Source organism: Thiothrix lacustris DSM 21227, assembly GCF_000621325.1.
Classification (GTDB): domain Bacteria; phylum Pseudomonadota; class Gammaproteobacteria; order Thiotrichales; family Thiotrichaceae; genus Thiothrix; species Thiothrix lacustris.
The window spans coordinates 113,522-228,864 of the sequence record NZ_JHYQ01000002.1 but is presented as its reverse complement, the minus strand read 5'-3'; the positions used below and the strand labels follow the sequence as shown (position 1 = coordinate 228,864).

General features: G+C 51.3%; 117 protein-coding genes and 2 tRNA genes (2 of these 119 running past the window's edge). 54 read left to right on the top strand and 65 right to left on the bottom strand.

Going from position 1 to position 115,343, the window contains the following annotated elements; genetic code table 11:
- The 3 genes in view from Q394_RS18870 to Q394_RS0102585 are tightly spaced (at most 4 nt apart) and all read right to left on the bottom strand, a layout consistent with a single transcriptional unit that may run on beyond the window.
- Window positions 1–58 carry the start of a class I SAM-dependent methyltransferase gene (locus Q394_RS18870; RefSeq protein ID WP_038140189.1) on the bottom strand. The gene continues 623 nt to the left of window position 1, outside the view, so only the first 58 of its 681 coding nucleotides appear in the window; the start codon lies at window positions 56–58; the stop codon falls past the left edge of the window.
- Window positions 58–261, bottom strand: a complete 204-nt coding sequence (locus Q394_RS0102590) for a SlyX family protein (RefSeq protein WP_028487899.1) — start codon at window positions 259–261, stop codon at window positions 58–60. Before Q394_RS0102590 ends, Q394_RS18870 begins: the two co-directional genes overlap by 1 nt.
- A 4-nt stretch (window positions 262–265) precedes the next feature.
- Window positions 266–1,486: an argininosuccinate synthase gene (locus Q394_RS0102585; protein WP_028487898.1), complete on the bottom strand. Its 1,221-nt coding sequence runs from the start codon at window positions 1,484–1,486 to the stop codon at window positions 266–268.
- Window positions 1,487–1,572: 86 nt separating this feature from the next.
- Here Q394_RS0102585 and Q394_RS0102580 point away from each other — a divergent pair, with 86 nt between their 5' ends.
- A complete protein-coding gene (locus Q394_RS0102580) occupies window positions 1,573–2,679 on the top strand; it encodes a TRAP transporter substrate-binding protein (RefSeq protein ID WP_028487897.1) in 1,107 nt (368 codons plus the stop codon).
- A 210-nt stretch (window positions 2,680–2,889) separates the two neighbouring features.
- On the opposite strand, the gene Q394_RS0102575 is transcribed toward Q394_RS0102580, so the two are convergent.
- A complete protein-coding gene (locus Q394_RS0102575; RefSeq protein ID WP_028487896.1) occupies window positions 2,890–3,633 on the bottom strand; it encodes a sialate O-acetylesterase in 744 nt (247 codons plus the stop codon).
- Window positions 3,634–3,713: 80 nt separating this feature from the next.
- Between Q394_RS0102575 and tsaD the strand changes: the two genes are divergently transcribed.
- Together tsaD and glgC are read left to right on the top strand one after the other, a co-directional pair.
- On the top strand, window positions 3,714–4,715 hold the full coding sequence (gene tsaD / locus Q394_RS0102570; protein WP_028487895.1) for a tRNA (adenosine(37)-N6)-threonylcarbamoyltransferase complex transferase subunit TsaD: 1,002 nt from the start codon (window positions 3,714–3,716) through the stop codon (window positions 4,713–4,715).
- A 90-nt stretch (window positions 4,716–4,805) separates the two neighbouring features.
- Window positions 4,806–6,074, top strand: a complete 1,269-nt coding sequence (gene glgC / locus Q394_RS0102565; RefSeq protein WP_028487894.1) for a glucose-1-phosphate adenylyltransferase — start codon at window positions 4,806–4,808, stop codon at window positions 6,072–6,074.
- Here the strand turns inward: glgC and Q394_RS18865 are convergent.
- From Q394_RS18865 to Q394_RS0102545, 4 genes are all read right to left on the bottom strand, one after another.
- Window positions 6,071–6,922, bottom strand: a complete 852-nt coding sequence (locus tag Q394_RS18865; protein WP_051542650.1) for a cupin-like domain-containing protein — start codon at window positions 6,920–6,922, stop codon at window positions 6,071–6,073. The two genes, glgC and Q394_RS18865, sit on opposite strands and share 4 nt — an antisense overlap.
- 2 nt (window positions 6,923–6,924) lie before the next feature.
- Window positions 6,925–8,043: a GNAT family N-acetyltransferase gene (locus tag Q394_RS21235; RefSeq protein WP_051542648.1), complete on the bottom strand. Its 1,119-nt coding sequence runs from the start codon at window positions 8,041–8,043 to the stop codon at window positions 6,925–6,927.
- 171 nt (window positions 8,044–8,214) lie between these two features.
- Window positions 8,215–8,412, bottom strand: a complete 198-nt coding sequence (locus tag Q394_RS0102550) for an Alvin_2107 family globule sulfur oxidation protein (protein ID WP_028487893.1) — start codon at window positions 8,410–8,412, stop codon at window positions 8,215–8,217.
- A gap of 45 nt (window positions 8,413–8,457) precedes the next feature.
- Window positions 8,458–9,579, bottom strand: a complete 1,122-nt coding sequence (locus tag Q394_RS0102545) for an anthranilate phosphoribosyltransferase (protein ID WP_028487892.1) — start codon at window positions 9,577–9,579, stop codon at window positions 8,458–8,460.
- A 153-nt stretch (window positions 9,580–9,732) separates the two neighbouring features.
- Between Q394_RS0102545 and Q394_RS0102540 the strand changes: the two genes are divergently transcribed.
- Both Q394_RS0102540 and Q394_RS0102535 read left to right on the top strand, forming a co-directional pair.
- Window positions 9,733–10,176 carry a tetratricopeptide repeat protein gene (locus Q394_RS0102540; protein WP_028487891.1) on the top strand — a complete coding sequence of 148 codons (444 nt, stop codon included), beginning with the start codon at window positions 9,733–9,735 and terminating at the stop codon, window positions 10,174–10,176.
- Window positions 10,177–10,179: 3 nt separating this feature from the next.
- Window positions 10,180–10,590 (top strand): hypothetical protein, encoded by a 411-nt coding sequence (locus tag Q394_RS0102535; RefSeq protein ID WP_028487890.1) that lies wholly within the window; start codon window positions 10,180–10,182, stop codon window positions 10,588–10,590.
- A gap of 322 nt (window positions 10,591–10,912) precedes the next feature.
- Here the strand turns inward: Q394_RS0102535 and panD are convergent, their stop codons facing one another.
- From panD to Q394_RS0102515, 4 genes are all read right to left on the bottom strand, one after another.
- Window positions 10,913–11,293, bottom strand: coding sequence for an aspartate 1-decarboxylase (gene panD / locus Q394_RS0102530; RefSeq protein ID WP_028487889.1), 381 nt, complete (start codon window positions 11,291–11,293; stop codon window positions 10,913–10,915).
- A gap of 50 nt (window positions 11,294–11,343) precedes the next feature.
- Window positions 11,344–12,210 carry a pantoate--beta-alanine ligase gene (panC, locus tag Q394_RS0102525; RefSeq protein ID WP_028487888.1) on the bottom strand — a complete coding sequence of 289 codons (867 nt, stop codon included), beginning with the start codon at window positions 12,208–12,210 and terminating at the stop codon, window positions 11,344–11,346.
- Between the two features lie 12 nt (window positions 12,211–12,222).
- The gene (panB, locus tag Q394_RS0102520) at window positions 12,223–13,032 is read right to left on the bottom strand and encodes a 3-methyl-2-oxobutanoate hydroxymethyltransferase (protein ID WP_028487887.1); all 810 of its coding nucleotides are present in this window, start codon (window positions 13,030–13,032) and stop codon (window positions 12,223–12,225) included.
- A 108-nt stretch (window positions 13,033–13,140) separates the two neighbouring features.
- Window positions 13,141–13,395, bottom strand: a complete 255-nt coding sequence (locus Q394_RS0102515) for a hypothetical protein (protein WP_028487886.1) — start codon at window positions 13,393–13,395, stop codon at window positions 13,141–13,143.
- 176 nt (window positions 13,396–13,571) lie between these two features.
- Here Q394_RS0102515 and Q394_RS0102510 point away from each other — a divergent pair, with 176 nt between their 5' ends.
- Window positions 13,572–14,528 (top strand): helix-turn-helix domain-containing protein, encoded by a 957-nt coding sequence (locus Q394_RS0102510; RefSeq protein WP_156946719.1) that lies wholly within the window; start codon window positions 13,572–13,574, stop codon window positions 14,526–14,528.
- Between the two features lie 2 nt (window positions 14,529–14,530).
- Here the strand turns inward: Q394_RS0102510 and Q394_RS0102505 are convergent, their stop codons facing one another.
- Window positions 14,531–15,508: an MBL fold metallo-hydrolase gene (locus tag Q394_RS0102505; protein WP_038140183.1), complete on the bottom strand. Its 978-nt coding sequence runs from the start codon at window positions 15,506–15,508 to the stop codon at window positions 14,531–14,533.
- Between the two features lie 129 nt (window positions 15,509–15,637).
- Between Q394_RS0102505 and rfbA the strand changes: the two genes are divergently transcribed.
- The 17 genes from rfbA to Q394_RS0102420 all read left to right on the top strand — a co-directional run bounded on the left by rfbA (window position 15,638) and on the right by Q394_RS0102420 (window position 31,802).
- The gene (rfbA, locus tag Q394_RS0102500; protein WP_028487883.1) at window positions 15,638–16,522 is read left to right on the top strand and encodes a glucose-1-phosphate thymidylyltransferase RfbA; all 885 of its coding nucleotides are present in this window, start codon (window positions 15,638–15,640) and stop codon (window positions 16,520–16,522) included.
- A complete protein-coding gene (rfbC, locus tag Q394_RS0102495; protein ID WP_028487882.1) occupies window positions 16,519–17,067 on the top strand; it encodes a dTDP-4-dehydrorhamnose 3,5-epimerase in 549 nt (182 codons plus the stop codon). The genes rfbA and rfbC overlap by 4 nt, the downstream gene beginning before the upstream one ends.
- On the top strand, window positions 17,064–17,939 hold the full coding sequence (rfbD, locus tag Q394_RS0102490; protein ID WP_028487881.1) for a dTDP-4-dehydrorhamnose reductase: 876 nt from the start codon (window positions 17,064–17,066) through the stop codon (window positions 17,937–17,939). Before rfbC ends, rfbD begins: the two co-directional genes overlap by 4 nt.
- Window positions 17,936–19,006 (top strand): dTDP-glucose 4,6-dehydratase, encoded by a 1,071-nt coding sequence (gene rfbB / locus Q394_RS0102485; RefSeq protein ID WP_028487880.1) that lies wholly within the window; start codon window positions 17,936–17,938, stop codon window positions 19,004–19,006. Before rfbD ends, rfbB begins: the two co-directional genes overlap by 4 nt.
- Complete coding sequence (locus tag Q394_RS0102480) at window positions 19,006–19,962, top strand: class I SAM-dependent methyltransferase (RefSeq protein ID WP_028487879.1); 957 nt, start codon at window positions 19,006–19,008, stop codon at window positions 19,960–19,962. Before rfbB ends, Q394_RS0102480 begins: the two co-directional genes overlap by 1 nt.
- The gene (locus tag Q394_RS0102475; protein ID WP_028487878.1) at window positions 19,959–20,429 is read left to right on the top strand and encodes a glycosyltransferase family protein; all 471 of its coding nucleotides are present in this window, start codon (window positions 19,959–19,961) and stop codon (window positions 20,427–20,429) included. The genes Q394_RS0102480 and Q394_RS0102475 overlap by 4 nt, the downstream gene beginning before the upstream one ends.
- Complete coding sequence (locus Q394_RS0102470) at window positions 20,426–20,899, top strand: glycosyltransferase (protein WP_028487877.1); 474 nt, start codon at window positions 20,426–20,428, stop codon at window positions 20,897–20,899. Before Q394_RS0102475 ends, Q394_RS0102470 begins: the two co-directional genes overlap by 4 nt.
- A complete protein-coding gene (locus tag Q394_RS0102465) occupies window positions 20,896–22,179 on the top strand; it encodes an oligosaccharide flippase family protein (protein WP_028487876.1) in 1,284 nt (427 codons plus the stop codon). The genes Q394_RS0102470 and Q394_RS0102465 overlap by 4 nt, the downstream gene beginning before the upstream one ends.
- Window positions 22,180–22,187: 8 nt before the next feature.
- Window positions 22,188–23,498 (top strand): hypothetical protein, encoded by a 1,311-nt coding sequence (locus Q394_RS0102460; protein WP_028487875.1) that lies wholly within the window; start codon window positions 22,188–22,190, stop codon window positions 23,496–23,498.
- Complete coding sequence (locus tag Q394_RS0102455) at window positions 23,495–23,953, top strand: DapH/DapD/GlmU-related protein (RefSeq protein WP_051542646.1); 459 nt, start codon at window positions 23,495–23,497, stop codon at window positions 23,951–23,953. Before Q394_RS0102460 ends, Q394_RS0102455 begins: the two co-directional genes overlap by 4 nt.
- A gap of 2 nt (window positions 23,954–23,955) precedes the next feature.
- Complete coding sequence (locus tag Q394_RS0102450) at window positions 23,956–24,882, top strand: glycosyltransferase family 2 protein (RefSeq protein WP_038140179.1); 927 nt, start codon at window positions 23,956–23,958, stop codon at window positions 24,880–24,882.
- Window positions 24,882–25,709 (top strand): glycosyltransferase, encoded by an 828-nt coding sequence (locus Q394_RS0102445; RefSeq protein WP_028487872.1) that lies wholly within the window; start codon window positions 24,882–24,884, stop codon window positions 25,707–25,709. The genes Q394_RS0102450 and Q394_RS0102445 overlap by 1 nt, the downstream gene beginning before the upstream one ends.
- 327 nt (window positions 25,710–26,036) lie before the next feature.
- Complete coding sequence (locus Q394_RS0102440; protein WP_028487871.1) at window positions 26,037–27,437, top strand: undecaprenyl-phosphate glucose phosphotransferase; 1,401 nt, start codon at window positions 26,037–26,039, stop codon at window positions 27,435–27,437.
- Window positions 27,438–27,452: 15 nt separating this feature from the next.
- Window positions 27,453–28,544, top strand: coding sequence for an acyltransferase family protein (locus Q394_RS21230; protein ID WP_051542644.1), 1,092 nt, complete (start codon window positions 27,453–27,455; stop codon window positions 28,542–28,544).
- A 54-nt stretch (window positions 28,545–28,598) separates the two neighbouring features.
- Window positions 28,599–30,788 carry a GumC family protein gene (locus Q394_RS0102430; RefSeq protein WP_028487870.1) on the top strand — a complete coding sequence of 730 codons (2,190 nt, stop codon included), beginning with the start codon at window positions 28,599–28,601 and terminating at the stop codon, window positions 30,786–30,788.
- Window positions 30,789–30,852: 64 nt separating this feature from the next.
- The gene (locus tag Q394_RS0102425; RefSeq protein WP_028487869.1) at window positions 30,853–31,311 is read left to right on the top strand and encodes a CopD family protein; all 459 of its coding nucleotides are present in this window, start codon (window positions 30,853–30,855) and stop codon (window positions 31,309–31,311) included.
- Entirely contained in the window at window positions 31,308–31,802 is a 495-nt protein-coding gene (locus Q394_RS0102420) for a hypothetical protein (protein ID WP_038140176.1), read from the top strand. The genes Q394_RS0102425 and Q394_RS0102420 overlap by 4 nt, the downstream gene beginning before the upstream one ends.
- On the opposite strand, the gene Q394_RS18850 is transcribed toward Q394_RS0102420, so the two are convergent.
- The 7 genes from Q394_RS18850 to Q394_RS0102385 all read right to left on the bottom strand — a co-directional run bounded on the left by Q394_RS18850 (window position 31,777) and on the right by Q394_RS0102385 (window position 40,858).
- Window positions 31,777–32,511, bottom strand: coding sequence for a heparan-alpha-glucosaminide N-acetyltransferase (locus Q394_RS18850; protein WP_051542642.1), 735 nt, complete (start codon window positions 32,509–32,511; stop codon window positions 31,777–31,779). The genes Q394_RS0102420 and Q394_RS18850 overlap by 26 nt on opposite strands.
- Window positions 32,512–32,545: 34 nt before the next feature.
- Entirely contained in the window at window positions 32,546–33,556 is a 1,011-nt protein-coding gene (ilvC, locus tag Q394_RS0102410) for a ketol-acid reductoisomerase (protein ID WP_028487867.1), read from the bottom strand.
- 44 nt (window positions 33,557–33,600) lie between these two features.
- Window positions 33,601–34,095: an acetolactate synthase small subunit gene (gene ilvN, locus Q394_RS0102405; protein WP_028487866.1), complete on the bottom strand. Its 495-nt coding sequence runs from the start codon at window positions 34,093–34,095 to the stop codon at window positions 33,601–33,603.
- 8 nt (window positions 34,096–34,103) lie between these two features.
- The gene (ilvB, locus tag Q394_RS0102400; protein WP_028487865.1) at window positions 34,104–35,804 is read right to left on the bottom strand and encodes a biosynthetic-type acetolactate synthase large subunit; all 1,701 of its coding nucleotides are present in this window, start codon (window positions 35,802–35,804) and stop codon (window positions 34,104–34,106) included.
- 158 nt (window positions 35,805–35,962) lie between these two features.
- A tRNA-Met gene (locus tag Q394_RS0102395) sits at window positions 35,963–36,039 on the bottom strand.
- A gap of 68 nt (window positions 36,040–36,107) precedes the next feature.
- Window positions 36,108–38,435: a coiled-coil domain-containing protein gene (locus Q394_RS0102390; protein ID WP_245606717.1), complete on the bottom strand. Its 2,328-nt coding sequence runs from the start codon at window positions 38,433–38,435 to the stop codon at window positions 36,108–36,110.
- Between the two features lie 110 nt (window positions 38,436–38,545).
- On the bottom strand, window positions 38,546–40,858 hold the full coding sequence (locus Q394_RS0102385) for a DNA internalization-related competence protein ComEC/Rec2 (RefSeq protein ID WP_028487863.1): 2,313 nt from the start codon (window positions 40,856–40,858) through the stop codon (window positions 38,546–38,548).
- Between the two features lie 54 nt (window positions 40,859–40,912).
- Here Q394_RS0102385 and Q394_RS0102380 point away from each other — a divergent pair, with 54 nt between their 5' ends.
- Entirely contained in the window at window positions 40,913–41,437 is a 525-nt protein-coding gene (locus Q394_RS0102380; protein ID WP_028487862.1) for a DUF2062 domain-containing protein, read from the top strand.
- Here Q394_RS0102380 and lolD read toward each other — a convergent pair.
- Genes lolD through Q394_RS0102365 form a run of 3 tightly spaced genes read right to left on the bottom strand, consistent with a single transcriptional unit; the run spans window position 41,423 to window position 44,601 of the window.
- A complete protein-coding gene (gene lolD / locus Q394_RS0102375; RefSeq protein ID WP_028487861.1) occupies window positions 41,423–42,103 on the bottom strand; it encodes a lipoprotein-releasing ABC transporter ATP-binding protein LolD in 681 nt (226 codons plus the stop codon). The two genes, Q394_RS0102380 and lolD, sit on opposite strands and share 15 nt — an antisense overlap.
- Window positions 42,096–43,361 carry a lipoprotein-releasing ABC transporter permease subunit gene (locus tag Q394_RS0102370; protein ID WP_038140174.1) on the bottom strand — a complete coding sequence of 422 codons (1,266 nt, stop codon included), beginning with the start codon at window positions 43,359–43,361 and terminating at the stop codon, window positions 42,096–42,098. Before Q394_RS0102370 ends, lolD begins: the two co-directional genes overlap by 8 nt.
- On the bottom strand, window positions 43,354–44,601 hold the full coding sequence (locus tag Q394_RS0102365) for a lipoprotein-releasing ABC transporter permease subunit (RefSeq protein ID WP_028487859.1): 1,248 nt from the start codon (window positions 44,599–44,601) through the stop codon (window positions 43,354–43,356). Before Q394_RS0102365 ends, Q394_RS0102370 begins: the two co-directional genes overlap by 8 nt.
- Window positions 44,602–44,661: 60 nt before the next feature.
- On the opposite strand from Q394_RS0102365, the gene Q394_RS18845 reads away from it, so the two are divergent.
- From Q394_RS18845 to Q394_RS18840, 4 genes are all read left to right on the top strand, one after another.
- Entirely contained in the window at window positions 44,662–44,922 is a 261-nt protein-coding gene (locus Q394_RS18845) for a hypothetical protein (RefSeq protein WP_038140172.1), read from the top strand.
- Window positions 44,923–45,004: 82 nt separating this feature from the next.
- Entirely contained in the window at window positions 45,005–46,903 is a 1,899-nt protein-coding gene (gene parE, locus Q394_RS0102355) for a DNA topoisomerase IV subunit B (protein WP_028487858.1), read from the top strand.
- Complete coding sequence (locus tag Q394_RS0102350; RefSeq protein WP_051542640.1) at window positions 46,900–47,361, top strand: MEKHLA domain-containing protein; 462 nt, start codon at window positions 46,900–46,902, stop codon at window positions 47,359–47,361. Before parE ends, Q394_RS0102350 begins: the two co-directional genes overlap by 4 nt.
- A 62-nt stretch (window positions 47,362–47,423) precedes the next feature.
- Entirely contained in the window at window positions 47,424–49,013 is a 1,590-nt protein-coding gene (locus Q394_RS18840) for a hypothetical protein (protein WP_084260317.1), read from the top strand.
- Here Q394_RS18840 and tadA read toward each other — a convergent pair.
- The 11 genes from tadA to recA form a co-directional block, all read right to left on the bottom strand.
- Window positions 48,990–49,475 carry a tRNA adenosine(34) deaminase TadA gene (tadA, locus tag Q394_RS0102340; protein ID WP_028487856.1) on the bottom strand — a complete coding sequence of 162 codons (486 nt, stop codon included), beginning with the start codon at window positions 49,473–49,475 and terminating at the stop codon, window positions 48,990–48,992. The genes Q394_RS18840 and tadA overlap by 24 nt on opposite strands.
- Complete coding sequence (gene tilS / locus Q394_RS18835) at window positions 49,468–50,730, bottom strand: tRNA lysidine(34) synthetase TilS (RefSeq protein ID WP_084260316.1); 1,263 nt, start codon at window positions 50,728–50,730, stop codon at window positions 49,468–49,470. Before tilS ends, tadA begins: the two co-directional genes overlap by 8 nt.
- A 9-nt stretch (window positions 50,731–50,739) precedes the next feature.
- On the bottom strand, window positions 50,740–51,693 hold the full coding sequence (locus Q394_RS0102330) for an acetyl-CoA carboxylase carboxyltransferase subunit alpha (protein WP_028487855.1): 954 nt from the start codon (window positions 51,691–51,693) through the stop codon (window positions 50,740–50,742).
- 71 nt (window positions 51,694–51,764) lie between these two features.
- On the bottom strand, window positions 51,765–52,535 hold the full coding sequence (locus Q394_RS0102325) for a ferredoxin--NADP reductase (RefSeq protein ID WP_051542639.1): 771 nt from the start codon (window positions 52,533–52,535) through the stop codon (window positions 51,765–51,767).
- Complete coding sequence (locus Q394_RS18830) at window positions 52,498–54,138, bottom strand: NAD(P)/FAD-dependent oxidoreductase (protein ID WP_051542637.1); 1,641 nt, start codon at window positions 54,136–54,138, stop codon at window positions 52,498–52,500. Before Q394_RS18830 ends, Q394_RS0102325 begins: the two co-directional genes overlap by 38 nt.
- Before the next feature lie 79 nt (window positions 54,139–54,217).
- Window positions 54,218–54,308 (bottom strand) — tRNA-Ser (locus tag Q394_RS0102315).
- A gap of 53 nt (window positions 54,309–54,361) precedes the next feature.
- Window positions 54,362–54,562: a carbon storage regulator CsrA gene (gene csrA / locus Q394_RS18825; protein WP_038140170.1), complete on the bottom strand. Its 201-nt coding sequence runs from the start codon at window positions 54,560–54,562 to the stop codon at window positions 54,362–54,364.
- Window positions 54,563–54,836: 274 nt separating this feature from the next.
- The gene (locus Q394_RS0102305) at window positions 54,837–56,069 is read right to left on the bottom strand and encodes an aspartate kinase (protein WP_028487853.1); all 1,233 of its coding nucleotides are present in this window, start codon (window positions 56,067–56,069) and stop codon (window positions 54,837–54,839) included.
- Between the two features lie 33 nt (window positions 56,070–56,102).
- Window positions 56,103–58,715, bottom strand: coding sequence for an alanine--tRNA ligase (gene alaS, locus Q394_RS0102300; RefSeq protein WP_028487852.1), 2,613 nt, complete (start codon window positions 58,713–58,715; stop codon window positions 56,103–56,105).
- A complete protein-coding gene (locus Q394_RS0102295; RefSeq protein WP_028487851.1) occupies window positions 58,712–59,152 on the bottom strand; it encodes a regulatory protein RecX in 441 nt (146 codons plus the stop codon). The genes alaS and Q394_RS0102295 overlap by 4 nt, the downstream gene beginning before the upstream one ends.
- The gene (recA, locus tag Q394_RS0102290; RefSeq protein WP_028487850.1) at window positions 59,152–60,198 is read right to left on the bottom strand and encodes a recombinase RecA; all 1,047 of its coding nucleotides are present in this window, start codon (window positions 60,196–60,198) and stop codon (window positions 59,152–59,154) included. The genes Q394_RS0102295 and recA overlap by 1 nt, the downstream gene beginning before the upstream one ends.
- A 61-nt stretch (window positions 60,199–60,259) precedes the next feature.
- On the opposite strand from recA, the gene Q394_RS0102285 reads away from it, so the two are divergent.
- Together Q394_RS0102285 and Q394_RS0102280 are read left to right on the top strand one after the other, a co-directional pair.
- Complete coding sequence (locus Q394_RS0102285; protein ID WP_028487849.1) at window positions 60,260–60,454, top strand: hypothetical protein; 195 nt, start codon at window positions 60,260–60,262, stop codon at window positions 60,452–60,454.
- Between the two features lie 38 nt (window positions 60,455–60,492).
- A complete protein-coding gene (locus Q394_RS0102280; RefSeq protein WP_028487848.1) occupies window positions 60,493–62,280 on the top strand; it encodes a PHA/PHB synthase family protein in 1,788 nt (595 codons plus the stop codon).
- Here Q394_RS0102280 and pncC read toward each other — a convergent pair.
- From pncC to Q394_RS0102260, 4 genes are read right to left on the bottom strand one after another with little or no spacing between them, the layout of a single operon-like run.
- Complete coding sequence (gene pncC, locus Q394_RS0102275; protein WP_038140169.1) at window positions 62,277–62,750, bottom strand: nicotinamide-nucleotide amidase; 474 nt, start codon at window positions 62,748–62,750, stop codon at window positions 62,277–62,279. The genes Q394_RS0102280 and pncC overlap by 4 nt on opposite strands.
- On the bottom strand, window positions 62,750–63,694 hold the full coding sequence (locus Q394_RS0102270) for a S49 family peptidase (RefSeq protein ID WP_028487846.1): 945 nt from the start codon (window positions 63,692–63,694) through the stop codon (window positions 62,750–62,752). The genes pncC and Q394_RS0102270 overlap by 1 nt, the downstream gene beginning before the upstream one ends.
- On the bottom strand, window positions 63,691–64,368 hold the full coding sequence (locus tag Q394_RS0102265; protein ID WP_028487845.1) for an HAD family hydrolase: 678 nt from the start codon (window positions 64,366–64,368) through the stop codon (window positions 63,691–63,693). Before Q394_RS0102265 ends, Q394_RS0102270 begins: the two co-directional genes overlap by 4 nt.
- Before the next feature lies 1 nt (window position 64,369).
- Window positions 64,370–65,326 (bottom strand): RluA family pseudouridine synthase, encoded by a 957-nt coding sequence (locus tag Q394_RS0102260; RefSeq protein WP_028487844.1) that lies wholly within the window; start codon window positions 65,324–65,326, stop codon window positions 64,370–64,372.
- 541 nt (window positions 65,327–65,867) lie between these two features.
- On the opposite strand from Q394_RS0102260, the gene Q394_RS22670 reads away from it, so the two are divergent.
- Window positions 65,868–69,347, top strand: a complete 3,480-nt coding sequence (locus Q394_RS22670; protein WP_051542635.1) for an Rne/Rng family ribonuclease — start codon at window positions 65,868–65,870, stop codon at window positions 69,345–69,347.
- Between the two features lie 17 nt (window positions 69,348–69,364).
- On the opposite strand, the gene Q394_RS0102250 is transcribed toward Q394_RS22670, so the two are convergent.
- Window positions 69,365–69,844, bottom strand: a complete 480-nt coding sequence (locus Q394_RS0102250; RefSeq protein WP_028487843.1) for a low molecular weight protein-tyrosine-phosphatase — start codon at window positions 69,842–69,844, stop codon at window positions 69,365–69,367.
- Window positions 69,845–70,126: 282 nt separating this feature from the next.
- On the opposite strand from Q394_RS0102250, the gene Q394_RS0102245 reads away from it, so the two are divergent.
- From Q394_RS0102245 to Q394_RS0102230, 4 genes are all read left to right on the top strand, one after another.
- Window positions 70,127–71,080, top strand: a complete 954-nt coding sequence (locus Q394_RS0102245) for a site-specific integrase (RefSeq protein ID WP_028487842.1) — start codon at window positions 70,127–70,129, stop codon at window positions 71,078–71,080.
- Between the two features lie 267 nt (window positions 71,081–71,347).
- Window positions 71,348–71,896, top strand: coding sequence for a hypothetical protein (locus Q394_RS0102240; RefSeq protein ID WP_028487841.1), 549 nt, complete (start codon window positions 71,348–71,350; stop codon window positions 71,894–71,896).
- 30 nt (window positions 71,897–71,926) lie between these two features.
- The gene (locus Q394_RS21225; protein ID WP_051542634.1) at window positions 71,927–72,448 is read left to right on the top strand and encodes a hypothetical protein; all 522 of its coding nucleotides are present in this window, start codon (window positions 71,927–71,929) and stop codon (window positions 72,446–72,448) included.
- Entirely contained in the window at window positions 72,429–72,614 is a 186-nt protein-coding gene (locus tag Q394_RS0102230) for a hypothetical protein (RefSeq protein ID WP_028487840.1), read from the top strand. The genes Q394_RS21225 and Q394_RS0102230 overlap by 20 nt, the downstream gene beginning before the upstream one ends.
- 307 nt (window positions 72,615–72,921) lie before the next feature.
- On the opposite strand, the gene Q394_RS0102225 is transcribed toward Q394_RS0102230, so the two are convergent.
- Window positions 72,922–73,152: an Arc family DNA-binding protein gene (locus Q394_RS0102225; protein WP_028487839.1), complete on the bottom strand. Its 231-nt coding sequence runs from the start codon at window positions 73,150–73,152 to the stop codon at window positions 72,922–72,924.
- Window positions 73,153–73,279: 127 nt separating this feature from the next.
- Between Q394_RS0102225 and Q394_RS21835 the strand changes: the two genes are divergently transcribed.
- From Q394_RS21835 to Q394_RS0102165, 12 genes are all read left to right on the top strand, one after another.
- Window positions 73,280–73,441 carry an Arc family DNA-binding protein gene (locus Q394_RS21835; RefSeq protein ID WP_084260315.1) on the top strand — a complete coding sequence of 54 codons (162 nt, stop codon included), beginning with the start codon at window positions 73,280–73,282 and terminating at the stop codon, window positions 73,439–73,441.
- A gap of 104 nt (window positions 73,442–73,545) precedes the next feature.
- The gene (locus Q394_RS0102215; protein WP_028487838.1) at window positions 73,546–73,833 is read left to right on the top strand and encodes a hypothetical protein; all 288 of its coding nucleotides are present in this window, start codon (window positions 73,546–73,548) and stop codon (window positions 73,831–73,833) included.
- Complete coding sequence (locus tag Q394_RS0102210) at window positions 73,830–74,039, top strand: hypothetical protein (protein WP_028487837.1); 210 nt, start codon at window positions 73,830–73,832, stop codon at window positions 74,037–74,039. Before Q394_RS0102215 ends, Q394_RS0102210 begins: the two co-directional genes overlap by 4 nt.
- Complete coding sequence (locus Q394_RS0102205; protein ID WP_028487836.1) at window positions 74,036–74,227, top strand: hypothetical protein; 192 nt, start codon at window positions 74,036–74,038, stop codon at window positions 74,225–74,227. The genes Q394_RS0102210 and Q394_RS0102205 overlap by 4 nt, the downstream gene beginning before the upstream one ends.
- Window positions 74,224–74,520 (top strand): hypothetical protein, encoded by a 297-nt coding sequence (locus tag Q394_RS0102200; protein ID WP_028487835.1) that lies wholly within the window; start codon window positions 74,224–74,226, stop codon window positions 74,518–74,520. Before Q394_RS0102205 ends, Q394_RS0102200 begins: the two co-directional genes overlap by 4 nt.
- Before the next feature lie 2 nt (window positions 74,521–74,522).
- Window positions 74,523–76,091, top strand: a complete 1,569-nt coding sequence (locus tag Q394_RS0102195) for a hypothetical protein (protein ID WP_028487834.1) — start codon at window positions 74,523–74,525, stop codon at window positions 76,089–76,091.
- Between the two features lie 125 nt (window positions 76,092–76,216).
- On the top strand, window positions 76,217–76,426 hold the full coding sequence (locus Q394_RS0102190) for a helix-turn-helix transcriptional regulator (protein ID WP_028487833.1): 210 nt from the start codon (window positions 76,217–76,219) through the stop codon (window positions 76,424–76,426).
- Window positions 76,426–77,136 (top strand): primase-helicase zinc-binding domain-containing protein, encoded by a 711-nt coding sequence (locus Q394_RS22235; protein WP_028487832.1) that lies wholly within the window; start codon window positions 76,426–76,428, stop codon window positions 77,134–77,136. Before Q394_RS0102190 ends, Q394_RS22235 begins: the two co-directional genes overlap by 1 nt.
- Window positions 77,129–78,346 (top strand): AAA family ATPase, encoded by a 1,218-nt coding sequence (locus tag Q394_RS21215; protein ID WP_051542631.1) that lies wholly within the window; start codon window positions 77,129–77,131, stop codon window positions 78,344–78,346. The genes Q394_RS22235 and Q394_RS21215 overlap by 8 nt, the downstream gene beginning before the upstream one ends.
- A gap of 217 nt (window positions 78,347–78,563) precedes the next feature.
- A complete protein-coding gene (locus Q394_RS18800; RefSeq protein ID WP_038140165.1) occupies window positions 78,564–78,752 on the top strand; it encodes an excisionase in 189 nt (62 codons plus the stop codon).
- Window positions 78,749–79,822, top strand: a complete 1,074-nt coding sequence (locus Q394_RS0102170; RefSeq protein WP_028487831.1) for a tyrosine-type recombinase/integrase — start codon at window positions 78,749–78,751, stop codon at window positions 79,820–79,822. The genes Q394_RS18800 and Q394_RS0102170 overlap by 4 nt, the downstream gene beginning before the upstream one ends.
- 205 nt (window positions 79,823–80,027) lie before the next feature.
- Window positions 80,028–81,887: a 3'-5' exonuclease gene (locus Q394_RS0102165; RefSeq protein ID WP_038140163.1), complete on the top strand. Its 1,860-nt coding sequence runs from the start codon at window positions 80,028–80,030 to the stop codon at window positions 81,885–81,887.
- Here the strand turns inward: Q394_RS0102165 and Q394_RS0102160 are convergent.
- Both Q394_RS0102160 and Q394_RS18795 read right to left on the bottom strand, forming a co-directional pair.
- On the bottom strand, window positions 81,884–82,897 hold the full coding sequence (locus Q394_RS0102160; protein ID WP_028487829.1) for a potassium channel family protein: 1,014 nt from the start codon (window positions 82,895–82,897) through the stop codon (window positions 81,884–81,886). The genes Q394_RS0102165 and Q394_RS0102160 overlap by 4 nt on opposite strands.
- Window positions 82,894–83,226 carry a hypothetical protein gene (locus Q394_RS18795; protein WP_038140161.1) on the bottom strand — a complete coding sequence of 111 codons (333 nt, stop codon included), beginning with the start codon at window positions 83,224–83,226 and terminating at the stop codon, window positions 82,894–82,896. The genes Q394_RS0102160 and Q394_RS18795 overlap by 4 nt, the downstream gene beginning before the upstream one ends.
- Before the next feature lie 175 nt (window positions 83,227–83,401).
- Here Q394_RS18795 and Q394_RS0102150 point away from each other — a divergent pair, with 175 nt between their 5' ends.
- Window positions 83,402–84,241 carry a hypothetical protein gene (locus Q394_RS0102150; protein WP_028487828.1) on the top strand — a complete coding sequence of 280 codons (840 nt, stop codon included), beginning with the start codon at window positions 83,402–83,404 and terminating at the stop codon, window positions 84,239–84,241.
- Window positions 84,242–84,387: 146 nt separating this feature from the next.
- Window positions 84,388–86,367: a peroxidase family protein gene (locus Q394_RS18790; RefSeq protein WP_051542629.1), complete on the top strand. Its 1,980-nt coding sequence runs from the start codon at window positions 84,388–84,390 to the stop codon at window positions 86,365–86,367.
- On the opposite strand, the gene Q394_RS0102140 is transcribed toward Q394_RS18790, so the two are convergent.
- The 6 genes from Q394_RS0102140 to Q394_RS0102115 are packed head-to-tail and all read right to left on the bottom strand — an operon-like array spanning window position 86,345 to window position 91,054.
- Complete coding sequence (locus tag Q394_RS0102140) at window positions 86,345–87,118, bottom strand: HAD family hydrolase (RefSeq protein ID WP_028487827.1); 774 nt, start codon at window positions 87,116–87,118, stop codon at window positions 86,345–86,347. The genes Q394_RS18790 and Q394_RS0102140 overlap by 23 nt on opposite strands.
- 30 nt (window positions 87,119–87,148) lie before the next feature.
- A complete protein-coding gene (scpB, locus tag Q394_RS0102135; protein ID WP_028487826.1) occupies window positions 87,149–87,703 on the bottom strand; it encodes an SMC-Scp complex subunit ScpB in 555 nt (184 codons plus the stop codon).
- The gene (locus Q394_RS0102130; RefSeq protein ID WP_028487825.1) at window positions 87,704–88,507 is read right to left on the bottom strand and encodes a segregation and condensation protein A; all 804 of its coding nucleotides are present in this window, start codon (window positions 88,505–88,507) and stop codon (window positions 87,704–87,706) included.
- Window positions 88,504–89,727, bottom strand: coding sequence for a tryptophan--tRNA ligase (locus tag Q394_RS0102125; RefSeq protein WP_028487824.1), 1,224 nt, complete (start codon window positions 89,725–89,727; stop codon window positions 88,504–88,506). Before Q394_RS0102125 ends, Q394_RS0102130 begins: the two co-directional genes overlap by 4 nt.
- 38 nt (window positions 89,728–89,765) lie before the next feature.
- Complete coding sequence (locus tag Q394_RS0102120) at window positions 89,766–90,422, bottom strand: site-2 protease family protein (RefSeq protein ID WP_028487823.1); 657 nt, start codon at window positions 90,420–90,422, stop codon at window positions 89,766–89,768.
- Window positions 90,423–90,427: 5 nt separating this feature from the next.
- On the bottom strand, window positions 90,428–91,054 hold the full coding sequence (locus Q394_RS0102115) for an L-threonylcarbamoyladenylate synthase (protein WP_028487822.1): 627 nt from the start codon (window positions 91,052–91,054) through the stop codon (window positions 90,428–90,430).
- Between the two features lie 51 nt (window positions 91,055–91,105).
- On the opposite strand from Q394_RS0102115, the gene Q394_RS0102110 reads away from it, so the two are divergent.
- Genes Q394_RS0102110 through ygfZ form a run of 4 tightly spaced genes read left to right on the top strand, consistent with a single transcriptional unit; the run spans window position 91,106 to window position 94,059 of the window.
- Window positions 91,106–91,735, top strand: coding sequence for a septation protein A (locus tag Q394_RS0102110; RefSeq protein WP_028487821.1), 630 nt, complete (start codon window positions 91,106–91,108; stop codon window positions 91,733–91,735).
- A 27-nt stretch (window positions 91,736–91,762) separates the two neighbouring features.
- Window positions 91,763–92,062 (top strand): YciI family protein, encoded by a 300-nt coding sequence (locus Q394_RS0102105; RefSeq protein WP_028487820.1) that lies wholly within the window; start codon window positions 91,763–91,765, stop codon window positions 92,060–92,062.
- Between the two features lie 33 nt (window positions 92,063–92,095).
- Entirely contained in the window at window positions 92,096–92,971 is an 876-nt protein-coding gene (locus tag Q394_RS0102100) for a peptidylprolyl isomerase (RefSeq protein WP_028487819.1), read from the top strand.
- A 59-nt stretch (window positions 92,972–93,030) separates the two neighbouring features.
- Window positions 93,031–94,059, top strand: coding sequence for a CAF17-like 4Fe-4S cluster assembly/insertion protein YgfZ (gene ygfZ / locus Q394_RS0102095; RefSeq protein ID WP_028487818.1), 1,029 nt, complete (start codon window positions 93,031–93,033; stop codon window positions 94,057–94,059).
- Here ygfZ and Q394_RS18785 read toward each other — a convergent pair.
- The 12 genes from Q394_RS18785 to Q394_RS0102035 form a co-directional block, all read right to left on the bottom strand.
- Window positions 94,038–95,183: a glycosyltransferase gene (locus tag Q394_RS18785; RefSeq protein ID WP_038140157.1), complete on the bottom strand. Its 1,146-nt coding sequence runs from the start codon at window positions 95,181–95,183 to the stop codon at window positions 94,038–94,040. The genes ygfZ and Q394_RS18785 overlap by 22 nt on opposite strands.
- Window positions 95,150–96,595, bottom strand: a complete 1,446-nt coding sequence (locus Q394_RS0102085) for an oligosaccharide flippase family protein (protein ID WP_028487817.1) — start codon at window positions 96,593–96,595, stop codon at window positions 95,150–95,152. Before Q394_RS0102085 ends, Q394_RS18785 begins: the two co-directional genes overlap by 34 nt.
- A 12-nt stretch (window positions 96,596–96,607) precedes the next feature.
- Window positions 96,608–97,675: a glycosyltransferase gene (locus Q394_RS0102080; protein ID WP_028487816.1), complete on the bottom strand. Its 1,068-nt coding sequence runs from the start codon at window positions 97,673–97,675 to the stop codon at window positions 96,608–96,610.
- Window positions 97,672–98,874, bottom strand: a complete 1,203-nt coding sequence (locus Q394_RS0102075) for an O-antigen ligase family protein (protein WP_028487815.1) — start codon at window positions 98,872–98,874, stop codon at window positions 97,672–97,674. Before Q394_RS0102075 ends, Q394_RS0102080 begins: the two co-directional genes overlap by 4 nt.
- Complete coding sequence (locus Q394_RS0102070) at window positions 98,871–100,655, bottom strand: DUF4091 domain-containing protein (RefSeq protein WP_028487814.1); 1,785 nt, start codon at window positions 100,653–100,655, stop codon at window positions 98,871–98,873. The genes Q394_RS0102075 and Q394_RS0102070 overlap by 4 nt, the downstream gene beginning before the upstream one ends.
- The gene (locus Q394_RS0102065) at window positions 100,640–101,662 is read right to left on the bottom strand and encodes a glycosyltransferase (RefSeq protein ID WP_245606720.1); all 1,023 of its coding nucleotides are present in this window, start codon (window positions 101,660–101,662) and stop codon (window positions 100,640–100,642) included. Before Q394_RS0102065 ends, Q394_RS0102070 begins: the two co-directional genes overlap by 16 nt.
- 41 nt (window positions 101,663–101,703) lie before the next feature.
- Window positions 101,704–103,356: a glucosamine inositolphosphorylceramide transferase family protein gene (locus Q394_RS21210; protein WP_156946718.1), complete on the bottom strand. Its 1,653-nt coding sequence runs from the start codon at window positions 103,354–103,356 to the stop codon at window positions 101,704–101,706.
- Window positions 103,357–103,387: 31 nt separating this feature from the next.
- Window positions 103,388–104,965 (bottom strand): EAL domain-containing protein, encoded by a 1,578-nt coding sequence (locus tag Q394_RS0102055; protein WP_156946717.1) that lies wholly within the window; start codon window positions 104,963–104,965, stop codon window positions 103,388–103,390.
- Between the two features lie 77 nt (window positions 104,966–105,042).
- Window positions 105,043–106,713 carry a hypothetical protein gene (locus Q394_RS0102050; RefSeq protein ID WP_028487811.1) on the bottom strand — a complete coding sequence of 557 codons (1,671 nt, stop codon included), beginning with the start codon at window positions 106,711–106,713 and terminating at the stop codon, window positions 105,043–105,045.
- Between the two features lie 112 nt (window positions 106,714–106,825).
- Complete coding sequence (locus Q394_RS0102045) at window positions 106,826–109,279, bottom strand: ABC transporter permease (protein ID WP_028487810.1); 2,454 nt, start codon at window positions 109,277–109,279, stop codon at window positions 106,826–106,828.
- On the bottom strand, window positions 109,276–109,947 hold the full coding sequence (locus tag Q394_RS0102040) for an ABC transporter ATP-binding protein (RefSeq protein ID WP_028487809.1): 672 nt from the start codon (window positions 109,945–109,947) through the stop codon (window positions 109,276–109,278). The genes Q394_RS0102045 and Q394_RS0102040 overlap by 4 nt, the downstream gene beginning before the upstream one ends.
- Before the next feature lie 94 nt (window positions 109,948–110,041).
- Window positions 110,042–111,589 (bottom strand): ATP-binding protein, encoded by a 1,548-nt coding sequence (locus Q394_RS0102035; protein ID WP_028487808.1) that lies wholly within the window; start codon window positions 111,587–111,589, stop codon window positions 110,042–110,044.
- Between the two features lie 150 nt (window positions 111,590–111,739).
- On the opposite strand from Q394_RS0102035, the gene Q394_RS0102030 reads away from it, so the two are divergent.
- A complete protein-coding gene (locus tag Q394_RS0102030) occupies window positions 111,740–112,384 on the top strand; it encodes an arylesterase (protein WP_028487807.1) in 645 nt (214 codons plus the stop codon).
- A 23-nt stretch (window positions 112,385–112,407) separates the two neighbouring features.
- On the opposite strand, the gene Q394_RS18775 is transcribed toward Q394_RS0102030, so the two are convergent.
- The 5 genes in view from Q394_RS18775 to Q394_RS0102005 are tightly spaced (at most 4 nt apart) and all read right to left on the bottom strand, a layout consistent with a single transcriptional unit that may run on beyond the window.
- Window positions 112,408–113,193: a DUF2189 domain-containing protein gene (locus tag Q394_RS18775; protein ID WP_051542625.1), complete on the bottom strand. Its 786-nt coding sequence runs from the start codon at window positions 113,191–113,193 to the stop codon at window positions 112,408–112,410.
- Window positions 113,194–113,195: 2 nt separating this feature from the next.
- Entirely contained in the window at window positions 113,196–113,564 is a 369-nt protein-coding gene (locus tag Q394_RS18770; RefSeq protein WP_051542623.1) for a Na+/H+ antiporter subunit G, read from the bottom strand.
- A gap of 4 nt (window positions 113,565–113,568) precedes the next feature.
- Window positions 113,569–113,838: a K+/H+ antiporter subunit F gene (locus tag Q394_RS0102015; RefSeq protein ID WP_028487806.1), complete on the bottom strand. Its 270-nt coding sequence runs from the start codon at window positions 113,836–113,838 to the stop codon at window positions 113,569–113,571.
- A complete protein-coding gene (locus tag Q394_RS0102010; protein ID WP_038140154.1) occupies window positions 113,832–114,326 on the bottom strand; it encodes a Na+/H+ antiporter subunit E in 495 nt (164 codons plus the stop codon). The genes Q394_RS0102015 and Q394_RS0102010 overlap by 7 nt, the downstream gene beginning before the upstream one ends.
- A gap of 2 nt (window positions 114,327–114,328) precedes the next feature.
- On the bottom strand, window positions 114,329–115,343 hold the 3' portion of the coding sequence (locus Q394_RS0102005; RefSeq protein WP_028487804.1) for a monovalent cation/H+ antiporter subunit D. 521 nt of this gene lie beyond the right edge of the window; the window shows 1,015 of its 1,536 coding nt (coding positions 522–1,536); its start codon lies off the right edge, out of view — the gene reads right to left on this strand; the stop codon is at window positions 114,329–114,331.

Here is a 115,343-nt window from a genome sequence, read left to right as displayed (position 1 = left end):
GGGTGTCGTGTAGTTCCAGCCGTTGCGGCGTTTGGACTAACTGGTAACGCTCAAGCATCAATAATGCGGCGGTGGGGTTTCATCGGCCTGACTGCCGACCGCAGACGGGGTAATGGACTTGAGCTTTTCGTTAAGACGCTCGATTTCCAGTAACGCCCGCGTGATGTCCTGCTGTTGCAGGTAAATCTGGCGGCTCAAGGCTTCAAGGGTTTGCTCCTGTTCCATGAACAGGAGTTCCAGTTTTTCCAAACGTGCATCCACGAGATTAACGGCCTTTTACCGCAGCAATGCGCAGGCGCAGTGCATTCAGCTTAATGAAGCCTTCCGCATCTTTCTGGTTATATGCACCGCCGTCGTCGTCAAAGGTGGCAATAGCCGCGTCAAATAGGCTGTCGTCCGATTTACGCCCCGCTACCGTGACAGCACCTTTGTACAGTTTCATGCGAACCACGCCGTTGACGTATGCCTGAGATGCATCGATCATTTTCTGCATCATTTCACGCTCAGGACTCCACCAGTAGCCGTTGTAGACCAGTTCGGCATACTTGGGCATCAGACTGTCTTTCAGGTGCGCCACTTCGCGGTCAAGCGTCAGGGATTCAATCGCACGGTGCGCAGGCAACAGGATCGTGCCGCCGGGGGTTTCGTAGCAGCCGCGTGATTTCATACCGACGTAACGGTTTTCGACCAGATCAAGACGACCGATACCGTTTGCGCCGCCCACTTTATTCAGGGTTTCCAGAATCGTGGCGGGTGACATTTCTACGCCGTCCAGCGCTACTGCGTCACCGTTGCGGAAGGTGATTTCGACGTAAGTAGGTTTGTCTGGGGCAGTTTCCGGGGAAACACTCCAACGCCACATGTCTTCTTCGGCTTCAAACCACGGGTCTTCCAGTGGGCCGCCTTCGTAGGAAATGTGCAGCAGGTTGGCATCCATTGAATACGGGGATTTCTTGCCTGCCTTCTTGAAGTCGACCGGAATATTGTGCTTTTCGGCGTACTGCATCAGGGCTTCGCGGGAATTCATGTCCCATTCGCGCCACGGGGCAATCACTTTCACACCCGGTTTCAGTGCATACGCACCCAGCTCGAAACGTACTTGGTCATTGCCTTTGCCGGTCGCACCGTGGGAAATCGCATCAGCGCCGGTTGCATTGGCGATTTCAATCAAACGCTTGGCAATCAACGGGCGTGCAATGGATGTACCCAGCAGGTATTCGCCTTCGTAAATGGTGTTGGCGCGGAACATCGGGAACACGTAATCGCGCACGAATTCTTCACGCAAATCTTCAATGAAGATCTCTTCTGGCTTGATGCCCATGGCCAAAGCTTTGGCGCGAGCGGGTTCGACTTCTTCGCCCTGACCGATGTCAGCAGTGAAGGTGACGATTTCGCACCCGTAAACTTCTTGCAGCCACTTGACGATGATGGAAGTATCCAGCCCGCCTGAGTAGGCCAGCACGACTTTCTTGACTGATTGCGTCATGTCTGTGTTCCCATATGATAATCGAAACGGGGCATTATATGCGCTACACTCATGCCTTGCACTACTAACGAGAGAAAGGAGATACTATGGAACGCCGTTCATTCCTGAAACAAGCAGCTATCAGCGCCGCAACCCTTGGCGCTGCTGCTCCAGCCACCCTGCTTGCCGCCGATGACGCCAAATCGGCTGACTTACCCACAGTTACTTGGCGCTTGACCTCCAGTTTCCCTAAATCGCTCGACACCATTTACGGTGCATCCGACATACTCGCAGCGACGCTTGATAAAATCACGGGTGGTAAATTCACCGTCAAAATATTTGCAGCAGGTGAGATCGTCCCCGGCCTGCAAGTACTCGATGCCATCCAGAACGGCACCGTCGAAGCCGGACACACCGCTTCTTACTATTACTTCGGCAAAAACCCCGCATTAGCGTTTGATTGCGCCGTGCCCTTCGGCCTGACTTCGCGCCAGCAAACAGCATGGATGTTGCACGGTAACGGCATGAAGCTGATGCGCGAACTGTTCGCTGAATACAACGTTGTCAACTTCATGGGCGGCAATACCGGCACACAAATGGGCGGCTGGTTCAACAAGGAAATCAACACCGTCAAGGATCTGGAAGGCTTGAAATTCCGCGTCGGTGGTTTTGCCGGGCGCGTACTCAGCAAGTTGGGTGTCGTACCACAGCAATTGCCCGGTGGCGATATTTACCCCGCACTGGAAAAAGGCACGATTGACGCTGCCGAATGGGTAGGCCCTTACGACGACGAAAAACTGGGTTTTGCCAAAATCGTCAAAAACTACTACACCCCCGGCTGGTGGGAAGCAGGCCCGCAAATGTCCTTCTACGTCAACAAGGAACAGTGGGAAAAACTGCCCGACCCTTACAAAGCCGCGTGGGAAGCCGCTTGCCAACAAGCGCACAACGACATGCAAGCCAAGTACGACGCCAACAACCCACAAGCCCTCGCTAACCTGTTACAAGGCGATGTGAAACTGCGCCAGTTCAGCGACGAAATCATGGAAGCCTGCTTCAAAGCCACCGTGGAAACTTACGAAGAAGAATCCAAAGCCAACCCCAAGTTCAAGAAGATTTACGACGACTGGAAAGTGTTCCGCAATAACCAAGCACAATGGTTCAGCGTAGCGGAACAATCCTACGCCAAGTTCGCCTTCACCAAGAAGCTGTAGAATTTACTTGGCTCAAGCTGGCGGAGACAATACCGCCAGCAATTGCTCACATTGATCTAGCTCATCAAACCCGGAAACATCAATTTTTGAGGAATTGTGGGTGTCCGGGATTGCTGGACTAGATCAGATTAATTTTTTGCTCATCGACTTATTCAACCCATGTTGCTCGCCAAATACTTGCAACACCAAGCACCACTGCCCATCCACCCACTACTTCATGTGTTCGATGTAAGCCTTAGCAAAACGCTTACCCAACTCCATCTGCCCGGCAGCGTTGTAATGGATGCCATCAGCCTGTTTGCCCAAGCCATCGGTAGACACCATCAACGCACGCGGCAATTCACGTTGCGCGGCTTGCTGCTGTTGACGCACGGATTTGATCCCGGCGGCGTAGTCAGGGTGTTCCAGATTCACCTGCCCGTACAGAAACAAGCTGTCGGGCGCTTGCAAGTCTTCACGCAAATGCGTCACCAAGGTGTCAAAACGCTTGCCGTATTGCTGGGCAACACTGATATTGCTTTGCGCATCGCTTTCACCCTGCATCCACAAGATAGCGTCGACCTGCCCTTCCCCTTCGGCCTTTTCCGCAAAACCGACCTGACGCAACAAGCCTTTGTACAACGCCTGCCCTGGTTGCCATTGCTGGATCAGACTGCCAGAAGCCGCCTGCTTGACCAGAATAATAGTATCTTTGGGGAAAGCCCGTGCCACATCGTGGGCAAAGCTGACTTCGGGGCCAAACCACGCAAATTTTGCCAGCGGGTGTTCGCGCCCCTGATAGAAATATTTCACATTGGCGGGGGTGGTTTTGTAAGTCGCGGGTAACTCGCTGACCTTGCCGCGCCCCATCATATTGGATTGTCCGGCAAGAATAATCAGCCGATCTTTTGCCCAAACAGTGGGCGTCTGCGCGAGCAGCAAGATAGCCAGTAACGGCGTCCAGAATAATCGCATGTTTCCAGTACCTTGTTTTGTCATGGCGCGACTTTAGCATATATACTGCCGTTCATCCTCATTAACCCCTGAAGACCCTTATGCGCGTGCTTGGAATTGAAACCTCTTGTGACGAAACTGGCGTCGCCCTTTATGACACTGACAAAGGGCTGCTGGCGCATCGCCTGTTCAGCCAGATTGCGATGCACGCCGAATACGGTGGTGTCGTGCCAGAACTCGCCTCCCGCGACCATATCCGCCGAGTATTGCCCCTGTTACGCGAAGCGTTGGCCGATGCAGGTATGAACATGAGCGATATTGACGGCATTGCCTATACCGCAGGGCCAGGGCTGATCGGCGCATTGCTGACGGGCGCATCGATTGCACGCTCAATGGCCTGGGGCTTGAATATCCCCGCTGTTGGCGTACACCACATGGAAGGCCATTTGCTCGCGCCGATGCTGGAAGAAAACCCGCCCGAACTGCCCTTCGTGGCCTTACTGGTTTCTGGCGGCCACACCATGCTGGTGGATGTGCCGCGCATTGGTGAATACCACATCCTCGGTGAAAGTGTCGATGATGCAGCGGGCGAAGCTTTCGACAAAACCGCCAAGCTGATGGGGCTGGATTACCCCGGTGGTCCCTTGCTGGCAAAACTCGCAGAACAAGGGCGTGACGGCATTTACAAATTCCCGCGCCCGATGGTGGATCGCCCCGGCTGTGACTTCAGCTTCAGCGGCCTGAAAACCTTTTCACTGACCACTTGGCAAAAGTCCGATCAGACGGAACAAGACAAAGCCGATATTGCACGAGCATTTGAAGAAGCGGTGGTGGATACGCTATTCATCAAATGCCGCCGCGCTTTGGAACAGGCCGGGCGCAAACGGCTGGTGGTGGCAGGCGGCGTCGGCGCAAACCAACGCTTACGCGCACGACTGGCGGAGCTAAAAGCGCAAGTGTATTTCCCGCGTCTGGCGTTTTGCACCGACAATGGCGCAATGATTGCCTATGCCGGAGCCTTGCGCTTGCAAGCCGGGGCGAATGAGGCAGCGGTGATCAATGCACGACCACGCTGGCCATTAACCGAGCTGGCAGCGATTTAAGACCAGATTTATTGACCCGACGTAATGAAAGTGTAGGCAATGCAGCGTACAGTGGTCAGTATCACTCACTGACGCTGGAGCGCATAATATATGACAACCAATAATCCCCGCTTTGTCAGCCTGCTAACGCGGGAGACTTTAGCTTTAGTACTGGCGGGCGGACGCGGCTCACGCTTGTATGAACTCACCGATCGCCGCGCCAAACCTGCGGTGTATTTCGGTGGCAAGTTCCGCATTATCGACTTCCCCCTCTCCAACTGTGTCAATTCTGGCATTCGCAAAATCGGGGTATTGACCCAATACAAAGCGCATTCTTTGATCCGCCATCTGGTGCATGGCTGGTCAAACTTCCGCACCGAACTGGGTGAGTTCGTGGAAGTGTTACCCGCCTCCCAACGTACCACTGGCAACTGGTACGCCGGGACAGCCGACGCCATTTACCAGAACCTCGACATCGTGGAAACCTTGCGCCCCAAATACGTGCTGGTGCTGGCAGGCGATCACGTTTACAAAATGGACTACGGTGAAATGCTGGCGTACCACGTCGCAAAAGGTGCGGACATGACCGTGGCTTGCGTGGGTGTTTCCCTCGAAGATGCCAAAGGCTTCGGGGTGATGACCGTGGATGATAAAAATCGCGTGGTGGCTTTCGATGAAAAGCCAGATAACCCACAACCGATGCCGGGTTCAGACGATACCGCGCTGGCGTCGATGGGCAATTACATTTTCAACACCGACTTCCTGTTTGAGCAGCTACATAAGGATGCGGCGAATAAAGATTCCAGCCGGGATTTCGGCAAGGATATTATCCCTTCCATCATTGCCGAACACGCGGTGTATGCTTACCCATTCCTCGACCCAACCACCGGCAAACAACCCTATTGGCGGGATGTGGGTACGATAGATGCGTTCTGGGAAGCCAATATGGAATTGGTGTCGGTCGAGCCTGAACTGAATTTATATGACGAAACCTGGCCTATTCTCACTTACCATCGCCAACTGCCCTCTGCCAAATTCGTGTTTCAGGATGAAGGCCGCGAAGGTAAAGCGCTGGATTCGGTCGTTTCCGCCGGTTGCGTCATTTCCGGGGCTGCCGTGATTAATTCCCTGCTGTTTTCCAATGTCAAAGTACACTCTTACAGCACGGTGAAAGACACCGTAGTATTGCCGGAAGTCCAGATTGGGCGTCATTGCCGCATCAGCCGCGCGGTCATCGACCGGGGTTGCCAGTTGCCTGAAGGTACTATCATTGGTGAAGACCGTGAACTGGATGCCAAGCGTTTCCGCGTAACCCCCAACGGTATTACGCTGGTCACACCAGAAATGCTGGGGCAGAAAGGTTCTGCCAGTGTCGGCTAACGCAGTAAACGTTTAAGATCCTTTGCTGCCATGATGCCACGCTGCTTGATCGCATCAAGGCGTGGTTTGCTGCCCACCGGGGCTGGGGTTACCCTGAACCGGCGGCGCAATATCCCGTTCAACTTGTGCAAGCGGGCAATCTGGTCGGACTGTTCCGAATGGAAGGTAATGCTGAAGGAAATCGACACGTCTTGGCCATTTTGCACCCAGTGTGGTGAATTGATCGGCACAAACAGACCATCACCGGGTTTCAGGGTGAAGGATTGTGCTTTAGCCTGAAACTCTTCCCGAAACGGCTGGTTACGGTGTAACGAAGCATCCACGTATTTTTCTTCAATCGCGGCTTCCGACAAAATGCTGCGGTCGTATTTGTCGAATTGGTGCATGGTTTTCTCGCCACGGATTTGCAGCAGGAAATTGTGTTCCGGGTCAAAGTGGAAAGGCGTCACGCTGCCGGGCGAAGTCATGAAAATGAAGGCCGCACGGTCATGCAAACCACTCAACTTACTCTCGGCATGGGGGTAAATTTCATCCAGACACGCATCCAGCAAGGCTTTGTACACAGGGTCACGCTCGACATGTTTAAGTACCAACCAAGACTGACAATGCTCAATCCGCTCAATGGTTTCCTCGATACTCAAGCCGTTGTGCGGGGTCAAGGCGAGGTCTTGCCCTGGTATCAGGGTTCCGGCATTGTATTCCACGCTGTCAGCAGGCAAGCGCCGACTCAAGGCCAGTAAATGTGGTAGGTCAAACGCCACCAAATCAGCCAGATGGTGCTGGATGGTAAAGCCAACATCAGGAAAACCCGGGGCAAAGCTGTCTGGCGGAATAGTCAGGCACTTCAAGTTTATGCACCCTTGTAATATTGGTAAGCGGTTTTCACTAACTGCATGGTATGCAGTAAGGGCTTACTCAACACACGCTGCGTACTGAGGTGAAAGTTGACCATTTTACGGCGTTCCGCCCATAAGTGGTCAATCATCGGATGATTGGGGATGGCACACGAGTCCATCCACGCCAGCGGGGTGTTATCCAACAGGCAGTAAATATTTTCCAGTTCAAGTAAAACACCGGGCGAATACGCGGCATACGCTTCATGGTAAGCAATCTTAAGCGCATAACTGCCATGTGTGGCACTGGTCAGATTGAGTTTGATAGCGATGGGTTTTCCATCCAGCAGCATTTTCAACATCATCAATTGGCCACGTTCCGCAGCGTTGCGGATCAAATCTTCCGCAAAATGACGTTCATCCTGGTGGCAACTCATCGCAGTCAACGCCTTACCTTTCCAGCCACGCTCTTCTAGCCGCAAGAAATCATTGATCCAATCGCTCAGACCGTGGTTTTGCCCCGGTAGCAGCGTTTGAAACTCCAGCTCACCAAGATCCTCAAGGCGACGACGCAAACGGCTGTATTCCTTGAGCTTCTTCTTACGCTGATGCCCATGCACATACTCTTCCCCAGAAGTATTCGCTTGTAGCAAAGCACGCTCCCACGTATCACGCTCATTCAACAAACAGCCATTCTGTTGGGTAAATAGCCGCAAGTGACGTGCAAATTCGCCTTCTGCCGGTACCTTGTTCAGCGAAAACGCCAGCGCACCGGAATGGTCACGCAACCACGCAAACAATGCCTGAAAGACTTCAGCAGCATGAAGTTTATGCACCAGCGGTGTACCTAAAGGACAATGGGGATGTAGCCAGTTCAACCAATGACAGGCCGGAAACTTTTGATAGGATTGTTCCTGTACCAAGGGAAACAGACCGATTAAGTGCGAATGCGAGGCATCTGCCCATACCAACAGTACTGCAATATGCTTGTCCTGCGCGGCCAATGCCTCCAGCGCTGGTAAGAGTGCCCAACTTTCATAAAAAACATTAGGCTCAAGCACTTCGCGTGTGAGTGCATCCCAAGCTGGAACAATATCACGCAATTCACGTCTAGCGGTTACAAGTTGCGTAATCAATGCAAATACCTTTTTATAGTTATTGATTAAATGAACGACCCTACTGTTATGGATTGTGCACTTAATGGATAGCTATATTTAAGCAAATACCTGACAGGCGTAGCAAAATCAACGATAACAAAAAAGCGGGCATAGCCCGCTTTTTTGTATCTTTACAAGAATGAAGAACGCTTAAGCAGCGAGCCACTCTTTATAGGCTTCCATGTCTTTTTCCTGACCAGCCGCATAGCCTGCTTCATAAGCTTCAGTCAGACGCTGCTCTTCACGCATGGGGTTAAGCAGGTAGCCACCTTGCCAGCCTTGCAGGAACTCAGCGTCAACGCCAGCTTTTTCCATTTCTACGACAGCGTTGTAATACTGCATATTCATTTGTCATGTCCTCTTAAATCAAAAATGAAAATAAACGTGATGCGCTTATGCCGCAGCACGCAGTGTGTCCAGTGCCTTACCGCTATCAAGCGTGGCACGTACCGCATCAGCGGCTTCCTGTATCGAACCGTAACGCCCCAGATGTGCCAGACAGATTGAAGCCGAGTATACCAGACTGTCGTACATCAAACCTTTTTCACCACCCAGTGCCGCAACGCCCATTTCAGCCGCTCTTGCTGCGAGAGCGTCACTGTCAACCGTGGTGGCAATCTCATCACCAATCATCGGGGCTGCGGGTAAGTCTTCAGGCAAAGGTACTGCCCGCACGCTGGCTTGAAGCCCAAACTCTTTGGGGTCAAGGTCACGCTGTTGCTCTTCGCCCTGCCCGTAGTAATAAAACAGCTTGCCAGATTGTTGCAGGGAAGGAATCACGCCACCTTCCACACCACGCACAAACATAGCGCTGTCAAAACCTGCCTGACGTGCCAGCGACGCATAAATCGGCGGGTATGCCTTGTGAACATAACCACCCATACAGTGGGTTTTCAGCTTGCCACGGATAGGCCCCAACATGGTTTCCACCGTGGTCAGCACTTGACGCTTGATCATCCGCTGACGGATGGGGATCAAGTCATGCAAACCGGGCGCAAACTGACGCTGATCAAGGTAAGTCCAGCCGATGCGTTCCAGTTGTGCTACCGCTTCAGCCGGGGTCAAATTGACATTGATACCTGCCGCTTTCAGTACCTTGTGGTGGGTAGCGCCAAACTTCGGCCCTACCTGTTCCAGACCGTGCAGGACAGCGTGTACGCCCATCGCCGCCAAGACCACCGGCACAAAGGTGGAAGCCGGTACACCGCGCGTATAACCATCATACGGGTCAGACACGTCGAGCACTTCATCCACCGCTGCGGTGCTGATGGCGGACATATCAATCAATGCCTGCAACGTGCCTCGGTTTTCCTCATCGGTCTCGCGTTTCATGCGCAACGCAATAAAGTAAACCGCCACCTGCACAGGGTCGGCCTCGCCACTCAAAATGTGACGCATGGCGTAATAGGCATCCTCGTAGTTCAGATCCTTGCTGTATTCAGGGCCTGTCGCTACTTTTTGGATGCATTGGCGCATGTGCAATTTTAAATTGCGTTCGGTATTTGTTTCAGTCATCGTGGCATTTTCCATATCGCGAAAGTTTAAGAAGCACGCCCCCATTTCTGAATATCCCTCTAGGGGTAAAACTCACACCCCGGCGGGCTATTTCGGAAGTAAGGGCAGAATGCGCTAAGATTGGAACCCGATTTTACGTTCAAGGAGATTCCCGTGTCACAAATCGATAATGACTCTATGGATTTTGCCAGCGGCATGGCAGCGTTTGAAGCCAAGCATTTTTCCCGCGCCATGCAACTACTTTCCCCCTTTGCCGATCAAGGCGACCAGATTGCGCAGCACCTGTGCGCCATTATGTGCCAAAACGGCCTTGGGGTGGTGCGTAATGATGCCAAAGCCTTTGAGTTGATGAAAGCCTCTGCCGAACAAGGCTACGGTCTGGCACAACACGGGCTGGGTTTTATGTACATGGAAGGCGAATGCGCCCCCAAAAGCGGTGAAGAAGCAGCCAAATGGTTCCACAAGGCCGGTGAACAAGGGCTACAAGGCTCGCTGACCACGCTGGCGATGATGTACCAGCAAGGCAACGGCGTTCCGCAGGATGAGGAAGAAGCCAAGCGCCTGTATAAACTCGCTGGCTTCGACGATCTGGGGTAAACCATGCGACAAGCAGGCAATAAACTTCACGTGGTGGTCAACGCTGTTCCTGTATTGGAATTCGATCGCAGCCAACCTATTCCCGGCCACCAACGCCTTTATCTGGATAATATGGATGCCAAAATGGATCAGGGCATCCAGATTAACGGAGAATTTCATCCAACGCCTGACCCGATCTTGCGCTCCCAATTTGTCGCTAATTCGATGATCAATGCTTTGTTTGCAGAAAACTATTCGCTGGCAATGGCGCTGTGTACATGGCTGGCAGACCGCATCCCTGATCTACAGATGGTCAAGGCAGCAGGTGATATTGAAGCCGATATGGATGTGGAACTGATTTTCGACCGTGATTACGAGAAGGCCAAAACTGAACAGGGGATTAAGTTCTATAAGCCTGAAAAGTCGGAAAAATAAACGGATAAATATAAATAATGAGTTAAGTACTGATTCAGCACAAACCCGTAAGATGCAGCGCATGGACGAAGGGCGCACAGCAATAACAATAAGCCCGGCTAACGATGGAACAGTTATGAGAAAGCCAGTCGGCTTAAGCGTGATTAGACGCCAAGCCGACCTTGAAGTTTAACCATCTGCGCGGGTGAGCAGACCCGAAACAGATGAGAATCATAACAATAAGCGATGTATCGCAATCAACACCGAGCGACAACCATAACAAGAAATGCTCGGTTTTCCCTCTTTTTCCCGACAAACAGCACATTCCTTGTGCAATCTTCCCTTAAGCAGCCTGCACCGCAATTTGTTTTGAGGTATGCGTCACCCGGTTTTGTGGGTCGACATACACCAACTGCGGCTTATGCGCATTGGCTTCTGCTTCCGCGAAACCCGCATACGTACAAATAATAATAAGATCGCCGGTACTGGCTTTGTGCGCAGCCGCACCATTGATCGAGATAATCCCACTGCCTGCTTCAGCACGGATGGCATACGTTGAAAAACGTTCGCCATTGGTAATATTGTAAATATGCAGTTGCTCATATTCACGAATATTACCTGTACGCAGCAAGTCGTCGTCAATCGCACAGGAACCCTCGTAGTCCAACTCAGCATGAGTGACGGTAACACGGTGCAGCTTGGATTTGAGAAGCGTTAGCTCCATGGGTCGGTTCCTCCGTAACGTTCAATCTAGTATGCAACAAAGCAATACTATTATGATGTTTCTGTTAATTTTTTCAATGTTAAGGGAATATTATCGATCAGTCGCGCCTTACCCAGCCATGCTGAACCAAGCACTACTAAATCTGTATCCTCTACCTGAGCGGGAAGCAAATCAACCGCGCGGCGAATTTCCACATAATCGGGACGAAAACCACGTGATTCCAAAGACTTCGCTGCCTCAATCTGTAAGGACGCGTAATCCTGCCTTCCTTTGTGCAGCGCGTCAACCACTTCACGCAGGATCAAATGAAAGCTGGGCGCAAGTTTACGCTCAACGGTTGTCAGGTAGCCATTACGCGAACTCATTGCCAGCCCATCGGCCTCACGTACCGTGGGCAAACCCTCGATATGAATATCCATATCCAGATCACGCACCATCTGGCGAATCAGCATCAATTGCTGAAAATCTTTCTCACCAAACACCGCTACATCGGGCTGCACCATGTGAAACAATTTGCAGACTACGGTGGAAACGCCCGTGAAATGACCGGGGCGCGAAGCACCTTCTAGCAATTCGCTAACGCCCGGCACTTCCACCTTAGTGGCCAAACCGCCGCTGGGGTACATCAACGCAGGGGTTGGGGTAAATATCAAATCTGCCCCAGCGGCTTGCAGTTTGGCACAATCGTCTGTCAGGGTACGCGGGTAAGCAGCAAGGTCTTCTTGGCGATCAAACTGGGTAGGGTTGACGAAAATGGATACCACCACTTTGCTACCTAATGCCTGCGCCCGCTTGACTAGGGCAATATGGCCTGCGTGCAAATTACCCATCGTCGGGACAAAAGCAATAGTCTCGCCTGCCTGTCGCCAGCTTTTGAGTTCTTCACGCAAGGCATCAATGGCTTGAACAATAATCATGGAGTGCTCTTTTTAGAAAAAACAGTGTTGATCTTCAGGGAAAGTTCCAGCTTTTACCGCTTGCACATAAGACGCTACCGCCTGCGGAATGGTTGCCCCCGCACCGATAAAGTCGTGGGAAAACTTCGGCGCACGCGGAGAAATACCCAGCATATCGTGCAAAACCAGCACCTGCCCATCGCATTCGCGGCCTGCACCAATACCGATGGTGGGAATTTCCAACGCTTGGGTAATCTGTGCTGCTAGCGTGACCGGCACGCATTCCAGCACCAGCATATCTGCCCCGGCATCTTGCAAGGCTTTGGCATCTTCCAGCATTTGTTTGGCAACGGCTTCATCACGCCCTTGCACCCGATAGCCGCCAAGTTTATGCACAGATTGTGGCTGCAAACCGAGATGCGCACACACCGGCACACCGTGATGGGCAAGCTGGGCAACGGTAGCCACTTGTGGCGCACCGCCTTCCAGCTTCACCATGTGTGCACCGCTTTCCTGCATCAAGCGGGCGCTGTTACGCAAAGCCTGTTCCGGCGAGGTGTAACTCATGAAAGGTAAATCCCCGATCACCAGCGCGTGCTCACAAGCCTTCACTACGGCACGGGTATGATAAACCATATCATCCATGGTCACGGGCACAGTTGTGTCATGCCCCTGAATAACCATGCCCAAGGAATCTCCCACCAAAATAACATCCACGCCTTGCCTGTCTAATACTTTGGCAAAACTGGCATCGTAAGCGGTTAACATGACGATCTTTTCCGCCTCGCGCTTCATCTTGCGCAAGGTGGTGACGGTCACACGGGGATTAGGTTTGGTGCTCATGCAGGCTGGCTCCCGAAATCAGTTAAATGTTGCGGTGCAGTTTAACACGCAAGCCATGCCCGTGCGCCACTTGTGGTAACACACAGGCTGGATATTCAGGTAATCCTCTTAGCCACGTTCAATCAATGCTTTAAAAATAGGAACGAACACATCACGTAAAACCTCAACCGTCAGTTCAGTCGATGCCGTTTCAGTGCTTTCAGGTGATGTAACCGCTAACGCTGGCTCTGTGGATACTATCTCTACCCTTTCATCAGCCAACTGCATGGGCTTAGCCTTAGGGGTTGTGTCCGACAAAATAACGCAGCCCTGAAGGGAGAGAGCCAACAGGGAAATATTCAAGATCATTACAAGCGTTTTCATAGGGTTTGCTCCATATTTTGTTGTTTATCAGCAAAACCAATGCTACCGGCTCATCATAACAAAAACTAATCATTTCGTTCATTTATCGTTCAGCTAATATGCTATGCATAATTTGCATACGGCATAAAAATAGTGCATATTATTTGGCCTAATCCATATTAATAATAAGTAAGCCAATGCGTAATAAAATGATTCAAGAAGGGCACATACCGCAGGACGGCAAGCAGTTAAATGCTTTACGCAAAACCGCCCATCACAGCCAGGCTGATATGGCACACCTATTACAGACATTCCTGAAGCCTCACATGAAGGCTGGCTTCTCGGTGTTACAACCGGATATTTCGCGGCTCGAATGCGAAGAAACTGCGCTGGATGTCCCTAAATTGCTGGCCTATGCCAGCCTGTTTAAGGTCGACATCAGCACACTACTGAAACCGCATTTTCAGACATTTTGCCAAAGCGAATTTCGCTTGCAACATTTCGACACCAATGCGGACGCTGACCAGCACCTCTGCCAGCTAGAAAATGAAGGCCGTATTCTGGCGTACAGCCAGTTCCCTTCGTCGTTCTTTGTAAACCCGCATGATGGCAGTGAACGTTTTCAGCAGATTGCCCACCCTGACTACGCGGAAACCCATATTCACACGCTGGATTCACTGCTAAATTTCATTTTTTCTCCTATCAGCCGTCACAGTTGCAGCGCACGGAGCGATATTCTGCGGTATTATCTGGCGCATTTCCGTCAGCGTTCAAAGCACTTGCACTTTTTTTCACGAGCGGCCTTCTCTTGCACCAGCCTGTTTCCTAGCCTGATCCTGTTGCCGAAAAAGTCCACACTGATCATGATGGCTCCGGTGATGCAGCATGACCAAGGTGACGTATTTCTGGAGATTCGCAGCGGAAGCTTGTGTAAAGAAATCCATGAATTTTACTTTCACAAAATCAAAACGCTAGATGTGGACATTAGCCTGCTAAGAATCGGACAGGAAACACTGGAATTGCTCCAGCAAGGTGTTAGCCTAGAAAGTGCGGTACGGTTTTTCTACGATGAAGTCCAGAAACGCAGCCCCGAAGACAGTGCTGCGATTCTGGAAAACTTCAGTGTGGATATTCAAGAAATGTTGCGCGAGTAAACTTAGAAATCTTCCTGCTCGGCTTCCAACACCGACAGGCTGATGTGCTTGCCCAGCTCTTCGTCCAGACCTTGCCAATCTTTGTAATCGGTAAGTTTTTCCTCGATTTTGGGCTTCATCTCGAACGCCTCCATTTCCTCGCGCATGTCTTTGACCGAACTGTAGACCTTGTTCAGGTAATCGCGGTAATAGGTCAGCACATTCTTGCTACCAGTGTGCCCATGCCCCGGTACAACCTTGTCCACGCCGAGCGTCAGCGCGTAATCTGCCGCTTTGATGCCACCGGCGAAACTGCCGTCATCCATGCGCACAATGCGTTTGTTGTTGATAGTATCGCCCGTGAACAGCACTTTTTCTTCAGGCACTTCAAACATCACATCGGTGTCAGTATGCGCCTTGCCTTCGATCAAATGGGCTTTCAGCGTCAGGCCACCCAGATCGAAACTCTGCCCATCAGTCAGTGCTTCCGTCGGAATGATCGCTTGCGTACCCTCGGTGGCTTTTTCGGTCATGGAATCCATCGTACCAATCCACTCTTCGGCGGCACCGTTTTTGGCCTCTTCTATCATCGCCGGGTGCGCGTAGAACTTCACATCAGGGTTTTCTTCCTGAAATGCCTGATTGCCTAACCAATGATCGCCATGAACGTGGGTGGTAAACACTTGGGTAATCGGCTTGTCAGTAATTTTACGAATATGCGCCAACACTGCACGCCCAATGGCTGAACTGGAACCGGGGTCAATAACCGCCACTTCCTTGTCGGTCACAATGAAACCGGGATTGTTCATAAAACCCTGATTTTCCTTGTCGGGGTAACCCATGGGGCCATGGATGACGTAAACATGCTCGGATATTTTCTCTGGTTGGTACTTATCCAGTAAACCTTGATGCACTTTTTTATCTTCCGCCCCCGCAGTCAGGCTCAAACCAACCAGCAAACTGGACGACAGCAGCAACAGCTTCTTGGGTACTTTTTTCATAATGATCTCCTCTCAACGGTGTTTTTGGCAAACATGAGTGTATCCGATTACCGGAATTAGCTGAAATTTCTGTGGATTTGTCTACAATTGGCGACTTTATCGCAAGACACACGGGTTCGCACAGCACTCATGCAAGACGACAACACCAAGCGTAAAGGCATTATCCTCGCAGGTGGCAGTGGCACACGCCTCTACCCACTGACCCGCGCCGTCAGTAAGCAATTGATGCCGGTCTATGACAAGCCGATGATTTATTACCCGCTAACGGTGCTGATGCTCGCCGGTATTCGCGACATCCTGATTATTACCACCCCGGAAGATTCTGCGCAATTCCAGCACCTACTGGGCGATGGCGCACAATGGGGGCTAAACATTGAATATGCGGTGCAGCCCTCTCCGGATGGTTTAGCCCAAGCCTTCATCATTGGTGAGCAATTCCTTGGCAACTCCCCCGCCACGCTGATTTTGGGTGACAACATCTACTACGGCGAAGGGTTATCCAGCCGTTTACAAAGCGTTGCCCAACAAACCTCTGGCGCTACGGTATTTGCTTACTACGTCAAAGACCCGGAACGCTATGGCGTCGCTGAATTCGATGCGTATGGCAAAGCCCTGAGTATCGAGGAAAAACCGGAAAAACCCCGTTCTAACTACGCGGTAACAGGTCTGTATTTCTACGATAATCAAATTGTGGATGTGGCGCGTGAAGTCCGCCCTTCCCCGCGTGGCGAACTGGAAATTACCACCGTCAACCAGATGTATCTGGAACGTGGGCAATTGCAGGTAGAAATGCTCAAACGCGGCACGGCGTGGCTGGATACGGGCACGCACGCTTCCTTGCTGGATGCTTCCAACTACATCCGCGTCATTGAAGAGCGCCAAGGGCTGAAAATCGCCTGCCCAGAAGAAGTCGCCTGGCGCATGGGTTATATCGGTGACGAACAATTGCTGACACTCGCGGAACCCTTGAAAAAAAGCGGTTACGGCCTGTACCTCACGGAATTACTGAAATGAAGATTATCCCCACCCATATCCCAGATGTGCTGATCCTCGAACCACAAGTATTCGGCGATGCACGCGGCTTTTTCATGGAAACTTGGAATGCCAAAACCTTTGCCGACGCAGGGCTAAACCTGAATTTCGTGCAAGACAACCACAGCCGTTCCCGCCAAGGCACCCTGCGCGGGATGCATTACCAAATCAAACACCCGCAAGGCAAACTGGTGCGCGTGACCAGCGGTAAAGTGTTCGATGTGGCAGTAGACTTGCGCCAATCCTCCCCAACCTTCGGGCAATGGGCAGGCGCGGAATTGTCAGATGAAAACCACCGCATGTTATGGGTTCCACCCGGTTTTGCGCACGGCTTCTACGTCATGAGCGAATCGGCAGATTTCCTCTACAAATGCACTGACCTTTACGCCCCCGAATACGACCGTAGCTTGCACTGGAATGACCCCAGCATTGGCATCGAATGGCCGCTGGTCAATGGCGCAGCACCCACCATTTCCGCCAAAGATGAAGCGGGCAAAAACTGGCAAGAGGCGGACAAATTCGCATGAAAATACTCTTAACTGGCGCAAACGGGCAACTGGGTTCAGAACTGCAAGCCACCTGCCCCACCGCTATTACCCTGATCCCGACTGACTACCACACGCTGGATATTACCCAGCCACAACAAATCGCTGCCGCACTGGCGCAACATCAGCCGGATGTCATCATCAATGCCGCCGCCTATACCGCCGTGGACAAGGCCGAAAGTGACGTGGAACGGGCTTACGCCATCAACCACTTGGCTGCCGAAACCTTGGCGCGTGAAAGTGCCCAACGCGGAATTTACCTGCTACAGGTTTCCACCGATTTCGTGTTTGATGGGCTGCAATCCACCCCGTACTTACCGGAAGCCAACGCCAAACCACTCGGCGTCTATGGTGCAAGCAAACTGGCGGGCGAACAGGCCGTACAAGCCCTGTGCCCCAGTGCTGCCATTGTGCGTACTTCCTGGTTGTATTCGGCTTACGGCAATAATTTCGTCAAAACCATGCTGCGCCTGATGGCAGAACGCGATTCCCTCGGCGTGGTCGCCGACCAGATCGGCACACCGACATGGACAGGCACACTGGCGAGTGCCCTTTGGTCATTCGTCGCCCAACAACCGCAAGGCATCTTCCACTGCGCCGATAACGGCGTGGCAAGCTGGTACGATTTCGCCGTGGCCATTCAGGAAGAAGCATTAGCACTTGGGTTACTGAGCAAGGCCATCCCCATCAAGCCGCTGCGTAGCGACGAATACCCGACACCAGCGCGTCGCCCGGCCTTCAGCGTCATGGACAGACGCGCAACTGAACAGCAACTGGGCTACACTTTACCGCATTGGCGGGTTAGCCTGCGCCAGATGCTTACTGAATTGAAACAACAAAGCGTAACAGCATGACAACGACATATACCCCCCACAAGCTGCTCGTCACGGGCGGTGCTGGCTTTATCGGCACAAACTTCGTCCACTACTGGTTGCAACAGTACCCTGATACCCGGCTGGTAGTATTGGATGCGCTCACCTACGCAGGCCGTTACGAAAACCTGCAACCGCTGGAAGGCCAAGCCAATTTCCGTTTTGTGCACGGCGACATCCTCGACCAGCCCTTGGTGGAGCAATTGCTACGGGAAGAAAACATCGACACCATCGTGCATTTCGCGGCCGAATCACACGTTGATCGCTCGATTTACGGCCCAGATGCTTTCCTGAAAACCAATATCGACGGCACACACAGTTTGCTGAAAGCGGCGAAAACCGTCTGGCTGGATGAGAAGCCGGGGTTTGTACACCGTTTCCACCATGTTTCCACCGATGAAGTGTATGGCACGCTGTCAGCGACTGACCCGGCTTTCACCGAAACCACGCCGTATGCACCCAATTCACCGTATGCGGCGAGCAAAGCGGCCTCTGACCATGTGGTACGGGCGTATCAGCACACTTACGGTTTGCAGACCACCACCAGCAATTGTTCCAACAATTACGGCCCGTATCAGTACCCGGAAAAACTGATCCCGTTGGCGATTTCCAAGCTGCTGCAAGGCCAACCCGTGCCGATTTATGGCGATGGGCAGCAAATCCGCGACTGGCTGTACGTGGATGATCATAACCGGGGCATCGACCTGATTATCCGCAGCGGACGCATTGGCGAAACCTACAATATCGGTGGCAATAACGAGCAAGCCAACCTGAGCCTGATCCACGAACTGTGCGCCCTGCTGGATGCGCGGTTCCCGGATTCGCCACAAGTGCCACACAATCAGCACATCATCTACGTGGCTGACCGACCGGGGCATGACCGCCGTTATGCCATCGACAACCGCAAGATTTGCAGCGAGTTGGGCTACGAACCGGCTGAAACTTTCCAGTCAGGCTTGGCGAAAACGCTGGACTGGTATCTGGCGCACCCGGCTTTCTGGCAGGATGGCACGATCAAGCTATTCGGTACTCACGAGGGCAATGCCTGATGCAGTGCCGTATCTGTGGTAGTGAAGGCGAACACCGCAGCTATGTCGCCAAAGAAATGATGCTGGGGCTGCGGGATGAGCACCACTACTTCCAGTGCGCGGATTGTGATTGCCTGCAAATCGAAAAGATTCCTGCCAATATCACTGATTATTACCCGGAAAACTATTATTCCTACAGCGATGCCAGCAAGGCAGGCAACCCCTTAAAGCAAACCATGACGCGGTTGCGCGATACGTATGAAGTGACTGGCACCAACCTGCTGGGGCGTGTCATGCACCTCTTGATGCCTAATGCCAAACTGGCGACTTTACGCCCGGTCAAGCTGGCGCGGGATGCTCGCATTCTCGACGTAGGCTGTGGTGCAGGCCACTTGTTGCACTCCCTGCGTGAACTAGGCTTTCAGAACCTGCTCGGTATCGACCCTTTCAATCAGGCAGACATTGCTTACCCGAATGGCCTGCGCATCGAGAAACGCGATATTTTCAGCGAACAGGGGCAGTGGGATCTGGTGATGTTTCACCATTCCTTTGAGCACTTGCCTAACCAGCGTACCAATCTGGGGCAGGCGTTCAATATCCTGAAACCGGGCGGGGTCGCGCTGGTGCGTATTCCTACCGTGTCATCTTATGTGTGGCAGGAATACGGGGTGAATTGGGTGCAACTGGATGCGCCGCGCCATTTGTACCTGCACTCGGTCAAGAGTATGCAAGCGCTGGCGGAACAGGCCGGTTTCATTACCGAACAAGTGGTGTATGACTCTAACGCCCTGCAATTTTGGGGCAGCAAGCAGTATGAGGAGGATATTCCGCTGCGTGACCCGCGTTCGTGGGTGGAGTCGCCGGAAAATTCTTTGTTTACTGCTAAACAGATACATGAATTCGAGCAGCGGGCGCGGGAATTGAATGCGATCAATCAGGGGGATCAGGCAGCATTTTATTTGAGGAAACCTGCGTGAGTGATACGCCTAAGCTACCCAAGTTACTCGCGATTTCGTCGCCGGGTGGACATTGGATTCAGTTAACCCGGCTGAGTGCGGAATTGGAAGCGCGTTACCAAGTGGTTTACGCCATGCCTGCCGCCCTGTTCACTGAGCGTAGCCGAAGTGAACGCAAGGTGTATTCGGTGATGGATGTGAGTGCCGATGATAAATGGCGCTTAATTCCCTGTGCCTTGCAGGTGCTGTACATCCTTTTGAAGGAACGTCCCAAAGCCGTCCTCTCAACGGGCGCGGCACCGGGCGCGGTGGCAATCTGGCTGGGCAGTTTTCTGGGTATCCGCACCATTTGGGTGGATAGCATCGCTAATGTGAAACAGATTTCCCGCGCGGGCAAACTCGCCAAAAAACGCGCTGACGTTTTCCTGACGCAATGGGAACATTTGAGCAATGATCAAGACATCCTCTTCAAAGGGGCTGTGCTGTGATTTTCGTTGCTGTCGGCACACAGTTTGCGTTTGACCGCCTGATCCGCTACGTGGATGAATGGGCAACACAACACGCAGTCGCGGGCATTGCCCAGATAGCGGGTGGTGAATATTTGCCGCAACACCTGCAATGGGAACGCTTCATGACCACGGCAATCTTTAACCAGCATTTGCAGGCGGCTGAACTGATCATTTCGCACGCGGGTATGGGTAATATCATTACGGCGCTGGAAAGCCGTAAACCCATCATTGTCATGAACCGCCAACACGCGCTGGGCGAACACCGCAACGACCACCAACTCGACGGTTTGGACTGGATGGGCAAACTGCCGGGCGTGTATACCGCCACCACCCAAGCCGAACTGGTGGCGTTGCTGGAACGGCGGCATGAATTGCAGGCTGCACCCTTGGCGGCAGATTCCCGACGGCAAGCGCTAGTGGATTTTATTGATCAAGCCATCCGCACATGAATCTAAAAAACCCGTCCCTGCTACTCACCAGCGTATTGTCGACCATCGCCCGATTTGCGGGTGTCGGTTTGAATTTCGCCGTGGCTATCGTGTTGACCCGCACTTTGTCGATGGCTGAAGCAGGCATGGTGTTTATGCTGATGACGCTGGTCACGGGCGTTTCCCTGTTCAGCCGTTTAGGTGTGGAGCAATGGCTGGTGCGCGATGTGGCGCGGATTCAGGACACTGAAACTGGGCAGCAAGGCGTACATCTGCGCGATGCCTACCGCATGGTGTTGATCAGCAGTGGTATTTTCATGCTGGGTTGGTTGCTACTTGCACCGCTATCACGGCATTGGCTGTTTGATGATGCTATTCAGATGCTGCCGTTGATGCTGGCGGGTAGTGGCATTTTATTCTTCAATTTGGTGATGTTGAATTCGTCATTCCTGAAAGCGATCCGCCATACTTCTGAATCGATTCTGGTGCAGAACTCACTGCCTGCGGTGGCTTATATGCTGCTGATTGTGCTGTTTTGGTGGGGATTCCGGGAAAACCAGCATTATTTACTGCTGTATGTGGCTTCGCTGGTACTGGCGGGGTTGGCTTCGTTTTACTGGGTGCGCCCGTGGTGGCGAAGCTTGCACCCGGCAGCGGCAACACAGTTCAGCATTAAACAGGTGTTGCAACAGTCCTTGCCACTTGCGCCGGTGTCGTTCTTTTCGTTTTTGATGTTGTGGGCGGATACCTTGCTCACGGGCTTGCTGCTATCGAATGAGCATGTGGCCTTGTTTACAGTGGCGGCACGCTTGTCGTTTGTCAGCCTGTTTTTTCTGGGGGCGCTGGATGCCACTATTTACCCGCGTTTGCTACGCATTCACCAGCATCAGCCGGAACAATTGAGGCGGTTTTTTTGGCAAGCAACTGGGCTGGTGACAGGTATTCTGGGTGGTGTCACCCTGTTACTGTTATTGCTGGGTGATACCTTGCTGGCAGTTTTCAAACCGGAATACGTGCAGGCTGGAGCAACGCTGGCGATTCTGTTGGTGGCGCAATGGGTGCGGGCAATGAGCCTGACCTTTTCCTTCCTATTCATTATTCAGAAACAGGTGCGTTATTTGAATATCATGCTGGGGGCTGCGTTAGTGGTGAACATTATGGCCAATCTGGTGTTGATTCCACTCTACGGTACCGAGGGAGCCGCTGGCGCAACACTCATCGCCAATCTGGTATTGACGGGTGGCGTGATGCTGCTTTTCTTCAAAAAGCGCCTGCTGGATACGCATGAAGGGCTAGAATAGGACGTATCATGCTAAGAATTATTGCCTTCCTGTTTATTGTGTCGATGTTTATCCCGCTGGAATTTTACGTCATGCTGGGGTCAGTGCGGATTGAAGCCTATCGGGTGGTGTTGGCGCTGGCTTTGCTGTATGCCCTATTCAATTTCCGGCAAGCCTTACAGCAAGCGGATGTCGTCGATGTGTTATTGATGGCGCTAACGGGCTTGGTGTTTGCGAGTTTCTGGCATAATCACGGTCTTCAGAAGGCTATCGAATCGACCGGCATTTTCGCTATCGAAACCCTTGGGGCGTTTTATCTGGCGCGGTTATTTATTACCACGCCCCAGCGTTTTTACTGGGTAAACCAGACCTTTATTACTGTGCTGGCTTTACTGACTGTGGTGACATTTTATGAAGCCTTTACCCAACACCGTATCCTGCATGAAATCGCGGAAAAGATAACCGGACATCAGGCGCTAGACCCGCGTTTATACACACATTATTACATCCGTAATGGCATCATGCGGGCTACCAGCCTGTTCGCCCACCCTATTTTGTATGGCACATTGATGGCCTTGTTTTTCCCGTTCGCTATCCTGTTGGTCTTGCGTTACCGTACCACCGGGCATGTGCTGAAACTGGGCGGGGTAACAGCTTCGATGATCCTGACCCTATCATCCGCGCCGTTGCTGGCGATTATTTTTCAGGGCTTTACTGCGATTTTGGTGAAGTTCTGGCAAAACGCCCGACAATTCTGGTTGTCGATGTTCTTTGGTGGCCTCGCGACAGCTTTGCTGATTGAAGCGTTTTCCAACCGGGGATTTTTCGGCATCCTGATTTCTTACCTGACCTTTAACCCGAATACTGGCTACTTCCGCATTTTGCAGTGGGAATACACTGCGGATGATATTCGCGATAACCTGATTATGGGAATTGCCCACCACGACTGGACGCGCCCCTACTGGATGGAGTGGATGGGTAACAGTATCGACAGTTTCTGGCTATTACTGATCCTGCAACACGGTGTGTTTGCTTTGATCCTGTTACTGCTGGCTTGCTTGTATACGGTTTTTAATACCTTGAACCTTGCGTATCGGCATGGCGACCAACACCGCTGGATGGTAGCTGCGTGGATCATGTCGTTCATGTCGCTGATTTTGATTGGTTTTACCGTGGATTATTTCGGTAAGTTACAACCACTCTTTTTCTTCATGCTGGGCGCTATCGGCTGGGCAAAATACTATCCTTTATGGAACCGTCAGGCAGAAGAATTGGCAATGGCGGCGCACTCCGTCGATACTGACACACCTGCAAACAGTGACAACGGCAATAAAACATGAGATTACGTTTCGTCAACCAAAGAGTGTTCATGTGGCTGGTCGGATTCCGCGACGGCCTGTTATGGCTGCGCACTTGGTATTTCCGCACGGTGTACGGCATGAATATCGCGCCGGATGTGCGCATTTCCTTCAAGGCACGCCTGGACAAAACCAACCCGCGTTGTGTTGAAATTGGTGAGAAAACTTACATTGCGTTTGATGCCATCATTCTGGCGCATGACTACGCTACCCGGCGGCATGGTGGACAATTCGATCAAAAAACACACATTGGTGCTAACTGCTTTATCGGTTGTGGTGCTATCATTTTGCCCGGCGTCAGTATCGGTGATCAAGTGATTGTGGGTGCAGGTAGTGTCGTCACTAAAGACGTGCCCGCGCAGTCGATTGTGGCGGGAAATCCGGCAAAAGTGGTGCGATCCGGCATCCAGACCATTGCTTACGGGAGACTGGCTTGAATATGACAACGCCGGAAGTCAGCATCATTCTGGTTTCCTACAACACGTCCAGCTATATTCGGCGGGCGCTGGAATCCTTGTTCCGCGAAACCCAATTGACTTCAATCGAGGTCATTGTGGTGGATAATGCGTCCAACGATGACTCGGTTGCCATGATTCGCCAGTTTTTCCCGCAGGTGACACTGATCGAATCCGGGGCAAATCTGGGGTTTGCCGGTGGCGTACAACTAGGTGCGAAACAGGCAGCAGGCAAATACTTACTGCTGCTTAACCCCGATACGGTCATCATTAATGCGGCTGTTGACCGTTTGCTGCATTTCGCTAAACTCCAACCGGCTAACGGTATCTGGAGCGGTGTCACCCTCAACAATGACATGAGCCTGAATACCCAACATGCTTGGAGTAAACCCACGCTTCATGACCTGCTTTACAGTGCCTTGGGTTTGAGCAAATTGTTCAGCAAAACCTGTGTGTTCAATAACGCCAATTACGGCTGCTGGAAGCGGGATACCGTCAAGGAAGTCGATATTGTGTCCGGCTGCTTTTTCCTGACCACCCGCGAACTGTGGGATAAGCTGGGCGGGCTGGACGCCAGCTTTTTCATGTATGCCGAAGAAGCGGATTATTGCCTACGCGCCAAAGCACTGGGGTATCAACCCATTGTCACCCCGGATGCCCGTATCATTCATCACGGTGGTGTCAGTCATAGCCATTTTTCCGGCAAGCAAATCAAATTATTGAAAGGCAAGGTAGAGCTGGTCAACCGCCACGTAACGGCGTGGCAACGCCCTGCTTACAAAGCCTTGCTGTACTTGTATGTGCTGAACAAATTTGCCCTGCACACCTTGTTCAAACCCCGTTCCGCGCAACGCCGTGAATGGCAAATCATTTTCGCGCAACGTGCTGACTGGTTGCAGGGGTATCGTTAATGGCCAGCGTGATTGTGCCCGCACACAATGAGGCGAGCGTCATCCGCCGCTGTCTGGATAGCCTGAACGGACAAGCCGGGTTAGATACCCTGATCGTTGCTTGCAATGGCTGTACCGACAACACGGCTGAGATTGTGCGCAAGGAATACCCCAATGCCATCTGTTTGGATATTGTCACCCCATCCAAAGTCAATGCATTAAATGAAGCAGAAAAGTGGGTAACGACGTGGCCTGTCTTTTATATTGATGCTGATACACGCCTGTCAGCTAATGCTATTCAGACCATCACGCAAGCCTTGGAGAACAATCCGAACCTGTTGCTGGCAGCCCCCGAACCCGTTATTGATACCTCCCAATCATCTTGGTTGGTACGGCAGTATTACCGGACATGGTTGCAACTGCCTTACATCCGCGATGGCGTGGTAGCAACCTGTAGTTACGTGATCACCCAAACAGGGCGGGAACGCTTTACGGAATTTCCAGCCATTATTAACGACGATGGCTTTGTACGATGCCAGTTTGAACGTCAGGAACGCGGCAATATCAGCGGCGCAGAAATATTCATTACCGCACCACAAGACCTGTATTCCCTGATTAAAATCAAGACTCGCGCACGTCTTGGCAATATGCAACTAGCCGCTGCAAAACTCTGCACCAAAGCGGACAAAAAACCTTATTCCAGTATTCTGCTCAACCAACTGATGAGCCGAGAAATTGTACCGACGCTGATCTACTTGTCCATTGCAAGTTTCATCCGCTGGCGAGCTACGCGGCAGTACCGCAACCTGCGAACCTATACGTGGGAAAAAGACCAGTCATCACGCTGACAATTGCTACTTCAGGATTATACCGAATGCACAACACAAACCACCGCTTGTATTTTTTTTACGACAAAACTAACAAAGATACGCTATATTAAGGTTAGTTTCAGGTAGACTGAGTGTCTCAAATCTATCTGAAAATGATAAATAACTGTTGGTATAACAAATGGATAATAGCCCAAGTCCATTTATTACCTTACTTGTCGCCCAGAGAACGGCGTGTTGTTTCCATGCATCACACTCCCTTAGCCCGCTAAGACGACAAGTTTATTTGATTGACAATAAACTCCATGGTGGTTTCTGGTGCAGCCATCGTCAGAGGATAACGGTTGAATGGAAAATTTGAAGGTGGACAACAAAATCAGTGCCGAACTGATCTACCGTAGCGCAGATACGCTCATTATTTTGGGCATCCTGATTCTTGCATCCATGCACTCCAGTGACTACAACATTCAAGGTTACTTGATTGTTGGGTTGGGTGCGTCCCTTTTATTTGGCTTGGTAGGCCGTTTCACAGATATTTACACGTCATGGAGCGGGCGTCCGTTTTTTCGCGATGAAGTCATTCGTATCCTTGTGACTTGGTTAGTGACATTTTTGTTCCTCATTTTTATCATTTTTGCTGTAAAAACCTCTGAAGAGTATTCACGCTTCGTCTTGATTAGCTGGTTGTTCAGCACCCCCCTGTTACTGATATCAAGCCGCTATGCCTTGCGTAGCCTGCAAGCCTCCCTCAAACGCATCGGCATCAATAACCATAACATTGCCATTGCGGGCATCACTGAACAAGGGCTGCGTTTTGCTGAAATGATCAATAGCCAACCTGACTCAGGGTTCCAAATTGCTGGCTTTTACAGCCTTGACGAAGAGATCAATACCATTGAACTACCCCGGCAATACGCCCATATTGGTAATGCCCAAGCCATGATGGAAGCCGCCCGCAGCGGTGAATGGGACCAAATCTACCTTGCGCCTACTTCTGGGCAGTCAGAAGCATCGATGCGCCTGATCAACGAGCTGGCTGACACCATCACGCCTATACGCTTGATTCCTGACAACTTCACCAATTCACTCCTGCATAGTCGCTACATGGAAATTGCGGAAACACCTATTTTACGTATTTACGATGCTCCCCTGTCGACCCAGCGTGCCGTTATCAAACGCATTGAAGATATCTTTCTGGGCATCTTGCTGTTGTTACTGGTAGCACCGTTAATGCTGGGCATTGCCATCGCTATCAAGCTAACCTCACGTGGCCCCATTCTCTTCAAGCAAACTCGCCACGGCCTGCGGGGTGAAAAATTTCAGGTACTGAAATTCCGCACCATGACCGTGTGTGAAAATGGTGGCAACATCAAACAGGCTACCCGTAACGATTGCCGCATTACTCCTGTAGGCGCCTTCCTGCGTAAAAGCTCACTGGATGAACTGCCCCAGTTTTTCAATGTCCTGCAAGGCCACATGTCGATTGTTGGCCCACGCCCACACGCTGTTTCCCACAATGAAGAATACCGTCAACTGATCCCCGGCTATATGCGCCGTCACCTAATGAAACCCGGTATCACCGGTTGGGCACAAGTGAATGGCTGGCGCGGTGAAACCGATACCCTGTTCAAAATGGAAAAGCGGGTGGAACTGGACATGGAATACATCCGTAGCTGGAGTCTGGCTCTGGATCTCAGGATCATTCTGGTCACCGCGTTCAAAACCTTCCACGACAAAAATGCTTACTAAGGCAATGGCAAGCCTGTGAGAATCGAGCAGCTTACTTTTACCCGCTATATTGCCGCGTTAACGGTTGTTTTTTTCCACTACGGGGCAACAGTCTTCCCTGCCAACTTGCCGTGGCTCAACCCGATCATGGCCGCAGGCCCGATTGCCGTCAGTTACTTTTACGTGCTGTCCGGTTTCATCATGGCGATTGCTTATTACCGCGCTGGGGAACAACAACAACGCCCCTTCGATACCCGGCGTTACTGGTGGGCGCGGGTAGCACGCATTTACCCGGTTTACCTGTTAGCACTGTTGCTGATGATCCTCGCCAAATACCACAGCGCGGGTAGCGAACCATTTACCGTTGCCCTCAGCTTGAGCATGTTACAGGCGTGGATACCCGGTTATCCCCTCACCCTAAATGCACCCGGCTGGTCACTGTCGGTCGAAGCCTTTTTTTACCTGTGCTTCCCGCTGCTCATCCTGCTGGTAAAACGTCACCACCTGACACACCTCAGTATTGCCGCCGCTGGTTTATGGGTCGTGACACAAACAGGGCATACGCTGCTGCTCAATTCCGAGTATTACACCCCGCGTGGCCTGCTGCACGATATGATTTATTACAATCCCTTAATGCATCTCAATACTTTCCTCATCGGGTTTATCGCAGGGGCATGGTTGCAGGAAGGCAAACTGCAACGCCTGGCTAGCCCAAATTTGAATACGCTGGCTTTGCTAAGCGTTTCGCTGCTAGCAATGGCATTATTGGTAGTGCGCCAGCCCCTGATGACGCACAGTGGCATCCAGTTTGACTACACCAATGGTCTGATTGCCCCCTTGTTTCTGCTGTTCATCGTCTTATTGGCGCTGAATACTGGGAAAATCAGCGCCTTGTTGCAGCATCCGTGGCTGGTGCTGCTCGGTGAGGCCAGTTTTTCATTGTATATCCTGCAAAAACCCTTGCATGGCATCTATGAAAAGCTGATGCCCGCCAGCATAGACCCGGCAGGTATGCTGCATTTCTACCTATTTGTCATCTTATTGACCCTAAGCGCCGTGTTTTCCTATTGGTTTTTTGAAACACCACTACGACGCTTCATCAACAACTTTGTTAACCGCGCCCCATAAGAGTTGCTACAATCGGGCGCTAAACTTTAATCTGGCCTACAGACTATTCATACCATGCAAAACGACAAACAGAATAATAGCCATCCGGCTCAGCGCAGCCCCGCTTATGTAGCTGACTCACTGAAAGTGGCAGATGCACTCGATTTACGCGGATTCGGACGCACCCTGTTCCGGCGCAGGCGTATGATTTTGTTGGTCACCGGTATCATTCTGCTACTGGCACTGCTCATCACCTTGTTTAGCAAACCCGTCTACCGTGCCACCGCTACTCTGCAAATTGAACGTGAATCGACCAATGTGGTTGGCATAGATTTCCTAGGTGCTGGCGATATCCGCGACACCCGCGACTTTTACCAAACCCAGTTCGAGTTGATACGCAGTCGGGCATTGGCAACACGGGTCATCAATGAGCTAAAACTGGAACAAAAACTTTCCAGCACATCCCTACTAGGTCAGCTCAAAGCATGGTTCAGCAGCGCCGATGAAGATAGTCGGCAAACCGCCCTCGAAGACTTGCTGCTGGAAAACCTCACCGTCGAACCTGTCAAAAATTCTCGTCTGGTTGCGGTCAGTTACACTTCATCCACCCCCGAACAAGCGGCTGAAATTGCCAATGCAGTCGTCGGCACATTCAAAGACATGAATACCGACCGACGTCTGTCAGCCACCACGGATGCACAGGCCTACCTGAATAAAACCGTGCAGGAGACCAAAACCCGTCTGGATGAATCCGAACAACGCCTAAACCAGTATGCCCGCGACCACGAAATTTTCCAGCTTGATGGCCAAGACTCCACCACTTCCTCACTCGCACTCAAACAGCTATCCGAAGAACTCATCAAAGTCCAGAAGCAACGCATTGAGCAGGAAAGTAAGTACGAAATTCTCACCGATACAAAACGCCCGCTAAAAGACCGTACCGGAGTACTGGAAAAGGACGCTCCCTACCTACAAGCTTTGGGGCAAAAGCTTGACAACCTCAAAGCCCAGCAAGAAAAGCAAGCGAGCGCCACCATCACTGCACAAATCAAAAAGCTCGAAAATGATATTGAAATCGAGGTATCCGCCAAACGTGACTCACTGAAAGGTGAATTCGAAACCGCCAAACGCAATGAATCTCTGATCCGTGAAGGCATTGCCAAAGCTAAAACCGAGGCCATGCAAGAGCAGGATACTGCCATTGCCCACAGCACCCTCAAGCGGGAAGTTGCCACCAACCAGGAACTCTACCAAAACCTCCAGCAACGCTTGAAAGAGGTCAATATTGCCGGTGGTGTGGCTGCTAACAACATCGCCATCATCGACCCGGCACAAATCCCGCTCAAAAAATTCAAACCCAAACTTTCCACCAACCTGTTGTTTGGTACTTTGCTGGGCTTACTTTTGGGTGTATCGGCAGCATTCATGCGCGAATTTCTGGACGATACCGTCAAGGATATCAATGAACTGGAGCGCAGCACCCGGTTGCCTGTCCTCGGGGTCATGGCAGACACCGCAGATGCGACTGCCAGCCAATTAGCCACGATCACCATCAGTAAACCGCGCTCTGCCATTGCCGAAGCCTTCCGCTCGCTGCGTACCGCCTTGCGTTTCCTGCATGAGGATGGCAATACCCCGGTTATTTTCGTCACCAGTGCCAGCCCCAATGAAGGTAAAACCACCACAGCCAGCAACCTTGCCTGTGCTTATGCCTCGGCTGGTAATCGAGTATTGCTGATAGATGCGGATTTGCGTAATCCCTCATTGCATAAAACGCTGGGTATCCACGCGCCTAACGGTTTGGCCAATTACCTGTCAGGGGCAATGGGTAGCCGTGAACTGATCCAGAACACTGACATTTCCAACCTGTACCTGCTTCCGGCCGGTAATCTGCCGGATGACCCTGCCGAACTGCTGTCATCACCCCACATGCAAGCCTTGCTGGAAGGTGCCAGACGTGACTTTGACCAGATTATCCTTGATGGCCCACCCGTGCTGGGTCTAGCGGACGCATTGATACTGGCCTCGCTGTCTTCTGCCACCCTGTTAACGGTACGCGCGGAACATACTCGCATGGTCATGCTGGAAAATGCCCTAACCCGCTTACGGCGCTCACAAGCACCACTGGCAGGTATTTTGCTCAACCGAGTAGACCTGAATAACGGGTATGGCGATGATTACGGCGGCTATGTGTATCAAGCTGAAACCCACACAAGCCAGCCCAGCACGGCGAGCAAACTCATCGCCGCACTGAAAAAACTGTAATTACCACTGGGCACAGGTAACATGGCACGATTAGATCGTATTTGAATCATTAGGAGCACCATCAGTGTCAATCGCACTCGCTTTACACGTTTTAGCTATCGTCATCTGGGTTGGCGGCATGTTCTTCGCCTACACCGTTTTACGCCCTGTTGCTGCTAGCGTTCTGGAACCACCACAGCGCCTGACCGTGTGGGCGGGTGTCTTCGGGCGTTTTTTCCCGTGGGTATGGGCTTCCATTATTATTGTTCTGGCATCAGGTTACTGGATGCTGCTGGGACCTTTCGGTGGTTTTGCCAATGCGCCGGTTTTTGTCCACATCATGAACGGGCTGGGACTTATCATGATGCTGATTTTCATGCACGTTTATTTCGCCCCGTACCAAAAGTTGCGCAAAGCAGTGGCTGACCAGCGCTGGCCTGATGGCGGCAAAGCACTGGCACAAATCCGGGTATTGGTGGGTATTAACACGCTCATCGGCCTCATCACCATTGTGATCGCTGCGGGCGGCAAGTACGTCCTGTGAGTGAAGTATTGCGTTTACGGGATGTCGGGGCGGAATCACTTACCGCCCTGCTCTCACGTTACGGCCTGCAACTGGAAAGCGTACCGGAACAAACCCCCATACCCGGCAGCTACTGGCATGAAGACGAAGCAGGCATTATCGGCTTGAGCGTATTTGTGCGGCAGGACACGCCGCTGCATTCCATCTTGCATGAAAGTTGCCACATCATCTGTATGGATCAAGAACGCCGCGCCGTCTTGCACACAGATGCTTGCGGCGAATACAGCGAAGAAGATGCGGTTTGTTACCTGCAAATTTTACTGGCAGATTTCGTCGAAGGATTTGGACACGAACGGGCATGGCAAGATATGAATGCTTGGGGTTACACCTTCCGGCTCGGCTCGGCGCAACGCTGGTTTGAGGAAGATGCGGAAGATGCACGCGCATGGCTGGTACAACACGGTTTGCTCACCCCGAACGGGGAAATCAGCTTCCAGTTACGTCAGGTATAACATTCGACAGCGCCCAGAATACCGCCATCAACAAAGGCTGGTGTAACAAGTAGACAGCAAGGCTGTGTTTGCCTAGCCACAACAAACCCCGCACAACAGGCAAACGCGGTAACGGACGTTGGCACACCAAACAATCCTCTACATAACGCCCGACAGAAACCCCCAGCAACAAAATCCCAAACCACGGTAACAACGGCGCATAATCTTTCGTATCTGCCACCACGTCTCCCAAGCCTACCCATTGCCAACCCGCTGCATTGAAAAAAGGGTCGGTAAACCACCAAGGCAACGCCAAAAACCAGACACCCAGCAGTACATTCCACCCTCCAAGGCGCAAGAATGGCACAGCCAACAAACTGGCAAGCACCATAAAATGCAGGATGCCGAAAAATATCCAGCTCGTGGGAAATAGCCAATAACTGCCCGCACTCACCAACGCAGCACTGGCAAGCAACAGCGCCTCACGCTGCCAAAAACGTGGCCATTTCAGACCCTTGCGGTTGGCCAATGCCAGACTTACCCCGGCAATACCCACAAACAGGGTCATGATGACTTTCTGGAAGGCAGGCCAGAAATCACTGTGCAATAAATCGAGTTGGAGAATATTGAAATGGTTCAGGTCATACGCACTATGGAAGACCATCATCAGTAGAACAGCCAAGCCACGCAGGGCATCAGGCCAATCAAGGCGGGAAACCTTCCCCCCCATGGGAGAGGAAGGCTTTGAAAGCAACAAGCGAAGCTTAGTTCTTAGACTTGTCCACGATCTTTTGGATCCAAGGCATCATGGAACGCAGTTGGCCGCCCGTGACTTCGATCGGGTGTGCCGCATTGTTACGACGGTAAGCCGTCATGGATGGGTAGTTGGAAGCACCTTCCAGAATGAAGTTCTTCGCGTATTCACCGTTCTGAATATCTTTCAGGGCTTGGCGCATCGCCGCACGGGACTGCTCGTTGATAACTTTAGGACCAGTCACGTACTCGCCATACTCCGCATTGTTGGAGATGGAGTAGTTCATGTTGGCAATGCCGCCTTCGTACATCAGGTCAACGATCAGCTTCAGCTCGTGCAAGCACTCGAAGTATGCCATTTCTGGTGCATAACCCGCTTCAGTCAGGGTTTCAAAGCCCATTTTGACCAGCTCAACCGCACCACCACACAGAACAGCCTGTTCGCCGAACAGGTCGGTTTCGGTTTCGTCCTTGAACGTGGTTTCGATGATACCCGTGCGACCACCACCGATAGCAGACGCATAAGACAACGCTACCGCTTTAGCATTGCCGGAGGCATCTTGCTGGATAGCGATCAGGTCAGGGATACCGCCGCCTTTGACAAACTCGGAACGTACTGTGTGACCCGGTGCTTTGGGTGCAACCATGATCACGTCCAAGTCAGCGCGTGGCACAACCTGGTTGTAATGAATCGCAAAACCGTGAGCAAACGCCAGCGTTGCACCTTGCTTCAGGTTTGGCTGGATTTCATCACGGTACAACTGGCTTTGGAACTCATCCGGGGTCAGGATCATGATCACATCAGCCGCTGCTACTGCTTCAGCAACAGGTGCGACTTTCAGGCCAGCATTCTGTGCCTTGGCAACAGAAGGAGAATTGCTACGCAGACCAACCGTAACGTCCACGCCAGAATCTTTCAGGTTGCAAGCATGGGCGTGACCCTGTGAACCGTAACCAATGATGGCTACTTTCTTGCCGCGAATGATGGAAAGATCAGCGTCTTTATCGTAATAAATGTTCAGTGCCATAAAGCCTTTTACCTTAAAGTCCAAAATATCATAGTCAATTAAACGTGCAGGGATGCTTCACCGCGTGCGATGCCCATACTGCCGGAACGTACCACTTCAATAATGCGGTACTCTTTTAATGCATTCACAAACGCATCCAGTTTGCTGCGTTCGCCAGTCAATTCAATGGTGTAGGTCTTGTCGCTCACATCAACGATGTTGCCACGGAAAATGTCAGACAGACGTTTGACCGCTTCACAGGCCGCGCTTTTATCAACACCGACTTTGACTAACATCATTTCGCGCTCAATGTGCGAATACTGGGCGAGGTCCATAACCTTCACCACGTCAATCAACTTATTGAGTTGTTTGACGATCTGCTCCACGATTTCTTCACTGCCGCGCGTCACCAGCGTCAGGCGTGAAAGGGTTGCATCATCCGTGGGTGCAACCGTCAAGGACTCAATATTGTAGCCACGTGCCGAGAATAACCCGGCTACACGCGACAACGCACCCGCTTCATTCTCCATCAGGATGGAAATTACATGCCGCATTTTGTCACCTATACCAGAATCATTTCATTTTGGCCTGCACCGGCAGGGATCATCGGGAATACGTTATTTTCCCGCTCGGTGATGAAGTCCATAAAGACCAAACGGTCTTTCATGGCCAAGGCTTCTTTCAGTGCACCTTCAACATCACCCGGCTTGTCGATACGCATACCAACGTGACCATAAGCTTCCGCCAACTTGACGAAATCAGGCAGGGCTTCCATGTAGGACATGGCGTAACGCTTCTGGTAGAAGAATTCCTGCCACTGACGCACCATCCCGAGGTAGCCATTGTTCAAGGAAATGACCTTGATCGGCATGTGATACTGCAAGCACGTTGCCAGTTCCTGAATACACATCTGGATACTGCCATCGCCCGTGATACACGCCACGGTTTCTTCCGGGAATGCCATTTGCACGCCCATTGCCGCTGGCAAACCAAAGCCCATCGTGCCCAAGCCACCGGAGTTAATCCAACGGTTCGGCTGGCTGAACTTGTAGTATTGCGCCGCCCACATCTGGTGCTGACCAACGTCAGAGGTGATGTAAGCGTCACCGTTAGTGGCTTCCCACAACTTTTCGACTACAAATTGCGCTTTGATCGCTGCATTCATATCCTGATTATATTTCAGGCAATCCATACCTTGCCATTCCGCAATTTGCTTCCACCAATCCGCGAGTGCAGCAGCATCGGGGCGCTCAGTGCGAGCACGAAGTTCTTCCAGCATATCCAGAATGACGCTTTTAACATCACCAACAATAGGCACGTCTACCTTGACGTTCTTGGAAATCGAGGCAGGATCAATGTCCACATGGATGATCTTGGCATAAGGGCAGAACTTTTCGATATTACCAGTCACACGGTCATCGAAACGTGAGCCAATCGCAATGACTAAATCCGAATGGTGCATCGCGTTATTGGCTTCATACGTACCGTGCATCCCCAACATACCAACGAACTGCTTATCCATTGACGGATAACCGCCCAAACCCATCAAGGTATTGGTGATAGGAAAACCCAATTCCTTGGTCAGTTCAGTCAATTGATGTGCCGCCCCTGACAACACCACGCCACCACCGGTATACAGTATTGGGCGCTTCGATTCCAACATCAGGTCAATGGCGCGACGTACTTGACGCTTGTTACCCTTGACCGTCGGGTTGTAGGAACGCATGGTAATTTCAGCGGGGTAATGGAACTCGCAACGCGCTGTAGTGATGTCCTTGGGAATATCCACCAGAACCGGGCCAGGACGACCTGTGCTAGCGATATAGAAGGCTTTCTTGATGGTCATGGCTAATTCATTGACATCAGTCACCAAGAAGTTGTGTTTGACGCACGGGCGAGTAATGCCCACGATGTCTACTTCCTGAAAAGCATCATTCCCAATCAGATGACGTGGTACTTGCCCGGTGAAAACCACCAGTGGCACAGAATCCATGTACGCATCTGCAATACCTGTCACTGCATTGGTCGCACCGGGACCCGATGTTACCAGCGCCACACCAGGCTTATTGGTTGCTTTGGCATAACCTTCGGCTGCGTGTACAGCCCCTTGCTCATGTCTTACCAGAATATGGTTGATGTTATCTTGCTGCTTGTACAGTTCATCGTACAAAAACAAGACAGCTCCACCAGGGTAACCGAAGATGGTATCAACACCTTCTTCCTTAAGACACTCGACGAATATCTCGGCACCAGTCAGTTCCACAGTAAACTCCGTAAATCGCTAATGGCGAAGGAAAAGACTCGCATCATAATACGAATGCATGAGGGATTACACCCCAAAAAGCGTGCGAGTATTGATTTTTTCAGAACGAAAACAGGGGATACAAAAAAGCCACGTTAGGTAACGTGGCTTTTTATATTTGGTGGCTACACCTAGATTCGAACTAGGGACCCCATCATTATGAGTGATGTGCTCTAACCAGCTGAGCTATGTAGCCATAGAGGCGCGAATATTAACGACAGCAGAACGGACTGTCAATACCCTTTAGGAAAAATAACCATCATTTCAGAAAATAGCCATCAGTTTCAGTCCTAATACAAAAACCAAAGCAGCAGCTATCCCCGCCAGGACCCCTTTGATGAAGATACTTTGCGCACCCGCAGCATACTTGACCACACTTTTATCAAGTTTGTCGATTTGGCGATCGCGCTGGGCAATAATCAGATCCCGTTGGTGCAGCGCTTCATCACGGTTTTGCAACTGCTGACCATTCTCCTTCAGGGTATTCTCCAAATGCTGGAGACGTAAGGTCAATTCCTGCAAGCGTTCATCACGACGACGAATATGGGCTTCCTTGGCAATAATCGTCTGATCTCGATCATGCAAGCTAGCATCACGCTTATTGAGCTGATCATCTCGCGCATTAAGATGAGCATCGCGCTGTGCAATCGTCTCATGGCGCTCATGCAGGCTGGCATCGCGTTTCGCCACTTCCGTATCACGTAAGTGAATCTGCTGATCCCGCTCTTGCAACGCCTCTTCTTTACGCTGAAGATGCAAATCACGCTGTTCAAGCTGGGCATCACGCTCTGCTACTGTCGCATCACGCTCAGCAATGGTTTCTTCACGCTCGGAAAGAAATTCATCACGATCCTGTACCGTCTGGTCACGGAGCTGCAACTGCACATCACGCTCGGCAATGCTTTGGTCGCGCAGGTGAACTTCTAGTTGAAGGTTACGCACCTGATCATCGCGAGCAGCAATTTCAGTATCACGCACTTGCAGGCTAGTATCTCGCTCGGTGATAAATTCACCCAGCGTTTGAATCTGCTGGTCACGTTCATTCAGTGAGGTATCGCGTTGCAGAAGACTCTGATCACGCTCAGTGAGTTGGAAATCACGCTCACGCACCGTATCGTCACGCTGCTGGATAGCCGCATTGCGCTCAGTCAGCAACGAGTCACGTGCATGAATAGTTTCATCGCGTTCCTGCATCTGCCCATTCAGCTGGGAAATATGCCCGTCGCGCTGCTTGATGCCATGGTCACGCTCGCCGATGGTGACATCGCGACTTTGCAACTGGGTATCGCGTAATTGCAACTGCTTATCACGCTCACGCAGTTGTAAGTCTTGCCCACTAATACGGGTATCACGGTCGCGCAAGGACATGTCGCGTTCCTTGATACGACGGTCACGCTCAGTGATCTGTACATCGCGTTCTTCCACCGTACGGTCGCGGCTGGAAAGACGGGTATCACGGTCGCGCAAATCTTCGTCAGCCTTATTGATACGTTCATCACGCATCGACAATTGACGGTCACGGTCAGTTAACTGGGTATCTCGTTCCTGCAAGTGGTCTTCGAGTTCACGAATGGTTTGCAGAAAATCCAGCCCCTGCTGGTCACGGCTACGGATAGCTTCTTCGCGCAAACGTAACTCGGCATCACGTTCACCGATAGTGCGGTCACGTTCGCTGAGTTCGCGGTCGCGTTGGCTCAGGGTAAGATCGCGCTTTTCCACTTGCTGTTGCTGAACACCAATACGCTGGTCCCGCTCCTGCAATAAGCTGGCTTTTTCCTTGAGTAATAGCTCACGTGCCTGAATTTGCTGGTCACGCTCGGCAATCGTTCGGTCACGAGATTGCAGATGCTGGTTAGCAAGATCGATGTGTCCATCACGCGCCACAAGCTGGCGGTCACGCTCTAGCACGTGATTATCACGCTCACTCAAGTGCTTATCACGCTCCTTGAGCATTTTTTCCTGCTCTAGCGTCTGGCGAGTGCGTTCCTGTAACAGTGTTTCACGATCCACCAACTGCTGGTCTTTCTTGATGATACTGTCATCACGGCTCTGCAGCAGCTTGTCTTTGCTTTGGATAGCCTGATCAATACGCGACAAAGAACGGTCTTTATCTTCCAGACTACGGTCGCGCATCTGGATTTGCAGCTCTTTTTCCTGCAACAATTTTTCGTAGTGGGCGAGGTTTTGCTCCAGACTACTCAGGCGTGATTCACGATCTTCCAGCATGGTATCACGCTGTTGAACAGCGCGATCACGGGCAATAATACTTTCATCCCGAGTCCGTAAAATCTTTTCCTTATCTTGCAATAACTGATTGTGCTGAATCAGCAATTTTTCTTTTTCACCCAGTAACAGCGCCAAAGTTTCCATGCGCTTGTCACGCTCATCAATACGGGCATCACGTACCCGAATATGACCATCCTTTTCCAGCAACAAACCTGACATTTGCTGCAAACGCCCGTCACTCTCCACCAAACGCAGCGCCAATTCATCCACACTGGTTTTCAACGCCTGCTTATCATTGAGGGTTAAATAAACGTTTGAATCCAGTTTTTTGAAAATGTCGAGATCCTTTTCTTCAAATTTCATCATTGATTCCTGAACACTACTAGCCTGAAACACGCGGAAAAAATCCCTGTTCAGTATGCAAACCCATTGGGAAATGCCTTGGATTCTGGCATAAATTATAATGTTTCGCCACGTTACTTTTCAGTGTAACGGTTCCACAAGTGCTGATGCTCAATACGCCATTTCCTAATAGACAAGCTTTCACCCATCTCAGGAAAATCCAAACGCAATTCCCCATTATCCACAGTGTCCAGCAATTTTATGTCACGGGCCGCGTAACGCTGTATCACATCAGCGTGTGGATGATGATACCGATTCCGATAACCACTAGTCACAACACCTAACGTTGGCGCGACCGCTTGAATAAACGCAGGGCTTGAAGACGTTTTGCTTCCGTGATGCGGCAAAACCAAAACCTCAGCCTGCAAATCAACCGCTTGCTTGAGTAACCAACTTTCCGCAATGCGCTCAATATCAGCCGTCAATAAAACACTATGGTAGTGATTTGTTATTTTTAAAACGCAAGAACGGTTGTTATTCTTTTGATCAAGAAAATCCACGGCCGGGTGTAGCACACTAAATTTCACCCCATCCCACTGCCATGACTGGCCTGCCTCACATAAATCAACTTGATGATCTGGCAATGTATCAGCACTACTAACCAACACCTGACCCACCGGCATCGCTGCCAATAACGCCCCCGCACCACCACTATGGTCATTATCCGCATGGGAAACCACCAAGGTATCAATGTTTCCCACACCCTGCCCCCGCAGCCACGGCAGCACCACTAATGCCCCAGTATCAAAACTATCTGACGCCTTAGCGCCAGTATCAAACACCAAGGTATGGTTCGCGGTTTGCACCACGCTTGCCAACCCCTGCCCCACATCCAGCACACTCACACGAAACGCCCCCGCATCCAGTTTTAGTGGCTGGTACAACACCAGCGGCAACATCAACAACGCCCCCAACCAACGCCCCGGCATTCCGCGTGGCAACCACAGCAACACAAATCCAAGCCCCGCCAACAACAGCCACGGTAACGGAATCAATGGCATGTAAACGGTTGACAGCGACCACGAAGCCAACCAATCCAACACCCACATCAGCCCTTGCAACAGGATCGCCGCGCCCCACCACACCCACGCAGCTCCAGCAGCCCACAACCCCACCAACGCCATACCCAGCAGCACCAACGGCGTTACCACAAACGTTACCACTGGAATCGCAATTAAATTAGCCAGTGGTGAACTCAGCGACACCATACCGAAAAAGCCTGCCGCCAGCGGAATCGTACCCAATGACAACACCAACTGCATCCACAGCACCGCCGATTTACCCACCTTACGCTGGCGCATTCCCAGAAAAGCCAACAAAGCCACCGTCACAAACGACAACCAAAAACCCACCGACAAACCCGCCAACGGATCGAGCAACAACACCAACAGCAAAGCCACACTCATGGTGACACTGAACGGCACTTGCCGCCGCCACACCAAGCCTACCAACACCACTAACAACATGATCAGCGTGCGCTGGGTCGGAATATTAAACCCTGCCAACAAAGAATAGCCGGTTGCCAACACCCCACCCGACACCCCCGCAGCGACCCGCAACGGCAGCCACAAATACAACATTGGAAACAAGCGCCAGATACCCCACACCGGCAAAATCCCCAAACTGGCCACCATCGTAATGTGCAAGCCCGAAATCGCCAGCAAATGAATCGTACCCGTGTTACGCAATACCCCCCACTGCTGCTGCGAAATCCCCTCGGTATACGCAATCGCCAACCCCTGCACCAGCCCAGTCATGGGCGAACCTTGCAAAGCTGTTGCGATCTTTTCCTGCAAATGCTGACGCCAGCTATCCGGTTCCCACCACGGTGCTGCTGCCACGCGCTGATTATTATCAGACTTACGCACATAGCCACTACCGCCAATGCGTTGCGTAAACAACCATTGCTCATAATCAAAGCCATTGGGATTCATGAAACCATTCGGACGCTTGCCGCGTACCAGCAACTGCCAACGTTCACCAGCACGGACATCGGGCGTATTATCCTCATACCAAGCCACCCGCAAACGTCCGGTGTATTCCGGCACAGCGACATCCAATAAAAAATGCAACCCATCGGCACTGCGTTCCGGCACATCCACCACCGTACCCGTCAACAGCTTGTCTTCGCCTTCCCACGCGGTGGGCAGCCACGCATTCCGCACATCACTGGCAACCCACAGCGCATAGCTCGCCCCCAGCAACACGCCAATAAGCACCGGCGTACCCATCCAACGCCGTAGGGGCGTATGCAATACGCCCATTAGCACCAATGTAGCCACCGCACCTCCAAAGCCTCCCCAAAACAGTGAATCCATCACCGGCAGGCGCGGCAATGCCAACAGCACAAGCGTGCCGATAAAAAAACTCACTGAAAAGGTGCGCATGTTTCATAAACCATGGATAATGAATGACCTTACTGTTGTTATTATTGAGGCTTCATGCCACGAAAGTTACTACGTAAACTGTTTCCTAATCCAGAAAAACTCAAAGAGCATAAACATCTTCAGTTTCTGGGGGACTCTTTACATTTGCCCTGCTTATGGAACTTGAACCGGCACAACGTAGCAGCCGCATTTGCTATCGGGTTGTTTGCTATGTGGATTCCAGTGCCGTTCCAATCCGTGATTGCAGCACTGCTAGCCGTTTTTTTTCGAGCCAACTTGCCCTTAGCCGTGGTGCTGGTGTTTGTTACCAACCCGGTGACGATGCCACCGATGCTTTATGGTGCGTATTTGTTAGGGGCGGCTATTGTCGGACATCCAAGCGCTGGCTTCAATTTCACCCCCAGCCTTGACTGGCTAATGAATGGCCTGATCCTGATCTGGAAACCATTCCTGTTAGGCATATCCCTGATGGCCGTATTCTCTTCTGTAGCAGGTTATTACGGTATCCACCTGCTATGGCGCTTGCACTTGCTCAAGCGCATCAAGGCACGCCGCTTACGCAAGTCACGCCGCCCCTAATACCCCATCCGTCAAGCGGTATACTGTATCCATTTTCGCCGCCAATTGCAGGTCATGCGTGACCACCACAAACGCCGTTCCCAAGGAATCATTCAAGCTTTGCATCAAATTAAACACGTTTTCAGCCGTGTTGTGATCGAGGTTGCCGGTCGGTTCATCTGCCAATACCGCTTTCGGGCGTGACACCAATGCACGGGCAATCGCCGCACGCTGACGCTCCCCCCCGGACAATTGCGCGGGCTTATGGTCAAGACGTTCTTTCAGCCCCACTTTTGCCAGAATATCAGTCGCCTGAGCGGTCGCATCCGCCACTTTCACCCCACGGATCAGCAGCGGCATCGCCACATTTTCCAAGGCCGTAAATTCTGGCAACAAGTGATGGAACTGGTAAATGAAGCCCATCGACTCGTTACGCAGCACGCCACGTTCCGTATCCGACAACTGATCCATGCGTTTGCCCAGCACTTCTACATGCCCAGAAGTAGGCAAATCCAGCCCACCCATCAAGTGCAGCAAGGTACTTTTACCACTACCGGAACTGCCTAAAATCGCGACTTTTTCACCCGCTTGTATTTGCAAATCCACACCGCGTAGCACTTCCACATCCAACCGACCTTCGGTGAAACGCTTGCTCAATTGCTGGCAAGAAATAATCACATTACTCATAACGCAGAGCCTCCGCAGGCTGGACTTTGGACGCACGCCAAGCAGGGTAAAGCGTCGCGAGAATAGACATAAACAGCGCACTCAAGGCAATCACGAGGACATCGCCCGGATTCACCCGTGATTCGAGTTCGCTGATAAAATAAACATCGGCATTGATGAAATGGGTATCAAACAAACGTTCCAGAAACGGCACAATCACATCCAGATTGGTTGCCAGCAACACACCCGCCACCACGCCGATCAGCGTACCGAACACCCCAATCAACGTACCCTGCACCATGAAAATCTTCATCACCCGCCCCGATGACAGCCCCAAGGTACGCAATATCGCAATATCGCCTTCCTTGTCCGTCACCACCATCACCAGCGTCGACACCAGATTGAAGGCTGCCACCGCAATGATCAGCATTAGAATAATGAACATCACCGACTTCTGTGCCTGAATCGCGGCAAACTGATTCTTGTTCAGATTCGTCCAATCATTTGCCCACATATCCGGCCACGCTTGCCCCATACGCTGCAAAATGGCTTGAGCAGTTTTGGGCGCAAGGTATAAATCATCCAGCGTCATCCGCAAACCGGTCACATCCCCGCCCATTTCAAACGTCGTGGCAGCATCCTCAAGGTTCACATAGGCTGAGGTGGTATCAAACTGCTGCATATCCACCCGGAAAATCGCCACAATGGTGAAACGTTGCAACGCAGGCATTTGCCCGGTTTCCAGCGCATTTTCACTGGGGCTGACTAGCGTCAGTGCGTCACCCACATCGACTTTCAATTCCTTCGCCATGGTTGCGCCGATGGCAATATTAAAACTGCCCGCTTGCAGCTTTTGCATATCACCCTTGACCACATGATCGAATACCGTGCTGACCTTGCGTTCTTCCTCCGGCAAAATACCTTGCAACACTGCCGCCCGCGCTTCATCGCCCTGATTCAACATCGCAGGCTTTTCAATAAACGGCGACACCGCTTTCACATGCGGAAAATCCAGCAAATCTTTTTGCACTTTCTGCCAGTCAGACACCATCAAATCGTTTTCAGAAACAGTGACGTGCGCCAACATACCCATGATGCGCTCGCGCATGGTTTGCTCGAAACCATTCATCACCGACAGCACGGTAATCAGCACCAGCACACCAATCGCAATCCCGATAATCGACGCCAGGGAAATGAACGAAATGAAATGCTTCTGACGCTGTGAGCGCGTATAGCGCAAGCCGACAAACAGCTCCATCGGCTGGAACATCTTACTCATAGCGCAATGACTCCGCAGGCTGGATTTGTGAGGCACGCCAAGCGGGGTAAACCGTTGCCAATACCGAAGCAATCAGCGAGGCAATACCGATCCAGATCACATTACCCCAACGCAGATCCGAGGGGATTTCACTGATGTAGAACACATCCGACGAGAAAATCTTGAACCCGAAAGTATTTTCCAGAAACGGAATCACCGTGTGGATATTCAACGACAACCATACACCCAGCCCAATCCCCACTAGCGTGCCAAACACCCCGATGATACTGCCTTGAATCATGAAAATCCGCATGATACGTTTTCCCGACATCCCGAACGTTCGTAAGATGGCAATATCCGATTCCTTATCATTCACCGCCATCATCAAGGATGCCACAAGGTTAAACAGCGCCACGCACACCACCAGAAACAGGATCAAGGTCATCACAATACGCTCGGTTTTAACGGCACGGAAAAAGCTGCCGTGTTCCTGACTCCAGTCAACCACCTCAAAGTCTTTGCCCAGCTTGGTCTGTAAATCGTGCCCAATCGCGGGTGCTGCGAACATATCATCCAATTTCAGGCGTATCCCCCCGACGTTTTCACCCAAGCGGAACAGCCGCGAGGCATCACTCAGCTCAATAAAGCCGGTCATGCCATCGTATTCAGGATGCCCAATCTGGTAGATACCCACCACAGTAAAGCGTTTCAGACGCGGCAAAATACCGGCGGGTGTGACTTGCACTTGCGGCACAATCACCGTGACTTTATCGCCGGGAATCACCCCAAGGTTAGCCGCGACTTCCACCCCCAGCACAATGCCGTATTCGCGCGGCTTGAGGTTGCTGAAGTTGCCTTCCAGCATTTTGAAATTCACGTCGCTGACCTGACTCTGGCGAGCCGGGTCTATGCCCTGCAATACCACGCCGCGCATCAGGTTGCCGTTGGTCAGCATCACCTGTTTTTGCACATAGGGGGCAGCACCGATGACGTGTTTTTCAGCCTGCAAACCGTCCAACTTTGCCGTCCAATCAGAGAGTTGCCCATTTGTCCCCGAAACCGTGACATGGGAAACCACTCCCAGTATCTTGTCCCTGAGTTCCTTTTCAAACCCGTTCATGATCGACAAAACCGTGATCAGCACCATAACCCCCAGCAAGATGCCGAGCATCGAGGCGAACGATATGAACGAGATGAAACGGTTACGTCGCCGCGAGTGCGTGTACCGCTGTCCGATGAATAATTCGAGTGGTGTAAACATGGGTGGCGATTGTACAACTGATTGAGTGTCATTTAATAGTAAAGTATCGGGAGATCAGACATGCGTTTGCCCAAATGGTTTAGTAGCGTACTCAGTACTGCGTTACTGGCTATCCCTTTTTTCGCCACTGCCGCCTTTGCCGACTACCCCAGCCGAGGCATGAGCATGAATAACGTCAAAGCACACTACGGCCAGCCATATTCCGTGAGCCAGTCCGCAACCCCCGTCAAAAAGCGCTGGCCTCGGATTACGGTGTGGAATTATGGCGGATTTTCAGTGTATTTTGAACACGGTAAAGTACTGCATACGGTGGTGCATTAACAGCCCCTTGTTAAGTGGGACTTTACGGCTGCGCTGATACCGGCTATGTTTCAGCGCATCCAGACCAGAACTGACGAGAATAATGAGCAACAACACCTACGACGCCTCTTCCATCGAAGTCCTCACCGGACTCGACCCCGTGCGCAAGCGCCCCGGCATGTACACCGACACCACGCGCCCCAACCACTTGGCGCAAGAAGTGATCGACAATAGCGTGGATGAAGCCCTCGCCGGGCACGCCAACCAGATCGACGTAACACTACACACCGATGGCTCGGTTTCCGTCACCGACAACGGGCGCGGGATGCCGGTCGACATCCACCCCGAACAAGGCAAACCGGGAATCGAAGTCATCCTCTGCACCCTGCACGCGGGCGGCAAATTTTCCGACCAGAATTACCAGTTTTCCGGTGGTTTGCACGGTGTGGGCGTTTCCGTAGTCAATGCCCTCTCACGCAAGCTCGAAGTCACCATCAAGCGCAATAGCCAGCTTTACCGCATGGCTTTTGCCGACGGTAACAAAGCCAGCGAACTCGAAGTGATCGGCAAGGCAGGCAAGCGCGAAACCGGCACCACCGTGCATTTCTGGCCGGATGCCAAATACTTCGACACAGTGAAATTCAGCGTCAGAGCGCTCAAACACAATTTACGAGCAAAGGCGGTACTCTGCCCCGGTTTACGCATTCGTTTCACCGACGCCTCCACCAGCGAACCCGAAGTCACCGAATGGTATTACCAAAGCGGCCTGCGCGATTACCTCAATGAAGCCATCAGCGAATACATCACCCTGCCCGAAGACCCGTTCACCGGCTCACTCACCGCGCCGCGTGAAACGCTCGACTGGGCATTGCTGTGGCTACCCGAAGGCGGCACAGCCATACAGGAAAGCTACGTCAACCTGATTCCCACTGTGCAAGGCGGTACGCACGTCAACGGCTTGCGCACGGGTGTGACCGATGCCTTGCGCGAATACTGCGAATTCCGCAACCTATTGCCACGCGGCCTGAAGTTGACCCCGGATGACGTGTGGGAAAACATCGCATTTGTGCTGTCCTTCAAGATGCAAGACCCACAATTTGCCGGGCAAACCAAGGAACGCCTCTCCTCCCGCGAAGCCGCCAGTTTCATCAGTGGCGCAATCAAAGACGCTTTCAGCCTCTACCTCAACAACAACACCGTGATTGGTGAACAACTCGCACAATTGGCAATTAACAACGCCACCAAACGCCAGAAAGCCAGCAAAAAAGTCATCCGCAAACGCATCACCGCAGGCCCCGCCCTGCCCGGCAAACTCGCAGATTGTTCCTCGCAGGACATCACCCGCACCGAACTGTTTCTGGTGGAAGGTGACTCCGCAGGCGGCTCGGCGAAACAAGCACGTGACCGCGAATTTCAAGCCATCATGCCCTTGCGCGGTAAAATCCTGAATACGTGGGAAGTCGATTCGGAACAAGTGCTGGGTTCACAGGAAGTCCACGACATTTCCGTAGCGATTGGCGTAGAGCCGGGGCATTGCGACCTCAACCAGCTACGTTACGGCAAAATCTGCATTCTCGCCGACGCCGACTCGGACGGTGCGCACATTGCCACCCTGCTTTGCGCCTTATTTCTCAAGCACTTCCGCCCGCTAGTTCAAGCGGGTCATGTCTTCGTCGCCATGCCGCCGCTGTACCGCATCGACATCGGCAAGGAAATTTATTACGCGCTGGATGAAGCCGAAAAGCAAGCACGCCTCGACATTATCACCGCCGAGAAAAAACGCGGCACGGTATCCGTCACCCGCTTCAAAGGCTTGGGTGAAATGAACCCGCTGCAATTGCGCGAAACCACCATTTCCCCCGATACCCGTCGCTTGGTTAAACTCAGCATCGACGACGGCGACGAATCTGCCGACATCGTAATGGACATGCTTTTGGCGAAAAAACGTGCTGGCGACCGCAAGCACTGGCTGGAAACCAAAGGTAATTTGGCCAGCATATGATGACACCGGCACAACTGACCGCACACCTGCATTTGCTACACAGCAGTTTCCGCCACTACGTCGGGCGGGATCTGGCCGAGCTGCCATGGGAAGGCCATAGCACTGCCTACACCCTCGACAACGCACCGTTTGTGCTACTATCACACAATACTGCCGCTGACCCCATTTTCACTTACGGTAACAAGAAGGCGCTGGAAGTCTTTGAAATGGATTGGGAAACCCTCACTAATCTGCCATCACGTTATTCCGCCGAAGCACTCGCCCGCGAAGAGCGCGAGCACTTGTTGCAAACCGTCAATCGCCAAGGCTATATCGACAACTATGCTGGGGTACGCATTTCCAGCAGCGGGCGGCGTTTCCTGATCCGACAAGCCATTGTATGGAACTTGCAGGACGCACAAGGCCATTACGCCGGGCAAGCCGCTTACTTCGACCAATGGGAATACCTACCAAATTGACGGAAGCGGTCTATACTTAATCAGAATAGGGCAATCCGCCAAGCGGACAAGGAGAAACAAATATGTCGACTACTATTGAGCAGCAAATTAATACCGATCTTGCGGCTTTCAAAAAAGATCCCAAAGCCTTCATGAATCGGCCACTGCCAAAAACCGATAGCGCAGGCAATCCAGTCGAAGGTAATACGCTGTTTTCACGCGAAATCATTGATAGCCTTGCCTATGTTGATGCACGTGATACACAACGACTGCACGTCCTGCAACCAACTAACGTCTCTACCCGTGCCGCTATTGCATCCAACGACAAGCCTGCAAATCTTGTTGATACCCTGACCTACGCCAAACTCACTGATATGGAAAGTGCTGGTTTGCAAAAAGCGACGCTGGCAGAATCTCCTTGGTCGGACGATTATTGGGCAATTTACAAAGGTATTTTGGGCGCCCGCTACGCTGACTCCAGCTTTCCCAAATCCAGCGACTGGCAAAAGAATTACGATTACGTGCGTAAGACGCCTGCTGCAACCATCCTTGCTAGCGGTAATGCAGCCAAAATTAACCAACTATCACCTGCTGAAAAATACGATGCACTAGTCGGTGATACCAATGAATCTCTCACTAAAAAGATGTGGGCAGAAGGTAAATCTTATTACGATACAAACGGCTCAGTCGAAAGCTGGATGGGCATTTGTCACGGTTGGGCACCTGCCGCCTATATGCTCGCCAGACCGACTAAAAGCGTTACACTACTAACGCCATCAAACGTCGCCATCAAGTTTTACCCTTCTGATATCAAAGCCTTGGGTTCCTTGTTATGGGCAAATGCGGCTAGTGCCACCCGCTTTATCGGCGGACGCTGTAACGACAAAGATCCAGCCACCGATGCAACAACGGGACGCGTCACCTCCGCAAGCTGCTTCGATACCAACCCAGGTGCTTGGCATCTTGCCATCGTCAACCAGATTGGCGGCTCCAAACGCAGCACCGTACTGGATGTCACCTTCGATTACGAAGTCTGGAACCAACCGCTGTACGCTTACGAATACCGCTATTTCAACCCGCAAACCAACGCTTATTCCAGCACACTGGCAGGCGCGACGATCAGCAAAGCCGCGTTTACCGAAGACAAATTCAAGGCTTACCGCAGTTCACAAACCCAATCTTTCGTCGGCATCCGCATGGATGTGTCTTATGTGGTCGAAACCTCCCCTAGCCAACGCGAAACGGACAGCCCTTCGCAAGATGCCATCCAGAAAGTGACTTATTACTACGATCTGGAGCTGGATGCCGCAAACAATATCATCGGTGGCGAATGGTACACCAACAAACACCCTGACTTCCTATGGACACCGGGTAAAGGCGCACGCGCTAAAACCCAATACGATGCACAAGCAACCGGCACATGGCAAGCAGGCACTGCGGTACCAAGTACTTGGCGCACAGCGGCTAAATCAGCCTCTAGCCAACAAGGTGCACCACTGGCAGTGATTGTTGAAGAGATGATCAAATTTGCCAATAGTAATCAGGTAGCAGCACCAACGCCTGCCCCAGCAGCACCGACACCTGCCCCAGCAACACCGACACCTGCTCCAGCACCTGTCCCCGCTTCGACTGATTCCTGGTTAACGCGCTTACTCCGTCGCTGGTTTGGCTGAGGCAGCCGCCCGCCGCTCACGGAAGAATGCCTGCAATAACGCAGCGCATTCTTCCTGTAACACCCCACCCTGCACCGCTAGCACCTTGTGGTAGTGGCGCGGGTCTTGCAGCAGATTAAACGCACTGCCTGCTGCCCCGGTTTTGGGGTCATAAGCACCGAATACCACTCGCTCTACCCGTGCGTGCAGCATGGCGCCGACACACATCAGACAGGGTTCGAGCGTGATGTAGAGGGTTGTACCGGGCAAGCGATAATTACCAACCGTTTGGCCTGCTGCCCGCATAGCAAGCATTTCGGCGTGGGCGGAAGGGTCATGCAGGGTGATCGGCTGGTTCCAGCCTTCAGCGAGGATTTTGCCGTCGCGGATGAGGACAGCACCGACGGGCACTTCGCCTTGCTGCCATGCATTGCGAGCAAGGGTAAGGGCATGGCGCATCCAAGACTCGTCATTTCTATCCATCGACTTCCTGCTCCATAGGCAATATTCCCTCAATAGCCACCAACCGCTCCCCCACAAACACCAACGGCAAGCGCTCCCGCTCCCACGGTGGAACACCCCATTCCTGAAACAGATGCTTAAGCGCATGATGCCCACCCCGCTGCGACAGATACACGCTTTCACCACCTTGCCGAAAGCGCACGGTCACGGTTTCAGGATACCCCGACTCCGCCACCAAAGTACGCCCCAACGAGGCAATAAATAACGGCTCGCGGGTATTCCACACCAACACCTGCTTCGGGTCGTGCGCCGACAATGGCGGCATAGCATACATGTCATCGCGGTAACGGCGGATGTCGCAGCCTTCCCACTGTACGCAAGGCGTCGCATCCGGGCGGCAGTGCAACACGTCATGCAGCACTTGCAGCAGCTTTTTTTCTTCCGGCAAACGGAAACCGCGCTGTGCCAGCCATTCTCGCAGCAAGGCTTTTTGCATCACGGCATCCTCTGCCAGCAACTGGCTAACCGACAAAGTACCGGGCTTACTGCCGTGCATACTCGGCAGTTTTTCGCGCAAAAAGCCTTCCAGTAACTGACGGCTTTCCCCCTGCAAACGCGCTGCCCGCGCTAACGTTTTACCCAGTGCAGGCCAACGCTGTTCGAGCACGGGTACCACCTGATGGCGCAGGAAATTGCGGTCGAAACGGCTGTCCTGATTGCTGGGGTCATCAATGACATTCAGCTTATGCTGTTTGGCATACGCGCTCAGTTCCGCACGACTGCAAGCCAGCAAGGGTCGCCCCAATACACCTTGCGCAAACGGGCGGATTTCTGGCATTGCCGCCAGCCCATCCACCCCACTGCCGCGTACTAGATGCAGCAACAAGGTTTCAGCCTGATCATTCTGGTGATGCGCGGTCAGCACGATTTCACCGGGCTGCAAGTGCTGGCTGAAGGCTGCATAACGCGCAGTCCGCGCCACCGCTTCCAGACTTGCCCCCGCCGGAATCACCAGTTGCAAGGTTTCACTATGCAAGGGAATTCCAAGTGCCGTACACACCGCACGGCAATGTTCCGCCCACGCAGCCGACACTGCCTGCAAACCATGATCAATGTGCAGGGCGCGAAAACACAGGTGGGGATATTGCCCGCGCAGACTGGCGCAAGCATGAAGTAATACGTGCGAATCCATCCCGCCACTGAAACCTATCAGGTATTCCGTGGCAGGGTGTTGCTGGAAAAAGCGTAACAGGTGATCCGTCGGGGCGCATGACATACGCCCTCCTTACTCCTCGAACTGCCCGAATGCCATAATGCGCTGGTAACGTTTGTCGAGCAGCTTGTCGATATTCGTGGCATTCAGGGTGCGCAAATTGGTTTCCAATGCCTCGCCAATGTGTTGGGCAGCGGCTTCCATGTCGCGGTGCGCACCACCCAGCGGTTCAGGAATAATCTGCTCAATCAGGCCAAGCGATTTGAGACGGTCGGCAGTAATGCCCATCGCATCTGCCGCATCTGCCGCTTTTTCAGCACTTTTCCAGAGGATTGAAGCGCAACCTTCTGGGGAAATAACCGAGTAAGTGGCGTATTGCAGCATCATCACCCGGTCGCCGACGCCAATCGCCAACGCACCACCGGAACCACCTTCGCCTACTACCGTGCAAATGATCGGGGTACGCAATTTCGCCATTTCGTAAAGATTACGGGCGATAGCTTCGCTTTGACCACGTTCTTCCGCACCAATGCCGGGGTATGCGCCCGGTGTGTCGATGAACGTGATCACCGGCAGGTGGAATTTTTCGGCCATGTGCATCAAGCGCAAAGCTTTGCGGTAGCCTTCCGGGCGCGGCATTCCGAAATTGCGTTTGATGTTTTCGTTGGTGTCACGGCCTTTTTGATGACCGATCACCATCACCGCTTGACCGCGAAAACGTGCCATACCACCGATAATGGCTTTGTCATCAGCAAAGGCACGGTCGCCATGCAGCTCCTTGAAATCCGTAAACAAATAGCGGATCAAGTCGAGCGTGTACGGACGTTTAGGGTGACGCGCAAGCTGGGAAATCTGACGGGGTGTCAGTTTGGAAAAAATGGAGCGGGTCAGCGAAGCGGCTTTTTCTTCCAGCTTGCCAATTTCTTCGCTCAAGTTAATTTCCGCGTCACCCACGTAACGCAGTTCTTCAATTTTCGCCTGTAACTCGGCGATAGGCTGTTCGAAATCAAGAAATTCCGGGTTCATATTCGTTGCTTGTCCGTAACCCATACAATAGAAGCGGCTGATTTTACAGTGCTTGCCAACAGATTACGACTCTAAAAATACTGTTCCGTGGTGATATGACCCGGCTTGTGACGCAAATGACGTTGCATCCCGCGTTTTGCTAGTAATTCTTTCATGTCATTCAGCATATTGTGGTTGCCGCACAGCATAACGTGCGTGTCTTCCGCACTGATGTGAGTGCCTGCGACCTGTTCGAGTGCGCCGGATTCAAGGTTGGTGGTAATACGCCCTTCCAAGCCTTCCGGGTTGGCCTCTTGGGTCACGCAGGCAATGAAGCTGAACTGCTCCGGGTGCTCGGCCAACAAGCCTTGAATCAAGTCGGGATACGCCAATTCGTTGACCAACGGCACGCCATGCACCAGCACGATTTTCTGGAAACGTTCCCACGGCTGGGCAGTTTTGAGGATCGAGAGGTAGGGGCCAAGGCCGGTTCCCGTGGCAATCATCCACAAATTAGGCACTTTAGGGATTTCATCCAGCACAAAAAAGCCTTTGGCGGGCTGAGAAATCTCCAGACTATCGCCCGCCTGCAAGCCAGCCAGAGCGTTGGAAAGTTTGCCATTGGGAACGATATTGTAGAAAACTTCCAGCACCGCCTCGTCAGGCGCATTGATCAGGGAATAGGATTTTGCCACCAGCTCGGTATTACCATCAGTCGTGATGGGTAAGCGCAGGGTCACAAACTGTCCGGCGATGAACGGCAAAGGCTCGGTTTTAATGCGTAAGGTTAGCAGGCGCTCAGTCCAACGCTGATTGCTTAATACCTCAGCGTTGTGCCAGCTTGTGCGGATAATTCCGGTCATGATTTGCCTCCGTTAATTGGGTAGCCAATGCCTCGGCGACGCGAATGCCATCCACGCCTGCCGAGAGAATACCCCCAGCATACCCCGCGCCTTCGCCAGCCGGAAAAAGCCCTTTAACGTTTAGGCTTTGCAGGTCTTCACCACGAGTCATACGCAACGGTGAGGAGGTGCGGGTTTCCACCCCAGTCAACACAGCATCATACATCGAGAAACCTTTGATTTGACGCTCAAAAGCAGGCAGTGCTTCACGGATGGCTTCAATCGCATATTTCGGTAGGCTGGTCGCCAGATCGGTGAGGTGTACGCCGGGTTGGTAGGAAGGTTCCACCGAACCCAGTTGCGTTGACGCAATGCCTTTGATGAAATCGCCCACTAACTGCCCCGGCGCTTCGTAATTGCCGCCGCCGAGTTCGTAAGCACGCGATTCCCATTGACGCTGGAATTCGATGCCCGCTAGCGGATTACCGGGGTAATCTTTCGGGGTGATACCGACCACAATCCCTGCATTGGCATTACGTTCGGCGCGGGAATATTGGCTCATACCATTGGTGACCACCCGCCCCGGCTCGGAAGCCGCCGCCACAACTTGCCCGCCCGGACACATGCAGAAACTGTACACATCGCGTCCATTTTTGGCGTGGTGTACCAGCTTGTAATCTGCCGCGCCCAGCAATTCGTTGCCCGCATGTTTGCCGAAACGCGCCTGATCAATCAGAGTTTGTGGGTGTTCAATGCGGAAACCGAGCGAAAATGGCTTCTGTTCCATGAACACACCGCGCTCATGCAGCATCTGGAACGTATCCCGCGCACTGTGCCCCAGCGCGAGAATGACGTGATCGGTGCGGATTTGTTCACCCGTTGCTAGCGTCACCCCACGTAGATGTCCGTCTTCGATCAGCACATCGGTTACTTGCTGCTGGAAACGGATTTCGCCACCCAGTGCTTCGATCTGGGCACGCATATTTTCCACCATTTTAACCAAGCGGAAGGTACCGATGTGCGGCTTGCTAACGTAGAGGATTTCTTCTGGCGCACCAGCTTTGACGAATTCAGTCAGCACCTTGCGCCCGTAATGCTTAGGATCTTTGATCTGGCTGTAGAGCTTGCCGTCGGAAAAAGTACCGGCGCCACCTTCACCAAATTGCACGTTGGATTCGGGGTTTAGCTGGTTTTTGCGCCATAGCCCCCAAGTATCCTTGGTGCGTTCGCGGACTTTTTTACCACGTTCCAGAATGATTGGGCGGAAACCCATTTGTGCCAGCACCAAGCCTGCCATTAACCCACACGGGCCAAAACCCACGATCACCGGACGCAAATCGGGTGCTTCTTGCAGGTGTGCGACAAAACGGTAAGTAGTATCGGGGGCAATCTTGATGTGCGGGTCAGCAGAGAATGTCGCCAGAAGTGCCGTTTCATCCTGCACCGTCACGTCAATGGTGTAGACCAACACGATGGCATCGCGCTTGCGGGCATCGTAACCCCGTTTGAATACGTTAAAATCCAGCAACTCAGCAATCGTAATGCCTAAGCGTTCCGCAACGGCAGTAGATAGGGAATCGGCAGGGTATTCTAGGGGTAGGCGCAAGTCGGTAATACGTATCATGGGGCTTGATCAGTAAAATGGCATAAAGTAATACAAAAAAGCCCTCACAGAACTTAACCTGTCAGGGCTTTTTAAAATATGGCGGAGAGTGAGGGATTCGAACCCTCGATGGGCTTTTGACCCATACTCCCTTAGCAGGGGAGCGCCTTCGGCCACTCGGCCAACTCTCCAAGTCTTCAATGAAGGCGGGAAGGATACCTTCAAATGGGCTGTACGTAAAGCCCTAATTTACATTTTCTTCAAGAGCAACCACATCAATTTGTTCATGACGGATACGCTCGAAGATTTCCTCCCGGTGTACAGCAACATCTTTAGGCGCATTAATGCCCAAACGTACCTGATTGCCTTTAACCCCTAATACCGTAACGCTGATATTATCCCCAATCATGAGGGTTTCTCCCACCCTCCGTGTCAGAATCAACATATCGCATAATCTCCATATTGCTGCATTTATGTGTCCCAAAAGCCCGTGATAGCCCTAAAGCATCACTCATAGTCGTTGGTAGCCTCAACAATCCCATATCAGCACTTAACTGAGGCTTAACTATTCAACCATCAGTGGTATTTTTACCAATGTATGATTTAAACAACAAGCATTAAATAACTTGCCTAACACCTTAATGTTTGGGCAAAAAAAACCCACCGAACAAAGCTGTTACAGTGGGTTTTTCCTCAAAAATTTATTATTGTTTTTTGAATTAGATAGTTGCTTGAGCCAAACCAAATGCGTCGTGCAAGACACGTACTGCCAATTCTAGGTATTTCTCATCCACCACCACAGCGACTTTGATTTCAGAAGTAGAAATCATGCGGATATTGATGCCTTCATCAGCCAAGGTCTTGAACATTTTACTAGCAACCCCAGCATGGGAACGCATCCCTGCCCCGACAATCGCCACTTTGGCAATGCTTTCATCGCCGTTACATTGCTTTGCACCCAAGGCTTCGCCAGTCTTACACAGGATACCACGCGCCTTGGCATAATCGTTCTTGTGAACCGTGAACGTAAAATCGGTCGTACCATCAGAACCGGTATTCTGCACAATCATGTCCACTTCGATATTCGCGTCCGAAATCGGTCCCAGAATCTGGTAAGCCACACCGGGGCGATCAGGCACGCCCGTGACAGTCAATTGGGCTTCGTCGCGGTTAAACGCAATACCACGGACGGATACTTCTTCCATTACATCTTCCTCACGAGTGACCAGCGTGCTGTTGCCTTGATCAAATTCATCAAAACTGGATAGCACGCGGATAGGCATATCATATTTGTAGGCAAATTCGACCGAACGAATTTGCAGCACTTTGGAACCTTGGCTAGCCATTTCCAACATTTCTTCCAGCGTCAGGCGCGGGATATGGCGGGCTTTAGGCTCAATACGTGGGTCAGTGGTGTATACCCCGTCTACATCGGTGTAAATCTGGCATTCGTCTGCCTTGAGAGCAACCGCCAGCGCCACACCAGTGGTATCGGAACCGCCGCGCCCTAAGGTTGTAATGCTGCCATCTGCTGTCACACCCTGAAAACCAGCTACGACCACGACTTTTCCTGCCGCCAGATCTTTACGAATGGGTTCAGCATCAATATCACGAATACGTGCCTTGGTGTGCGCCTCATCCGTCAGGATGCGAACCTGTGCACCTGTGTAGGAACGTGCAGGCTGACCTTGCTTTTCTAGCGCCATCGCCAACAGGCCAATCGTGACCTGTTCGCCCGTGGAGAGAATCGCGTCTTTTTCGCGCTCGGAACCTTGTGGATTGACGGCATTGATCAGCGCCACCAGTTTATTGGTTTCACCCGACATCGCGGAAACCACCACGATGACATCATTGCCCTTCTTTCGCCAGCGAATCACCCGCTCTGCCACCGCCGCGATGCGTTCGGGTGAGCCTACGGATGTGCCGCCGTATTTCTGTACGATCAGTGCCATTGTTTACTGTTTACCTTCAAAACACTTCAAAAATTAAACCCGCTCGCTAACCCAGCCAGCCACTGCTGCCAGTGCTGCTGGTAATGCTGCCACGTCAGTGCCGCCACCTTGTGCCATGTCCGGGCGACCGCCGCCCTTGCCACCGATTTGCCCAGCAACAAAGCCGAGCAACTCGCCTGCTTTGACTTTGGCGGTTTCATCTTTGGTGACACCGGCGACCAAACTGACTTTGCCATCGGCAACCGCAGCTAGAATCACGACTGCTTTGCCCAGCTTGTTTTTCAACTGGTCAACCGTGTCACGCAAGGATTTAGGGTCAGCACCTTCGAGGTTTGCTGCCAGCACCCGTATCCCGCCGATGTCCACCGCTTGGTCAGCCAGGCCAGAACCGGCTTGGGAAGCCATTTTGCCTTTGAGTTGCTCCAGCTCTTTTTCCAGTGCGCGGTTCTTTTGCAGCATAGCGTCGAGCTTGTCAGTCACTTCGACAGGGTTGGACTTCAGCAAGCGGGCAACGCTATCCAGACGGTTGGTGACATCGCCAAACCATGCCAGCGCGTTAGCACCTGTTACCGCTTCGATACGCCGAACACCTGCTGCCACACCACCTTCACTGATGATTTTGAACAGACCAATATCGCCAGTACGATTGACGTGGCAACCACCACACAATTCCGTAGAGAAACCGATTTTCAGCACCCGCACTTCATCGCCGTATTTCTCGCCAAACAGCGCCATGGCGCCGGATTTTTTGGCGTCTTCCATGCTCATGACTTGTGCCAAGGTTGCGGCATTGCTGCGGATTTCGCGGTTAACAATGGCTTCAACAGCGGCCAGCTGCTCTGGTGTAACGGCATCCGGCTGGGAAAAGTCGAAACGCAGGCGCTCGGGCGTCACTTGCGAACCTTTTTGCTCAACATGCTCGCCCAGCACTTCGCGTAACGCAGCGTGCATCAAGTGGGTCGCGGAATGGTTGAGGATAATGGCCTGACGACGTTCGGCATCGACTTCCGCCACGACCGCTGTACCGACGGACAGTTCGCCGAATTCTACCTTGCCGGTGTGGATGAAGGTTTTGCCCTGCTTGCGCGTATCTGCAACCCGGAAGACTGCCGTATCGGTATGCAAAACCCCGGTATCGCCCACCTGACCGCCAGACTCGGCATAAAATGGGGTGTGATCCAACACGATCTGACCTTCAGCGCCTTCCTGCAAACACTCAATAGCAGTACCTTGCGAGAACAGTGCGGTAATACTAGCGGTTTCCGTCAAAGTGCCGTAGCCGTGGAAAGCAGTTTCGCCACTGACATCCAGCTTGTCGCCGTAGTCGGCACCGAATTTGCCTGCCGCACGCGCACGTTCACGTTGCGCATTCATCGCTGTCTCGAAGCCTGCTTCGTCGAGCTTGAGGTTACGCTCGCGGGCAATATCGCCCGTCAAATCTACCGGAAAACCATACGTATCATAGAGCTTGAAAACGGTTTCGCCATCAATCGTGTCACCTGACATGCCCGCAATGGCATCTTCCAGAATCTTCATGCCCTGTTCCAGCGTCTCGGCGAAACGGCGCTCTTCTTTTTCCAGCGCTTGTTCAACGTGAGGCTGGGCTTTGGCGAGTTCAGGGTAAGCCGTGCCCATTTCATCCACCAGCGGCTGTACCAGCTTGTGGAAAAATGGCGCTTCCATCCCCAGCTTATAGCCATGACGGATAGCGCGGCGAATAATGCGGCGCAAGACATAGCCACGCCCTTCATTCGATGGCAACACGCCATCGACAATCAGGAAAGAGCAAGAGCGGATGTGGTCAGCAATCACTTTCAACGACGGGTTATTCGCATCAGCATTTTTCGCGAGGGACAACCCTTTGCTCAGCAAGGTTTGGAACAGGTCGATTTCGTAGTTGCTGTGTACGCCCTGCATCACCGCTGCCAACCGCTCCATGCCCATGCCAGTATCGACAGAAGGCTTGGGCAGTGGAATCATCGTGCCATCTTTGGTGCGCTCGTATTGCATGAACACCAGATTCCAGATTTCGATGTAACGGTCGCCATCTTCCTCTGGCGTTCCCGGCGGGCCACCCCAAATATGCTCACCGTGGTCGTAGAAAATCTCGGTGCACGGTCCACACGGCCCAGTATCGCCCATCTGCCAGAAGTTATCGGACGCATAAGCTGCCCCCTTATTATCACCGATACGGGTAATGCGGTCGGCAGGCACGCCAATCTGCTGCGCCCAGATACTGTAGGCTTCATCATCATCGGCATACACCGTGACCCACAGCTTGCCCTTAGGTAACTTCAGGGTTTCAGTCAGGAATTCCCACGCATACTTGATAGCGTCTTCCTTGAAATAGTCACCGAAACTGAAATTGCCCAGCATTTCAAAAAACGTGTGGTGACGCGCGGTATAACCGACGTTTTCCAGATCGTTGTGCTTACCGCCCGCCCGCACACAGCGCTGCGATGTGGTAGCGCGGTGATAGCTGCGTTTATCCATGCCAAGGAACACGTCCTTGAATTGCACCATGCCCGCGTTGGTAAACAGCAAGGTCGGGTCATTGCCCGGCACTAAAGAGCTGGACGGGACGATTTCATGGCCTTTACTGGCAAAAAAATCGAGAAATTGTTGTCTGAGTTCAGCAGTATTCATTGGAAAGCAGCTTTAATCGCATCGGTATAAAAACCGCGCCCGGCGAGAAATCGAGACTGCCGGGCGCGTTCCTTGTAATCCGCAGGGATTTCCCTGCCAAATTTTTTCTCGCGCTGTTCACTGGCCAGCACATGCCAATCCACATCGGCTTCCGCCAATGCTTGTGAAGCAATGGCATTATCGACGCCATGCTCACGTAATTCATAGCTAATTCGCTGCGCCCCACGCCCTCTTGAAATGGATGAACGGATGAATGCAGCCGCATAACGGGCATCATCCAGATACCCCATGTCCTGCAATTTATCCAACACCTGATCCAAGCTAGCCTGATCACACTCGCAGCGCTGACGCACTTTTTGCGCCAGCTCATAGCGGGAATGCTCACGTTGTGCCAACAATCGCACCGCAACCGCTTCACAGCCCCGCCCGTCAGCCATTATACCTCGTCGTCCCCTGCATCCGCTTCTTCAACAGCAGAGGGTGCAAAATCGGGCGAACTAAATGCGGCTTCGCGGATCGCTTTTTCAATTTCAGCCGCAGCGGCCGGGTGTTCTTTCAGGTAATTACGCGCATTGTCCTTACCTTGGCCAATTTTATCACCTTTATAACTGTACCATGCACCTGCTTTGCCGATCAGTCCTTGTTTAGCACCCAAATCAACCAATTCGCCTTCGCGGGAAATGCCTTCACCGTAGAGGATTTCAAACTCAGCTTGCTTAAACGGTGGCGCCACCTTGTTCTTAACCACTTTCACGCGGGTTTCAGAACCGGTGATTTCGTCGCCCTTCTTGATAGCACCAATGCGGCGAATGTCGAGACGAACCGAAGCGTAGAATTTCAGCGCATTACCGCCGGTCGTGGTTTCCGGGTTGCCAAACATAACACCGATTTTCATCCGAATCTGGTTGATGAAAATCACCATGGTGTTGGAACGCTTGATGTTCCCGGTCAATTTTCTCAAGGCTTGTGACATCAGACGTGCTTGTAAGCCAACGTGAGAGTCGCCCATATCGCCTTCGATTTCAGCTTTCGGGGTCAAAGCCGCTACTGAGTCCACGACGACAATGTCAACTGCGCCAGAACGCACCAACATGTCAGTAATTTCCAACGCTTGTTCACCATTATCTGGCTGGGAAACCAGCAGGTCGTCCACGTTTACACCGAGCTTTTGCGCATAAACTGGGTCAAGCGCGTGTTCCGCATCCACAAATGCCGCCGTACCGCCAAGCTTTTGGCACTCGGCAATGACTTGCAGCGTCAATGTGGTTTTCCCAGAAGACTCTGGGCCATAAATTTCGATCACACGCCCTTTAGGTAGACCACCAATACCCAACGCAATATCCAAACCCAATGAGCCAGTAGAAATGGCTTCAATATCACGGGAAGCGCTGGAGTCACCCATACGCATCACTGCACCTTTACCGTATTGGCGCTCAATCTGGCCTAAGGCGGCAGCAAGGGCTTTCTTTTTGTTCTCGTCCATACGGACACTCCTTTATGTATGAGTTCTTAACTTAGGTGAGGAAAGCGTGGATTATTCCATAATGGATAGCAGCAAGCCAATGCCAGAAGATGAAAGCTCAGCACTTATCGGCGAATCGTCGACATGCGGCATCATAGCAGCGACCATCAAGCAGACCATTGTTTTTCAAAAAACTAACACCACCTTTAAATTACTGCAATGCAGCATTTTTCTTATAAAAACTGTCGACAATCACCCCATAAACTGGCTATTGTGACACACCGATGAATATTCCTAAGTGGAACCACTAAACTTATGCAAAACCCAGCCCAACAACTCACACCATCCATAGACCCTATTCTACTGCAAACCAATATGACGCAAGCAATGCTGTTGTGGCAACGCTTTGTCGCTCGTTTGCTGGGCAATGCGATGAACAAACCAGCCAATGAAGGTGGCCAAGGCGACAACAGTTTCGCAGAAGCCATTGCCAAGTGGGGCGTCAACCTGTTGTTGCACCCGACTGCCGTCATGCAGGCTAATATGGATTTGTTCAGCAGCCAAACCAAGCTATGGCAGCACACCACCACACGGGCGCTGGGTCTGGGGCATTTGTCACCGGGCGTTCCCGACATCACCGACAAGCGTTTCAAACACCCGGCATGGCAAGAACACCAGTTCACCGAAGTCCTGCTCCAGTCTTACCTCAATATGTCGACATACTGGCGCACACTGGCACAAACCGCAGGCGGCCTTTCAGAACAGGATGCGAAAAAAGCCGAGTTTTTCATCAACAGCATGATTGATGCACTCGCACCCAACAATTATTCACACACCAACCCACAAGTTTGGCAGACCATTGTCGAAACCAATGGTGCGAATCTCGTCAAGGGGATGGAAAACCTGCTGGATGATTTTCAGGATGGTCAATTGCGCATCCGCATGACCGACATGAAAGCGTTTGAACTGGGTCGGGATATTGCCACCACCCCCGGTAAAGTGGTGTTCAAGAATGAATTACTGGAACTGATCCAGTACACCCCGACCACGGCTAAAGTGCGCCAACGCCCAGTACTGATTTTGCCACCGTGGATCAACAAGTATTACATCCTCGACCTGCGCGAAAAGAATTCATTCGTCAAATGGGCAGTGGATCAAGGCAATACGGTCTTCATGATTTCCTGGGTCAACCCGGACAGCCAACACCGTGACCTGAATTTTGAAGACTACATGCAAGCCGCCATCAGCGCGATGGATGCGGTCGAAGCCGCTACCGGCGAACGTGACCTCAATGTGATCGGTTACTGCCTCGGTGGTACACTGACCGCCGCTACACTGGCTTACCTGAAAGCCAAGGGCGATGATCGCGTCAAAAGCGCCACGTTCTTCACCACCTTGCTAGACTTTGCCGAACCTGGCGAAATCGAAGTTTTCCTCAGCGAAGCACAAGTTGGCTCGCTGGAAAAGCGCATGGAAAAAGACGGCTATCTGGATGGCAAGGACATGGGCGCGGCTTTCAATATGCTGCGTTCCAACGACCTGATCTGGTCATTCTTCGTCAACCTGTATTTGCTCGGCAATGACCCCATGCCCTTCGACTTGCTGTACTGGAACTCCGACAGCACTCGGATGCCTGCTGCCATGCACAGCTTCTACCTGCGCAATATGTACCTCAACAATTGCCTGAGCCAACCTGATTGCATCACGCTGTCAGATACCCCGATTAATCTGGGCAAGATTGATACACCTGCGTATTTCGTTTCCACTCATGACGACCACATCGCCCCATGGCGCGGTACTTATAAGGGTGCGAAACTGTTCTCGGGTCCGGTACGCTTCGTGCTGGGGCAGTCTGGTCACATTGCAGGCATTGTTAACCCGGCAGCCGCTAACAAATACGGTCATTGGGTCAACGAAGAACTATGCGACAATGCGGATGACTGGTTGTTTGCAGCCAACAAGGTTGACTTATCATGGTGGCACGACTGGAATAGCTGGGTAGCGAAATTCTCAGAAACCGAAGTGGATGCACGCATCCCCGGCGCTGGAAAACTGGAAATTCTCGGCGATGCACCGGGCACTTACGTGCGCCAAAAAGTCTAACGCAACGCCTGCAATACGCCACTGAGTGCGTATTGCACCGCTTGAGCGCGTACTGCTTCCCGATCACCCTGAAAGTGTCGGGTGGCGGTACGCACTTCCCCACCCTGCACTAACCAGCCGAAACACACCGTCCCAACCGGCTTGGTCGCTGTACCACCGCCAGGCCCTGCAATCCCGCTGACCGACACTGCCACCTGCGCCCGCGAATGCTGTAATGCACCCGCAGCCATTTCAGCCGTGACTGCTTCGCTGACCGCACCGTGTTGAGCAAGCGTCTCCGCCTTTACACCCAACATATCCTGCTTGGCATCATTGCTGTAGGTCACGAAACCGCGCTCGAACCACGCGGAACTCCCCGCCAGATCGGTACACAGTTTCGCAATCCAGCCGCCGGTACACGATTCCGCCGTTGCCAGCATCCAGCCTTTGGACTTCAGGGCATCCGCCAGCGAATACAGCAATGTTTCCATCAACGCAACACGGTACGCGGTGCTGCATCCAGCGAAATCAGCGCTTGTACGGACGTTTCTACCCGCTCACTCAAACGCTGCAACAGGTCTTTTTCAGTCGTGAAATTCACCATTTCCTCCGCCTTGATCAACTCACGCGCCACGTAAGCATCGCTGCCTATCCCATCAATCAAGCCCAGCTTGAGCGCATCTTCACCCGTCCAGAACAGGCCAGAGAAAATATCCGGGTTATTCTGCAAACGCTCGCCACGGCCTTCTTTCACCACATTGATGAACTGTTGGTGCGTCGTGTTCAGCATATTATGGACATGTTGAACCTGTGTTTCGTTTTCCGGTAAAAACGGGTCAAGCATCCCCTTGTTCGCACCGGCAGTGTAAAGACGACGCTCCACACCCAACTTTTCCATCAACTCCACTGCACCGAAGTTATCCATACGCACCCCGATGGAACCGACGATACTGGCCTTGTCTGCGTAGATATTGTCGGCAGCCACCGCGATATAATAACCACCCGACGCGCACAGGTCAGACACCACCGCATACACCGGAATATCCTTATGTGCGGCCTTTAGACGCCTGATTTCATCATTGATGATACCCGACTGCACTGGGCTGCCACCGGGACTATTGATGCGTAAAATCACGCCCTTGGTCTTTTCATTTTCAAAGGCTTCTTTCAGTGCAGGGTTCACCAGCTCACCGCTTGCCAACGCACCATCCATGATCACGCCGTTGATATCGACGACGGCTGTAATTTCTTTTGCTGCGGTCAAATTACTATCCGACGCCCCCGTGCCGATCAAGGCAAACAGCGCAACCAACAAATAAGCAACGAAAAACAGTTTGAAAAAGATCCCCCAGCGCCGCGCACGGCGTTGTTCCTTGATGCTTTCCAGCGCCACATCTTTGAGCGCCTGAATAGCCTGTGTATTATCTTCGTTCATGTGTAACCTTTTTGTGCGGCTAACCAGCCGGGAATATGCGTAACGTCGTCAACATGACCACGCGGCTGATGTTGCCGCAAGTGTTCAAGGCCATGCACGCCGTAACTGACAGCCAGTGAATCCATCCCGATGTTCAGCGCCATCTGCAAATCGTATTCACTGTCCCCAATCATCAGCGCATCATGCTTGCGGGTATCGCAGTCTGTCAAAATCTCTTCCAGCATTTGTGGATGTGGCTTGGAACGGGTTTCGTCCGCACAGCGCGTAATCGGGAACAGCTCACGCAGCCCGGTTTCATCCAGCACCTTATCCAGCCCACGCCGCGATTTCCCCGTAGCAACGGCCAGCGTGTAACCCTGTTCAGCCAGCGTGTAAAGGGTTGCGCGTGCGCCGCTGAACAATTCGCTGCCGTGCGTGGTGCGCACCAGAAACTCCTGACGGTATTCATCCGCAATCTCGCGAATCCGACTCGGCGAAAGGTTGGGGTAAAGGTGTTGAATGGCTTCATCCAGCCCCAAGCCGATGATGTGGCGGATTTGCGCATCAGTACGCGGTTCCGCACCCACCACCGCAATGGCATTGCGCATACACTGGGTAATGTGCGCGGCGGAGTCCATCAGCGTGCCGTCCCAGTCAAAAATCAGCAGGGAATAAGGTTTCATCTTAACGGTCATATCAACGCTCTACCGCATTGATTTTGATGTTAATCAGCACTTCCTTCAACTCATCCGGCAGGGGTGCTTCCACCACATAACGCCGCCCGGTGGCACGCAAGGTAAAATCTACGCTGGCAGAATGCAAAAACAGTCGTTTCAGCCCCATGTCGCGGAATTTGCGGTTGAGTGCGAAATCACCGTAACGGTCATCACCGAGAATCGGATGCCCCAGATTCTGCAATTGCACACGGATTTGATGCATCCGCCCGGTAAGAATTTGTGCCTCTACCAGCGATGCGCCATGCAGGTTTTTCAGCGAGGAGAAAATGGTTTCGGATACTTTACCCTCGCCCTCTTCTACCACTTGCACCTTCTGGCGCGTGCCTTCTTCCTTGCTCAAATCCATCGTCACGTGTTGGCGACCGTGCTTCCAACGCCCTGCCACCAGCGCCTTGTAGCGCTTATCAATCTTGCCGTCGCGGAACAATGCGTGCAATTCAGTCAATGCCTGCCGTGACTTGGCGAGAATGACCACACCGCTGGTATCACGGTCGATGCGGTGCGCCAGTTCCACATAGGGCAAATTCGGGCGCAATTGACGAAAGGCTTCAATCAGCCCCAGCTTGTAGCCGCTGCCACCGTGTACCGGCAGGCCGGAGGGCTTGTTGACGAAAATCAGTTGCTCATCTTCTTGCAACACCGCCGCTTCCAATACGCTCAGCAAAGAAGCAGAGGCCAGCGCAGGCTTGTCCGGCGGATTGACCTCCGCCTCCATTTTGATGGGGGGGATACGGATAATCTCACCCAAAGCCAGTTTCTTCTCTGGTTTGACTCTTTTTTTGTCAACCCGCACCTCACCTTTGCGTAAAATCCGGTAAAGTGCGCTCTTGGGAAGTTGCTTAAGATGGCGAATCAGGAAATTATCTATCCGCTGACCATCTTCATTTTCCGTAACCGTGTAGTATTCGACTGCCATAATGAAAAAACATACCAACTAAATTTAAATGCAAATTGAATATAATTAACCGAATTGATATATTCGCAGCAGGCAACGTTAGGATGAAAACCTGACACAATGGGTTCGATCAAATCTGAACACGATGATATGACCCATGCCTGATTGATTCAATCACAAATTCTGGCGATTAGAACATTCACCCTCAGAATTTGTGCCGGGGTAAACAGGATAAAAAAATCCATACCCTCATCATCCAATGCCTGTCATGCAGATCAAAAAACAAGCAGACAGGCTTGACATTAACAGCAGGACTTGTTGCTGATGTCTGTTGCAAGAATGCGCCAGCGGTTTACAATATTCATGCGCCCGCCCTTATGAGGCACTCCCATGACCCGTAATGACCGAACGATTCTTTCTAAAGGTAGGCCCGATTAAGGTTAATCCATAGCTTGGTGATAGAGAAAAATTCTAACGCTTTGATATTACTCGAAATAAACTGATCGACCCCACCTGAAACAAACAGGTAACAATTACTGCATAACCAAGGCTTATGTAGTACATGAAACGTATTCTAATTAATGCGACCCAACCGGAAGAAATCCGCGTTGCCATGGTTGACGGGCAACGCCTGTACGACCTCGATATTGAACATTCACTGCGTGCACAAAAAAAAGCTAATATTTACAAAGGTGTTATCACTCGCGTTGAACCTAGTTTAGAGGCCGTTTTCGTCAACTATGGTGCACAACGCCATGGTTTCTTATCCTTTCGTGAAGTCGCACCAGAATTCTATCATCCAAATGCCAAATACACCGGGCGTCCTGCTGTCAAGGACGTGATGCGTGAGGGCATGGAAATCTTAGTGCAAGTCGACAAGGAAGAACGTGGCAATAAAGGCGCAGCCCTGACCACTTACCTCAGTCTTGCCGGGCGCTATCTGGTGCTGATGCCCAATAACCCCAAAGCGGGTGGGGTATCACGTCGTATCGAAGGTGATGATCGTCAACAAATCAAGCAAACACTGAGTGAGCTGGACATTCCCGACAGCATGGGTGTGATCGTGCGTACCGCTGGCATTGAACGTGATGCAGAGGAACTGTCATGGGATCTGGACTACCTGAAAACCTTGTGGAATGCCATCCAGCAAGCGTACAGCCAGCACAAAGGCCCAACCCTGCTGTATCAGGAAAGCAACGTCATTATCCGTGCGCTGCGTGACTATTTCCGCCGTGACATCGGTGAAATCGTCATAGACAACGAAAAAGTCTTCCAGCAAGCGCGAGATTTCATGCAGGCAGTCATGCCGCACAATATCCGCAAGCTCAAGGCTTACACTGACGGCACACCACTGTTCAGCCGCTTTCAGGTTGAAAATCAGATCGAAACGGCCTACCAGCGCACCGTTGCCCTGCCTTCCGGCGGTGCGATTGTCATCGACCATACCGAAGCACTGGTTTCCATCGATATCAACTCAGCGCGTGCCACCAAAGGGCATGACATCGAAGAAACGGCTCTCAACACCAACCTGGAAGCCGCTGACGAAATTGCCCGCCAATTGCGCCTGCGTGACCTTGGTGGTCTGGTTGTCATCGACTTTATCGACATGCTGCCCAGCAAACACCAGCGCGAAGTCGAAAAACGCCTGCGTGATGCCATGAAACTCGACCGCGCACGCGTACAAGTCGGGCGCATCTCCCGCTTCGGCTTGCTGGAAATGTCGCGCCAACGCCTGCGCCCATCACTTGGTGAATCCAGCCAAATCGTTTGCCCACGTTGCACCGGGCATGGCCATATTCGCAGCACCGACTCAATGGCGCTTTCCATCCTGCGTCTGGTCGAAGAAGAAGCCATGAAGGAAATGACCGGCAAAGTCATTGCCCGCCTGCCGGTTGCTGTCGCGACATTCCTGCTGAACGAAAAGCGCCAAGCCATCACCGACATCCAAGCGCGTCGTAATGTTGAGCTGACCATCATCCCCAACCCTTACATGGAAACGCCGCATTACGACATCAGCCGTATCCGCAATGACAACCTCGAAGACGAAGAAGGCCAAAGCAGCTACCTGTACATTCCGGCTCCGCCTGATATTGAAGAGACTATCCAGCAAGACACCAATCATGCCTTGACTCCAGTCGAAGCTGCCGTCACCAACGTTATGCCCAGCACCCCAGCACCGCAGGGTTCACGCAACCACGAAACGACAGCTGTAGCGCCAATACCAGCAGCAGCCATCAAAGGCCTAGGTCTAATGCGTCGCATTTTCGGCAGTCTCTTTGGCAGCAGCCCAACTGTTGACAAAGCAGCAGAAGCGGCTGAAAACACGACAGAAACCGCCAGCACACAAACGCAACGACGCACTGAACCACCACGGGACAAACGCAACGAACGCGGCAACGAACGCAATGATCAGCGAAATAATCGCAATCGTAACAATGGCAGAAGCGACACAACCGCAGAAACAGAGCGCCCAGCCACGGACGAATCACGCAATCGTCATGCACAAGACAACCGTCAAAACCGCCAAAACAACGAGCAGCGTAGCGAACGCAACACTGAACGTAACAACGAGCAGCGTAGCGAACGCAACACTGAACGTAACAACGAGCAGCGCAACGAACGCAACAACGAACGCAACACTGAACGCAACAACGAGCAGCGCAACGAACGCAACACTGAACGCAACAACGAGCAGCGCAACAACAATCGCAACCGCAATGAGCGTGACAACAGCAATAGCGACCAAAATCGTCGCCCACCACGCGAGCAACGTCCGCCCAGAACACAAGAACAAGACGCTCCAGTCGCGCAACATGATGATCAGACACCTCTCGAAATCACCCTGTCTGCACCGCGAGAAACACGTGACAACAACCAAGACAATGGACAACAGTCTCAAAGTCGCCGTGACCGCTCACGCCGTGACCCGCGCAACCGCCAACGTTCCAATGAAGCCAACAACGGCAACACGGCACAACCCAACGACAGCGCCCCACAGGATAACATCCCACAAGAAAAGCAACGCAACCCGCGCCAGCAACGCCCCAGAGGAAATGAGGCCGCATCTGCAAGCGACGTAGACGATGACAACCAGCCATTAGAGGCTCAACAAACTGATGCGCCAGCAGCGGCCAACAGAAACCGTCGCAATCAAATGGCAGCACCTAGTCTGTCTGACGTTGACACAAACGACCTTGATGATGAGGTAATGGATGACGCAGATACAGACGTTGAAACCGACGATGATACGGTTACAGCTAGCAGCGAAACCCAGCCACGCGGCCCACGCGAACGTCGTGGCCGCACACGTCGCCCACGCGGTAGCCAAAATCGTCAACAACGCCCACCACGCCCTGCATCTGCCGAGCTAGAACCTCTGCCTGCTGAAAATCTGGAACCGTTCATTATTGATCTGAGCGCAGCACAACCTGCGCAACAGCCGCGTTACGAACGTCAGCCACCCAAATCGGAGAACAGACCTGTACCTGTTATCATCCAGGTTTCACCCCCTGAAAATCCGGCAGATTTTCAGGAACGCAAATCCAAAGTACAGGCTCAAGCAAAACCCAAGCCTGCCGTGAGCCCCGTACCAGACGTGCAAGTTCAAGCAGAACCCACGCCCAAGGCAGAGACACAAGTTCAAGCAGAACCCACGCCCAAAGCAGAGCCACAAGTTCAAGCAGAACCTACGCCCAAAGCAGAGCCACAAGTTCAAGCAGAACCTACGCCCAAAGTAGAGACCGCATTGGAAGTAAACGTTCAGCCAGAACTAGTAGCCGCCGTGTCTGTACCCGAAGCTAAGCCACTGGCAGAGGTTTTTGCTCAACCAGAACCTACACCTGTGCCTGCACCAAAACCGGAACCCGCCCCACCTGCTATCGCAGTGGCTGAGGTTATTGCTGAAAAACCGCTTGCCCCACCTGAACCTATAACGGTAGTAACTGAACCCAAAACGCCCGAAATAGTCGACACGGTAAAGGAAACGGCGGCACCTGCACCGATGAAGCGGCGTCCATCATGGATGCACACCGAACCGGAGTAAGGGTAACACCTGACTGTCTAAAAATGGGTGCGGCGGATATGCTCTAATAAGCCTGCCGCCGCATCTTCCACCATATCCAACACCCTCTCGAAGCCACTCTCGCCCCCATAATAAGGGTCAGGCACTTCATCCACATTCCAGCGTTCGGCAAACGCCATGAACAAGCGCACACGCTCACGCTGTGATGCTGCCACCATATCCTGTAAATCATCCAGATTCGTGCGATCCATCGCCAACACGTAGTCGAATGCCTCAATATCAGCCAGCGTTACCTTACGCGCCCGCTGCCCCGACAAATCCAACCCACGACTTTTCGCCGCGCCTTGTGAACGCTTATCAGGGGGATTACCCACGTGGTATGCATGAGTCCCCGCCGAATCAATCAGAATACGATCAGACAACCCTTGCGAATGCACCAGATGCTCAAACACACCTTGCGCCGTAGGTGAACGACAGATATTGCCCATACAGACAAACAAAACTTTAACTTTTTCCATAAAATCAACCACTTATACTAAAAAAGCCACCTAAAAAACACTGTAAAACTTACATTCACGCACTAACAAAAACAGTCACTTACAAGATTTTTTACAAATGCTTTTCGCCTGTATCTAGGGTAAATCATAGCATCCTGCACCGATGGCAGAAACCGCCATACCATCACGAATCCAGAATTGAACCATAAAGCCACCTGTTGACACGCATTGACACAACTTACACCAATATATATTATTAGTTCCGATAACTGTTATTCTCGGAACTAATAAACAAGGTGAAACATGAGTACTTTGACAACTACAAGCAACACAAACTTAACCATTGGGGAAGTGGGTGCGCAAGCTAAGCAATTCATCATCGAATCGACCAGCGAGGCAACCCGGAAAGCGTACCGTAGTGACCTGACCATTTTTGTCAGTTGGTGCGATAGTCGGTCTTTGGAAGCTATGCCAGCATCACCCGCTACCATTGCCGATTTTCTGGCATCACAAGCCAATGATGGAATTTCACCATCTACCCTGAATCGTCGTGTTTCTGCTGTCCGTTTCGCCCATGAAACGGCGGGAATGAATTCGCCGACTACTGACAAGCTGGTGAGTGCCACCCTGAAAGGCATTAAGCGCAATGTTGGCGCTAAGGTCGAAAAGAAATCAGCGGCAACCGTGGACAAGATTTACAGCATGATTGCCCAATGCGACACAAAGACGATTCAGGGCAAGCGTGACAAGGCTATTTTGCTTCTAGGGTTTGCTGGCGCGTTTCGGCGCTCGGAACTGGCAGGGCTGGAACTGTCAGATATTGAGTTCGTAACCGATGGCGCACGGATCACTATCCGCAAATCCAAGACCGACCAAGAGGCGCAAGGGCAAACCATCGCTATCTACAATGGGAAGCTGAATGTATGCGGCATCTTGAAAGACTACTTGCAAGCGGCTGGCATTGTTGACGGCGCGTTATTCCGGCCTATCACCAAAAGCGACAAGACGCGCAATCAGGCCATTACCGATAAATCCATTGCTACCATCGTTAAACGCTACGCTGAAGCGGCTGGTTTGAATCCTGATGATTTTAGCGGGCATTCCTTGCGTAGTGGCTTCATAACAAGCGCGTCTGAATCAGGCGCTAACCTGTTCAAGATCATGGATGTATCACGCCACAAGAGCGTACAGACCGTTAGAGGCTATGTGCGCAATGCGGAAATGTTCAAAGACCATGCGGGAAGTTCGTTTCTGTAATCCCTGCCCTGCACGAATCAAGAGCCGGGCATTGTCCCGGCTTTTTTGTGTCCGTCACATTCCCTGAATTCTGAAAACGTTCAAAGTTCATCACATTCATCACATTCATCACACCCTTAATAAAATCAAGTACTTGAAAAAATTCCTTCATCACAAGTCCGTCACAAACGCCCCATAAGTCCATCACAGCGTCGCAAGGAAACCGCATCAAATCCCGCTTTGATAAACATTCAAACTATCGGCTTGTTCACAACTGAGATTTTAAACATGACCACATTTAAGACGGCTTGCCTGAAACGTCACGAACTCACCGCAAAGCTAGAAGCCCTGCACCAGTGCCGTGCTACGCTGGCAGAATACAATGTTACTACGAAAGGCGTTGATAGCCTTATCGAAGCAAAAACGCAGGAAATTGAGAGCTTGACGCTTGATATTGATGACCGTAAGGCATTGATTGATAAGTTCCTCAAGATTCGCACACATCGACAGTTTCAGGGACTTCCAAGCCTAATAAATGGTTTGCGTAGCGAGATTGCCAACGGTCAAGCGTCTGTTGAGCGTAAGCGTCAAGCATTGGTTGATTCTGGCATTCAAGCCGAAGAAGCCAAGCGGATTATTGCTGATTACGACGCTATCGAAGCCGTGCAAAAGCTCGAACCTCTGACAAGCGAACTAGCTTCATGGATAGCGTTTTCTGAAACGGGACTAGCAAGCGACTTGCCACCGAATGCTGATGAACTCTTTGAATCTTACGAAGACTTCGGTAGTGGTTGCCAGCGACCGCAGAACTTATACAGCCTGAATCACGGCGTTTGATAAACAATCATTCCAGAGGATTTATTCAAAATGGAAAGACGAGGCGGAAAACGTGACGGTGCAGGACGCAAGAGAGGCGCATTGAATGCCGCTACAATCAACGTTCGCGAATTGGCTAGGCAACATACGCAAACGGCTATTAATGCGCTTGTGGAGCTTCTCAATAACCCTGAATCACCACAACGGGCGATAGCGGCAAACAGCTTGCTAGATCGTGGCTATGGAAAGCCCAAAGTCATGAATGATGCAGACCTTGAACCAATCATTTTGCGGTTGAAAAGTGGCGAACTCACCCCGACAGATGCGGCGTTAGAGATTGCAGCAATGGGAGCGGCATTGCCTAAGATCGTTGAATTGCTGGCATTGCGAGAGCTTGGCATTGAAACGCAAGAATACAAGCCTATCGACACTGAAAAGCTCGAACTTCTCTATCAAATCGGTTCGGAAGAAATGGCGATTCGAGAGGCTGGATTAGTCGGACGTGGCGTGATACTTGAACAGCAAATTAACGAAGCAAAGGCAGCAAAACACCATGAAAAAAGAGCAAGTTAAGTACGTTGATTACATCGACAGCGGCAATAAGCTTATCGACCTTTCTATGGACATTGCAGAGGAATTACTTGAAGACCCAACGGCGGAAGGTGCAGCGGTTCATGTGGAACTAGCAAAGCTGTTTTTTGAGGTTGGAAAATTCCAGATCACACGCCCACGGCGATAACCACACCACCAAGAGCCGGATTCATTCCGGCTTTTTCACGTCTAGCGCACCGAATCTTAATCCCGAATTTCTTAATAAGATCATGGCTTTATCGCACATACCCCTACACCTAGAATATTAGCGTTTTCTTATGCCGTTCCTGGACTAAATACGGGATTTCCCCGCATTCATTTTGAGGAAATTGGCATCACATTTGAAATGTGACCCTTGACGCAACCACCAACGGGGTAAGCGTGGGCGAATCTTTGGGGCGATTACCCGCGCAACTCTCAAAGAATCGTCTACGTTTGCTAACTGTAAAAATCAGTCAAACTTTATTCAGGCTTTTTTTTATTGCCGTGCCTAGTTCCTCTCTGATGATGCTACGCACTTCATCCGGCGTGGCTGAGGTTGCCTTGTTTCCCATGCAAACCGACAGCAGATAGATAATTTCCGCATTCAAGCTCCTGAAATTTTCATCAGATGATTCTTTGAGTTGTTCGTACAGCTCCATTGGAATTCTCACCTGCATCTTGAAAAAGTCGTCTTGCTTTGCCATCCGGTAACGCCTAATTGAATTTATGCCACATTCTACAACTAATTTAGTTGACAAGCTCAAAAATAACTAATACCGTATTCTCACTAACTAATTTAGTATCTATTTTAACTATATTGGAATTTTAGCAATGACAGAGCCAGACAAGAAAACACAAGCAAGAATGCCCGCACCTGTTCACCAATGGCTGACAGATCGGGCGAAGACCAACGATAGAAGCATGAACGCGGAACTTGTCCGCATCCTGAAAGCAGAAATGGCAAAGGAGGCAACTCAAACACAACACGCATAAACGAAAACGCCCCACTCTTTCGGGTGAGGCATTTAAGGGTTGAATGAGAGGTCGAGTTCTCAAACAGCCAAGTTACTGAAAACCACACAAAAAAGGTATCCAGCATGGAAAATCTTAACACAAACCAGACTGTAGATTACAGTCAAACCCGCGTTATTGAATTGATGCGTTCAATGAGCATCGAAAATCAACGTATTTTGCTGCAAGCCGTTGAAGCGATGGTTGCAACTACACCCAAAACCGACGTTACAGGCGCGTTACAGGACGTTAGAGCAATTCTTGACATACTGCTTAACGCAGACGCTGAAGCCCTCACAGACGGCAATACAACGCGAATTCTAGCGGGAATTGCTTACGACAAAGTTTTGATGATTCAGGGGGATGCAGCATGAACTATGCACATCTCACCCCGAAACAACGTCTCGACGCTCTTTCTGATGTAGCAACCCGCATGAAGTCGCATTCCATCGTACTGGGGCAATTCTTCACCCGACCTGCAACGAAACAAGCCGCGATTTCTGGCATGGATACAGAAATATCCAACATGCAAACCTTGTGGGCGCTAGTCCGTGCGGATTTGATGGAGGTGCAGCCATGAAATTCTTCATCAAAATTGAGCTTATCAACGGTTTACGCCTAATCACTGGATGCACCACCAGCCGCGAATATGCCGCTACTCATTGGGGATTAGGCGCATACAGTGCGATCTACGCAACCAATGCGCATGAAGTCAAAGCGGAAAGTATCCGTGCTGGCTTGACTGATGCAATGGAGGCGCGGATATGAGTAACCTACCCTATTCCGCACTGTCCAACGTGGCGCAATTCCTCAAGAGCCGCGATTACAGCAAGGCTTTCCCCTACGCAACCAATGGCCTGGCAGTGGCATTTGTGGGCTTCTACGCCATGACATTTGCCAGCATTGCCGACGATGGCAACCACATATACACGGTGTACAGGATATTCCCTGTTATCGCGTCTTTGGGAATCACCATTTCCATGTGGTCACTACCTGATAACAGTTTAATCAGACTGTTTTATCTGGTCGGTCTATTTGTTGTTTCTTGGTTAGGGGCTTAATCATGAACTTATCTAACGCTTACTCGCTTTCTCAAGATTTGACCGAAAGCACCCAAAAACTGCAATCACATCAACATGACCTGAAAGGCATAAAAACCAGTCAGTCCATTTTCACGATTGCCACCTACTTTATTTACTTCAGCTTCACATCTGTAATTTTCGCAGGCGTGACCGTCTGGAATTTGCAGGAATACATCTTTTCCAATTACACCAACGTGATCGGCATGGTCTGGGCAATTGTAACGGTGTTTTGTGTACCCCTTGCCCTCTCACTGGCAAAGCATTTCAATTACAAAGCGATTGCTAAAAACAGTGTAGAGCGTAGTCACAGAGGCCAGCTAATCATTCACGCGATTATCGCGCTGGCGCTGATTTCCGGCCTGTACTATGAGTCTATTTCAAGCAGTTCAAACTTGCAGGCGAAATCATTTCACTCTGTCGAAAACAGCAAGGCAGGCGAAAACATCCTAAATACTGCCGTTAGTAGCTCATCAGGTGGCGCTATTGCGGGTTTAATCGCTGATGCTGAATATAAGCTGGCAGGCTGTGAACGTCGCTTAAAGGAGCGGTCTGTGAAGGATTGCAATAACTCACAAGCGAAAGTGGATAGCCTGAAAGCTCAAGCCAGTGCAGAACGCGAAAGTGTGGCCTCTGCCAATGTTGCGGCAATTGGTGCAAAGCAGGATGCATTAGAGCGGGAGCGGGATAATCACGCCCTACCCGCTGCTAAATATGCGGCTGAAATCGTTAATATGAGCAATGACGCAGGAACTATGATTGTCGTCATTATTGCGGCTTTGTTCTTTGAGCTTATCCATATCACCACGATCTTTAATGAAGCACGGGCATTACGTGGCATTGATACTTACAGTTCCTCGCTGAAAGGATTGAATGGTGAGTATTTTAAAGCGACTGGCAAAACATTTGATTCGGGCGACTTCAAAGATAATCGAACTATTGATTTATCCGACAAGCCGCTGAATGTCCCAATGGATGAACAAGGGGCTGATTTTGCGGTAACTACAAAGGGAGTTCCTTACAAAGACAACAAGTCTAATTTTGGTTTTGTCCCCTCCCCGTCTAGCAAGCTTTTCAAGTGGCAAGATGAACCACAATTGCCAGCGAAAGCCGAAAAACCTGCATTCGGATTTGTCCCTAGTCGCAAGTCTGGCGAATCACTGGAAGCGGAAAACCGCAAGAAATACCCGCAACAAATTGTATGGCCTACCAATGACAGACCGACACCTGATGACTATTCACTGATCCCGCGTAAGCACTCACAGAACGCCCTACAGACCTCTGTAGTTACAGACACTGGCAACCTACAGAGGTCTGTATTACAGACCTCTGTAGACGCTTACAGTAAGGCTGAAAGCGCGGGTGCTGGTACTGTCATTAACTGTCCGAATTGCGGGAAGTCTTTCAAGAAAGTGAATCGCTTTCATATCTTCTGTAGCCACTCCAGAAACAAGCGTGAGGGCGGCGGGAACTGTAGCGATGAATGGCACAACAAGTTGAATCCTGAAAGAGCGGAAGTTCTCAAGGCAAGAAATCGGAGGCGTAAAGCGTAGCAGGAATGGTGATGGCAGGGCGCAAGCCTTGCCATTTCTTAGGGGCTTCCAAGTGGAAACCTCAAAAAAACCTAACTAGACACTGATGCACCATAAGCGCACCGAAACAAACAGGATTAGACATCATGACCCAAAACAGCAATAACGCCATTCAAAACGACCCGCTAATCATCGGGTATGCTGGCTTACAAAAGGAACTGCACTTATCGCGCTGGACATTGCGTCGTCATCTGGACAAAGGATTATTGCCACCAGCAATCAGGTTGTCACAGATGCGCCTTGCGTGGAGAAAATCAACGCTTGATGCGTGGCTTAACGCGGGAGGTATAAAGTAATGATGCAGGTAGCAATTCGGGAGCAAATCCCAAAAAGCAGAAACCCCGCAGGCGGTCAACCAAACGGGGGGATATGTTCAACTTCCACGAAGAATTATAGCAAACCTGATGCAAATAATCAGCTTAGTTTCATTGAAGTGAAAAAAGTTGCCTATGGAAAATGGGAGAGCATCCACCGTGCATTAGGTATCCAGCTTAAAACCATGTCTCACGCAAAACATACGGCTTGCCAAGGTTGCGGCGGAAAAGACCGTTTTAGGGTTATGCCGGATTATGCGAATACAGGTAGATGGATTTGCGGCGGCGGTGTTGGCAATACGCAAGTCGAAGACGGCTTTGAATTACTAGGGCATGTTTTCGGCTGGACTCCACAAGAGCAATTAAAAGCCGTGGCTGATTATCTCGGATTATCCAATATGGATGAATCAAAGAAAAAAGCTTTACGGATAGCTGCTGAAAAGCGTGAAAGAGAAGTACAAGCCACTATTGCAAAAAGATACGAACAAACTAGACGTGACAGCGACGTATTAACCATGCTCGAAAATCTGATTGATGAAATCCGCTTTAGACAGCATTTACAGCGTGAAGCAATGAAGTTTAACAAGGCTTTTATTGCCGAACCCACAATTGACGAAGTAAACACGGCGCAAGAGCTTAACGCGGCAATACTCGAAGCCTACGCACATCAAAAAGGGGTGGATTATGTTTAAGTCATTCAATGAGTATGAAGCCGAAACAATCCCTAATACCGATAGTCGCAACGATGATTTTGCAGAGCCTCCAAGCTGGCATTTTGACGAACCGCCAGTTTATGCAGACGACCCTGCTTATGAGTCGCTTTCTGATGCGCAACCAAAGCAGGCTAAAGCGCGTTTTACATTCGGCAGCGGGATGGATTTATTCACACCTAAGCCCATTAAATGGCTTGTGCGTGATGTTATAGAACAAGATTCTTTTGCAGGGCTTTATGGCGCGTCTGGTAGCGGTAAATCATTTGTTGCCATTGATTTATGCCTAGCAATTGCCACAAACGCCAGCTATTACGGACACAAGGTTACAGGCGGCAAAGCAATTTATGTGGCAGGTGAGGGCAAAGCTGGCATTAAGCGGCGCGTCACTGCATGGGCGCAACGGCAAGGCGGACATAGCACTATTGCCGAAAACTTCCTGCTGATGGATGGCGTATGCACGCTACCGCATGATACAGATAGCTTTATTGAGTCTATCAGGGGGTTAGGCGTGGATGATTTGCGCCTAATCGTATTGGATACGCTCCAACGCACAATGGAAGGCGACGAAAACAGCACTAGGGATATGTCGGCATACGTCCGTTCTGCTGACAAAATCCGGGAGGCATTCCCCGGAATTGTGGTGCTTGTGGTTCATCACACGGGGCATGGCGCATCCGATAGAGCGCGTGGCAGTAGCGTATTGAGGGCAAGCCTCGACACTGAAATACAGGTGGCAATGACCGACCGCATCGTTACCGCTAGCTCAACAAAAGCCAAGGAATCAGAGCCGTTTAAAGCAATGAGTTTTGAGCTTAAAACGGAAATCCTAGAAGGGTGGAGCGGTGATGATGGCGAGTTTATCGCATCCGCTACGCTGCACTACATGCCGGATTATGACGGCGCAAAAAATGAAAAGCATACTGCTGTTGCCAGCGGGAAGAACCCAAAGGCGGCAATGGTAGTTCTGCATAGCTTGATTGATGCGCAACGCCGGAACTTAGAGCTTAGTGGTCATAATCCAGATCAGGCGCAAGTTATGCTTACTCACTGGATTGAATCGTGCAAAAACAATCCTGAAATAAATGACCGATACCTAACACCTTCGGCATTTTCTGAACGAATCACAGACAAATTGATAGAGCAAAATCTAATCAAATGCCAGAACGGATATGTTGAGGTGGTTAAGTAATGAACTACACACTACCTACACACTTTACTACACACAATTACACACTTTTACACAACGGACTATCAGCACACCTACACACTTTTACACACACCCCTATAGGGTGTGTAAAAGTGTGTAAGTGTGTAGTCTCGCTTTGTGTGTGTAGCTGGTTCATTGAAAACAGCATGAAGATGCTTTTCAGAAAAGAGATGACCTTGCCTGCATGGAGAGCAAAACAATGAAAAAATTATTGACCTTGGAAGCATGGGCAGAGTCTCGCTATTCCGATCAAGTGCCAAGCATTAACACCTTGCGTTTGTGGGCAAGGGAAGGACGCATTCAGCCACAACCTGTAAAGCATGGCAGAACGTACCGTGTTCGTGAGGATGCAAAATACTACTGCCCATTCACAGGTGAGAGCGCATGAAGCGGAAGCCAGCGGGATTACACAGCGCAAAAGGCGCGAATGGCAAAACTTACTATTCGTGCATCCATCCGATCACTGGGAAGCGTCACGGCTTAGGGAGCGACTTTGTAACCGCTTGCAAGGTGTTACATCGTCTGCAAGCTGCGCACCCTAAAGACCGTGAGAACGCGCTATTTGAGCGTATAGAGGGCAAGGGTAAAACCTTTGGTGCTTTCACTGAAAAGTTCAAAGAGGCTTTACAGGAAAGAAATCTAAAGCCTAATACCTTGCGAAGCCGTCACCATGTTCTCGACAATGTGCTAATGCCGCGTTTTGGTAGCTGGCAATTGAAAGACGTTGATGCTGAAGCAATCACTGACTTGCTAAGCGAGTTCAAGAGCCAAGGCAAAAACCGTATGGCTCAAACTATCCGCTCGGTGCTGATTGATCTTTTCCTTGAAGCCGTTTCAACAGGATGGCTTAAGGCTAACCATAATCCTGCTAGCTTGACCCGTAACCCGACTGCTACCGCAAAACGTTCTAGGCTATCACTGGAACAATTCAAAGTGATTTACTCACTCGCTGATGACGAATGGATGAAACGGGCGCTAGAAGTTGCGATCCTGACAAGCCACGCAGGCGCAACGGAATTGACCGCCATGCAAAAGCCTGTAGATGGGTATTTGCAGATTCAGCGCACAAAGACCGATGTTAGGGTGAAAATCCCCGTAACGCTGAAATTAGATGCTCTAGGCTGGACGCTGGAAGACACTATTGCCAAGTGCCTCACCACTGGCATTGAATCACCGTATTTGCTGCATCACGTTTCCGACGCTGGCAACATGGGCAAGGGTAAGCCTATGCATCATTACCGCATCACACGGGCATTCACTGAAATTGTGAGACGTTCCGGTATTGTCTGGGAAGATGGCAAGCAACCCGCTACGCTGTACGAAGTTCGTTCATTATCCCAGCGGCTGTATAGAAAGCAGGGTGTTGACGTTAAGACGCTGCTAGGCCACAAGGATTCACGATCTACCGAAAGGTATGACGATGTGAGGGGTGATGATTGGCTTATCCTAGACATCTGAGATAATCATTAGCTTACAAATAGCTTACTAATGAACGGTAAGCTATTGATAGAAAAGGGCTAATTCTGCTTGCTGTATCCTGCCCATACAGACAAACAGAACTTTAACTTTTTCCATAAAATGACACTGCCCTTAACATTTAAGGTTTTACAAAACCGAACAACGCTATAATCGGTCAACTAACAATAAAGTACAATAAAACGGCATGGCACAACTATTAACACCCTTGCACGGCTATTTATCCAAAATGCAGGCAGGCGAAAAGCGTTTCGCCAAGCGGCTGGAGCAATGGCTGGAAGACGATTACCTCTGCTGGTACGACCTGCCCGTCGGCAAACGTCAGCGTTACGCCGATTTTATCATCGTACACCCGTTACGTGGCCTGCTGTTGCTGGAGGTAAAAGACTGGAAGTTGGATACTATCCACAGCATTGACAAGCAATTTGCTACTTTGCTCACCTCCAACGGCTTGAAGCAGGTATTCAACCCCTTGGAACAAGCACGGCAATGCGCCTACCAATTAGTCAATCAGCTTGAACAAGACCCTCAATTGCTCAGCCATACTGGCAAATACCGGGGCAAACTGGCTTTTCCCTATGGTTACGGCGTCGTACTCACCAACATTACCCGTGAACAGTTTGAAGCAACCGACCTAAACGAGGTGCTGCCATGGAATCGGGTGCTATGTAAGGATGAGATGCAGGAGTCCACCGCCCCGGAAGATTTCCAGCAATGCCTGTGGAACATGTTTGAGTACCAGTTTCCCAAACCGCTGACACTGCCCATGCTTGACCGGATACGCTGGCACCTGTTCCCGGAAATCCGTATAGGCGCAACACAAGGCTGCTTGTTTGAGGATAGCGCGGAGTCTTCAGAAGCTGATTCCGCCAGCTTGTTACCCGACATCATGAAAGTCATGGATATGCAGCAAGAGCAACTTGCCCGCAGTCTGGGCACAGGGCATCGGGTAATTCACGGGGTAGCGGGTTCCGGCAAAACCTTGATTCTGGGGTTCCGCTGCCTGTACTTGGCCAGCCTGTTACACAAACCGATTTTGGTGTTGTGTTACAACATTGCCCTAGCGGCACGGTTGCGGGTATTGATGCAGGAACAAGGGATTGCTGACCGGGTGAATGTTTACCACTTTCACGACTGGTGTGCGGAATTGCTGCGCCACCACCACGTTGACCCGCCTGCTTATGGCGCTGACTATCTGGGGACACTGGTGCAAACCGTTATACAAGCCGTCGCCAGCGGGCATATTCCGCGTGGGCAATACGGCGCGGTGATGATCGACGAAGGCCACGATTTCCAACCTGACTGGCTGAAACTGGTCAGTGGCATGGTTGACCCAGAAACCGATTCCCTGCTGTTGTTGTACGATGATGCCCAATCCATTTACAGCAAAGACAAGGGGCTGAATTTCAGTTTATCCAGTGTCGGCATCAATGCACGAGGGCGTACCACCGTGCTAAAACTCAACTACCGCAATACCGATGAAGTCTTTAGTTTTGCCCATCACTTTGCCAGATCTTACCTGCAAGCCTTGGATAGTGATGAAGACCACATACCCCTGCTAACCCCACAATCTGCCGGGCGGCACGGACTCGAACCCGAACTGCGTCACTTCGACAGCTTTAGCAAAGAAACCAGAACCATCGCGTACTGGCTGCAACACTGGCACGACAACCGCAATATGGCATGGTCGGAGATGTGTGTTGTTTACCGCCACACACCACAGGGTAGGCAACTGCATGAGGCGTTACAGGCCGCCGCCATTCCCTGCCAATGGCTGGATTCCACCAAAACCAAAAAACAGTTTAACCCTCATGATGACAGCGTGAAACTGATGACCATGCACAGCAGCAAGGGGCTGGAATTTCCACTAGTCGTGGTGGCTGGGCTAGGTTTCATGCCCGAGGAAGGCCAAGATATACAAGCGGAAGCCAAGCTACTGTACGTTGCCATAACCCGCTCGACCGAAAAGCTGTTGCTGACATACCATCAGGAAACAGTTTTCACGCGTCTTATGCAAGGCCATCAAACAGAACTTGTCACCCATTAACGCTGCCGTTTGGCGGGGCGTACATGGATATGCCCCGGCGGATGTTTGATCACAATCGGCTGGGCACAATGCGGGCAGTTGGTATAGGTTTGCAAACGGGTTTCTTGCTTGACCTCTTCAAAAATCAAATGCGCTTCCGCCCGACTGATGCCAATCGTGACCCGCATTTTTTCCAGATAACGTAGGCCGCCGAAATCCAACTTACCGTTTTCCATGGTACGCACTAACTCGGTGCGAAAACGCTCCCCACGCCGCTTCAACTCATTGATCATACCAGAAGCCAGAATCGCGGCTGGCAAGGCTGCCACTGCAATCCCGGTCACGATAATGATGCCACTGAACACCTTGCCGACTAAGGTTATTGGCACAACATCACCATACCCAACAGTTGCCACGGTAACGGCTGACCACCACAAAGCGCGTGGAATACTCCCGAATTTATCAGGCTGGATATGCCCTTCCACCAAATAAATACCCGTGGCAGACAGCAGCACCAACATACACAGAATAAACAGGGCAGACACCAAATTGTCAGCCTCTTGTCGTAACACCGTCAACAACAGCTCCAGCGAATGGGAATAACGGGTCAGTTTCAACAAGCGCAGTAGCCGCAAACTGCGTAATACCCGTAAATCTGCCACACCCCAAAAAAAACTCAGGTAAAACGGCACAATAGCCAGTAAATCAACCAGAGCCATCGGCGTCAGCATGTAACGCCCGCGCCCACCAATCGGGTGTTTAAAGTGGAGCTGCTCAGCTTCGGTACAAACCCACAAGCGCAGCACGTACTCCAGCGTAAAAATAATAACGGAACTTGCTTCAAACCACGTAAAAAAGGGCTTGTAAGCCTGATATAGCGAGTGTTCAGATTCCGCCACCACTGCCAACACATTCACCACCACTAACAACATCAGAAAGCGGTTAATCAGTATTGCCCATACACCGCCCTTTTGTTGCTCCAGCGCCAGATACAACCAACGCTGAGCATTATTAAACGGTGCTCGACTCACAGATGGCTGCGAATCTTCTGATACAACGCGGTGAGTTCCTCACCCAGCTCATGTATTTCCTCCATCACTTCAAGACGAATATCTTCCGCCTTATCAGTAATTTTGTGTTGCAGCTTGTCCACATCCTCTCCCAGATCGTGGATTTCATCCTTGGCTTTCAGATTCCACTCCCAGCCAATATCACGTAAACGCAACTGCATATTTTGCCATTTGGTTTCAGCCTGTTCCAACTCTTCACGCGCTTCCAGACCCAGCAAATGCAAGCGTACTCGCAACTCGCCACGATCACTGCCCAATGTTTCAAGCAGTTGCTGTAATTTTTCTTTCATGATGTAACCTCCATTGATAACCTTAGTTTAACTATAACCTTCTCATTGGAATTAGGCACTGTCATTGATCAAGGAATGGAACTTTTCAGTGCAAGCAAGGCTCTATGAACCTAAATCCACACAGGTATTCGTGCGTGAATACCTATTTCGTTTTACAAGAAAACAAGGGCTTATCATGAAAAAAATAGTATTGTCACTAGCAATCATCGCTGGTTTGGGATTATCTGCGTGCGCACCAATGAACCAGCAAGTCACCTCTCCTACCCCCACCGTAGTTCCCGCCAAAGACTTGAATTGGATTGCCGACAAAGTATATAAAAATGAAACAAGTGGCAATCCGACGTTGCTAGTAGTCTGGAACGACCGCGAAGAATTCGCCTCCCTCGGCATCGGTCATTTCATCTGGTATCCCGCTGGAAATCCGGGGCCTTACACCGAAACCTTCCCCGGCCTGATCGACTACACCAAAGCACAAGGTGTACCCATTCCAGCATGGCTAACCAACCGTCCAGCTCGCACCGCCCCTTGGATTAACAAAGCCGCCTTCGAACGAGCGCGTAATGACCCAGAAATGCAGCAATTGCGCTCATTCCTACAACAAACCATGAATATTCAGGCCAATTACATGTCAGAACGCCTGACTCGCGCCCTCCCAACCATGCTGGCACAAGTCGCGCCGCAGGATCGTGACCGGGTACTCAACAATTATCAGGCCATCGAAAAAACCCAACGCGGCCTCTACCCGCTGCTGGATTACGTCAATTTCAAAGGCGAAGGCACTAGCCCAACCGAACGTTACAACGGCCAAGGCTGGGGTTTGTTGCAAGTATTGCAGGCCATGCGCCCGGTAACGGCAGGGCCCCAGGCACTGGATGAATTTGCCCGCGCAGCCGAAGAAGTGCTCACTCGTCGCATCGCCAACTCCTCACCAGAACGTGGTGAAGCCAAATGGCTACCCGGCTGGCGCAATCGTTTGAACACTTACCGCGCTCAAGCCCTATTAAGTGCTTACTAATGCTCTGCATCAGTAACCGCTTATCTATAAAATATTAGCGGTGGGAAATATCAACCTTGCTACGCCAGCCTCGTCTGGCGTATTTTTTGGGCACAATTAACCAAGGATTTTTTTCAACGGACTGATCCCAAACAAGGATTTATGACATGCAAACCATTGACAATAATGCCCGCTCCTCATCGCAAAGATATGGGCAAACTTCCAGCTCTAGTAATACATCAAGCAGCAACCAAATCGTAACGCCACAAGCCATCGGCGCACTGTTCCAATTACCTGGCTACAACAGTGGTAACAGTGGCAACAAAAATCCGTTACAGAATGTTTTCAATCTGATACAGCAATTGATCACACAACTAGGACAAAACTGCGGTACTACCTCCAATACAACGGAATACCGTAGCATTGATGGCTCTGGTAATAACAAAAAGCATCCTGAATGGGGTTCCGCCAACCGTAACGACTTGCGCAAAACCGTCCCACAGGACAGCAGCCGCGAACCCGGCGGTACAACTGAACAGCGCCTCCCCAATCCACGCGATGTCAGCAATGCTGTTGTGGCGCAGGATGGCAATACTGTCAACCAAAAAGGTTTGAGCGATCTGTTTTGGATGTGGGGACAATTCCTCGACCATGATATTACCCTAACACCCACCAGCACTGCCCTCGCAGATCACGCCAATATTGCTATTCCCGCAGGTGACCCGGTGTTTGACCCCAATAATACCGGCACTGCCAGCCTGAGCTTTGAACGCAGCACCAGCACCACAGATGCCAACGGTCAAAAGCAGCAAACCAACGCCATTACAGCCTTCATTGATGGCTCCAATGTTTATGGTTCTGACGCCACCTATGCTGACAAATTACGCTCCCATGAGGGCGGCAAAATGCTGATGTCCGCAGGTGACATGATGCCAATGGAAAACAATAAGTTTCTGGCTGGGGATATCCGTTCCAATGAAAATATCGGCTTGGCTTCCATGCATACCCTATGGGTACGTGAGCATAACCGTCTGGCTGACGAGTTGGCACAACAACATCCCAAGTGGAGCGATGAGCAAGTCTATCAGGAAGCCCGTAAAACCAACGTCGCCCAAATGCAGGCCATTACCTATAACGAGTTCCTACCAGAACTGCTAGGTGATAAGGGACTCCCCAAGTACACAGGCTACAAGTCGAACGTCAACCCGGAAATTGATAATGCCTTTGCAACCGCCGCATTCCGTCTGGGGCATACCATGCTTTCCTCCAACCTGTTACGGCTGGATGAAAGCGGTCAAGAAATCCCCGAAGGCAACGTAGCGCTGCGGGACGCCTTCTTCCGCCCTGATAAAGTACAGGAAGCAGGCATCGACCCTATTTTACGTGGTGCAGCTTCGCAAACTGCGCAAGCGGTTGACCCAATGATTGTGGATGATGTGCGTAACTTCCTGTTCGGGCAACCGGGTGCTGGTGGGTTTGACCTGGCAGCCCTCAATATCCAGCGCGGGCGTGATCATGGTTTGGCAGGCTACGGCGATGCACGGGAAGCACTTGGCTTAAAATCCGTCAATAGCTTCGACTCCAATGTTTGGCGCGAAGGCTTCGGCGCAAAGTTGGCAAGCGTTTATGACAGCCCTGCGGATGTGGACTTGTGGGTAGCTGGGTTGGCGGAAAAGCCAGTAGGTGACTCTCTATTTGGCGAAACATTCACTGCCATTCTGAGTGATCAATTCACCCGCTTACGTGATGGTGACCGTTTCTTCTACCAGAACCAGTTCTCAGGGCAGCAGCTCAAAGACCTGAATAACCTGAAGCTATCGGACATCCTCGAACGTAATACTGACTTTGATAACGTGCAGAAAAACGCGTTTGTGGCATCTAATATTCACCTGAGCGCACAGCCTCAAGCTACAACGACAACAGCAACAGCCTCGACGACAGCAGTAACACCAACGACAACCAAAAATGTCCAGCAGTCGCCGGTCACTCAATCTGGTAACAGCACTGTAAAGTCATCACTCGGCGTTAACACCACTCGCTCATCAATGACTGATTTAATTCAGCAAATGATGCAATCTGGCAAACCCATAACTACTCAACAAATCCGCGATCTGATGCAATCCATCAGAAACGGGCATATTGGCTAAACACCTGCTGTAATAAGTCGAGCGTGACGTAGGTATTCGTACCTGCGTCACCGCTCAATACGGTGAATGGCGCATCAGCCTCGCCAAACTGATCAACCACCAACACAGCTTTACTGAAATCATGATCACGGGTGTAGTCATTGATAGTCACAATGGTTTTCAGATTAGCTGCTGTGGAAGAACGGATCCCGTTGTCAGAATCTTCAAACGCCAAACATTCCTCAGGTCGCAAACCCATCATTTCCATCGCATACAGATAAATGTCGGGGGCGGGCTTTTTCTTAGGCACAATATCACCGGCAGCAATGCACTCAAACCAGCCAATAGATTCTTCACCCAAGGTAGCTTTCAACAGGTACGTGACATTTTCTGGGGTTGTGGTGGTAGCAATTCCCAAGCGCAATCCAGCAGCACGCGCTTCACGGATCAAACGTTCTGCCCCAACGCGTAGCGGAATCTCCCCTGCTTGCAACATGGCTAAATAGAAATGGGTCTTGCGCTTGTGCATTCGCGCCGCAAACTCGGCTATACCCTCTTCTGGAGTGAAGTCCGGCAGGTATTTTTCCACAAAGTAACGAATCCGCTCTTTGCCACCCGTAACCGTCAACAGGTCAGCATAAAGCTCGACACTCCAATCCCAATCCAGACCGGCTTCACGGAAAGCCTTGTTAAAAGCGGGGCGATGCCCGTCACGTTCAGTATCGGCGAGCGTACCGTCTACATCGAACAATAATGCGGTGAGCTGTGGCATGGTGTTCTCCTGAATTTTTGTTAGCGCATTCTAACTGCCCACCAACTCCAACTGCAATTTATCCACATCCAACTCCTTCATTTCCACCAAACTGGGCAAATCATCCAGCGATTTGAGGTTGAAATAATCCAGAAAATGCCGGGTTGTACCAAGCATTTCCGGCCGACCCGGCACTTCCTTGTGGCCGATCACCCGCACCCAGTCCCGTTCCAGCAAAGTCTTGATCACATTGGCATTGACCGCCACCCCGCGTACTTCTTCGATTTCCCCACGCGTGATCGGTTGCCGCCAAGCAATCAGCGCCAGCGTTTCCAGAAAAGCACGGGAATATTTTGATGGGCGACTATCCTCGTGGCGCTGCACCCACGGTTGGAAAGCCACACGGGTTTGCAAACGAAACCCACTGGCGGTTTCTTTCAGCTCAAAGCTTTGGCCAGCACAAGCGGCTGCAAGCCCCTGCAAGGCGACGCGGATACCAGCACGCGACAGGGCTTCTTCTGGGGAGAAATAGCCTTCGAGTTGTTCGAGGGATAAGGGTTTATCCGCCGTCAACAAGATGGCTTGCAGGGTCATCATCACATCCATTTAACGCTCCAGCGCTTTATCGGCTGCCCGAATATACAACGGTGCATAGGCTTCATCACCTTGTGTCACGTCGATCAAATGCGCTTTGAGCAATTCCAGCACCGCCATCAAAGAAACCACGACCCCGCGTCGCCCTTCTTCCACCCGGAACAGGTTTTCAAATGGTACGAAAGGGTGAGCCTGCAAGATCGCCAACACATGCGTCATGCGTTCGCGAATCGACAAATGTTCACGCCGAATCTGGTGGGAAGTAAACATATCCGCCCGTTTCAACACATCCTGAAACGCCAGCAGCAATTCGCGCAAACCCACTTCTGGTGGTGGGCGCGGCGTTTTAGGGAAATCGGCAAGCGTCTGCGCCACCCAGTGCTCACGTTCCAGACGCGGCAAAGTGTCCAGATCAGCTGCCGCTTGCTTGCACTGTTCGTACTCCTGCAATTGGCGCATCAAGTGGGCACGGGGGTCGTCTTCTTCCACCACATCGGTATAGCGCGGCAACAGCAGACGTGACTTGATTTCCGCCAGCATCGCGGCCATGAGCAAGTATTCAGCCGCTAGATCCAGCTTAAAATCCTTCATCAGCTCAACGTAAGCCACGTATTGCTCGGTAATCTGGGCAATAGGAATGTCGCAAATATTGAAATGCTGACGGCGAATCAGGTACAGCAGCAGGTCTAGTGGCCCCTCAAAGGCTTCCAGAAACACTTCCAATGCATCGGGAGGGATGTACAAATCCTCGGGCATGGTGATAACGTGCTCACCACGCACCACCGCCCACGGCATTTCTTTCTGCACAACACTCATCGCTGATGATGGGTAAAGCGCATTGCTTCCATGACATCGGCTAAGGTTTCACGGGCCACCTGACGTGCCGATTCTGCACCTTCGCGCAGAATGTCACGTACCCGGCCACGGTTTTCTTCAAACTCGGCAGCACGTCGCTGGATTGGGGCAAGTTCAGCTTGCACCGCTGCAATCACCGGCTGCTTACATTCCAGACAACCAATGCCCGCACTGCGGCAACCTTCCTGCACCCACTGCTTGGTGGTCTCGTCGGAATAGATTTCATGGAACTGCCACACCGGGCATTTCGCCGGGTCGCCGGGGTCAGTGCGGCGACCGCGTGCCGGGTCAGTCGGCATGGTGCGGATTTTCTTTTCCACACTCTCTGGCGCTTCCCGCAAGGCAATGGTGTTGTTGTAGGATTTGGACATCTTCTGCCCATCCAACCCCGGCATTTTCGAGGCTTTGGTCAAGGCTGCTTGTGGCTCAGGCAGGATAATTTTGCCGGAACCTTCCAAATAACCAAACAAGCGTTCACGGTCGCCCAGTGACAGATTTTGCTGCGATTCCAGCAGGGCGCGGCCTATTTCCAGCGCTTCGCCACTGCCTTGTTCCTGATACTGACGGCGCAGATCACGGTACATTTTCGCCTGCTTCTTGCCCATTTTAGTGGCGGCTTGTTCAGCCTTTTGCTCGAAATCCGGCTCTTTCCCATACAAATGGTTGAAGCGTCGCGCCACTTCGCGGGTCAGCTCAATATGCGCCACTTGATCTTCACCGACGGGCACGCGGTCAGCCTTGTACACCAGAATGTCAGCCGATTGCAGCAGCGGATAGCCCAGAAAACCGTAAGTCGCCAGATCGCGTTCCTTGAGTTTTTCCTGCTGATCTTTATAGGTCGGCACCCGTTCCAGCCAGCCCAGCGGGGTAATCATCGACAGCAGCAAGTGCAATTCGGCGTGTTCCGGCACATGCGACTGGGTGAAAATCGTGGCAGAACTGGGGCTAATCCCTGCCGCCAGCCAGTCAATCGCCATGTCTTCAACGTGCTGGGAAATGCCGCCGGGTGTTTCGTAATGGGTGGTCAGCGCGTGCCAGTCCGCCACGAAAAAGAAGCACTCGTAATTGAGCTGCATTTCCACCCAGTTTTTCAGGACACCATGATAATGCCCCAAGTGTAACAGTCCAGTCGGGCGCATCCCGGAAACGACGCGCTGGTTGTGCGAAGGCGTAGTACTCACGCAGCAGATACCTTTATTCGTATGATCAAAGCAGAGGGCTAGAGAAAAACAGTTACCAGTAATTGCGCCAAGGCATTCACCGCTGGTGCAACAATCTGATTCAGCACTCCAAAATATAATAAACCGATGACAATAAACATCCCATAAGGCTCAATCCGATCAAGATAACCGGAAAGTGACGGGGGCAGCAAACCGGATAATACCCGACCACCATCCAGTGGTGGAATCGGTAACAGGTTGAAAACCAGTAATACCAGATTAATCGTTACCCCATTTTTGCTCATGTCTGTAAAGCCACGCGCAATATTTTCATCAGGAATCAGGTGTGCAAACAATGCCAGCAAGATTATCCACATAATCGCCATGACGAGGTTTGCACCCGGCCCGGCTGCGGCCACCATCACCATATCGCGGCGGTAATGTTTCAAATTGCGGAAATTCACAGGTACAGGTTTCGCCCAGCCAAACAGGAAAGGCGAGCCAATCAGCAACAGAAAGGCAGGCACACCAATGGTTCCAACCGGGTCAACGTGCTTGATCGGATTCAGAGACAAGCGCCCCAGCATTCTTGCGGTGCTATCGCCCAGTTTATTGGCAACCCAGCCATGCGCCACCTCATGCACGGTAATGGCGAACAATACCGGGATTGCCCACGTCGCCAGCCCATACATAAAAGCGTTAATATCAAAATCCATTCGGTTTAATGCTCCACCAACCAGTCAATATTGCCCTTGCCTTCACGCAGGATAACCGGCCTTGCGTCCATCAAATCAACCACTGTGGTCGGCTCATGCCCGCAAAAACCGCCATCAATGACTAAATCCACCTGATGCTCCAGCGACAAGCGGATCTGGTAAGGGTCTACCATCGGCAAGTCTTCCCCCGGCAAGATCAGGGTGCTGGACATCAACGGCTCGTTCAATTCCTGTAACAAGGTCTGTGTGACGATGTGATCAGGCAAGCGCACCCCAATGGTCTTGCGCTTAGGGTTTTGTAAACGGCGCGGGACTTCACGGGTGGCTTGCAGGATGAAGGTATACGGCCCTGGTGTCAAAGACTTGATCAAGCGGTAATTGATATTATCCACTTGCCCATAGAGAGAAATCTCCGACAAATCGCGGCAAATCAAGGTGAAATTATGCTTGCTGTCGACTCTACGGATGCGCTGGATACGTTCCATCGCCGCCTTGTCACCGACCTGACAGCCAATCGCGTAACTGGAATCTGTTGGAAACACGACCACACCACCGTCGCGAATGATCGCAATCGCCTGACGTATCAAGCGTATCTGCGGGTTTTCTGGGTGAATTTGAAAATACTGACTCATTGTACAATTATCGTTTAGAATGTTTAACTTTAACCGATTATACCAATACGTATGAAGTTCCTGTTTGACTTTTTCCCGGTTGCACTGTTCTTTATGGTGTACAAATTTTTCGGTGAGCTGCCGCCCGCGTGGATTGCAGTCGCCAATCAGTTTCCTTTCATGACACTTAATCAGAGTGAACCGAAGGATGCCATCTTGCTGGCGACATTGGTAATCATTTTGGCGACCATTGCACAGAATGCTCTGTATTTCGCCATGCACCGCCGTTTTGAGAAGATGCATTTGATCACGCTGGCTATCCTGCTGGTATTTGGCACGCTGACCCTGTTCCTGAAAGACCCTATGTTCATCAAGTGGAAAGTCAGCATCATCAACTGGGGGTTTGCCCTCGCCTTCGTGGTCAGCCAATACGTGGGTGTGCGCAAAACCCTGGCCGAACGCATGATGGCCAGTGCCATTCAAGTACCTGCCCCCATTTGGCTGAAAGCTAACTGGCTGTGGGCAGGCTTTTTCACCTTCGTTGGCATCATCAATCTGATCGTTGCTTACAACTTCAGTGAAGAGGCTTGGGTAGATTTCAAACTGTTTGGGGTGCTGGGGCTAACCTTTGCCTTCATCATTGCCCAAGTGTTCTACCTGCAACGGCACGCACTCGAAACCACCGAAGAACCGACTAAATAGTTACAAAACGTTAAGGACACTATCCCCATGTTATATGTCATTATTGGCGAAGATGTTGAAAACAGTCTGGCACAACGGCTTGCAGCACGCCCGGCACATCTGGAACGTCTGCACGCGTTGCTTGACGCAGGCCGTCTGTTTGTTGCTGGCCCCAACCCCGCGATTGATAGTAACGATCCGGGAGACGCGGGCTTTAGCGGCAGCGTCATCATTGCTGAATTCGACTCACTGGAAGCGGCACAAAGCTGGGCAGACGCCGACCCTTACAAGGCAGCCGGGGTTTACCAACACGTGACCGTCAAACCGTTCAAAAAAGTTTTACCCTAATTGATTGAATACTGACAGAGGAAAAATCTGACAATGCGTTTCAAAACTAACAATATCATCGCAACCGGGCTGGTTGGGTTAACACTTATCGCGACTAGTCTTTACGCTGCGGATGAGAACAAAGTCACCGTCGCAACCGTCAATGGCACTGCTATTACGCAAGACACCCTGAACAACGTGATGGGTATGGTCGGTGGTATGCCGGGGGCACAAGTTGACAAAAAGTCCATCCTTGACGACTTGATTATTACTGAACTGGCACGTCAAGAAGCCAACAAAGCAGGCTTAACTGACCGTCCTGAAATCCAAGAAAAAATCAAGGAAGCGACTGACCGCATAGTGCTGAACACTTGGACTCAGGAAAAGGCCACCTCTTTCAAACCGACCGATGACGAGCTAAAAAAAGCCTACGAAGACCGCACTAGTGGTGAAAAGATTGAATACAAAGCTCGCCACATCCTGATGAAAACCAAGGCAGAAGCTGACGGCATCATCAAGGAACTCGACAACAAAGTCGACTTTGCTGACCTAGCAAAGAAATCTTCCGATGGTCCATCCGCGAGCCAAGGTGGTGACTTGGGTTGGTTCAAACCCAGCACAATGGTCAAACCATTTGCTGATGCTGTTGCCAAAATGGAACCAGGTACTTATACCAAAGAACCGGTACAAACGGATTTCGGCTGGCACGTTATCAAGCTGGAAGAACGCCGTGACGTAAAGCCACCAGAACTTGAAACCCTCAAGCCACAACTGGAACGTGAATACCAGCAGAAAAAAATGCTGGCATACATGGATGAGTTAAAAGCCAAGGCAGACATCAAAGTAACCCTGCCTGCTGAAGCAGCTAAACCAGCAGCAGACGCAACCGCTCCAGCACCGGCTGATGCGAAGACTGAAGAAAAGAAATAAGATTATGGCAGGGGCGAACAGCGTGTCGCCCCTGCATCACAATCACCAATGGAGTTGTCATGAAAGCAGAATGGAAAAATTTTCTTATTGATCACGGTGCGGAGTTCACTGGCGATTCACTCATTTCTTTTGGCAACCCTGATCGCGAACGACGCATCCCCCCCCAAGGTGCCATCCTCTGTGACCTGTCACACTTCGGTTTGATCAGTGTCAGCGGCGAAGATGCCACCACCTTTTTACAAGGTCAGTTGACCAACGACATTAATCAAGTCACCGATAGCCTGTCGCAACTGAGCGCCTATTGCACCCCCAAAGGCCGTACACTCGCCACCTTTTTCATCACCAAACGCCAAGGCGTTTACTACCTGAGCGTATCGCGGGATTTGCTCGAACCCATCCTCAAACGCCTGCGTATGTATGTGATGCGTTCTAAAGTAGCGGTGGAAGATGCCAGTGCCAGCCTGGTGCATTTCGGTTTTGCCGCGCCGGATGGTGATGTGCGCATCAAGGAAATCCTCGGCAAAGTGCCCGTTAACGCCTACGATACCCTACAAATCGGCGGCCTGACCCTTATGCGCCAGCCTGCACCGATTCCACGCTTCAAAGTTCTCGGTGAGTTAGATGAAGCCCGCAAACTGTGGGAACGCATCAACGTCAACGCTGCCTGTGTTGGGCGTAGCAGTTGGGAATATTTCAACGTCCTCTCCGGCGTACCCATGGTGACACAAGCTAGCTCGGAGGCATGGGTTCCGCAAATGCTGAACATGCACCTGATTAATGGCGTGAGTTTCAGTAAAGGTTGCTTCCCCGGTCAGGAAATCGTTGCCCGCCTGAAATACCTCGGCAAAAGCAAGCGCCAGATGTACCGCATCGGTATCCCCCATTGCATCAACGTCCCCGCTGTCGGCACTCACTTTGGCAGCGCGACTGACCCGGAAGCAGGCACTATCCTCAATGCAACCCTCAACCCGGATGGTTACGTGGAAGCACTCGCGGTGATGAAAATTGCCGAAGTCACCAACCCCTTGCACTTCGGCGACTACGCAGTGAAGGTGCTGGAATTGCCCTACGCGCTAGAAACTGAGTAAGTTTCACCCTGCAACAATTGGCGGTAAGCCGTTACCACTGCATCCAGACTGTAACGGCTTGCCACTCGCTGCTGCGCCAATTCCCCCAACACCTGACGCTGCGCAACACTCTGTTGCAACAAGGTCGACCACGCTTCAGCCAAAGCAGACGAATCGTTGACGGGTACGATTAACCCGGTATCCGCCACGAACTCAGCAATATCGCCCACATCCGTGGCCACACAGGGAACGCCTTCCGCCATCGCTTCTGCCAGAAACAGCGGAAATGCCTCACGTTGCGACGACAGCGTAGCAATATCCAGTGCCGCAATCAGGCGAGCAGCATCGGTGCGCACCCCCAGCAAATGCACTTTGGTCTTATCGGGAATGTTTTCCAGCAAGGCTTGTAGTGCTGGATTACCTGCATCCATGCCCTCCCCCGCCAGCAGAAAATGCGCTGATGCCCCCCTTTCCTGCAACAGCCGGATAGCCTGCATCAGATTGGGAATGTCTTTTTCAGGCACATAGCGGGTCAAGCTGCCGATCAGCATGGCATCAGCAGGAATCCCCAACTCCTCACGCACCGCAGCCGCTTGCTCTGCTCGATGATTGTTTTTACCCAAAGGAATGCCATTGGCGATCACTTGCGCGTGTTGGGTCACATAACCCAGTTCGGCATGGCGTTGCATACTGCGGCGTGACACGTACACAATCCGCTGCGGGAAGCGCGACAGCCAACGCCCAAGTTTGAGGATAAAAGCATGTTGGGCACGTTCCAGCGTGGCTTTTTCGGGGGTATGGTGCATTCCCCACAGCAGTACCGGGCGGCATCCGGCGAACAGCCACGCCAAGGTTGCAAACACATTGCCATGATGCATCCAGCCGTGAATCACACTCGGTTTAATCGTTCGTACCAGACCAAACAGGCGCGGCAACAACCACGGCAATTGTTTCAGCCGGTTCAAACCCAGCACATGCACCGGAATGCCTGCCTGTTCAAACTGTTGCTGGACACCGTTCACCTCCACCAGCGAGATCACAAACGGGCGGTATTCGCTGCTGAATTCCGAGCTTGCCAGATTCAACAAAGCTTTTTGCGCACCACCAACACTCAGCGAGGTGATGACATAGAGAATGTTGCCCATCCCAGCCTCCCTTTGACTAATTGGCGCACATTGCCAATATCCAGCAGCCAGACCAACGTTGCATAGGTCAAAACACCCAGCAGGATTTGCAAGGCAACCCGGTATGCGCCATGCACCAACGATTCCGGCAATTGCCCCATCAGCCCGTACATGACCAAAGCCGCCAGCAAAATTTTGCCAACATCCAGCACTGGCATAGTCAATGCAAAATGCTGCCTGCCCAGATAATAACCGTACACCAGACAAATCAGGTACGCCGCAATCGACGCCAACGTTGCCCCCAGCAACCCATAGGAGGGAATCAATACCAGATTCAATACTACATTCACCACTGCCGCCACACCCACGACCTTGACTGAGCCAGCGGTATACTTCGCCAACTGGAACGACAAAGACACATAGAACAAATAGGTGCAGTTAGCGAAAATGGCGATACCAATCCACGGCAATAAACTGATAGAGGTAGGCACAAATGCCGCCCCCACCAGTAACGGGATAAACGCATCGGCGATCCCCACCAGCCCAAAAATCGCCGGAATCGACACCCCCATCAACAGCACAAAATACTGCTGGAGACGGGCTTCCGCTTGTTGCTGGCCTTCCTGCTCCAGCGTGCGAATCACCACCGGATAAGCCGCCAGATTCAGCGAACTGGTCATCATCATCAAAATCTGGAACGGCAAGTTGTAAGCGACTGCATATTCACCCGCTTGCCCATACCCCAGCAGCCAGCCAATCATCACCCGGTCAGACATATGGATTACTTCCAACAAGACCAACGACAAACTCAGCGGCAAGCCATACACCAACAGGGATTTCAACACATCCCTATCCAGTCCGCGCCAGGAAAATCGGAAATGCCGCCACAAAGCACCGGAAAGCACCAGCACCAGCAAGACACCCAACACCACACCGCCAATCGCACCGAGCCACGAATAACCCGCCCATACCAGCAATAAACCACTGCCCATGGTCAGCAAGGTGCGAGTCACTTCCGCCCACACATAATGGTTAACCTTCAGGGTAATTGAGTTAATCCGCTGATAAGCCTCGTAGAAAGCCGAGCTGAGGAACACCACAAAAAATCCCGCCGCGACAGCCACCTGCCCAGTCACCAAGGCAAATATCAACGCCAACAAACCCACAAACGCGGCAATCGTCAACACCGATACGCTGATCAACTGCTCCACCGCACCTGCTGTCACATCCTGCTTGTTCCAGAAGCGCATAATGCCGACATACAGCCAACCAAACGCAAACAGGCTAACGCTCGACGCCACCACCAGAATGGTAGTAAAAACACCGTATTCCTCTGCCGACATCCAGCGCGTATACGCTGCCAGCACCACGAAACTCGCCAATGCTGGAGCCAGTTTTGCTAACAAATACAGTAAGCTGTGTTTAACGTACATACATCACCGCGCTCATGCCGCCAGCCATGCATCAGCGACAGCAGCAATGTCATTGCCACGCACCGACTCCTTTCCCTGTTGACGCATACCCATCTGTTTCTCAGGGTCATAAAACAGCTCATCAATCCCGGCAGCAATCGCTGCTACATTGCCCTTTTCCACCAGCAAACCGTTTTCACCGTGACGGATAATCTCGCGCGGCCCCGTCGGGCAATCCGTTGAAACAATAGGACATCCCAGCGATAAAGCCTCAATCAGCACCAATGGATAGCCTTCGTAGTCGCTGCTCATCACCTGAAACTCGGCTTTTGCCATGTACTTGTAGGGGTTAGGGTCAAAGCCAACCAAAAGCACCTTTTCTTCCAATCCCAATGTCTTGATGCGCTCTTCCAATGCCGCCTGTTGGCTGCCACGACCGACAATAACCAGCTTACAATCATGCTGCGCCTTGCTTTGGGCAAATGCCTCGATCAGCAAATCAAAACGTTTCTGCTTTTCTAGACGTCCTACACCTAGAATGAAACGCCCTTCAACACTAACCGTTTCTTGCGCCTTTTCGCCGATCAGGCGAGTATTCACTGGATTGTAAATACAGTTCACGTTTTTCAAATGCGCCTGCTTTTCCAATAAGTCTTGCATCTGACGCGATACCGCAATCACCCTTTTGGCGCGAGGATACAGCCAACGAAAAGCCAACCACTCACTGCGGGTCATGGTACTGGGGTCAAGGTGTACGGATAACACCGAATCAGAGCACGCCAGCGCACACGGCACGTTGGATGCTTCCAAAAACGAAAAGATATGGTCAAATTGTTCACGCTGGAACAGCTTGCGGAACTTCCATGCTCGCAGTAACAGGATATAAACTTGTGTAAGGAAACCGCCCGGACGCTCAGGAATATCCAGATTAATGATCCTAACCGGAATATCATGCCGAGTAATGCCAGGTGGCAAACGTGCAAACTTGACGACTGTCACCTCGTAATCACGTTGACGAAATTCTTCGGCAAGATCCACTGCTACCTTTTCTGCTCCACCAGGGGCAGCCAATTCGGCAATCACGATCGCTATTTTTTTCATACTTTGATGGATACCCTGTTTATGTCTTTGGTGTTTTCTAATTTATTTTTAATATAAAGATTCAGGACAGCTAATGAATAAGAAAACCATATATACATCCGGTCTTGTAATGTCAAAGACATCTGCCCGATAACCATGATCAACAACATCAGCAATAATAGCCAACGTTCATCGCCCGACAAACGCCAGACTGAAACAAATGCAAAAATGATCACTGTCCCGTATAATACAGCACCAATAATCCCCTGCTCGGCAGTAATCGCCACAAAACTGTTATGTGCTGTATAATCAATATTATATGAGTTAATAATACGCCGAAAAGAGCCTAAACCATGGCCATAAATCGGACTTTCTTCCCATTCTTCATACGCATTTGCCCATATGACACTGCGCTCATTTAATGTACCGCTGGAAATTTCTTTGCCTGTAGAAAAAATACGCTCAATGGTTTTAGCAGGAATAACATTAGCAATCCCAATTAAAGCCACTACAACCACCAAGATACTAGCTGCCTTACCCATCAATCCAGAACGTAAAATGGTAGGTAAAAAACCAGCTAAACCCAGCACCATGACAACAGAACCAGTGCGTGAACCCGTAATCAAAATAGTAAATGCAGCTGCTGGAATATAAGCCACACCCAATAAACGCCACCACCACTGTTTGGTCTGCGTCACCAAGTAAATAGCCAAAGGTAGCACCATGGCCAATTTGACAGATACTTCATTAGCATCGAATTGCTTGATCTCCTGACGTACTGTATTTCCGCCTATCTGATAATCCTTTACCATCAGATAGATCAACCAAAATGAACCTAGCACCAAAGCAGCATATAATTTCTGCATGTCCCCTTGAGTATTCACCAACTGAAATAACAGTAAACTGATCATCAAAATATACAAGTTACTTTTCAAGGCTTGCTCGCTACTAACAGCCTGTGATGTTTCATATGGAACAGGCATCTCTGACCATGTATAAGACAATACTACCCACGCCACATACAATAAAACGGCTGAATGGAAAGCAGGCACGGCATGAAGGCCAGCACCCATCATGATCAGCACTGCCATCAATCCAAAACCCATCAAACCAGCGATTTTAACGAGTGACATGCCCGCGATTTCTACTGCGCCATCCGTCGGCAAAGCAAATGCGAGCAGCATTATAAAAAAAATGGCAACGCTATGGATACTGTTCATCGGCTTGCCAGACGTTCACCCAACGCCTGCCTGACTTGCATTAATACAGCTGGGTTGTTATCCCAATCACCAAAATTACGCGCAATTTTCCCTAACTGCTGTTGCACAAATTCACTTTCACCCGCCTTTAACAACAAGTCGATATACATATAATCTTCCACCGACTCACGTATCCATTTCAAACGCAGGGATGCCAATGGCCCATCAAAACCTGTCTGTGCTTGCTTGGCCGGGTATACCAACAAACCATCACCATTGAAGCGGAGGCCGGGTGGATTGTCACTGATAAAACCAGCAGCATCATTCCAAATATCCGTCCCATCTGCCCATGCTACCGTATCCCAATACCCCAAACCCGTCACCCCGTAACGGTGGAACAACCAAGTAGGAATCCGATAATTGATCGCCGGAAAATCCAGTTGCCATACCGGCGGATAATTGCCCTTAAGCACATCCGCACGCGGATTACGTTTGCGGTATTCGTCAAAGTCCAACACCAGCGCGGTGTAAGCCCAGACTTCTTCACCCAATGCCAGACGTTGCCCCACCACGTTTTTACCCAGATGATCCACGTCCAACCACAGGTCGTAGAATTTGGGAATCCATACATCCACTGCCCCCAACAAACTGCCCACAGCTGGGTTTTCGTTTAACGGCGGCTCGCTCACCTGAAAACGGATTTTTTCTCCCTTTGGCAAACGGATTTGATCAAAAAACTCACCCCAGCGCCGCGCATATTGATAGGCCTCGCGAGTATCCGGCTCATCCACAAACGAAGGGTCAGTATAACAACGCTCCGACCCAGCATGTGCCGCACACCACCCCGCATAGTCGCGCATGAATTGCTGTGCTCGTTGTCGGTCTTTCACCAAAGGGTCAGCAAACGGATAACTGTCCGCAAACACATAGGTGTACGTGCTCGCATGTTTATCCTGCATGTAATGGCGCATGTTTTCTGTGACTGTCCCCAGCCCCGCAAAGCTGCGCTGAAAATCAGGCTTTCCATTAGCATCCGCTTCCGGGAAGGCATCCCACAGGCTTTCTGGCGTCAAATAATGATCCAGCATGAAATCGTTATAAGCCCGGATCAGACGATTGTCATCTGCCGATTTCCCGGTACGCTCAAAGCCGTAAATTTCTGCTACTCGATAGCCATTCGTCCCGAATACCGTGCGCAAAGGGGAACGTTCCGGCAGCGTAAAATTCCACACCGTCAATGTAATTGGCAATTCCAGTGGCGCCTGCTCATCAGCATTCACCTGCACTTTTCCAGTATAGACACCAGGTTTTGTACCTGTTGGTATATGCACATCCACCCACACCGGCAAGTTTTCGCCCGCCGTCAGGTTTTGTGGAAAGGCTCGGTAAGCAGCAGAAATTTTCTCAGCAGGGTTCGCAGCGGGCAACAAAATATCCGGCCAATACTGCGGTGGATAAGGCGAATGTGGCGAGGGCGTGTTGACCTTGACGTAACGCTCGCGGAAGACTTGCACCGTATCGATAACATCGCCCGCCTCGTTACGCAAGGGGGAAACGCTCGCCTGCACATTCACCGAACCCTGCGTGCCGCCAGTAATCACAAACTGAAAGCCTTCGTACTCGTTGCGGGCAGCAAATAGTGTAACCTCATCCTTACCCACCACAGGTTCAAAGGGGGCAAACCTGTCCAGTGAACCAATGGCTTTTACTTGTAAACCGGTAACAGCCTTATCTGGGGAACAGCCGCTCAAACCGAGCAGCAAGCAGCAAGAACAAAACCAGCGGGTCAGAGCGCAAGCCATTGTTCTGCCACCTTTTCGATATCCAAGTATTCAACCGAAGGCACGGCATTTTTCTGAAAGTAGGCATGTAAATCAGCATCCAAACACACGCGATCCAGTGCATCCCTCAGTGAAGGCACATCGTTAGTGGGCACTAACAAACCATTTTCACCCTGCACAATAATTTCACGAGGGCCGGTTTCACAATCCGTCGAAATCACTGGACGTCCTAATCCCAGCGCTTCAATCAGAATCACCGGAAACCCTTCGTGTAAGCTGGAAAGCACCAAACAATGGGAGTGGGCGATATAAGGATAAGGGTTACGCATGAAGCCGGGTAGAATGACCTGCTGTTCCAGACCGTGTTGCTTGATATGCTGCTCCAGTGCCGCACGTTCTGGCCCTTCCCCCAAAATCGCGAGCTTAAAGGTTTGGCGTGCTTGTGATTGGGCATAGGCATCAAGCAGACTCTTGAAATTCTTTTCTGGGCTAAGCCGCCCTGCCGCCACAATATACTGCCCCTCAATGGTTACAGATGAGCGCTCCTTAGACAATTCACGGATACGGTACAAATTAACGGGATTATACAAGCAGTCCAAGTTTTTCAAGCCCAGATGCTGTTGGAAAATTCGCATCCCTTCTTTGGAAACCGCCACTACTTTTTTGGCACGTGGAAACAACCAGCGAGCAAATAACCAGTCAAAGCGACTGAAGTTTCTCTCAGGATTACAATGGTTAGCAGCAATGGTCAAACGACTCGCCAGAATGGCAGGAAAACTGGCGTGTTCCATCACACCAATAATCGTATCAAAGCGTTTCATCTTGAAAATACGCCTGAGCTGATAAGCGCGATCCAAAAAATTGAAGAGCCTGGGCAAAAAACCATCTTTAGAAGGACATTGAATATCAATCAATTCCCCTGCATAAGGATAATACAGTCGGCTGCCATCAAACAGAATGAGGGTTACATCATGCTGTTTGGCAAACTGGAATGACAGGTCAGACACAACTTTCTCTGCTCCTCCCATTCCCAAGGAGTAAACCACTAGGGCTATTTTTCTACGTACTGTCATGTCAGTCTCGCCATCCAACGATCGAACATACCCAGACGACGATGTACATGAACGGCATCTGTTACCGAAATGCCTACGCCAATACCCAGCGTATGCATACCATTCATGTCATGCTCCCCATCCGGCAGATAACTACTTACCACATCCTCACGGTATGTTTGTAAATCCAACTGCCTGATCAAATTCACATTCAAACCCCGACCATAGACACCGGCACAATTTTGCGAGGGGCGATACAAATTGCCAGCATCCCTAAAAATACGCCCAGCAGGACGCGCCCGAGCAGCACTCGCTACAACCGGATTTTGAGGGTGTGCTTGCCATTCCGTACTCAAGGGATTATCCGCATGAAATAAATAAAGCGCCTCACTCGGCGAACAATTTTGGTGCTGACGCATACTGGCAAACATCCACCAACGCCCGTCATGCTCCAATAAAGTCGCGTCATAAGCCTCCACTCCTTCCATTAGGTTTTTTTCAAAAACCCAGCGATGCGGAAATTCTTCGCAGCGATAAACTTCAACCGTATGATTCTCAGCAGTTTCGGGAATCAGGTAATATTGACCTTGATGCTGAAAAACGAAGGGATATGACAAATGATACGGCCGTTCTAGGATGGTGATAGGCTCAGAGTGAGAGCCATCGGCATTCAAGCGCACACAAGCCAAATGCCCAATACCCCGCGCATAAAGCATTTCTTCAAAAAATATATACTGCTCACCTGAATGCTCAACCACGAAAGGGTCAGCCCAAAAACGGTCACGAGGTGGAATCCATTTATGGAAATGTTCCGGCATTCCTGCATCGGTTATATTCTCAGTGGTTTTAGTCAGTAAAATCCACTGTTCATTACGAAACAAAGCGTTATATAACCTTCTAAGGAAATTATTAGAATAGCGCCACAGAATGCGTAGCGTTATGAACAAACCTGGTGAAACAGACGCATACCGACGTACCGGATGGGAAGAAGGTTGAATACGCTCCCTGACATTACGTGAAAAATCAGCGGCACCAATCTGCGCAAGTTCATGCAAGCGCTGCGGGATAAAATCTGCCATTTTCCACAAAGTACGCTCTACACCACGGTTAATGGAAACGGTATCGGTACTGGTTGTTGCATAAAAAATACACTCAGGTATCTTTTGACCAACCATGCAACGTTCAACACCAGAAATAATTTCATCACGACGGTCAGCGTATTCATGGATATTGGCGTAGCGATCTGACAAACAAGCGGGATTACCATAGAAATATCGCCAAACACCATGCTTACTAGCAGCCATCAATTCGGGTAACGGCTCTTGGCCACTCAAATCAATAGCCAAATCTAATGGCTCACCGGCTAATAATGTTTGATAACGTTTACTACCGACCTCACACAAATCCACATCACCTAAGAGTGGAAGAAGACTGCTCGGAACTCGCGCGGTCACTGGGCATTTAAACAGCTTACCATCAATATACTGTAAGCTATTGAGTACAAAGGTATTAACCTTCCTTAGACAAGAGCCAGTCACAGATTTACGAAAAATAACCCCAACCAATACCACGCTACGGGACGCTAACAAACGTTCTAGCATCCAGTATTGCCAAGCAGAAATATATTCACCATCGACAACTAGAGCGGCCCTGAAAGTGTTAACCGACATACATACGCTCACTTAATCATTATTTGTTATTTTATGTTATCGCGCCATCGTGCACATAAGCTGCCCCCGAAGAATATGCGGCGTTAAGTGCTGCATTGTCTTGGATTCCCGAGATAATAATTTTGCACTGACTTTCCGTTAATTGTGCAATCCATACGGGCAAGCGTTCTGGTTTAACAGCATTCAAACGCACCAAAACAGGCTTCACCACCTGCATAAATCTCAAGACACTAGGCTCATCTGGCACACCATCAATAGCAAGCCGAACCTTCACTGCCTTGAACAGTTTAATCACATTACCTAAATGCACCATTTGCTCCATACAATCCCGGTATTGGAGAGCGAGCACAATACGACGCGTCGTATTAGGAAATGCATTCAATAGCTCAATGATGCGTTTCAAATTTTCTTCATTATTCAGAATAGCGCCGCCTACTGACACAAAAACCAGATAATCGGGCTTTTCACTCTTCTGAGAGGACAACTTCAACACAACTTGCCCTAAATTCCAGTAATCTAGGCGGAAACGGCTCGTTGGCGTCACCAACTGTTTAAGCAAAGTACTGTAATCCAACAACTGGTCTTTCTGCCTAAACTCAGGGGCTGCCATATATAAATTTGGCATCATCTCATCTAAGCGCTGGAATTTTTGGAAACGCATTTCCATACCGTTAATAGGTGACGGCATAACGGTTTTGGTCATTTTAGGCGGTGTGGATTGTGTAGGTACAGAGGTTGAAGGCGCCACAGGAGGAGACACAGGCAAGGTAGGGGGGGTATCCTGAAGGTGCTGCTCCATCGTCTCCCATGGATTATCTTGTTTACGCAACGACACACCTTTGAGTATATTTCGCTCCAATGGTCTCACGTGTAATTGAACGCAACGTCTACTTTTAAGAACAGCCGGAATAAAACGGATTTCAGCCCGCATCCGCTCTCCATCCAAGGTACGCAACGTCAGCAATAAGCGATTGGATGGTTTACTACTCGCATCAGCAACCTTGCTCATCGCCTCAAAGATTTTACGTTCGGTCTGTTCCGCCAAAGAAGCAACGGGCATAGAGCGTACTTCGGCCATATTCTCAAAGCCAAATAGCGAAACGTAAGCACTATTCGCATACAGATGCATACCTTCCGAAATATAGGCAATGGCCTCCCACGAATAATCCACCAACCAATGACAACGTAATTCAGAAACCCCTAGAAGATGTTTACAATCACGAAAATCCTGTTTGATCGCTGAGTAATGCAGTAAGAAATCAATATATTGGCTGAAATAGTCCGCATCATTCAGTGGTAAAGTACAGGACTCAACCCCCAATAGCCACGTCGTAAGACTTTGCCATTCAGCACGAGATATCCAAACCAATACGGTATCAGGTGAATAGCGCTGTAACATCTCCAGCAATTCGACCGAAGGCTTGGATTTATCATGAGGACAAAATAGCAAATGTGGTTGAAGCTCTTGTAACACAGGAATCAGCTGCTGCACTGATGCCACCTGTTTTAGCTCCAAAAACACATCAGAACGACGTAATGCAGCATCTAATGATGCTGTCATTTCCACATCCTGATCGACAACCACACAATGTATCTTCTGCTTTTTCATACCACAGAAGATACCCACTCAACCAAAACAAACCTATATAAAGACCGATTATCGAGTATGACTAGGGGATAAACTGCCTAGAGTGATTGCCATAACGATGTAAAGTCATCCTCATCTTCTTCGTTAGCATTTTCTGCCAATGTAGTAAACCGGAAGTAAGCAAATGCTCCCAGGCACTCATCCAGTAAAATCAAACGCACTCGCTCTTGACGCTCAGCAAACTCCAAACGAATTTCATCCCCAACCTGAAAAATGTAAGCAGGCAAAATTAAAGCAGGATCAGGACGAATACCTTCAATGCTAGGCAACATTACTCCATCAACTGGCAGCTTCTGGCTCAATGATCGATTGATCACCTGATGTACAGACACCACCATAACCTTGGTAGACAGCAATTCAACGCCACAACACAAGCCTTTCCCGGCCACAAACTCCATCCATTTAATCACCCCAATCATCCACACAGCACTGTCATCACTCATGTCACGCAGTGCCACAATCTCTCCTACCCTTGCACCAGAGACCTCTTTTCCCTCCCAGCACAAACCGTAACCACCAACGCTAGTGTTAATCACTTTCCATGACTGGATACAAGCACCCTCATGCTCTGCAACCTGTTGAATAATGGATTTTTTCGTGTCACCCTCATCATCATAATCGCCTGCCATGAAAACATTGAATAACATGTCTTCTGCTTCTGCATCCTCACTAGCATCGGCTTTCTGCGCATCCCGAATCACCGTCAACACATCAGGAAAACGTGTCACCATCCCAATCTGTTCTTTTTTCGGGAAACGGTTATAACTACGGTTACGTACTGCCGTTAGATGGTAAATCACCCGCTTAGCAAGGTTACGACTCAACCCTTCTTGCAGCATCATCGAAGGAACGCCTTTCGCTTCTAAATCACGTATATGCCCATCGATACGCGCCACCAAAGCATTCAGCATAAACACTCGAACAGTCGGCGAATGGGGCAAATCGCTTAACAATATCATCGCCGCTGGCTCATCACTATTCAGAATGACCGCATGGACATAATCCCCCATTTGCTGCTCATCCGCATCACGCGCCAACATCACCAAACCAGTATTTTGTACGATATACTGCATCAAACGTGACACTTCGCCCTGTCGTAAACAATAAGGCTTCATCAACGCCAGCAGGTTTATTTGTATGTAACGCGCCTCAATCGTCTGTGCACCGGGGGAGGCATCCCGTAACATCACCTTCTCAATACCGTTTTCCACGGCTAACAAATACAAGTGATGGATGTCATGCCACAAAGTTTCACGGGTACGCACATACACCGAATACGTCAGCAACAACACTCTACCCATCCAGTCCATCGCCCGATACACTGCCAATTGAAGCGCTTTCTTATTACCCTCCTTCTTGGTCATCATATCCAGCGTCGCCACTTGATAAGAACCAGCGAATTCCAGCATCAACGATTGGGTCAGCTCAAAAATCTTCTGGCTTTTGGGGGTCAAAGGAAAAGCCCGGGCTTCCAAATGGCGTTGCAAAGCTTCCAGCGCAACAGCCACCGCCGGGCGCAACATTTCGCTGATCTGCAAGCGAGTCATGGCAGGCAAGGCACGCCGATTCAAATCCACCAGCCCGTGGAAAATCCGCCGGGTGGTTTCACCGGGGTCGGTCAGTGGCAAAGCGGCAATCCATTCACGCGCCTTGCCGCTGGAAAGGGGAATAAAACGATGGTTGGTAATTTGCGCTTCGTCTGTCGCCATGGTCACTTCATCCGTTATTATTTTTTATGTAGGGTATGCATACGAGTGTAGCAGCATCCCGCCCAACAGACGAACACCACGCGATAATCGTGCTTAAATCACGCTATAGCCCTCAGCTTTTCAACAAAGACAACGGCAATACCGTCAGCAAACCCCTTAAATTCCAGTAACCTGCAATGCCCACCAGCACGCTGCCAATCACACTACTGACCAATAACGGCCACAAGTTCAGGTTAATATCCAGATCAAACAGGTAGTAAGCCAATAAGTTACCAGCGGTCAGCGCCAGCAGCCCGGCCAATACCCCCGCCAACGCCCCCAGCAACAAAAATTCCCCCCAGATACGCTGCCGCAGCAGCGCACGCCCTGCCCCCAACGATTTGAGGATGGCAATTTCACGCCGCCGCTCAGCCTTTTGCGATTGCAACGCCGCAATCAACACCACCACCCCGGCAATCAGGGTAAACACGAAAATGCCCTGCACCGCGAGGCCAGCCTGCGTCACCAAGGAACGCACCTGCGTCAAAATCACCCCCACATCAATCGCCGTCACGCTAGGGAATTGGTGAATCATTTCCGTAATCAGCGGCTTTTTATCACCCAAATGAATGCTGGTAATCAGGGTTTGCGGCATATCCGTCACACTACCGGGTGCTGCAATCACAAAGAAATTCGGCTGCATACTGTCCCAACGGACTTCACGCACGCTGGTCACGGTATCGCTGAAACGCTGCCCGGCAATATCGAAAGTCAGCTTGTCACCTATGCCAAACCGCAACATTTCACCGATACCCTGCTCAATCGACAAGCCCTTTTCCCCTTTAGCAAACCACTTGCCTTCCAGCAAGGCATTACTTGCCGGAAATTCCGCAAAGGACGACAAATTAAACTCACGTTCCAACAAATTCTGCGCCCGCTGGTTTTCGTAATCATCAGGCTTCACGGGCTTATCATTAACTTCCACCAAGCGCCCCCGAATCATCGGATACAGATTCAGCTTCACCGCGTGTGCATCAAAAAAGCGCGTCAACGGCTCCGCCTCGGCAGGCTGGATATTAATCAGGAAATGGTCAGGCGCATCCGCCGGTAAGGTTTCCGCCCAACGATCCAGCAAATCGGTACGCACCGTGGTCAGCAGCAGCAACGCAAACAACCCGGTCGCAAACACCACCACCAGTAACACCGCCCGACGGGAACGCCCCAGCGCCGGAATCCAGCCCGCGCCGATCCGTTTGCCAAATGCTTGCACCAACCGCAATGCGCCGCTTGCCAATAACCAGAACAACCCCGTCCCCGCCAACAAGCCCAGTAACAGCATTCCCGCCAATGGCAAATCCCGCGATTGCAACCACAGCAACCCGAAAACGGCCAGCAATAAGCAGCCGACTACCCACCACAGCGACTGCTGCGGGCGTTGCAAAGCCCCTTGCAAAATCTGCATCGGCGAGGTATTTACCAAACGCAACAACTGCGGCAAGGCAAATCCCAGCAACAGCACCACCGCCGTCAGCACTCCAGTAACAATCGGCATCAAGCTTGGCGCAGGCAAATCCTTACCCACAAAGCGGCTTAACCATTCCGCCAGCGCAAACTGCAACACCAGCCCCAACAACACACCGATAACAGCCGCCAATAACGCCGTCAGCAACAAGGAAAACGCATGGTCAAACAGCACTTGCCGCCGCGACATCCCCATTGCTTTCAACACTGCCACCGCTGGCAGTTCACGCCGCATCAAACTCGCAGAAGTCAGCACCACCGCCGCCCCTGCCAGCACCACACTCAACAAAGCCGCCAGCCCCAGAAAACGCCCGGAACGCTGCAACGTCTGCTGCACCGACGACAAATCATCCTCCAACGTGCGGATGCGCTCGGTCGGTTTAAGCTGCGGCTCCAACGCTTGCTGGAATGTTTTGATCACCGCCGCCTTGCCTGCAAACAACTGGTTGAAACGGGCGCGGCTAGCGGGCGAGAGCAATTCCGTCGCTTTCAAATCATCCAGATTCATCAGCACCACGGGGGCAAGCTGGAACAGATTGCTGCTACGGTCAGGTTCTTGGGTCAAGACCCGCGTCAGGGTGAAGGTGCTGCGCCCCAAGGTAACACTTGCCCCCGGTTGCACCGCCAGTTCCGCAAACAAGCGGGCTTCTGCCCAGATTTCACCTTTTGCGGGTAGTTGCCCGTTGGAAGCGACTTCTGGCGCATCCGGCGCGGGCGCGGTTTTCAAATCGCCTCGCAGCGGGTAGCCGCTAGACACTGCTTTCAATTGCGCCAACTGCAACTTGTCGCCAGCGGAAGCCATGCTCGGAAAACTGACCGTTTCCGCCGTTTCCAGCCCCACGGTTTTGGCGCGTTGCACATAAGCCGCATCCAGCGGACGCGCCGAAGTCAGCACCAAATCACCCCCCAGTAATTGGCGGGCTTGCGCTTGCATGGCGTTCTCCACCCGGCTGGTGAAAAAGCCCACGGCTGTAACTACGGTGACGGACACAATCAGCGCCAATAGCAGCAAACGCAGCTCCGGCATCCGCCAGCGTTGCTGCCAGTGTTTAAACAGCAAATTCATGCCAGCGCCCCTTCCACCAAGCGGTAATGGGTTTGGCAACGCGCCGCAAGCGTTTCATCGTGCGTAACCAATACCAGCGTGGTGTGGAACTGTTCCTGCAAAGCAAACAGCAATTCGGTGATTTCATGACCAGTGGTACGGTCAAGGTTGCCGGTTGGCTCATCCGCGAACAGGATTTGCGGGCGAGTCACAAAAGCCCGCGCCAAAGCAACCCGCTGTTGTTCACCACCGGAAAGCTGGTTGGGGAAATGCCCCATGCGTTCCGCCAGCCCAACTTGTTGCAGGGCTTGCGTGGCTAAAGCGGTACGATCACCGGTTTGCGTGCCCAATTCCAGCGGCAGCATGACGTTTTCCAAGGCCGTGAGGTTCTCCAGCAAATGAAACGATTGGAACACGAAGCCGACCCGCCCCAAACGCAAGGCGGCACGCTGATCTTCATCCAAACCATCCAGCGGCTGCCCGAAAAGCTTGACCGAGCCACTGCTGGGCAAGTCCAGACCTGCCAGTAAACCCAGCAAGGTACTTTTCCCCGAACCGGACAGGCCGGTAATCGCCACCGACTCGCCGCTGTCAATCGTCAGGCTAATGCCACGGAGAATGTGTAATTCACGCCCCGCTTGGGGGATGGTTTTCACCAGATCGTTGGTTTGAATAGCTATTTTGTTCATTTATGAAGAAATCCATGGGATGTTGCGCATACTTTACCTGATCTTGCGCCGCCCTGAGCTTTTCACCGGCTAGGAATATGGTTATCTATGCGTTTTATCCCTGTTCCCACTCAAAGCCCACAATATTACGGTCAGTTTTGCTGAACTCGACGCCGATCAAATATATCGGCTGGTTTAGCCCCCGGTATTTGTCAGCATACGCACGGTCTTTGATTTGCTGTAATGCCTTACCTTGCGGAATCAGTTCCACCACCTTGAACTCAAAAATGTACACTTGCTGGTTAAACTTCAGGGTCATGTCAATGCGCCCTAAATTGCTGGTATCTTCCAGCGTGACATTCAAGCCCAGTGAGGCGAAATAGGAATAAAACACGCTGGCGTAATAGCCTTCGTAATGCTGGATCTCGTTATTGTTGTACCACTGGTGTGGAATGCTGGCGAAAAAGCTGTGAAACAATTGTTTGAGGCCAGCAAAATCATTGTTGAGCAACAAGCGGTACAACTGATTGCTATGCACGACCTGTTTGGATTTGTCCAGCACCAGTGCGGAGAGCAACGTTTCGTTCAGGCTTTGGTAGACCTCACGATTGGGATAGCCCAACGTATAAAAATACTGCCCGCCCAGATTTTCTTCCTGCTTAATGGTCAGATAGCCGGTCTGAAACAATAACGCTTCGGTGGTGATATTACCCACTTCAAAACTGGATAGCATATCGCTGCTACTGAGCATACTATCGAGTGTCAGGGTCGGTATCTGGCGCTTAAGAAGTTGCTCCACCAGAAAAGTCGGTGTGCCCGTTTCAAACCAGTAATTCCTGAACAGATGGTTTTTAAACAGTTGCAGAATATCAAACGGGTTATAGACGCCCGTCCCCAACCAGTTGTAACCGTTGTACCACGCTCGGATTTCAGCACGATCCAGCCCCGGTAGTTCAGGCGCGAATACGGTGTCGATATCCTCATCGGTGTAACCACACAGGCTGGAATAGCGCGGGATCAGGGTAATATCTTCCAGATTATTCAAACCGGAAAACAGGCTGACTTTGGAAAACTTGCTCACGCCAGTCAGGAAGCTGAAGCGGATATGCCCGTCAAAATCCTTGATCGTACCGTAGAAGCCGCGCAGGAAATCGCGGTTGGCTTTGGCAATGTCGGGGTATTCCAGCGCATCCAGAATGGGTTTGTCGTATTCGTCGATTAGCACCACGACGGGTAAGCCTGTTTGTACCTTGACTTTCTCAATCAGGTCAGCAAAGCGGCTGCCTGCATCTTCAAAGCGGCGTTCAAGCTGAAAGTTCTCCTCAAACTGAGTCAATTGTTGGTGCAGTGATTCTGCCAATGCTTGCGGTTGGCGGTAATTTTTACGCCCAAAACTGAAGCGCAGCACTGGGGATTGCACCGACCAATCCCACTGATCATGGATAGCCAGCCCCTGAAACAACGGCTCGTTGCCTTCAAACAGTTCCTTAAGGGTATCCAGCAACAGACTTTTGCCGAAACGGCGCGGGCGCGACAGAAAGTAATGTTTGCCGCTCTCGACAATTTGCTGGATCAGGCCAGTTTTATCCACGTAATAGTGGTTATCCTCACGGATTTCACGGAAGGTCTGGATACCGATGGGAAGGCGTTTGCGTTCAGTCATGACGGTTGTCTCTCTTGCCGGTGACGGCGGCAGCGGTAATCAGAGCAGTATACAGGGAGAATTTGCAATTCACGCCCCGTCTGGGGGATAGTTTTCACCCGATCGTTGGTCTGAATAGCGGTCTTGTTCATTTATGAAGGAATCCATTGGATGTTGCGCGTACTTTATTTGATCTTGTGCCTCATGGGCTTGTTACCGTCTGCGACTGTGGTGATGGCGGCGGAAACACCCGTTGCAACCACGCCCGAAACCCCGACTTTGCTGGTATGGGGCGACAGCCTGAGCGCTGCATATGGCATTGCTGTGGATAAGGGCTGGGTCAACCTGTTGCAAGAAAAGCTGGGGGATGACTACAAAGTCGTCAACGGCAGCATCAGCGGCGAAACCTCCGCCGGGGGCTTGACCCGTTTGCCCGAAGCCCTGAAAACCCACCAACCTGCTTACGTCCTGCTGGAACTCGGGGCAAATGACGGGCTACGCGGCATCGACCTGCCTACCATGCGCAGCAATCTGGAACAAATGGTGAAACTGGCACAAGCAGCCAAGGCCAAAGTCGTGCTGATTGGCATCAAACTGCCGCCGAATTACGGCACAACCTTTACCGACAAATTCGACGCAGTGTATACCGATCTGGCGAAAGAGTACGAATTACCGCTCGTACCCTTCTTACTGGCAGGTGTGGCGGAAGACTGGGATTTGATGCAAGCAGACGGCCTGCACCCGACAGCGGAAGCAGAACCCAAGGTGCTCGACAATGTGTGGGCAGTGCTGGAAGGCGTATTGCCCACAAAATAACCGCTAACGGTAACGGCAAAGCTTTACGGTGTCGCCACCATATCGCGGTAAGCGTGCCAACTCGCGTAAGAAATCAACGGCATGGCAATGATCAAGCCAAGGCTAAAAGGCAACAAACCCGCGCCAATAATCAGCGCAATGGTTGCCCCCCACGCCAGCATCACTTTCCAGTTGGTCAGGATAGCGCGGATACTGGTATTCAAGGCCGTCACCAGACTCACCTTGCGTTCCAGCAACATCGGCACAGTAGCCACACCCGTCACGAATGACACGAGTGCAAACATCAACCCGACCGACATAAACGACAGCGTAAACAGCCAACCCATTTTTGACCCCAGCAGTGCCGCCATAAAACCAATATAACTATGCTGCTCTGCTGCTGCCGTATCTTGCAGGAACACATCCAGCACGATGGACGACATCCGTAACCACAACAACACCAGCACCCCCAGCAACGCAGAGTACAGCAGTAAATTGACCGGGTTACGCTTTAACGCCAGCGTAGACTTCAAAAAATTGACCGGATCGCCGTGTTCACGACGCAGGCTTAAATCGTATAAACCCAGCGCAAGGAACGGCCCCCACAACATGAAACCCGCTGCTGTCGCCATAAAAAAACCGGGATTATTGGCAGACAACAGGCTCATGCCCACCCCCACCAGCGCAAAGATGATGCCATACAACAGACTAGACCACGGGTTGGCCTTAATATCCTGCGCCCCCTGCCGTAACCACTTGGGAATATCGGCAAGTTTGACCTGACGCACGGGGTATTCATTGAACGGCTGCTCGGTGCTGATTGATTGCATAATTATTCTTTCCTCCTGAATGAAGTTCCATCATACGAATTCGCCACCCCTGATTCAACCACGGCTGAACGTGTCCGCTCCACCTGTTTCAGTTTCAAGTGCAAAGCGGCCTTCGCCATCATGTGCGCACTCACTGGCGCGGTCATGAACAAAAACAGTGTCACCAACACTTCGTGCAAGCTCACCCCATCGGTGTTGAACGAAAAATACAGCGCGGAAGCCACCAACACCGCCCCCACACCCAAGGTACTCGCCTTGGTTGGCCCGTGCAGGCGCATGAAAAAGTCCGGCATTTTTGCCAAACCCCACGACCCTACCAACGTAAAAAACGCCCCGACCAAAACCAACACCGCCAATGCTGCATCCAACATCACGCTACTCCATAATATCGCCGCGCAACAAATACTTGCTCAGCGCGATCGTACCCACAAAACCCATCACCGCAATCAGCAGCGCCGCTTCAAAATACAAAGGGCTACCCTGCATCAACCCAAACAAAATCAGCAAGGCAATCGTGTTCAAGTAAAGCGTATCCAACGCCAATATCCGATCAGGCACACTCGGCCCCACCAACAAGCGGTACAAACTCAACAACAAGGCCAGCGACACCATGCCGAATGCCAGCGGCAATACCATGCTTAACATACCTGTAACACCTCCATCAAAGGCCGTTCGTAACGCTGCTTCATCTCGCGCAAACTGGCATCCACATCATCCACATGCAGCGCGTGAATCAACAACTGGCGACGGTCAGTCGACAATTCGCAGGAAACCGTCCCCGGTGTCAATGAAATCGTATTCGCCAGAATACTCGCCCCCAACGGCGAACGTATATCCAGCTCCATCACCATAAAAGCCGGTTGCAGCGTGCGGGCAGAACCCAGAATCAACGCCGCCACATGCAGGTTTGCCACCACAATATCCCACAACACCACCAGCAGGAACTTGAGCAATACCCACGGATGCCGCACCACCACCCGTTCCGGCCAAAACCCCAACGTCAACAACGGGATCAGCAACGCCAATACCGCGCCCAACACCACATGCCCCATGGCCACGGTATTGTTCAACAATAACCAGACCAACAACAGGAACACGCTCAATAACGGGTGTGGTAATACTTTATTCCACATCTTCATTTACCTCCCACTACTGGGGCAAACACCGCCGCTTGGTAGCCGGAAACATCCAGCACTTGCGCCGCCACCCGTTCCATGACCGCACTGACCGGGTTTGCCAACACCACCAGCAAGGGCACGGCTGCCAGCAACCACAACACCGCCACCATGCCCAGCCCAAAGGCCGGAATCGTCTCCGTTATCACCGGGTCAGCCTCATCTGGCTTAGCCTTGACCTTGTAAAACAACACCGAACCACTCCGCGCCAAAGCAACCAGCAACAGCATACTGCCCAGCAACACCGTTGCCAGCACGACCCAATGCCACGGATGCGCCAAAGCAGCCTGCAAAATCCACACCTTACCAAAGAAGCCGGATAACGGCGGCAAACCCACCGCTGCCATTGCCGCCAACAAAAACACCCCACCCAAGAGCTGGTAATGCGGCATCTGCATTCCGGGGTCAAAGCGGTCGGCATAATCGCCACGCCCGCGCACGATCAAATCAGCCAACAGGAACATGCCCCCCGCCAGCAAGGTAGAATGCACCAAGTAATACAACCCCGCAGCCAGTGCCGCCTGCGACTGCAAACCCACCGCAATCAGCAAGGTCGCCACCGACGCCAACACCAGATAGGCCACCTGAGTCCGCAATTGGAAAGCCGCCATCACGCCCAATGATGCCAGCAACAGCGTCACCAGACCCAGCCCCAGCAACCACGGCGCATAGAAATACGCCAGATTACCCGCCTCCGCTCCAAACACCGTGCCATGCACACGGATAATCGCGTACACCCCAACCTTGGTCATCACCGCAAACAACGCCGCCACCGGTGCTGAAGTATTTGCATACGCCGCTGGCAACCACAAATACAGCGGGAACAGCGCCGCCTTCAGCCCGAACACCACCAACAACAGCAAGCCCGCCGCCATCACCAAGCCTTCACGTTCTGCTGGTAATGCCGCCACTTTGACCGCCATATCCGCGATATTCAGCGTCCCCAGCGCCCCGTACAATGCCCCCAACGCAAAC

Coding starts and splice junctions, on each gene's coding strand:
- Q394_RS21210 (WP_156946718.1), bottom strand. CDS start 103,356: ATGTCGGTTAACACTTTCAGGGCCGCTCTAGTTGTCGATGGTGAATAT.
- Q394_RS0102445 (WP_028487872.1), top strand. CDS start 24,882: ATGGCCAGCGTGATTGTGCCCGCACACAATGAGGCGAGCGTCATCCGC.
- Q394_RS0102305 (WP_028487853.1), bottom strand. CDS start 56,069: ATGGCACTGATCGTACAGAAATACGGCGGCACATCCGTAGGCTCACCC.
- Q394_RS18795 (WP_038140161.1), bottom strand. CDS start 83,226: ATGAAAGAAAAATTACAGCAACTGCTTGAAACATTGGGCAGTGATCGT.
- Q394_RS0102330 (WP_028487855.1), bottom strand. CDS start 51,693: ATGAACCCGGAATTTCTTGATTTCGAACAGCCTATCGCCGAGTTACAG.
- Q394_RS0102450 (WP_038140179.1), top strand. CDS start 23,956: ATGACAACGCCGGAAGTCAGCATCATTCTGGTTTCCTACAACACGTCC.
- Q394_RS0102350 (WP_051542640.1), top strand. CDS start 46,900: ATGATGACACCGGCACAACTGACCGCACACCTGCATTTGCTACACAGC.
- Q394_RS0102195 (WP_028487834.1), top strand. CDS start 74,523: ATGAACTTATCTAACGCTTACTCGCTTTCTCAAGATTTGACCGAAAGC.
- Q394_RS0102150 (WP_028487828.1), top strand. CDS start 83,402: ATGAAAAAAATAGTATTGTCACTAGCAATCATCGCTGGTTTGGGATTA.
- Q394_RS0102055 (WP_156946717.1), bottom strand. CDS start 104,965: ATGAAAAAGCAGAAGATACATTGTGTGGTTGTCGATCAGGATGTGGAA.
- rfbC (WP_028487882.1), top strand. CDS start 16,519: ATGAAGATTATCCCCACCCATATCCCAGATGTGCTGATCCTCGAACCA.
- Q394_RS0102260 (WP_028487844.1), bottom strand. CDS start 65,326: ATGGCAGTCGAATACTACACGGTTACGGAAAATGAAGATGGTCAGCGG.
- Q394_RS22670 (WP_051542635.1), top strand. CDS start 65,868: ATGAAACGTATTCTAATTAATGCGACCCAACCGGAAGAAATCCGCGTT.
- rfbA (WP_028487883.1), top strand. CDS start 15,638: ATGCAAGACGACAACACCAAGCGTAAAGGCATTATCCTCGCAGGTGGC.
- Q394_RS0102085 (WP_028487817.1), bottom strand. CDS start 96,595: ATGTACGTTAAACACAGCTTACTGTATTTGTTAGCAAAACTGGCTCCA.
- Q394_RS0102110 (WP_028487821.1), top strand. CDS start 91,106: ATGAAGTTCCTGTTTGACTTTTTCCCGGTTGCACTGTTCTTTATGGTG.
- Q394_RS18775 (WP_051542625.1), bottom strand. CDS start 113,193: ATGCAATCAATCAGCACCGAGCAGCCGTTCAATGAATACCCCGTGCGT.
- Q394_RS0102225 (WP_028487839.1), bottom strand. CDS start 73,152: ATGGCAAAGCAAGACGACTTTTTCAAGATGCAGGTGAGAATTCCAATG.
- Q394_RS0102580 (WP_028487897.1), top strand. CDS start 1,573: ATGGAACGCCGTTCATTCCTGAAACAAGCAGCTATCAGCGCCGCAACC.
- Q394_RS0102115 (WP_028487822.1), bottom strand. CDS start 91,054: ATGAGTCAGTATTTTCAAATTCACCCAGAAAACCCGCAGATACGCTTG.
- Q394_RS0102430 (WP_028487870.1), top strand. CDS start 28,599: ATGCAAAACGACAAACAGAATAATAGCCATCCGGCTCAGCGCAGCCCC.
- Q394_RS21835 (WP_084260315.1), top strand. CDS start 73,280: ATGACAGAGCCAGACAAGAAAACACAAGCAAGAATGCCCGCACCTGTT.
- scpB (WP_028487826.1), bottom strand. CDS start 87,703: ATGGATGTGATGATGACCCTGCAAGCCATCTTGTTGACGGCGGATAAA.
- Q394_RS0102120 (WP_028487823.1), bottom strand. CDS start 90,422: ATGGATTTTGATATTAACGCTTTTATGTATGGGCTGGCGACGTGGGCA.
- Q394_RS18800 (WP_038140165.1), top strand. CDS start 78,564: ATGAAAAAATTATTGACCTTGGAAGCATGGGCAGAGTCTCGCTATTCC.
- Q394_RS0102270 (WP_028487846.1), bottom strand. CDS start 63,694: ATGAACGAAGATAATACACAGGCTATTCAGGCGCTCAAAGATGTGGCG.
- panB (WP_028487887.1), bottom strand. CDS start 13,032: ATGAGCACCAAACCTAATCCCCGTGTGACCGTCACCACCTTGCGCAAG.
- Q394_RS22235 (WP_028487832.1), top strand. CDS start 76,426: ATGATGCAGGTAGCAATTCGGGAGCAAATCCCAAAAAGCAGAAACCCC.
- Q394_RS0102480 (WP_028487879.1), top strand. CDS start 19,006: ATGCAGTGCCGTATCTGTGGTAGTGAAGGCGAACACCGCAGCTATGTC.
- Q394_RS0102390 (WP_245606717.1), bottom strand. CDS start 38,435: ATGATGAAATTTGAAGAAAAGGATCTCGACATTTTCAAAAAACTGGAT.
- Q394_RS0102585 (WP_028487898.1), bottom strand. CDS start 1,486: ATGACGCAATCAGTCAAGAAAGTCGTGCTGGCCTACTCAGGCGGGCTG.
- Q394_RS0102045 (WP_028487810.1), bottom strand. CDS start 109,279: ATGAATTTGCTGTTTAAACACTGGCAGCAACGCTGGCGGATGCCGGAG.
- Q394_RS18830 (WP_051542637.1), bottom strand. CDS start 54,138: ATGATACGTATTACCGACTTGCGCCTACCCCTAGAATACCCTGCCGAT.
- tadA (WP_028487856.1), bottom strand. CDS start 49,475: ATGGATAGAAATGACGAGTCTTGGATGCGCCATGCCCTTACCCTTGCT.
- Q394_RS0102505 (WP_038140183.1), bottom strand. CDS start 15,508: ATGAAAAAAGTACCCAAGAAGCTGTTGCTGCTGTCGTCCAGTTTGCTG.
- Q394_RS0102040 (WP_028487809.1), bottom strand. CDS start 109,947: ATGAACAAAATAGCTATTCAAACCAACGATCTGGTGAAAACCATCCCC.
- Q394_RS0102130 (WP_028487825.1), bottom strand. CDS start 88,507: ATGAGTGTTGTGCAGAAAGAAATGCCGTGGGCGGTGGTGCGTGGTGAG.
- Q394_RS0102010 (WP_038140154.1), bottom strand. CDS start 114,326: ATGTGGAATAAAGTATTACCACACCCGTTATTGAGCGTGTTCCTGTTG.
- Q394_RS18770 (WP_051542623.1), bottom strand. CDS start 113,564: ATGTTGGATGCAGCATTGGCGGTGTTGGTTTTGGTCGGGGCGTTTTTT.
- tsaD (WP_028487895.1), top strand. CDS start 3,714: ATGCGCGTGCTTGGAATTGAAACCTCTTGTGACGAAACTGGCGTCGCC.
- Q394_RS0102200 (WP_028487835.1), top strand. CDS start 74,224: ATGAGTAACCTACCCTATTCCGCACTGTCCAACGTGGCGCAATTCCTC.
- Q394_RS0102190 (WP_028487833.1), top strand. CDS start 76,217: ATGACCCAAAACAGCAATAACGCCATTCAAAACGACCCGCTAATCATC.
- pncC (WP_038140169.1), bottom strand. CDS start 62,750: ATGGAAACATTGCTGTATTCGCTGGCGGATGCCCTGAAGTCCAAAGGC.
- Q394_RS0102265 (WP_028487845.1), bottom strand. CDS start 64,368: ATGACCGTTAAGATGAAACCTTATTCCCTGCTGATTTTTGACTGGGAC.
- Q394_RS0102550 (WP_028487893.1), bottom strand. CDS start 8,412: ATGAATATGCAGTATTACAACGCTGTCGTAGAAATGGAAAAAGCTGGC.
- Q394_RS0102510 (WP_156946719.1), top strand. CDS start 13,572: ATGCGTAATAAAATGATTCAAGAAGGGCACATACCGCAGGACGGCAAG.
- Q394_RS0102230 (WP_028487840.1), top strand. CDS start 72,429: ATGAAAAAAGAGCAAGTTAAGTACGTTGATTACATCGACAGCGGCAAT.
- Q394_RS0102105 (WP_028487820.1), top strand. CDS start 91,763: ATGTTATATGTCATTATTGGCGAAGATGTTGAAAACAGTCTGGCACAA.
- Q394_RS0102365 (WP_028487859.1), bottom strand. CDS start 44,601: ATGTTTACACCACTCGAATTATTCATCGGACAGCGGTACACGCACTCG.
- Q394_RS0102465 (WP_028487876.1), top strand. CDS start 20,896: ATGAATCTAAAAAACCCGTCCCTGCTACTCACCAGCGTATTGTCGACC.
- csrA (WP_038140170.1), bottom strand. CDS start 54,562: ATGTTGATTCTGACACGGAGGGTGGGAGAAACCCTCATGATTGGGGAT.
- Q394_RS0102460 (WP_028487875.1), top strand. CDS start 22,188: ATGCTAAGAATTATTGCCTTCCTGTTTATTGTGTCGATGTTTATCCCG.
- Q394_RS0102140 (WP_028487827.1), bottom strand. CDS start 87,118: ATGCCACAGCTCACCGCATTATTGTTCGATGTAGACGGTACGCTCGCC.
- Q394_RS0102325 (WP_051542639.1), bottom strand. CDS start 52,535: ATGACCGGAATTATCCGCACAAGCTGGCACAACGCTGAGGTATTAAGC.
- Q394_RS0102215 (WP_028487838.1), top strand. CDS start 73,546: ATGGAAAATCTTAACACAAACCAGACTGTAGATTACAGTCAAACCCGC.
- Q394_RS0102370 (WP_038140174.1), bottom strand. CDS start 43,361: ATGAGTAAGATGTTCCAGCCGATGGAGCTGTTTGTCGGCTTGCGCTAT.
- alaS (WP_028487852.1), bottom strand. CDS start 58,715: ATGAATACTGCTGAACTCAGACAACAATTTCTCGATTTTTTTGCCAGT.
- Q394_RS18850 (WP_051542642.1), bottom strand. CDS start 32,511: ATGGGGGGGAAGGTTTCCCGCCTTGATTGGCCTGATGCCCTGCGTGGC.
- Q394_RS0102285 (WP_028487849.1), top strand. CDS start 60,260: ATGGATAGCAGCAAGCCAATGCCAGAAGATGAAAGCTCAGCACTTATC.
- panC (WP_028487888.1), bottom strand. CDS start 12,210: ATGATTATTGTTCAAGCCATTGATGCCTTGCGTGAAGAACTCAAAAGC.
- rfbB (WP_028487880.1), top strand. CDS start 17,936: ATGACAACGACATATACCCCCCACAAGCTGCTCGTCACGGGCGGTGCT.
- Q394_RS0102250 (WP_028487843.1), bottom strand. CDS start 69,844: ATGGAAAAAGTTAAAGTTTTGTTTGTCTGTATGGGCAATATCTGTCGT.
- Q394_RS0102245 (WP_028487842.1), top strand. CDS start 70,127: ATGAGTACTTTGACAACTACAAGCAACACAAACTTAACCATTGGGGAA.
- Q394_RS0102210 (WP_028487837.1), top strand. CDS start 73,830: ATGAACTATGCACATCTCACCCCGAAACAACGTCTCGACGCTCTTTCT.
- Q394_RS0102280 (WP_028487848.1), top strand. CDS start 60,493: ATGCAAAACCCAGCCCAACAACTCACACCATCCATAGACCCTATTCTA.
- Q394_RS18845 (WP_038140172.1), top strand. CDS start 44,662: ATGCGTTTGCCCAAATGGTTTAGTAGCGTACTCAGTACTGCGTTACTG.
- Q394_RS0102535 (WP_028487890.1), top strand. CDS start 10,180: ATGCGACAAGCAGGCAATAAACTTCACGTGGTGGTCAACGCTGTTCCT.
- glgC (WP_028487894.1), top strand. CDS start 4,806: ATGACAACCAATAATCCCCGCTTTGTCAGCCTGCTAACGCGGGAGACT.
- Q394_RS21215 (WP_051542631.1), top strand. CDS start 77,129: ATGTTTAAGTCATTCAATGAGTATGAAGCCGAAACAATCCCTAATACC.
- Q394_RS0102205 (WP_028487836.1), top strand. CDS start 74,036: ATGAAATTCTTCATCAAAATTGAGCTTATCAACGGTTTACGCCTAATC.
- tilS (WP_084260316.1), bottom strand. CDS start 50,730: ATGTCATGCGCCCCGACGGATCACCTGTTACGCTTTTTCCAGCAACAC.
- Q394_RS0102165 (WP_038140163.1), top strand. CDS start 80,028: ATGGCACAACTATTAACACCCTTGCACGGCTATTTATCCAAAATGCAG.
- Q394_RS0102545 (WP_028487892.1), bottom strand. CDS start 9,579: ATGACTGAAACAAATACCGAACGCAATTTAAAATTGCACATGCGCCAA.
- Q394_RS0102030 (WP_028487807.1), top strand. CDS start 111,740: ATGTTGCGCGTACTTTATTTGATCTTGTGCCTCATGGGCTTGTTACCG.
- Q394_RS18785 (WP_038140157.1), bottom strand. CDS start 95,183: ATGGGCAACATTCTCTATGTCATCACCTCGCTGAGTGTTGGTGGTGCG.
- Q394_RS18840 (WP_084260317.1), top strand. CDS start 47,424: ATGTCGACTACTATTGAGCAGCAAATTAATACCGATCTTGCGGCTTTC.
- Q394_RS0102170 (WP_028487831.1), top strand. CDS start 78,749: ATGAAGCGGAAGCCAGCGGGATTACACAGCGCAAAAGGCGCGAATGGC.
- parE (WP_028487858.1), top strand. CDS start 45,005: ATGAGCAACAACACCTACGACGCCTCTTCCATCGAAGTCCTCACCGGA.
- Q394_RS0102380 (WP_028487862.1), top strand. CDS start 40,913: ATGCCACGAAAGTTACTACGTAAACTGTTTCCTAATCCAGAAAAACTC.
- Q394_RS0102440 (WP_028487871.1), top strand. CDS start 26,037: ATGGAAAATTTGAAGGTGGACAACAAAATCAGTGCCGAACTGATCTAC.
- Q394_RS21225 (WP_051542634.1), top strand. CDS start 71,927: ATGGAAAGACGAGGCGGAAAACGTGACGGTGCAGGACGCAAGAGAGGC.
- Q394_RS0102075 (WP_028487815.1), bottom strand. CDS start 98,874: ATGAACAGTATCCATAGCGTTGCCATTTTTTTTATAATGCTGCTCGCA.
- Q394_RS0102015 (WP_028487806.1), bottom strand. CDS start 113,838: ATGTTAAGCATGGTATTGCCGCTGGCATTCGGCATGGTGTCGCTGGCC.
- recA (WP_028487850.1), bottom strand. CDS start 60,198: ATGGACGAGAACAAAAAGAAAGCCCTTGCTGCCGCCTTAGGCCAGATT.
- Q394_RS0102070 (WP_028487814.1), bottom strand. CDS start 100,655: ATGGCTTGCGCTCTGACCCGCTGGTTTTGTTCTTGCTGCTTGCTGCTC.
- panD (WP_028487889.1), bottom strand. CDS start 11,293: ATGGAGCTAACGCTTCTCAAATCCAAGCTGCACCGTGTTACCGTCACT.
- Q394_RS0102455 (WP_051542646.1), top strand. CDS start 23,495: ATGAGATTACGTTTCGTCAACCAAAGAGTGTTCATGTGGCTGGTCGGA.
- Q394_RS0102080 (WP_028487816.1), bottom strand. CDS start 97,675: ATGAAAAAAATAGCGATCGTGATTGCCGAATTGGCTGCCCCTGGTGGA.
- lolD (WP_028487861.1), bottom strand. CDS start 42,103: ATGAGTAATGTGATTATTTCTTGCCAGCAATTGAGCAAGCGTTTCACC.
- Q394_RS0102515 (WP_028487886.1), bottom strand. CDS start 13,395: ATGAAAACGCTTGTAATGATCTTGAATATTTCCCTGTTGGCTCTCTCC.
- Q394_RS0102050 (WP_028487811.1), bottom strand. CDS start 106,713: ATGGCGACAGACGAAGCGCAAATTACCAACCATCGTTTTATTCCCCTT.
- Q394_RS0102240 (WP_028487841.1), top strand. CDS start 71,348: ATGACCACATTTAAGACGGCTTGCCTGAAACGTCACGAACTCACCGCA.
- ilvN (WP_028487866.1), bottom strand. CDS start 34,095: ATGCGGCATGTAATTTCCATCCTGATGGAGAATGAAGCGGGTGCGTTG.
- Q394_RS0102575 (WP_028487896.1), bottom strand. CDS start 3,633: ATGCGATTATTCTGGACGCCGTTACTGGCTATCTTGCTGCTCGCGCAG.
- Q394_RS18790 (WP_051542629.1), top strand. CDS start 84,388: ATGCAAACCATTGACAATAATGCCCGCTCCTCATCGCAAAGATATGGG.
- Q394_RS0102035 (WP_028487808.1), bottom strand. CDS start 111,589: ATGACTGAACGCAAACGCCTTCCCATCGGTATCCAGACCTTCCGTGAA.
- Q394_RS0102065 (WP_245606720.1), bottom strand. CDS start 101,662: ATGGGAGGAGCAGAGAAAGTTGTGTCTGACCTGTCATTCCAGTTTGCC.
- Q394_RS0102295 (WP_028487851.1), bottom strand. CDS start 59,152: ATGGCTGACGGGCGGGGCTGTGAAGCGGTTGCGGTGCGATTGTTGGCA.
- Q394_RS0102385 (WP_028487863.1), bottom strand. CDS start 40,858: ATGCGCACCTTTTCAGTGAGTTTTTTTATCGGCACGCTTGTGCTGTTG.
- ygfZ (WP_028487818.1), top strand. CDS start 93,031: ATGAAAGCAGAATGGAAAAATTTTCTTATTGATCACGGTGCGGAGTTC.
- rfbD (WP_028487881.1), top strand. CDS start 17,064: ATGAAAATACTCTTAACTGGCGCAAACGGGCAACTGGGTTCAGAACTG.
- Q394_RS0102100 (WP_028487819.1), top strand. CDS start 92,096: ATGCGTTTCAAAACTAACAATATCATCGCAACCGGGCTGGTTGGGTTA.